Raw genomic sequence first — 104,288 nt, 5'->3', positions numbered from 1 at the left:
GGGCTGTGGATTCTGCAAAGCAGAAACGGAATTCTTTAACGTATTTTCTGCGTTCTTAATCTCTGCTTCGTTCTCCTCCGCCTCATTCTCTGTTGCAGACTCCCGATTTTCACTATCCTGAGAATCTCTCTTGAAGACGACAGATGCTTCTTCGGATGACAAAGTTTGTTCCTCAGTTGCCGTCTGTGCCGTTTCCTCTCCCTCCGCGGCAAAACTTACCGTCGGCACGGAGAAGACCGTTGTTACGCAAAAAAGAAGGGCCATTAAAAAGCTCAGTCCCTTTCTCGTCCACGTTTGGATATTTGTGCCTTTGCGCTTATTATCCATCGAAGATCTCCTTTCAATACATTGAATCCATATGGACTCGCCCTGTCAGACCGTCTTTACCAGATCGACCTGACCTGTATGAACTATCTCAAGGTCTATGTCATAAACCTCACGTAAAATGCTAGGTTGTAAGAATTCTTGTACCGCATCGTTAAAGAGCAGTTTTCCCGCTTTCAAGGCTACGATGCGGTCACTGAAGGCCGTGGCCTGATTGATATCATGCAGCACCATGATGATGCTCATGTCCTGTTCGCGATTGAGCCAACGCACCAGTTTCAGAATTTCAATTTGAAAACGAATATCCAAAAAATTTGTAGGTTCATCTAAGAAGAGAATCTTAGTTTCCTGTGCCAAAGACATGGCTATCCAGACGCGTTGCAGTTGCCCATACGAAAGTGTGCCAATCGGGCGTTTTCTCAGATCCTCTACACCTGTCCATTGCAGGACGCGATCGATAACTTCCCAGTCCTTCACAGACAGACGAGAAGTAAAGAGTGATTTATGGGGAGTTCGTCCATAGGAAACCAATTCCTCAACCATCAAATCCGAAGGTGCATGGTTTTGTTGATGCACCATGCCCACCTGTTTCGCAAATTCTCGCTTGTTGAAGGTGTCCAACGAACGATTTTCCAATACTATGGCTCCGTTGCTCGGGTGCAGATTTTTCGCTAAAAGATTCAGTAAGCTGCTCTTACCGCATCCGTTTTGTCCAACTATGGCGATCACCTCACCTTTCGGCAGTGCCAAAGAAAAATCCTTGAAAAGCAGAGGCGCTTCCGGATAGGCAAAATCCATATGCTGCACTTTAAAAAGAAGATCCTTATTTCCCATAGCCAATGCGATCCCCCTTTCGAAAGAGCAGAATGAAAACCGGGCCGCCAATTACCATCATGAAGATGGATGCCGGCACTTCGACCGGGGCAAACACTGTTCTTCCCAGCGTATCGAAAAACAGGAAGATAAATGCCCCCAGCAGAGAAGCAAAGGGCAGCAATCTGCGATGTGCATTTCCTACGAGCGTCCGCGCCAAATGAGGCACAATCAGAGCCAAGAAGGAAATAATCCCGACAATAGAAGAAGCGATCGAAGCCAAAAATACAGCGATTATGGATACAATAAAACGTATTCTGCCAACACGTACTCCCAAGCCGGACACGGTTTTTTCCTCCAACAACAATAGGTCACACAAGCGCGCGCAAAGAATCGCCGCAACAAGGCCAGCCGGAATATAGGTCAACAGAAAGCCAACGTCCTGCCAGCCCTTCATATTGATATTCACAAGGCTTAACCCAGGCGCCGCCCCCATCAATTGCCCCGTAAAGTACTTGAGCCCCGATACCAAGCCTAAAAACATTGCATTGATCGCTATGCCCGTTAAGATGATGCGAAGCGGTTTCAAACCATCTCTAACCGATAAAACGTAGACGAGTCCGAAGCCTAACGCACCGCCTAAAAACGAAAACAGCGGCTTGGCATAGAATAACTGCGGTAACACCATGCCGATCAGAAGATCCATAAATTGAGCGCCACCCGAAACGCCGATAATGCCCGGGTCCGCCAAGGGATTCTTAAGGCATGCCTGCAAAAGGCATCCTGAGCAAGCTAAGGCCGCTCCTGCCAAAGCAGAGATCAAAATACGCGGAAAGCGAAGATCGATGATGGCATTTACGAGATCGTCCTTGCCATTAAAAAGACCGGTAAGGAACTGCACGACTCCCACTTTCAGGCTTCCAAAAATCGCTGAAAACACCAAAAGGGCAACAAACGCAGCCGACAATACCAGCAGTTTGATAAAAAAAGCGCTGCGTCTGCCTTCGGGTCGAGAAGTCGCATCAACGGCTGCTGTCATTTTCATGCGAAACGCCTTTCTCGTTATATTGCGTATAAATTTCCCGCAATTGTTCCAGCCCCTTCGGATATTCAAAGTTAGCGCTCATGCCGAAACTTCCTGCATCCAAGTCATAGACGTTACCATTTTTTACCGCACGGAAATTCTTCCAGATGGTGTTTTCCTCAAACTCTTTGCGGAACATTTCGTTCACCACCTCCGGCATGGCGTGGACGGTTCGCAAGATAATATCCGGATCCCGCGCCAACATTTCTTCCGTGCTTAAATTCATGAATTCGGATTTGCCATCGCCTTCAAAAATATTTTCGGCGCCGGACATCGCTAATAAGCTTCCTACGTAGGAACGCGGGGTTGCCACAACATACGATCCGGGTAATCCCATCAAAAGCAAAACGCGAGGCTTTTTCATGCCCTTTGTGGCTTCCTGATACTCGGCTAAAAAATCATGGTATTCTTTCAGCAATTTCTGCACATTTTCGCTTTTTCCAAAGCGCTTACCGATTGTTTCCACGGAGCGATAGAGTCCTTCCACACTGCGAAGATCCACAAAAGAGATGGGCAGATGGTGCTTTTCAAAGCCTTCTTTCAACCAGTCCTGCAATGTATCCGGGCAATAGACTACCGTGGGTTTTAGCGAATAGATGACTTCCATGTTCGGATTCATGGGCATGCCAATTTGCACAGTATTGTCGTAGCGCGGCGGCATGCGATGCAATTTCGTTGACGGACGGCCGACTAAGTGAACGTCCAGGCGATTCATCATTTCGCATAAAGCAACCGAGGTGCAAACTACGCGTTCCTGCCCTTCGGGTTCTGATTTTTTATCTTTATTGACGGCATTCAGGTCGGTTTCGTCCTTTAAATACTCTTCCGGTACTTCAATGCCGTTTCCGATTTCCGGAAGCTGACGTTCCGAATAAACCGGGCCTTTGCCGGCGCAGGCGCTAAGAGAAGGCACCAGCAAAAGAAGCAGAAAAGCGCTCAGGATCTGTTTTTTAGTTTTGTTTTTTTTTACAAACCACACTGCGGCAATGATGGCAACTACAGCCACACCCCCACCAATCAAAAGCATCTTTTCCTGTTGTTTTTTCTTTAAATAATAGGCGTCATCTTGAGCGAAGTAGTCATTGAAGTCCTTATTGCCCTTCTGGAGCTCGCCCGTCGATATAACAAAATACTTCACAGCGCGCCCCATGGGATTAACAAACATTTCAATGGAGCAATTAAATTTCTCAGCCGGTACCTCAAAACGGAAATCACTATAATTGATCCCATCTACTCCTTGCATCTGACTTTTGGTAATTTGGTATGGTGTTTTTTGGTATGTGCCGTCCTTTTGTTGAACTTTAAAAAACGGACCGTCTTCTTCACTGAAGTTGATGAAGTTCATGAGATACAAGCGAATCGTCGCAAACATCTTGCCATCTAAGCGTTTTTCGATCAGGGCGTCGGCATATTTTTCCTCTCCCGGCGCCGGTTTTTGAAATACACTGTTAAAACCGCCGGCAGGATCGGAAGGTGTAACAACGCCATCCACCATTCCCTCACCGATGGCGGCGTTTTGTGTGCCGCCATCCTCCGTCTTCCCCGTTTCGGGGTTGAGATAGGATCCGAAAATACGCGTAATATACGACCCGTTTTCCGGTGCTGCCGCAGCGGCATGACCCGTTACAGGCAGAAAGAACAGTTGTGTGCTTAACCCGACGATAAGGCACAGTGCGAGTGCAGCTGTACTCTTCTTGCCTTGTTTTTTCTGTCGCATAATCAGCGCGATTATAACAAGTAAGAATACAATGGACGCTCCAAAAAATGCCCATGCCGGAATCGCTGCAGATTGCGGCATGGCAACCGCGTAATAGCCATCGGCTGCCGTAACAATTTCCATTTTTCCTTCTACATTCTTTGCTTGCAGAGGATTTGGCGTGCCATCTTCCGCAAAATTTATAATTTGGCATTTTTCTGCTTTCGCATTCTTCGGCAGCGGAAACTGCAGGCGAATCTGGCGCACCGGCTTTAACGGACTGCCTGTGTCGTCTACAAAATCAATTTTGTACAGTTTTAAATCGAGGCTATGCTTTTTGCCAAAATCTGCCGCCTTTTGGAATAGCGCACCATCTTTTACTTCCTCAACTTTTAAAACCGCGCCGCTTGCCAACACACGTTCGTCGGCTAAGAGACGGATACCGGACGCTTCGTCTGTTTGATCCACCGGCGGAGTGTAGACATCGCCATAAGAGGTTTCTGTGCTGCCTTCAAGAACGAAGGTGTCACTCACTTTCTCCAGCGTATCCCAATAGAAGCGGAGCCGCGCGTCCACCGGTTTGTTTCCCATGGCCGCAACATTAGGGTCAACCATGCAGTGCATGAACTCTTCCCCCTTGTAGAGAGGAAAGCTAAATTTGCTGGCCTTCCCACCCTCCAATTTTTTCTCTACCGCCTCTGCAAAGGCTAAGTTGCCCTGTTCATCCGGATATTGAAAGGTAATCAGAGAGGCAATAATCCCGCTGACGCCCATGGGATGTACGGTGAATTGGCATTCGACTTTTCCGTTTTTGACTTTTATTAACGCTAAATGATTCATGGAGCCGTTTCCCATGGAGGGGCGATCCTCATGCATATGCCATAAATCGATCTTTACGGTGTAATTGCCATCTTTTAACGTGGAAAGATCATAGTTTTTGTTAACCGTCGTATGTTTTTCTTCCTGAGGTGTTTTCGCATCCGGTGCTTCTTGAGCGATCTTTGCTCCTGCCGGCGCAGCCGGGGCCTTGGAATAGTCAAAGACCAAACGGGCGTTTTGCTCTCCCTTGCCGTCACCACCGGCGATACTGTCCATAGCATCCACACGCACACGCACATAAAATTCTTTTTCTCGCAGCAATGAGCGATGAATGACAATCTTCGAGGGGAAAACCATCTGCTTTCCATCCAACCCCGCATCTTTTTCCTCTGCTATCACCTTGGTTTCCTTACAGGTGTCGTTTCGTTCGGGCGCCGGTTCTCCATCCCAAGCATAGAGCTTCAATAAATGGCCATGCATATTCATAAAGTCTAAAGCCGTAAATTGCAGTTCAATATCTGCTCCATCTTTGGTTTCCGTAATAACGGCAGTTTGATGCATCGCCGGATTGCCCATGGAGGGTTGACTTTTTTCATAGGCGTGCATCAATTTAACAGGTACTTCAAAAGTATTCTTTTCCTCCGCAGCAAAAGCTTTTCCCGTGCCGATAGAAACTATAAGTAACGCGAAAGCCATAACCATCGCTACGGTTTGCCAAAAAATACGCGGCTCATGTTTTTCTAAAACCATATTCTCCTCCCCGCAGAAATACATCTTTTAGCGATGTATTCAAAAGTATGTAATATTCTATTAGTTAGCTATGGCTAACTCAATGAGAGCTGCCTTCGAAAGGCGACCAAGTGTTCTTTTCTCTATTAGCATGTGCTAACACACTACAAAATACTATCCCAGGAAAACACGTTTGTCAAGACTTGACTGTCAAGACAATTGTACATAACTCTTAACTGTCAAGACATATGTTACACATTCTTCTTAAGATGCATCTGACACAATTATCCTTTTTTTCGACGGTTATTTCTCAGGCACTTGCTTTCGACTTGTCAAAGGCGAAGAATGAACATAGTGAGCGTCCCTTGACCGGGAGAAAGCAAGCGCCTATTCTTTTTAACCGGGAAAAACAGTAGCCTAAGCGACTGAGCCTTCAAAATACTATTGCACAATCTCTTCCGGGCTTTTGAAATTCAGAACGTATTTAGCTGTCGTATTGTAACGTCGCTCATGCTTTTTCACCTGACTCATTAAATCTTTTTTTCTTGTAAAAATGTGTCGATTATACAGGATTTTCCCATCTTCTCGATGGCTTCTCTCCACTCTCCCGTTTTGCCACGGCGAATAGGGTCTTGTCCTTCGCAGAGCCCAACCTTTTTCCCTTACCGCCAACTCAAAGCGACTTTCCCGATTGGTGCGATCATTGTCGTTCACAAATTCTAAGCCGTTGTCTACCTGAATAGTATGAATGGAAAATCCCATTCTTTTGTCTTGCTACATTACATTTTTAAACTTTCGCCACAATACATGTCCATGTGCCATTTCCGATCTATAGGGTAAAAACAAAGAGAGAAAGAAAGGAAGGGAAATGATGCAAACGATCAACATTGTCAATGGCCCACTAGATGTCTCCCGGATGATCCTCGGCTGCATGCGGATGCCGGAGCTTTCTGCCAAGGATGCGGCAGGAATGCTGGAAACAGCGGTTGACCTGGGCATCAACTTCTTCGATAATGCAACCTGTTACACCGACGGCCTAGCTGAGACCCGTTTCGGGGAGGCTTTAAAGGCTTCCCGCCTTCAACGGGAAGACCTGGTCGTCCAGACCAAGTGCGGCCTTTGCTTCGACCGAAATGAATTTGATTGGACCAAGGAAAACATCCTGGAAAGCGTAGACGAGAGCCTGGACAGAATGGGACTGGATTACCTGGACGTCCTCCTCTTGCACCGCCCAGACCTCCTCTATGATCCCGAGGAAGTGGCCGAGGCCTTTGACCTCCTGGAGTTCTCGGGCAAGGTCCGCCATTTCGGCCTCAGCAATGTCCCGCCCATGATGGTGGAGGTCCTCCGCAAGTATGTCCGCCAACCCCTAGTCATCAACCAGCTCCAGCTTTCTCTGGAACAATCCCAGCTCATCGACCAGGCCTTCTACATCAACAATCTTTCAACGGACCGGTCTATAGACCGGGACAACGGCCTTCTGGACTATTGCCGTCTCCACGACATCACCATCCAGGCCTGGTCCCCCCTCCAATACGGGATGATCGGCGGCTGCTTCCTGGACCATCCTGACTATCCGGAACTCAACGCCGGTCTGGACAAGCTAGCGAAAAAATATGGCGTGACTAAGGCAGCTATCGCCCTAGCCTGGATCCTCCGCCACCCCGCCAATATGCAGGTGATTGTCGGCACCATGAATCCCGGCCACCTCAAGGAATCCACCGAAGCCCTCTCCATCCGTCTAACCCACCAGGAGTGGTATGAACTCTACCTGGCTTCGGGGAAATTCTTGCCCTAATGGATCAAGACCCGGGCAAGTGTTCTTATAAACACAATATCCTATTGACTATTCTTTAAAAATAAAAGAAGCCCAGATTGGTTGACAATCTGGGCTTCTTTCTGCTTACAGGAATACAGGTGGCTCCTCCTCATGGGTGGGTCAACTCTCTTTAGTGCTGGTGATGGTTTGCCTTTTTCTTACGATTAATTGCTACAAAGGCTAAACTGCTGAGACCGAGCAGAGTTGATGTGGCCAGCATATTCAAGTCTCCTGTGTTCGGAGCTTTTGCTTTGCCATCTGTCTGCTTGGCCGGACTTTTCTCATTCTGCCCTTCCGTCCTAGGCCTTTCGGGATTTGTTTTATCTGTGTTCGGCCTAGTCGGATTGGGCTTATCCGGGTTGGGCTTGATGGGATTTGGTTTGTCCGAGTTCGGTTTGTCGGGATTTGGTTTGTCCGGGTTAGGTTTATCCGGATTGGGTTTGTCGGGATTGGGCTTATCCGGGTTGGGTTTATCCGGATTGGGTTCCTCCGTTGATGACTTGGTATAGGTGTTAGTGAACACCGGCATATTCCCGGTCACTTTCGCCTCTAATTCACCAGAGGCATTCTGTGTGACAAGAACAGTGATGGTTTTTTCGCTTTGATCATAGGTCCATCCTGAGGACTTTCCCTTTTTCTCGGTCACTGTAAATTGATAGCGTCCCTCTTTCTCGAAGGTAACTGCAGGAAAAGATAGCCTCTGACTTTGCCCGTCCTTAATTTCACCTTTTGTTGCTAGGGTTAGCTGGTCAGTCAAGGAAGATCCGGACGGATTCGAAGCCTCCGGCTTGATGACAAAGGAGAAGCTTTCATCCGTATCTTTACCTTCCACCTTTTTTACAAGACCGAGACCCTGGTCCCCTTCCAGGGTAATGGGTTGAGGATCCTCGGAAGCCGGGGGAGCCTTGGTACTCTTGTTAGCGATCAATAAAGTCCGGGCCTTATAACCCACGGCAAAGACAGTATCTTGCTTGATGATTTCATAATCTTTCGGTGCAGAAAGCTCCGTAAAAAGATAATATCCCGTGTTTAAGGTTAGAGGAATTTTCTTTCCGCCTTTTGTCAGCTTCCCATCCTTATCCGTGACTAAATTTTCCAGAGATTGACCCTCTCTATTTTTGGCCACATCACCCTTTATACCTTGTGCATTTGACTGATAAATGGTGAAGCTTGCACCGGCCAGAGGCTTGTTTTCCAGGGGGTTCCCCTCATTGTCCGCCTCTACCTTAGTAAAACCGGTTTCCGGAACAATAACATCTGCACCGATCGTTCCCGGTTTAACAACCCCTACTGCCGGTCTTTCAGGAGACCCATAATCTTCCTTCTTTGTCTTTTCACAGATAAAGGGAGTACAATTCTCATCCCCCGGTTTGCAGTTAGGAATTTCCTGGGCATAATAGCTGGCAAAGTTTTTATAAATCGGATGTCCATCCTGGTCCAGCTCAGTTGATGGGTTTTTAATCCCCATACGATAATGGAAGGTTAGGTGACCACCTTTCGTTAAATACTGGCTCTTATAGTCAGAAATGGTCACCTTAAACCCCTTGCCCACCTTCTTGTATAGACCACCGGCCGCTTCAATTTTTTCTTCTTCTCCAGGAGTCAGGGGAGAACCCAAGGGTTTTTCCAGGAGAATTTCCTTGGGAACCGTTGCCGTGTCCATGCTCTTCAGGACCCCGTTCTCGACATCATCACGATGAAATTCCAAGGTCTTTTCATCCCAGGCTGAAATACGGATGCCGTTTTCAACAAGAGGATCTTTGGTCAAAAAATAAACGTCATAAACTTTAACGATTGTTCCGTTTTCATTCTCTTTAAACCAAGTAAATTCCTTACTGGGATCCGTATTCTCATTGCGGAAAATAGCAGTCGTTAAATCTTTAGGCTTTTCGCCATCATAAATCCGTAAATCCCCATCAAAGCCTAAGTTAATATCAGGTGTATCATAGATGACATATTCATTTGGGGATCGAAGCTCGGTATCAATCCTTATGTTAAATATGAAATTCCCATCTCCTAATTGGCCTTCCTGGTTATAGGCTCCTCTTGTTTTTTCAAATTTCTGTGTGGCATCCTGTGGTGCTGCTTTCTTAATGGTATATTCCACCGTCTTGTCGGTGTCTTTGTTGTTGACCTGTAATTTGTACTTAAAGGTGACTTCTTGCTCTCCAGGGTGATCATTAAAGTATTTTGTGACCCTAGGATTCATAATCTCAAACGGCAAGTCTAGAGACGCTTCAAACTCCTCTGCCTCCCCGGTGAAAGTAAAATCAACTCCCCTTCTCCCTGTCATGTCCAGATCAGCCACCTTAATCGGTGGATCTTGGTTCTTATCGATCAATTCATTGAGGATAGAGGTAGTGTACTCCATATGAAGAAATGACTTGCTGAAATCCTCAGGGACCAGCTTAATGCTTAATGTATCGCCTTTCTGAATGGTCAGTCCGGGCTTCTTTTGATAAGAAAGCTTAATCTTAAGCATAGAATTGGAATAGGCGATCGCCTCTTTTCCAAAGCGGTCCTGGTTACCGGTTAGCATTTGGATATCTGCAATAATACCGCTTAGGTCATTTGATGGAGAAGGAGCCGGCTCCCCCTCTGCCCTTGCCCCTCCCCATAAGGGAAAAGCGAAGATGGCCATCATCGCAATCAAAATAAAAAACAGTCGTCCTCTCTTCATGATGTCATACCTCCAGACTATAAATAAATCCTGTTTTTTCAAGTATACCATGAAGGAGCAACCACCAAAAGCATTGAAGTGACCCCATCTCACCGGCAAATTCCCCTTTAAAAGCTTGTCATAGTATAATAAGAAGTAAGTTGTTCCCCATGATGGCCAAGTATCTTTTGCTTGCTTCAATAGAAAAGGAGACAAAATGCCCATTATTGACCAGACCGATCCCCGGGCCATGGCCCGGTACGAAGATTTTATTGCCCACTCCCCCCATGGGGTTCTTTACCAGTCCATCCACTGGGCCCATGTCAAGGAGAACTGGACCCCGGACTATGTGACCGTCGAAGAGAAGGGGAAAATCGTCGCCGCCCTCTCCATCATCTCGGTCCATAACCCTGAGGGTTCTTTTTCCTATGCTGTCAGGGGGCCGGTCTGTGATGTCTATGATATCGACCTGGTCAAGCGATTAATGGAAGAGGCCCGGCCTGTCCTGGAGGAGAGGAAGAGCTTCCTCCTCCGGTTGGACCCGGAGGCCCGCTATGATGCAGAATTGATCAAGCTTTATGAAGACGCGGGTTTCCTTGTCCGGTCCCGGTCCTGCCCCATCCACTCCTTCTCCAACCCCCGACTCAACATGGTGGTCTACCTGGACCAGGATCCCGAAGATCTTATCATGACCTTCGAGGGTCGCTTCCGGTCCAAGATCCGCCGGGCATTTAAGAAGGGGGTGGAGATCGCGATTTATCAGAAGGATGACCCGGGATTTGATGAGGTCTTTGACCGCTTCTATGAGATGACCGGCATCATGGCCGAGCGCCAGGAAATCGGCTACCGGCCCAAGGACTACTACCACCGCCTCTTCGAGGCCTATGAGAATACCTATCTCTATGAAGCCAGCCATGAAGGGGACCACCTGGCCTCCTGTATCGTCATCAACTACAACGATAAGTCCCTCTATCTCTATGCGGCCTCGACCAATGAGAAGCGGAACCTCAACGCCTCCACCGCCATGAACTGGAAGGCTATTGAAGATGCAACCCGGGCCGGTTATAAGGAATATGACATGACCGGGGTCTGGTCCTTGGATGAGGATGATGGCCTCTACCGCTTCAAGAAGCAATTCACCGGGGAGCGGGGAATCCGGGAGTTTGTCGGTGAGTTCGACTGGATCCTGGACCGGGATGCCTATGAGGCCTTTATGGAGGTCCAGAAGAAGAAATAGAACCGAAAAAGAAAGGGGAAGGCCTATGATCTACACGCTTACTCTAAACCCGGCCATTGACCTGGTTGTCCAAATCCCCCACATCAATTTAGGGGAGACCAACCGGATGGACCGGGCCTACTACCTGCCGGGAGGAAAGGGAATCAACGTTTCCCGTCTCCTCCACAACCTGGGTATGGAATCCCTGGCCCTTGGCTATATCGCCGGCTTTTCCGGGAGAGAAATTGATCGGGTTCTTCGGAAAGAAATGGACATCAATACTGACTTCATTGAAGTCAACCGGGGCTTTACCCGGATCAACCTGAAAATCAAGGCGGGAGAAGAAACCGAGATCAACGGCTTGGGGCCGGAAATCGATCCGGAAGAAGTCCAGGCTCTCTATGACCGTTTGGACCGGGTGAAGTCCGGGGACTTTCTCTTCCTTTCGGGCTCCATCCCTGCCAGCCTGGGCAAAGACTTTTACCAAAAAATCATGGAAAGCTTGGCCGGAAGAGGGGTGGAGGTTGTTGTGGATGCGACCGGGGAAAGCCTGACTTCCACCCTCTCCTACAGGCCCTTCCTGGTCAAGCCCAACCGGCGGGAACTGGAAGAACTCCTGGGCCATGAGGTGGTTGGCCTGGACCAGATCAAGGCTGGCAGCCGGGAACTTCAGAAAATGGGGGCCCAAAATATTATCATCTCCCTGGGCGGAGAGGGGGCCTACTTCCTCTCCTCGGATGGCCAGGACCTCTATCTCCCGGCTCCTAAAGGAAAAGTTATTGATACCGTAGGATCCGGCGATTCCATGGTGGCGGGTTTTGTCTATGCCTCATGCGAGGACTTTGCTCCCCTGGACGCCTTTGCTTTCTCTGTCGCTTGCGGGTCCCAGTCCGCCTTCTCGCGGGGCCTGGCCCAAAAAGATGATGTCTTTGCCCTTTACGAAAAAGTGAAAGGAGAAATGAACGATGAGAATTATTGATCTCTTGGATCCTCGCTCCATCGGCCTGGACCGTAAGCCTTCCGACAAACAGGATGCCATCGAAAGCCTGGTCGGATTGATGGAAAAATCCGGAAAAGTAAGGAACAAAGAAGACTACCTGGCTGACGTCCTCAAACGAGAGGCTTCCGGGACCACCGGCGTGGGTGAAGAGATCGCCATCCCCCATGCCAAGTCCTCCGGAATGAAGGAGCCCGGCCTGGCCGCCATGACGGTCCCCGAGGGGATGGACTTTGACTCCCTGGATGGGGAGGATACCAAGCTCTTCTTCCTCATCGGAGTCCCCGAAAACTCCAACGACGACCATCTAAAACTCCTCTCCCGCCTCTCCACCATGATGATGGACCCCGACTTTAAAAAGAATCTCCTGGAGGCCTCGGATCCCCAGGCCTTCCTGGCCGTGATTGAGGAAACGGAGAAGGCCCGCTTCGGCCAGGAAGAAAGCAAGCCGACTGATGAACCGACCCCTGCCGGTCCGGATTCGACAACAAAGTCCGCCTATGACCTGGTCGGGGTAACCGGCTGCCCAACAGGGATCGCCCACACCTTCATGGCCAAGGAAGGGCTCATGAACAAGGCCAAGGAGATGGGCCTGACCATGAAAATCGAAACCCACGGATCGACGGGGATTGAAAACGCCTTGACTCCTGAGGATATTGCCGGCGCAAGGGGGGTCATTGTGGCCGCCGACGTCTCGGTGGAAAAGGACCGCTTCGACGGCAAACCCTTGGTTGAAACCAAGGTGGCCAACGGAATCAACAAGCCGGAAGAACTGATCAACCGGGTCCTTTCCGAACAGACCCCCCTCTACAAGGCCAAGGGTGAGGGTGCTTCCATGGAAACTTCCGACCGGGAATCCTCCTCGATGATGAGCGCCTTCTACAAGCACCTCATGAACGGGGTTTCCCACATGCTCCCCTTCGTCGTTGGAGGCGGGATCCTCCTGGCCATCTCCTTCCTCCTGGATGACTTTTCCATTGACCCGGCCTCCTTCGGGACCAACACCCCTCTGGCCGCCTTCTTCAACCAGACCGGGTCAGCTGCCTTCGGCTTCATGCTCCCCATACTGGCGGGCTTCATCGCCATGTCCATTGCCGACCGTCCGGCTCTGGCTGTGGGCTTCGTAGGCGGCTACCTGGCCAATACCGGAGGGGCCGGCTTCCTGGGTGCCCTCTTGGCCGGTTTCCTGGCCGGTGGCATCATCCTGGTCCTCCGCAAGCTGACCGCCCCCATCCCCAAGACCATGGACGGGATCAAGCCCATGCTCCTCTTCCCCGTTCTCGGCATCCTGGCCATGTCCGCCATCATGATCTTCCTCCTCAACCCGCCCCTGGCCCAGGTCAACCTGGCCATCAGCGACTGGCTCAACAATCTGGGCGGGTCCTCCAAAATCCTCCTCGGACTCCTCCTGGGAGGGATGATGTCCATCGACATGGGCGGCCCCATCAACAAGGCGGCCTATGTCTTCGGCACGGCCTCCTTAGCTCAGGGATCCTCCCCTGTCATGGCTGCCGTCATGGTGGGCGGGATGGTCCCCCCCATCGCCCTGGCCCTTTCCATGATCCTCTTTAAGAATAAATATACGGCTCGGGATAAACAGTCCATCCCTTCCAATATCATCATGGGCCTGTCCTTCATCACCGAGGGAGCCATCCCCTTTGCCGCCGCTGACCCCCTCCGGGTCATTCCGGCTTCCGTAGCCGGTTCCGCTGTGGCCGGGATGCTCTCCATGATTTTTGGTTGCTCCATCCGGGCTCCCCATGGAGGAATCTGGGTCATTGGAGTCATTGACAACCCCTTAGGCTACCTTATCGCCCTGGTCGCCGGCTCCGCCGTCGCCTGCCTCCTCCTGGGCCTCTTGAAAAAAGACCTCGCCCAAGACCAATAGTTCATTCAAAAAAGGAGAATCTATGAAAAAAGCATTGATTGTGGTTAATCCTCATTCCGGGGAGGACCAAGCGGATGAATTTGCACAAAAACTTCAGGACATCCTTCGAGATCGCTTTGAAGAAATTACCATCAAGGAAACCAAAAAAGAAGAGGATGTCGGGCGTTTCTCCGAAGAAGCCGTCCGAGAAAAGTACGATGCCCTCTTCCTCATGGGTGGGGATGGGACCATCCATGATGGGGTCTGTGCGGTCGCTCCCCATGAATACCGGCCCATCATCGGGGTGGTTCCCATGGGGACCACGAACAATCTTGCCGGTATGCTGGGCTTTTCCAATAACTATGAAGAAGCGATTGACCAGTTCAAAAACATTGAGCCGGCCACCATCGATCTAGGAAAGGTGAACGAAGATTACTTTATCACCTCGGTCAATATGGGCCCCCTCTTTGAGAATATCGCAGAAACTTCCGGCGATGAGAAGGAAAAAGAGGGGAACCTGGCCTATATAAAAAGAGCCTTGGATTCCCTGGGGGACCAGGAAACCATCCCTTTCACCCTCAATGTCGATGGAGAGGACCTCTCTGACAACTATTCCCTGATTATTATTGCCCTGGGTAACGCACTCGTTCGCGTACAAAATCTCTTTCCGGATGCCGATCTGGAAGATGGGAAGCTCAACCTCCTCGCTCTCAAAGCCTCATCCGCTTTCGATAAAATCAAACTCATTCCCAAACTCCTTTCAGGGGACAACTTGAAGGAGACGCCGGAAAACCTGATTCACCGAAGCCTTCAGGAAGCCAGGATCTCCGTTGGGGAAGGACATGATTCCTCTGTCATCCTGGTTGATGGCGACAAGGGAGGCTCCTATCCTTTGAATATCACCCTTCTTCCCCATTACCTCCAGGTTTTTCGGGCGAAAGAAGACGAAGCATAAACAAAGCCAAAAAAAGGGGAAGCGAACTCCATGTTCGCTTCCCTCTTTTTTTATTCCTCGATCAGCCGGGCTCCATCCCCAACCTCCGAGATGATGAATTCGCCCTCTCGGCCGGTTTCTTTCTTATAGGCCGACCCGACCCGAGCTTTGAAGTCCTCGATAGCCCCTTCCTTGACGATGGCGATGGCACAGCCGCCGAAGCCGGCCCCCGTCATCCGGGCCCCATAGCAATCCGGGTGGGCATTGGCCGCTCCGGTGATAGCATCCAACTCCGGTCCGGTCACCTCATATTCCTCGCGGAGGGCCTTGTTGCCGGCCCTGAGGATCCGGCCCAACTTAACCAGGTCTTGGTCCTTCAAGGCCTGAACGGCTTCCTTGACCCGGATGTTCTCCTCCACCACATACTTGGCCCGCTTCCTCATGGTGGTGTCCCGGATCTTCTCCAGGAGAGGGAGGTCCTCCTTCCCCAGGTCGCAGAGATGGCGGATGTCCCTGTCCTTCCTGAGGATGTTCAGGGCCTTTTCACACTCGGACCGCCTCTCGTTGTACTTGGAATCCTTGAGGGCCCTGGGCTTGCGGGTATTCATGATCACAATTCTTGCTCCCTTGAGTTCAAAAGGGACGTAAGTATGGCTGGGGACGGAAGTATCCAGGACCATAGCGTAGTCCTTCTTGCCGAAGCCGATGACATACTGGTCCATGATCCCCGTGTGGAGGCCGAAGAATTCATTCTCACACCAGACACCCGAGCGAACCATATCCATCCGGTCCACCTTCCCTCCTGCCAGGAAGTGGTCGAAAATGACGGCGAAGAGGAGCTCGATGGAGGAGGAAGAAGAAAGGCCGGCTCCGTTGGGGATATTGCCATAGATGAGGATATCCAGTCCCTGACCTTTTTTCTCCTGACCGTAGCCCAGGTCCTCCAAATAGCGGAAGACCCCGATGGGGTAGTTGATCCAGCCCCGTTGATTGTCATAATCCGGAAGGGGGTAGGCGACCTCTCCGAAGGTTTTGAGGTTGAGGGAGCCCAGGCGAAGCTTGCCCAGGTCGTTGGGCCTAGCCAGACCGTAGGTTCCTATGGTAATGGCACAGGGAAAGACCTGGCCCCCATTGTAGTCGATATGCTCCCCAATCAGGTTGATCCGGGAGGGGGCAAAGAAAAATTTTCCCTCAGGTCCCAGCCCCATCTTTTGATCCATGACCCGGCTCAGTCGGTCAAGAATTTGCCCTTTATTTTCTCTTGCTTTGGTCATAAAGACTCCCTTCTTTTTGGTCACCCCGGCCCGCCGGATCCTCATCCAGGTCTTGTATCGTCAGTTCCACCTGCCAGGTCATTTCCCGGCCGGCCTCCAGCCAGTCCCCGGTCCCATTTTCCAGAGCCCGATCCAGCCGGTCATAGTAGCCATTGGAGGGCTCGATGGCCAGGTTTTTCTCCCCCATATAGCCTCCGGTGGTGATCCAGACGCCCAGGTAGGGAAAGAGGTCCTGGTCATAGTGGAGTTGGACAGCCAGGCCGGCCTCCGGATAAAGAACCCCGGTTGGCCCCTTGGGGGCTTTCCCCTCATAGTAGAACTTATAGGTGTGGTTATCCCAAAGATAGGATAAGATCCGGGGGTCAAAATCCCAAACTTCCTCATTCTGGACATTCTTTACGGAGAAGGGCTCCGGAAGGACCAGGACCCCATCCTGAGAAAAGCGGAGGAGGCCATGGAGGGTCCAAAGCCAGGGATAGGCCCGGTCCCCATGGTTGGTCAGGCGGTAATCCAGGCGGACTCCCCTCCCTTGGAGGGAAACCATTCTTTCCAGAGTCAGGGGCATGGAAGCCAGTTCAACCCGGCAGGTGACCTCCCCTTTTCCAGCCTCAACCACCTGCCAGGCCTGGGACCAAACCTCTCCATGGTCAAAGGTCTCCAAGGGAGGGTCCTGGAGGCGGCAGGGGTCAATTGTCGGGATGCAGTCATCCAAACCCGACCGGTCGTGGTGGGAAAAATCATCCCCTATTTTTCTCGGTCGATAAATTTCTCCCAACTTCCCGAGCCGGCCCCAATCCCCCTCTTCGAAAGCCGAAGGCCGGAAGAGGCACTCCACCCCCTTAGCCTTGTCGAAAAGGGAGGCCAACTTAAAGCCCCGATTCGGGAGGAGAACTAAACGGAGATCCTCATTTTCCAAAAGAAAAGGTTCAAGGGGGGGATAAGCCCCCTCCTGAACCCTTGATTGTTCATTGGTCATTCTTTCCTTTTTACCGTCCATAAAAACGCCTCAAAGACTATCTCTTCCGCATGGTCTTGCGGATATCGAGGGCAACAGCGATGACGATGACGGCACCCTGGAAGATATTGGTCATTTCCGGAGTGATACCCAGGAACTGGAGGCAGGTCTTCAAAAGTTCGAAAACCAGGACGCCCAGGAGGACGCCGGGGACCGTTCCTACGCCGCCGGCGGTGGAAACGCCGCCGATGGTGGCTGCTGCAATGGCTTCCAGCTCGTAACCGGTTCCGGCGGAAACGGCTGCTGACCCGGTTTTAGCAGTCAGAAGGAATCCGGCCAGACCGTAGAGGAGACCGGCAATGGTATAAATTTTCAGCTTGGACCGCTGAGTATTCACGCCGGAGACTTCCGCTGCAATCTCATTGCCGCCGATGGCATACATATTCTTTCCGTAGGTGGTGTAGTTGTAGATCACATACATGACTACGCCAACGAGAAGGGCAACAAAGAAAACCCAGGGAATAATCAAACCGCCAATGGTCAAGCCCTGAGCACCGAAGCCGGTGAAGGTGTTATTGAGTGACCCGATGGGTTTGTTCTGGGAGAGGATCATGTTGGTTCCATAGATGGCAATCTGGGTACCCAGGGTGGCGATAAAGGGCGGAACATGCAGGAAGGCGACAACGCAGCCGTTCAGCAGGCCAACCAGGGCACCTAGGGCCAAGGCAGCTAAAAAGGCGACGGGAATGGGCGATCCGGCAATCCCTTCATAAAGAACGCCGGGAGCTTCCGGACGTTGGAGCATAAGAGCAGTGAGCACTGAAGTTAAACCTACAACACGGCCTGCAGAAAGGTCTGTCCCTCGTGTGATCAAGCAACCGGAAACACCAAGAGCAATCACAAAGCGGACGGAAACATTGGCCAGGATATTCTTCAGGTTAATAAAGCTGACAAAGTTATCGGCGGAAAATGATGTGTAAATCACCATAGCGAAGATGACGACAATTAAGGCATTCTCAATCAGCCAATCCTTCACCGAGGTCTTGCGAATGTCAGCCGGTTTTTTTATCTTTTCACTCATGAGATTCTCCTTCTACAACATTCTTCGTCATGAACCGGGTGGCCAAGTCCATCACTTTTTCCTGGGTTGCCTCTTCAGCCGTGAGATAGCCGGAAATACGACCCTCACACATAACCATGATCCGGTCAGACATCCCGATAATTTCTCCCATCTCCGAGGAAATCATGATGACGGATTTTCCCTCCTTGGACAGGTTATCGATGATCTCATAAATTTCGTATTTTGCACCGACGTCGATGCCTCGTGTCGGCTCATCCAGGATATAGATATCCGGATCGGTGGCCAGCCAGCGGGAGAGAATGACTTTTTGCTGGTTGCCGCCGGATAGGTTATTGATATGAGTAGCAGCGGAAGGGGTCTTGATTCGAAGGGCGTCAATCCCCTTCTCGACCACCTCAGCCATCTTAGCGGTATTTAGGAGCCCGGTCGACTTTTTGTAACGGGACAAGGAGGAGATGGTGATGTTATCCCCTACGCCCAGGACGCCGAAAATCCCGGATCCTCTTCGGTCCTCTGTCACCAGGGCCAGGCCGTTCTTAATGGCTTCTTTGGGAGAATTGATCTCCACCTTTTTTCCATTGACAAAAAGCTCTCCTCCGGGTTCATGGAGGCGGAGGCCGAAAATGGATTCCATGAGTTCGGACCGTTGGGCGCCGACCAAGCCGGCTACGCCCAGAACCTCCCCCTTCTTTAACTTGAAGGAGCAGTCAACAAAGGAATGGGAGGTGGGTGAAGTGAAGCTTTTTACTTCCAAGGCGATGTCGTCTTTGGACTCATCCACATGGTCCGGATACTGGTTGGTCAGCTCCCGGCCGACCATGTGGCGGACGATTTCCTGGTTGGAAATTTTCTTGGCATCGAAGGTGCCAACGTATTTCCCGTCCCGCATGATGGTGACATCATCTGCAATCTCTTTGATCTCATCCATCTTGTGGGAGATATAAATAATTCCGATTCCTTGCTTACATAAATTTCGAATAATACCGAATAAGGTGTCAACCTCGTTCATGGTCAAAGAAGAGGTCGGCTCGTCCATAATGACGATATTGGCATGGTGGGAAATGGCCTTGGCAATTTCCACAGATTGTTGCTGGGAGATGGTCAGGTTGGCCAAAAGGGTGGTGGGGGGAACCTGAAGCCCAACGGCCTCCAAATAGCCCGCCGTCTCCTTGTTCATGGTTGCATGGTCCACGAAACCTCTTTTGGTCGGATAGTCTCCAAGGAAGAGGTTCTCTGCAATGGTCATCATGGGGATAGGTTGGAGTTCCTGGTGGATCATGGAGATACCGGCGTCAATGGCTTCCTTGGACGTCGTAAAGTTAACACTTTTTCCCTGGTAGAGAATATCTCCGCTGTCCTTTTTATAAATACCAAATAGGCACTTCATCAAGGTGGATTTCCCGGCACCGTTCTCCCCCATCAATGCATGGACCGTCCCCTTTCTCAAGGTTAAATTTGCATCATCAAGGGCTTGAACACCGGGAAAGGCCTTGTAAATATGTTTCATTTCTAGAATGATGTCATTCATAGATGGGCCCTTTCTAGGTCTGCGAAGAATCTTGTACAACTTCCGAAGTAAAGTCCGGTTTTAAGAGAGAAGAAATTAAGAAAACCGGCAATATATGGAAAAAAGGCACCGCTCAAGGGAGCGGTGCCTTATTCCCTATTGAATTACTTATTTGGCAGCATCACCATACTGCTCTTCGATACGCTTGTTATATTCTTCAACAGATTCTTCTTTGTAATCCAGGCGCTTGAGCTCAGCGTCTTCAGGCTTCAATACCTTGACGTAGTCATGCCAGTAATAAGAAGAAACGTCGTTACCGTCTAAGAGTTTGATGGCAACTTCAGCGGCGGTGTGGGCCTGGTTGAAGTAGTCATTCAAAACGGTACCGGTGAATTCGCCCTTGCCCAGGAGTTCGATGACTTCAGGAAGAGCATCAACGCCGACCAGGTAGATGTCTTCGTTGACTTTACGGCCGGCTCCATCAATAGCCTGCTTGGCACCCAGAGCCATTCCGTCGTTGTTACAGAAGATGACTTCAACGTCTTTACCATACTGGGAAAGGGCGTTGGCGGCAATTTCCTGACCCTTGGCCTGGTCCCAGTTTCCTCTCTGGGGTTCGCCCAGGGATTCAGCGGGGATGGTCTTCTGGAGGGTTTCCACGGAGTACTTAGTTCTCTGTTCAGCATCAACGTTTCCGGCATCGCCCATAATCATGACATAGTTGACTTTGCCGTCGCCATTGATGTCACCCTTCTTCTCCAGAGCGGCAATGATTTCACCCTGGTAGATTCCGGACTGACGAGCGTCAACACCAACGTAGGTGGTCTTTCCGGGCCAGATTTCCATGGTTTCGGTATTTGCTTCACGGTTGATCAGGACGACAGGGATGTTGGCCTGTTTAGCGGAATTGATCACCTGGTCAGCACCGGTCGGGTCGACGAGGTTGGCAATGATCAAGTCCTTGCCCTGAGCAATGAAGTTGTTGAGCTGTTCGGTCTGGGTGGCCTGGTCGTTTTTTCCATCCTGGAATTCGACGTTGTAGGTCACGCCATTCTTTTCCCCGAGTTCCTTGAAGTACTTGGCCAGTTCTTCACGGTACTGGGTCATGAAGTTATCGTTGTACTGGTAAATCGCGACACCGATGTCATAGCTTTTTCCAGCTTCAGCCGGTTTTTCAGAAGATTCTGGCTGGCTTTCGCTAGCAGGGGCTCCAGAGCTCTCCGCAGGGGTTTTGTTGCCACAAGCAGCAAAGGTGATCACCATTGCAAAGGCAACGAGAATCGTGAGTAATTTTTTACTTGTTTTCATTCATTCCTCCTTAGAATATAGCGATGCTTACTGCATAACTATTGGTAAGACAACGTTTCCAACAGGGGCCATGGATCATCGGAAATAATCCACTCGCCCTATCGGAATTCGTCCTACTTATCTTACATTATTTTTACCTCTTTGACAAATCTTTAAGGGAAGCAAACCGGTGAAAATGCTCTCATGATCTTCAATCCTTGGAAAGAATATCCTCATGCCCTAGTTTGTCGATTTCCTGACCTTCAGCTTTATTTTGTATAATACTGGGCCTGGGCCATCCAAAGATCATGGTATTTTCCTTTCCCACCAGCAAGAAGGTCTTTGTGGCTTCCTTGCTGAATAATTCTCCCCTCATGAAATACTGCAATTTCATCACAAAATTTACAAGAGGACAGACGGTGCGAAATAAAGATTGTTGTTTTATCTTGAGCGACTTGGTCAAATTTACTATATATTTCCGCCTCAGCTATAGGATCCAAGGCTGCCGTGGGCTCATCCAAGACAATAAAGGGGGCATCCTTATATAAAGCTCGGGCAATAGCAATCTTCTGCGCTTCTCCACCCGACAAGTCCACCCCTTTTTCCGAGAGATCCTTATAAAGCATGGTATCCAGTCCCTCTTCCATCCGCAGCAATCTCTCCCCAAATCCGGCTTCCACCAGGGCTTCTCGGGCTTTCTCCCGGTCATAGTCACTGCGACCCGCTACGTTATTTCCCAAAGCTTGTGCCAAGAGCTGAAAATCCTGGAAGACGACGGCAAAGAAAGTCATGTATTCATCATGGTTGTAATCCCGGATGTCAACCCCATTAAGAAGGATTTGCCCCTCCTGGGGATAGTAGAGGCGGCAAAGGAGCTTGATAAAAGTGGTTTTCCCACTTCCATTTTCACCCACAATCGCCAGACGGCGCCCCTGCTGAAAATGAAAATTAATATGGCGAAGTGCCCAAAGATCAGAGCCCGGATACTTGAAAGAGACATCCCTAAATTCCACTTCATACCGGAGGGCTCTTCCCTTGTTGAGGCTTCGCTCTCCCTTCCCCATGGCATTGGGGATGTCCAAAAATTGATAAATGGAGGTCAGGAATTCCGCATTGGTCTGCATATGGTTCATCGTTTCCAAGACCATGGCGGCATTTCCTGAAAAGGAGGTGACAGCCCGTACATATTGGGTGACGCTTCCGATCCCAAAGGCACCACCCAAGGCTTTTAAGCAGACAAAAAGATAAATTCCACCGGATAAAAGGGCAGATAGACCTGCAGCGAAAGCCGTCCTCAGCCCGACTGTCGTGGTTAGCAGTCGGTCAAAGTGTGAACCCACGCCAAAGATATTGACGGTATCAATATAATGGGCCATCAAATCTCCCTGGCAATAGATCCGCCGGTCCATGTCTTTTTCTTTATTTCCTAGCTTAACAAAACAAAAGTGGCTAAATAGTCGGTTTCCAAAACGCGATTCCTCTGCCAGATCACTCCAAACGGAATTGGCCTTCTTCCCCAGGGCCGGCCCCAGAAAAGTCACTCCAAGAATGAAAAGGAGGACCGTGACGATGAAGATCGGGTGGTTGAGTAGGGTCAAATCTCCCCCCGATGGAGGAACCATTTGGGTAAACAGGCTGACCGTCAAAGCAAAGGCTGAAAAGATCCCAAAAAGGCCTTCAACCGCTTGGGAAAAATACATGGTTAAATAATCGAAACCCCACCCTCCCCAATTGGTACTTTGCTGAATTTGGGTGAAGAGGTCCCGGACTTCCTGTTTATCGCAGTCCGCATAATCCATCTCAATAAATTTATCCGTATAGAGGGACTCATACCGGTTATAAAAGAGTTCATCTTTCACATTTTTCCACCGGTCCAAAACCGCCTGAAGGAGGTCAGTAACGATGGTAATGACCAGGATGAGGAAGACCCACCTGCCTAGGACTTCAGGACGGCGAAGGGAAGCCAGCTCATTGATGAGCCGGGCGGAGAGCCAGATGGAGACATAGGGAGAAATGGCTTTTACTCCGGCGGAAAGGATGAAAGGGACAAAGCAGGCCGGAGAAAGTCGGTTCATGTCGGCCACCGCTCTCCGATGGATGGCCAGGGTTTCCCGAAAGCCAATTGTGCTACTTTTCTTTTCCATTCTTCTCCCCTCCTTCCCGGTAATAGCGGCTTTGAACCTCAAAAAGATCCGCATAAGGACCACCTTTAGCGACCAGGTCCTCATGTTTTCCCTCTTCAAGAATGCCACCGTCTGCAATAAAAAGAATGCGGTCACAGAAGCGGGTGGAAGCCAAGCGGTGGGAGATAAAAAGGGAGGTCTTACCTGCCGTCATCCCCTCATACTTTCGATAAATTTCGCTTTCCGCAAGCGGATCCAGAGCTGCTGTGGGTTCATCCAAAACAAGAATGGGGCCATCTTTATAAAGAGCCCGAGCCAGCATCAATCTCTGAGTTTGACCGCCGGAAAGGACAATCCCGTCCAAATACACTTCCCGGCCAAGATGGGTGTCCATCCCCTTGGGGAGTCTATCTATGGTTTCCTTTAAGCCTGCTTGGTCCAAACAACGGAGGACCTTTTCTCGATCAAAATCCGCTGTCTGAGCAACACATTCGGCAATCGTGGTATCAAGAATGGAAAAATCCTGGAAGACGCCGGAAATAAGGGCATAGTATTCCCTACGGTTGAAGGCACGAATATCTTGACCATTCAAGAGGACCCGCCCCTCCGTGGGGTCATAGAAACCGCAAAAAAGCATGACCATTGTCGTCTTCCCCGCCCCATTCAGGCCTACCACAGCCAATCTTTCACCGGGATGGATCGTCAGGTTGATATGGTCCAAAATTTTCTTATCGCTTCCCGGATAGGCAAAGGAGACATCCTCGAAAGTTAACTCATAGTCATAGGCCAAAGGCAAAGGAAGCCCTTCCTCAAAGGAAAAAGGCTCCGGTAAGTGGAGGTATTCCTGGATTCGGGAAAGGGCGAGACTCTCTTTATGGAGCTGGTTGAATTGGGTCAAAATTCCCGTAATCCATGCCGTAAACCCGCCCACTGCAGAAAACAATAGTAGGAACTTGGATGCGGGCCAGCCCAGGTCCAAGGTCTGCTTGATTAAATAGGCATAGATTGCCCCATTCCGGAGGAAGCTGAGGGCCACATCCACCACGTTAGCCCAAAGATAGGCCTTCTCCCTCCGAACGAGGAAGGCGGATAGGGCCTTCATGGATTTCATCCTCAATTCCCTTAGCCAAGGAGCCAGGCCAAAAATTCGGATCTCCTTGGCCAAGGCCAGCTCACGTGGCTTTACTAAAAAGTAATTGATCTCCTTGTCGTAAACTTCCCTTTCTTCCTTGTGGCGGTATTCCCATTCATAAATATAATGGGAAATAAAAAATCCTCCTATAGCCGTCCCCATAACCAACAAAAGGAGGAGAGGATTGATATTCGAGAGCAAAAAAAGATAGACGATAAACCCTGCCACGTTTGTCAGAAGATCCGTGATGGTCCGCCAAATATGCTCAGCGGCATCGCTATTCCCATTGGTCGACCGCTTGGCTTGGGCCTCCAGTTTCAAAATTGCAGGGTCATGAATATTGGGATAGGAGGTATCCAGATTCTTTCTCGTTAATTGACGAATGATGGCTGTGCGAACATCAATTTCCCCCGGCATCCGGATGGTGGCAAGGTAGGCATTCAAGGCCTGGAAAAGAAAAAGACCACCGGTAAATAGGCAGATGGTAAGGAAAAGCTCTTGAACAGAAGCCTCTTTCTCCACCTGTGCCAAGATCTCCGGTGCAATAAAGAGTTGAACCAGGTTAAGGGCTAGAGAAACACCGACCACAGCCAGGCAGATGAAGAGGACACGTTTTTGGCTTTTCCAAGCCGTGGCTATCATGAAGGTCACGTTCTCCCAAATCGTATATTTGACTTTTTCATTCTCTCTCATACTTTCTCCCTAAATTGAGGCAAAAAACCGCTCCATCCCATCCAGGAGGTCATAGGACTTGGACTTCATTGCCACATCCATTTCAAAGAGCTTCCGGTGGAGGGCATAGAGTTCCTCCAGAGAATACTTATCAACGAAGCCCAAAAGCTTGCGGTATTCAAAGGAGGACAGGCCCAGACGCCGGGTTCCCTCCCCCAGGGAAATTCTCCGGGCCTTGAGGAGCTTGACCCCGATCAGGTTTCGGACTTGACGGATGGTCATATTAAAGACCATGCCGGCTTCCATGGAAATCTTTCGGAAGTCCTGGAAGATGGAGAGACAGTCGGACCGCTTGCGACCCCCAAAGGCATCCATGAGGGCAAAGATGGATTCCTCCAGGGGATCGGCCAAGGCAGCCTTGGCCTCTTCCAGGGAAAGTCGTCCCTCCCGGCTCATTCCTAAAGCAACATCGACCATGTTAGCCACAGAAAAGAGGGTGGTCTCCGACTGATAATCCAGATAGCCTGACCGGTCGGCCAGGAAGGCGGGCAGGGCCTTGTCCGCCCGGACCCCCTTGGCTCCCATCCTCTTATGGATGAAGGATTCCAAGGACCGGCGGTCCAGGCGGTAGAGGTCCACGTTTTGAAGATAAGGGGCCATCGCTTTGAAGACCTTCCCCTTAAAGGGGGCCTGGCCCAAAAAGTGGAGGAAGAGGATGGTGGACCGGTTGGGTTCTTTCAGGTAGCCGGCGAGAATCTCAAGAAGGGCCTCATTCTTCTTTACCTCATCCCTCTGGAGGGGGACATTTTCAATGACGATGGCCCGCCGGTCCCCCATAAAAGGCAGGGTCTCCGTCGCCGTCAGAAAGGACTCGCCGGAGAGGTCTTCAAAGGCTACTTCCTGGTAATTGAAATCCAGGAAGTTCCCGCCCAAAAGGTCTTTTTGAATGACCTCTTTCATGGAATCCCAAAGGAAGGGCTCGGTCACCCGGACCAGGTAGGCCGGTGTCCATGTCCCCTCATCCACTTGTCGAATCCATTCCACGTAATTCATGACAATCCTTTGCTATTGGTTCTTCACATCCTGCCATAGTTCATTGTAGACCTTGGTGAAATCCCCCATATCCTTGAAGGCTTCCAGCCGGTCCACCAAGCTTAGGTCGGGATAGGCCACAGGATCCTCCCGAATTTCCTCCGGGAGGGCCTCCTTTCCGGCCGTAGAGGGCAGGGAGTAGCCGATATATTCGGCATTGATGGCCGTGATGTCGGGCCGGGACATGAAGTTGATAAAAGCCTCGGCATTTTCCTTGTTGGCCGCCCCCTTGGGGATGGCCCAGGCATCAAACCAGATGTTGGTTCCCTCTTTGGGGATGACATAGGCCAGGTTCTCATTCCGCTCCAAGGCTTCAACCGCATCCCCCGAAAACATGACAGCCAGGGCGCACTCGTCGTTGATCATAATATCCTTGATCTGGTCCACCAGGTAGGCATAGACCAGGGGGCGTTGGGTGATGAGGTCTTTCTGGGCCTCGGCCAACTCCTCCTCCCTCTCGGAGTTCAGGGAATAACCTCGGCGGATGAGGCCGATGGCGAAAGAGTCCCGGGTGGAGTCCATCATGAGGATGTTTCGGCGGTAGTCCTCCTTCCAGAGGATGTCCCAGGAATCCACCTCCTCATGGACCATGGTCTTATTATAGACGATGCCGACCGTCCCCCAAAAGTAGGGAACCGAGTATTCCTGGGTCGGATCATAGGCCTGGTAGAGGAATTCCTTGTCGATGTATTTCATGTTGGGAATCTTGTCGTAGTCGATCTTTTCCAGGAGCCCGGCCTTCTTCATCTTGTCCAGCATGTAGTCGGAGGGGCAGATGAGGTCGTAGTTTGCACCGCCGGATTGGATCTTGACAAAGAGGTCCTCATTGGTCGCAAAGGTGGAGTAGACCACCTTGATCCCGGTTTCCTCCTCGAATTGTTTGACCAGGCTGGGGTCAATGTATTCCCCCCAGTTATAAATATTCACCACATTTCCGGTCTTTGTTCGGGTTCTCTGGCAACCGGTTAATAGAGGAAGAAGGAGGGCCAGGCTCAAGAGAAGAGCCAGAGAAAACATGCCTTTCTTTTTTAACAAACGAACCATATCAAATTCCTCCTTCCAGGGCTTGGAGGGACTTCTTGTTCACGCTCAAAAGGAGAAGAAGCATGGCCAGGAAGAGGAGGGTGGACATGGCGTTGATCTCCGGGTTGATCCCCCGCCGGGCCATGGAATAGACCAGGGTGGAGATGGTATCTACCCCGTTTCCTGTGGTAAAGAAGGAAATGGCGAAGTCGTCGATGGAGATGGTGAAAGCCATGAGGGCGCCGGAAACAATCCCCGGCTTCATGTAGGGGAGGACCACATAGCGGAAGGTCTGGAAGGGGGTGGCCCCCAGGTCCATGGCCGCTTCCGGGAGCGCCTTGGGCATGGTGACCAGGCGGGGAAGGACGGAGAGGACCACATAGGGAACGCAAAAGCCCACATGGGAGAGGAGGAGGGTGGCAAAGCCCGAGGGTAGGCGGAACAAGGCATAGAGGGCCATGAAACCTACCGCGGTCACGATATCGGGATTGATGACGATGATCTGGTTGATGACCGTGAGGGCCCGCTTGGCCCTCTTCCGGTAATAATAGATGGCCAATGCGCCCAGGCTGCCGATTAAGGTGGCGAAGAGAGTGGCCAGGAGGGCCACCAGGAGGGTATTCCGGAGGGCCAGGAGGATGGCCTCATTCCCCATGAGGCTTTGGTACCACTTCAAGGAGAAGCCCTCCCACCTCCCCCGGTTCTTTCCCGCATTAAAGGAAAAGACCATGAGGACCAGGATGGGGGCATAGAGAAAGAGATAAATCAGGGCCATGTAGACCCGTCTGAGATGTTTGTTCATGATTTTCCTCCCTTCCCGGATCTCTTCTTGGTGATTTCCTCTTCTTCCTCCTTGGTAAAGAGGAGGGAGAGGACCAGGAAGACCATGAGGATGACGGCCATGGAAAAGCCGTAATTCCAATTCCCCGTCACGGTAAATTGCTGTTCGATCACGTTTCCGATCAAATTGGTCTTGTTCCCGCCTAGGAGGGTGGAGATTTCAAAGGTGGAGATGGCCGGAATGAAGACCATGGAGATGCCGGAGAAAACCCCGGGAAGGGAGAGGGGGAAGGTGACCCGGCGGAAGGTCTGAAGCCGGTTTGCCCCCAGGTCATTGGCCGCCTCGACCAGGGACCGGTCCATCTTGGAAAGGGATGTGTAGATGGGAAGGACCATGAAGGGGAGGAAGTTATAGACCATGCCCAGGATGACGGCGTACTCCGTATAGAGGAGGTCAACCGGCCCCATCCCCAGGGAGACCAGGATGGTGGAGATGATTCCCTTCCGGGAAAGCAGGGTCATCCAGGAGTAGGTCCGGAGGAGGAAGTTCATCCACATGGGAATAATAATCAAGGTCATGGCCATGGGCCGGAAGCGGATGGATGTTTGGGCGATGAAATAGGCCATGGGATAGCCCAGGGCCAGGCAGATCAGGGTGGAGAGGAAGGCCACCCGGAGGGACTTGACCAGGGTGACCAGGGCCGGTCCGGTAAAGAAACGCTGGAAGTTGACCAGGCTGAAGGACCCATCCAGGCTGAAGGCATAGTAAAAAGTCATGACCAGGGGGACCAGGACAAAGATAAGGGCCCAGAGGAGGTAGGGACTGGTCAAGCGCCGGTAGCCCCTCATGAGTGGACCTCCGCCCGGGGCGTTTTATGCATATTTTGGATGTTTTCGGGGTCGATGTAGATGCCGACCATAGACCCCACGGGGGCGGTCCTGGTGGATTGGGCCAGGTAGACTTCGTTCCCGACCTGGAGCTGCATTTCGTAGTGGACTCCCTTGAAGAGGGAGGTCAGGACCTGGCCTTGGAGCATGCCCTTTTCCACGGGAACCAGCTCCACGTCCTCCGGACGGATGACCACATCCACCCTCTCCCCTGCCGGGAAAGCTTCATCCAAGCAGGTGAAGGTGTGGCCGGAGAAGGTCACCTTATCCCCCGCCTCCATAACTCCCTCGACGATGTTGGATTCCCCGATAAAGTCGGCCACAAAGCGGTTGACCGGCTCATTGTAGATGTCGATGGGGCGCCCGATCTGCTGGATATGGCCCTGGTTCATGACGACGATCCGGTCGGACATGGTCAGGGCTTCTTCCTGGTCGTGGGTGACGAAGATAAAAGTAACTCCGGTTTCCCGCTGGATCCTTTTGAGTTCGATCTGCATCCCCTTTCGGAGCTTAGCATCCAGGGCCGCCAGGGGCTCATCCAAAAGAAGGACCTCCGGCTCATTGACCAGGGCCCGAGCAATGGCCACCCGCTGCTGCTGGCCGCCCGAGAGCTGGTCGATGGTCCGCTTCTGGAAGCCGGATAAGTTTAATAAGCCCAGGATGTCATCCACCCGGGTCTTGATTTCTTTTTTGGGAACTTGTTTCAGGGTAAGGCCGAAGGCCACATTGTCCTCCACGTTGAGGTGAGGAAAAAGAGAATATTGCTGAAAAACCGTGTTGACCTCTCGGAGATGGGCAGGAAGGTCGGTGATGTCTTTTCCGTGGAAATAGACCTTCCCCTCATCCGGCTGGGTGAAGCCTCCGATGATCCGGAGGGTGGTTGTTTTCCCACAGCCTGAAGGGCCAAGCAAGGTGAGGAATTCATCCTCAATAATCGTTAGGTCTAAGTGGTCAAGGATGAGGTCATCACCGAAGGACTTAGACACGCCCACCAAATGTATTTGCTCCATGTGTTTCTCCTTTCCTCTCTTCCGGCTGGAAAGCTGCCTGGTCGGGTTCCCGAATGTAGTAGCTTTTGTAGAGCAATTGATTTATTGAATGTCGAACATTGGGTATAGTTTAAAGTGACGTCTTATTATACACGTCCAGACCAGAATTTACGATACGAAATCAAGGAAAAATGCTTGAAAGGAGCACGAAATGAATAAAAGAACCGGATTCAAAATGGGCGACAGCGAACTGACCCTCTTAGGGACAGAAATCAAGGTGGGTGACCAGGCCCCCGACTTCAACGCCGTTGACAAGGAACTCAACCCCGTCAGCCTGAAAAACTTCGACGGCAAGGTCAAGATCTTCTCCGCCGTCCCCTCCCTGGACACCCAGGTCTGCGAACTCCAGACTATGCGCTTCAACGAAGAAGTGGAAAAAATGGGCGATGAGGTCCGCCTCATGACCATCTCCATGGACCTCCCCTTTGCCGCCCAGCGTTTCTGCTCTTCCCACGATATTGAAAACTCGGTCATGGCCTCAGACTACCAGGACCGGTCCTTCGCCGAGAACTATGGCGCCCTCATCGATGAGCTCAAGCTCATCAACCGGTCCATCTTCGTCATCGACCGGGACAACAAGGTTCAATATGTGGAGTATGTGGAACAGAACACCAACTTCCCCGACTTCGATAAGGCTCTGGAAGCCGCTAAGGCTTGCCTCTAATACGCTAAGGCTTGCCTCTAATTGGAGAAATTCAAAAACCGGCAGGAAGGATTCGTCCTTCCTGCCGGTTTTTCTATGGATGAAGCCTATATACCGCCCTGGCTCAAGGCGAAATGAGACTCAAGCCAGAGGGTTACCCTGGCTAGCAGCAAAAATGAACCCCAGCCAGGGCGGAGCTTCCCTGGCTAGCGGCGGAAATGAGCCCCAGCCAGGGCGGAGCTTCCCTGGCTAGCAGCGAAAATGAGCCCCAGCCAGGGCGGAGCTTCCCTGGCTAGCAGCGAAAATGAGCTCCAGCCAGGGCGGGGCTAAGAATTCAGTGGGTCCACTTCAAAATCGACACTACAGGGTAGCCTTCCTTCTCCAAGACCTCCCGACCCGGAAGGTCGGTCAGTTCAGTGAGGAAGAGGGCCAGGGCCACCTGTCCACCTGCTTTTTCGATGAGTTTTGCACAGGCCTTGGCTGTCCCCCCGGTTGCCAGGAGGTCATCCAGGACGACGACCCGGGCTCCTTCGGGTACGGAATCCATATCCAGTTCGATGGTGGCCTTGCCGTATTCCAGGTCATAAGAATAGGAGACGGTGTGGCCGGGGAGCTTGCCGGCTTTTCTCGCCATGAGGAAGCCCTTGTCTTCCGCATAGGCCAGGGCGGCCCCCATGATGAAGCCTCGGGCTTCAATCCCCATAATGTAGTCGTAATCCAGGTCCTTAAGCGGAGCCTGGAGCTGGTGGATGGCCTCCTGGAAGGCTTCCTTGTCCGATAGGATCGTAGTGATGTCCTTATAGGAGATTCCCTTGGTCGGGAAGTCCTCAATGATTCTCATTTTTTCCTGTAAATTCATGCTATTCTCCATAGTTTTTTTCTTCTTCCAACCATCAAGATAACTCAGGGCTCGCAAACCTTGCAGGGAACAAAACCATTTTTTATAGCCTCTTCCCTTGAAGAGAAGCCGACCTGGTTTTTCGGAAGAATTTTCTTTGCCCTACTACAGGACTGCCAATGGAATTTCTTCGTATCACTATTGCCTAAATATTTAGCCTTTAGGGGATCACCGGTGTTGCCAATAAGGGGATTGGAGTTGGGCTTGGTTGAAGGATTATCTTGTCCGGTTGAGTTGCCTGTCGAGGGTTTTGACTGGTGGAGCTCTCCACGGATGCAGGGGACAATCTCCTTTTCAATCTCCTTGGAGACCGCATTCTCCCCGCCCACAATGGTGACCTTGGTCGGCTTATTCTCCTCCAGATAGGATTGGACCGGCTTTGGCAGGTGGGTCCCGGAAACCAGGAGGATGGAGGCCCCTTCCTTCTTTGCCAGAGCTGCGGCCGACAGGGCATCCGGGAAGTTTTTCCCGTCCACGAGGATGACAGAGGATTTTCCGGCTGCCTTAGCAATTTCTACAGCCGTTGCAAAGCGGTCTTCTCCGGCGATTCGGCGGATGCCGGGATAGCCGGGGACTGCCTTATCTCCACCAATGACCAGGTCCACATGGGCCGGTGTCTGGCCGGGGCCGGCCAAGAGGAGGCTTCCCTCCTCATAGATGAGGCCGGCGGCGGAAAGAGCGTCCGGGTAATTATTGCCGTCGACCAGGGTGACCTTGGCATCCTGTCCGAAAGTCTTTTCCCAATACTCTTTAAAGAGGGTGGCGGTTTGGTAGCGATTTTCTCCCCCGATCCGGGTGATCTTTCCGGATGTCAGGGACTGAATTTCTTCCTCCACTTGAGAGGAAACCGCCCCCTCTCCCCCGGCGATGACCACCTCCTCAGGGGCAAGGGCCTGGAGTTGGGTTTTGACCCGGGGATCCAGGCTGTTTTTGGCGGTGAGCAGGATGGGGAAGTTTCCCTTCATCGACAAGGGTGCAGAAACCAGGGCATCCGGATAGTTTTCCCCGGACGCTACAATAACCTTGTCCGCTTTTTGGGTCACCCTTTCCGCAATCTCGGCAGACGTCGTATAACGGTTGCTCCCGGAAATCCGGCTAACCTGGATCTCAATCGGTCCCTCTTCCGCCTGGGCGGTTTCTTCCCATCCGGGCATGATGCCGGTAAGAAGGACCGACAGTGCCAGGAATAGGGTCAACACTTTTCTTTTCATGATTCATCCTTTCTTTTTCATTCTTTCTAAAACCAACTTTTCGCCGTATCCCGGGCGGTACGTTTCACCCGATCCATGAAAGCTTTCACCACGGATTTTCCGGAGTCTTTAATGATCAATCCTAACTCCTTTACCGCCTGAAGAGAGGCTTGTCGCTGGATGACATTCTTGGGCTTGGGCCTATCCATGCCCAGGTAGGCCTGGGCGATGAAGCCCACCCGGAGGGTCAGGAAGGCGTTGATAGCCCCCTCCATGACCGATGAGATGATGAGGTTGGACATGGGGACCATGCCGGGGATGGCAGAGGCCATGGACTCCCCGACCAGGCCCGCAATCATGGGCTCAAGCTGGGCAGGGATGAGGTCGCTGTCCTCCAGAGACCGGGCCATGAAGACCAGGCTGGCCACCTGGAGGTAGAGCTTGCCTAGGCTTTTGAGCGAGGGTCGGGTCCCGTAAACCTGGCCCAGCTGCCAGACCATCTTGACCAAAGTGACCAGGACCATGATGGCATCCAGGGAGCCGTTTTGGGAAATGGTCGTGGAGAGGAAGATGGAATTGGCATGCCTCCGGATGATGGGCTCCCCCTCCCGGTCCAAACTATCCAAGGCGATGGTCACCCTTTCCTCTTTCGACCGGCTCTCATCGGTTAAGAGGTCCCGGGAAAGGAGCCGGTTCTTGGACAGGCAGGCCAGCATATCCTCCAGGTAGCGGTCATAGTCCTCCTGGGTAGGGTGGTCGGGAAGGTGGGGGGCCGGAAGGCTCCGAATATAGAGGAGGACCAGGCGAATCAAGAGGTAGGCCAGGGCAAAAGCCAGAAGTCCGACAAAAAGGCCCCCAACCCAGGGATGGATCCCCTTCAGTAGCTGGTAGAGAAGATAAAACTGGTTAACGAGGAAAACCAGAAAGACCAGACCCAGGAAGATGCCCAGAATGGTCAGGATTTTTCCCAGTCGTCGGCCGAGTTGGTTCATCTTTCACTCCCCTTACAGGCTATAGCGAAGGGCATAGTAGACCACATAGACCCATCCCAGGATCCCGTGGAAGATGGCCCAGGGGATGGAGTGCCAGGATACATAGGATACAACCATGGCCAGGGCAGTGCCGAAGCTGATCCCGGCCTTCGTCAGTTTTTTCATTACAGGTCCTTTCTATTCGCTGAGGTCGATGATTTCCAGGCTTTCCATGGCCCGGTTAATCAAAGCAGAAATATCCAGCCGTTTTTCTTCTTCCAGAATATCCTCCAGCTTGGGTTTGGTGTTGGGCGAATCGGGAGCAAAGATAGAGCAGCAGTCGTCAAAGGGTTCAATGGAAATCTCATAGGTTCCCAAGTCCCGGGCCACTCGGATAATGTCGTTCTTATCCCGAGCAATGAGGGGCCGGAGGATGGGGCGGGAAGCCGCATCATTGACCACGGTGATCCCCTGGATGGTCTGGGAGGCAACCTGGCCCAGGCTCTCCCCCGTGATGAAGCAATCGTAGCTATAGCGGTCAGCCAGGACTTCGCCGATCCGCATCATCATCCGGCGGGAGAGGACGGTGGTATTCCTCGTCGAGCACTCCTCCCGAACCGCCTTGTAGGTGTCCAGGAGGTTGACCATGAAGACCTTGACCGGGCCCACCGACTCCGTCATCTTCTCCGCCAACCGAAGGGCCTTATCCTGAGCCCGCTCAGAAGTGAAGGGGTAGGAGTGGAAGTGGATGGCTCCCAGGGCCATCCCCCGGCGGGCAATCTCGAAGCCGGCCACGGGAGAGTCGATTCCTCCGGATAGGAGGAGGAGGCCCTTGCCTCCGGACCCCCAGGGGAGGCCCCCCATCCCCTCCACCTGGTCCGTGTAAACGAAGGCATCGTCACGGATATCCACATGGAGGATGAAGTCCGGGTCATGGACGTCGACCGACAAGGCGGGGAAGGCCTCCAAAAGAACACCGCCCAATTGGGCCGAAATGTCCGGGGATTTCATGGGGAAGTTTTTATCCGCCCGCTTGGTGGCCACCTTGAAGCTGACCGTCTCCTTCCCCGTCTCCGCCTGAATTCTTTGCATCTTCTCTTCCGCCATTTCCTTAGCGACAGCGGAAATGGATGCCATGTCCGGGCCGACCTTCCTGGCCGGCGTCACATAGGCTAGGCCGAAGGCCTTCCTGACCTGGGCCACCGTCCGGTTCAGGTCCTTTTCCTCCACCTCCAAGAAAAATTTACCGATTTGGAAATAGGTCCTCTTGATGGGGATCTGCTTGACGGCCAGCATGACGTGGCGGACCGCATTGTTCACAAAATAAGACCGGTTCCTTCCCTTGAGCATGAGCTCGCCGAAGGAGACCGATACTACCCAATCGCTATGCATTCTTTGACCATCCTGTCACTTTTCTGATTTCTCTAACGTATTTTTCCAGGGCATCGAAAAAAGGATCCACCTGGTCCGGGCTATTTTCCATGGCAAAAGAGATCCGGAGGATCCCTTCTTTATAGGCATCGGGGACCCCGATAGCCTCAATGACCGGGGAGGCCTGACCCTTGGAACAGGCGGATCCGGAGGAAAAGTACATCTCCTCCCCCTCCATCATGTGAAGAAGGACCTCCGCCCGAACTCCCTCCAAGCCAAAGTTGATGATATAGGGATTGAGGTGCTGGGCCGGAGAATTGACCCGGACCCCATCAAGGGCCCGGATCCTCTCCATGGCCTGATGGTAGATGGCCAAGATCTCCTCCTTGTGGTCCCGGACATGGGCCTGGACCAAGTCATAGGCCTTGGCCATGGCGCAGATATAGGCCACATTTTCTGTCCCCGCCCGGCGGCCCCCCATCTGTCCCCCACCGGCAATTAGGGAGGGATAATTAACCCCCTGGCGGACATAAAGGAGGCCGACCCCCTTGGGCCCGTGGATCTTGTGGGCTGAGGCGGAGTAGGAGTCCACCTTCCATTCCTCCAGCTTGACCGGAAGCTTGCCAAAGGCCTGGGTTCCATCCACATGGAAAAGCGTCTTGGGATTCTTTGCCTTGACCATGGGGCCGATGGCCGCCAGGTCATTCCGCGACCCCAGCTCATTGTTGACCTGCATGACAGTGACCAGGGCCGTCTTGTCATCCACCGCTCCGGCGACTTGGTCGGGCGCGACGAAGCCCTCCCGGTCGACGGGGATGACCCGGACCTCCACCCCCGCCTCACGAAGGGCCAGGCCGGTCCTCTCCACGGAGGAATGTTCCGCCTGGGCCATGACCACATTGACCCCGATCTTCCCCCGAACAGCCCCCCACAGGGCCGTGTTGTTGGATTCGGAGGCACATGAGGTGAAGATGAGACAGGAAGGATCCACCCCCAAGCCTCGGGCCAAGACCCGGCCGGCTTCCCTCATCCTCTTTTCGGCTTCAAAGCCGATGTGGTGGAGGGAGGAAGGGTTCCCCCACTCGTGGAGGAGGATATGGTTGATGACCTCAGCCACTTCGGGGTGGACCGGGGTGGTCGCAGCATTATCGAAATAGATCATTGGGGGTCCTTTCTGGAAGTTTTTGGTATACTCAATACAAATATTGTAGCACAGGGGGACGGAATGGAAGTGATAGAATTACGGGAAGAAAGCGACCTGGATTTGGAGGCGGGGACCTGCCTTCTTGATCTTGAAACGACGGGGCTTCGCCGGGAGGAGGACCGCATTTTTCTGGTTGGCCTCCTGGTTGCCAAAGAGGGGGAGGGATCCGACCTCATCCAAGTCTACGACCCCTCCGGGGGCAGGGATGACCGCCTTCAGGAAGGGCTTCTTGGCCGGACCCGGGACCTTCTCCGGGGTCGGCGGATCCTGACCTATAATGGCCAGGCCTTTGACCTCCCCTTCCTGGAGGCCGGTTTAAAGAGGGTGGGCCTCCCTCCCCTTAATACGGCCTCTTCCCTCGACCTCTACGCCTGGCTCCGGTCCCGCCGCCGTTTCTTGGATGAGGTCCCGGGACGACTGGCCGACCTGGAGAAAAGATCCGGCTTCCTCCGGACTGACCGCCTGTCCGGAAGGGCCGTGGCCCGGTCCGCCCCCATGATGGCCCACCCTGAGGTGGCAGACCTGGTCCTGGGTCACAACCGGGATGATTTGGTGGGAACCTGGCATGTAAAGAAACTCTTGGACCGGATGGCCGGGACCCTCCGCATGGACCTGGAAGACTCCCTCCTAGGTCCCTGCCGACTGGACCTGGTCCGCCTGGAAAAAACAGCCAACCGGGCCCGGGTCCACTTCCTCCTGACTCCGCCCCAAGAAATGAAGGGCTTCAAAAATTCTTCTTTTGGAGACCTGGCCTGGGAGGGAGATCATTTAGCCATGGACCTGGCCCTGACCGGAGGCTATGTTGACGACGACCCGGTCCGCCTGGCCGTTTCCCCCATCCCCTTTCCTGACCGGTCTCCCTATGCCTTCAGACCACCCCTTCTTGCCGTTTATGACAAAAAGAGAGACTATGGTCAAAACCTCCTCCGACTGGCGGCTTCCCTCCTAAAAAAATAAGGATAGGCCCTTGACGGGGAAGCCGGGAAAGCATAGGATAGGGGATGAAAAAACCAAAGATTTCTTTTAATGCGGTACAGAGAGACCCAAAAGAGGAAACCACCCGAGTTGGTGGATTGTGGCCAAAATCGGCCACCGGCGTTGACGAGACACACGCCCCTGCGGTCAAACTGCGGGGGCGTTTTTTATGCCCAAAGAAAGGAGGCAGGATGAAAATCAAGGCGGAAATCATGGACCAGGCGGCAATCGAGCGCTCCCTCCGCCGGATTGCCCACGAAATAGATGAGCAGGAGAGGGAGGCTAAGGGCTATCTTGTTTTAGGCATCCCCCGTCGGGGAATCAGCCTGGCCAACCGGATCGGGGAAAACCTCCAAAAGATCACGGACAAGCCCGTTTCCACCGGCCACCTGGACATCTCCTTCTACCGGGATGACCGGACGGGGGAAGAAGGCCTTCCGGAGGTTTCCATGACCACCATTCCCGAAGCCGGGACGGAAAACCAGTTGGTCATCATCGTCGATGACGTGATCTTCACGGGAAGGACCGCCCGGGCGGCTATGGAGGCCGTCATCAATGAGGGCCGGCCGGCAGCCATCCGCCTGGCCACCCTCATCGACCGGGGCCACCGAGAGATGCCCATCCGACCGGATTTCGTGGGAAAGAACGTCCCCACCTCCCGGACCGAAGAAGTTCAGGTCCAGGTTCCGGAATATGACGACGCCTTCCGGGTAGTTCTGGTGGAAAAGGAGGATGACCATGAAAGCAAGTGATCAACGGGTTCTAAAGGGAGGAAGGGTCTACCTGGAGGGAAAAATCCAAGAAAAAGACCTCTACCTTCATAATGGCCTGGTTTATACCGATCCCCCCCAAGGGTCTGATTCCTGGCCGGTCCTGGACTGCCGGGGTCTCCACATCTTCCCGGGCTTTGTCGACCTCCACGTCCACTTCCGGGAACCGGGCCTGGAGTACAAGGAAACCATCGAGACCGGGTCCATGGCGGCCGCCCATGGGGGCTACACCACGGTCTGCACCATGCCCAACCTCAATCCCGTCCCGGACTGCCTGGACCATCTCAAGATCCAGCTGGACCGAATCCGAGAAAAAGCCCGGGTTCATGTCCTCCCCTACGGGTCCATCACCCAAGGAGAAAAGGGCCGGGCCCTGTCCGACTTCGACGCCCTGGCCCCTTATGTGGTCGCCTTCACCGACGATGGGGTCGGGGTGGATTCTGAAAGAACCATGGAAGAAGCTATGGTCCGGGCCAAGGCCCTGGGCAAGGCCATCGTCGCCCACGCCGAGGACCGGGACCTGGTCGAAGGCGGCGTCATCCATGACGGGGACTATGCCAAGGTCCATGGCCACAAGGGGAACCCTTCGGCCTCGGAATACGTCCAGGTCCGACGGGACCTGGCCCTGGCGGAAAAGACCGGGGTCCACTACCATGTCTGCCACGTCTCCACCAAAGAATCGGTCCAAGCCATCCGGGAGGCTAAGGAAAAGGGGGTCAAGGCCTCTTTTGAAACGGCGCCCCACTACCTGACCCTGACTGATCGGGACCTCCAGGAGGACGGCCGATTCAAGATGAACCCCCCCATCCGGGGGGAGGAAGACCGGGAGGCCCTCCGCCGGGCCATGGTGGAGGGGGCCCTCTCCGCCATCGCCACCGACCATGCCCCCCATTCTCAGGAGGAGAAGGCGGGCGGCTTGGACCACTCCTTAAACGGAATTGTGGGCCTGGAGACCGCCTTCCCTGTCTGCTATACCGACCTGGTCAAGGGAGGGATCACCAGCCTGGAAAACCTGGTTGACCTCCTTTCCACCCGGCCCACGGCGACCCTGGGCCTCCACAGGATCCGCGACCCCCACTTCGTCCTGGCCCCTGCCCTGGGCATCCAAAACGGAGGACCGGCCGACCTGACCCTCTTCGACTTAGAGGAGGCCTACCGGATTGACCCCCGAGACTTCCTCTCTAAGGGCCAGGCCTCGCCCTTCACCGGCAAGACCGTCTACGGCCGCTGCCTGGCCACCTGGGTAGCCGGCCAAAGGGCCTATGCTGATATGGACCGTCTGGAAGGAAGGGAGGTCTCCCATGAGCCGGTATAAGATCCTGGAAAACCGCCCTCTAACCGCCGATGTCTACAACCTGGTTCTTGAGGGGGAAGGGGTAGAAAGCCTCCTGCCCGGCCAATTTGTCCAGGTGGAGATCCCCGGCTTCTACCTCCGCCGTCCCATCTCCCTCTGTGACGTCCAGGGGGACCGGATCCGCCTCATCTATAAGATCCTGGGACAGGGGACCCGGGCCCTGACAAAAATCAATTCGGGAGACCTCGACCTCCTGGTGGGACTCGGCAATGGCTTCTTCCCGGAGGAAGCTCCCCATACCCCCCTCCTGGTCGGGGGCGGGGTGGGGATCCCTCCTCTCTTCTACTTAGCCAAGGACTTGATCCAAAGGGGCCACAAACCGGAAGTTTTTCTAGGCTTCAACAAAAAGGAAGAGATCTTCCTGGACGAGGAATTCCGGGACCTGGGTCTGACGGTCCACCTGGCTACCATGGATGGGTCCCAGGGGCTGGAAGGAACGGCCCTGGACCTCCTGGACCGCTTCCAAGAGGAAGACCGGACTGATCCGGACTCTCCCCCTTATGTCTACACTTGCGGTCCCCGGCCCATGCTCCGGGCCTTGACCGCCTGGATGGCCGACAAGAGCATCCGGGGTCAGGTCTCCATGGAGGAGCGGATGGCCTGCGGATTTGGGGCCTGCATGGGCTGTACCATCCAAACCAAGTCGGGCCCACGCCGGGTCTGCAAGAATGGGCCGGTCTTCCCGGCCGAGGAGGTCCTATGGTAAAGGATAAAGCAAGGATTCAATCCGACCCCCGCCTCCATACCAAGCTTGGCGACTGGGTCCTGGATAACCCCATCATCCCCGCATCGGGGACCTTCGGCTTCGGCTTGGAATTCAAGGACCTCTATGACCTCAACATCCTGGGTTCCATCTCCATCAAAGGAACCACCCGGGAGGCCCGGCCAGGCAACCCCCTTCCCCGGATCGCCGACGCCCCCTCCGGCATGCTCAATGCGGTGGGGCTGGAAAATCCGGGCGTGGACCTGGTCCTCCACTCCTACCTCCCCCGAATGAAGGACTTCTTTTCCAAGAAGGTCATCGCCAACGTCTCCGGCTTTTCCATCGACGACTATGTGACCTGCGCCTCCAAAATTGAGGAGGCCGACAACGTAGCCATCCTGGAGATCAACATCTCCTGCCCCAACGTCCACGGAGGCGGCATGGCCTTCGGTCTGGACCCCGCCATGGCCAAGAAGGTCACCCGGGAGGTCAAGGCGGCCTGCAAGAAGCCGGTCTACGTCAAGCTCTCCCCTAACGTCACTTCCATCGCCGATATTGCCCGGGCCTGCGAAGAGGGTGGGGCCGACGGCCTCTCCCTGGTCAACACCTTCCTGGGCATGCGGCTGGACCTTAAGACCCGCCGGCCCCTCCTGGCCAACCGGACAGGGGGACTCTCCGGCCCGGCCATCTTCCCCCTGGCCCTCCGGATGGTCTATGACGTCTATGAGGCGACCGACCTCCCCATCATCGGAATGGGCGGGATTGCCAAGGCGGAGGACGTCCTGGAGATGGTCATGGCCGGGGCCTCCGCTGTCCAGATCGGGGCTCAAAACCTGGTTGACCCCTACGTCTGCCCAAGGATCATCCAAGACCTCCCCGCCGTCATGGACGCCTACGGCATCTCTTCCCTCCAAGACATCATCGGCATAAGCCATAAAGGAAAGGACCAAGTATGACAAAAATCAACCAAGGCCAAGTCATCGTCGCCCTCGATTTTCCGGGCAAGAAAGAAACCATGGCCTTCCTGGACCACTTCGACCGTCCCATCTACGTCAAGGTGGGTATGGAGCTCTTCTATAAAGAAGGGCCGGCCATCATCCGGGAGATTAAGGACCGGGGCCATAAGATCTTCCTGGACCTCAAGCTCCACGACATCCCCAACACGGTCGAAATGGCCATGCGGTCCCTGGCCGGGCTGGATGTGGATATGGTCAACCTCCACGCCCAGGGAGGTCGGGCCATGATGGAGGCGGGCCTCCGGGGCCTGGAGGAAGCCAGCCGGGCTGCCGGCAAAACCCATCCCCTCCTCATCGCTGTCACCCAGCTCACCTCCACCTCCCAGGAGGTCATGAACCGGGAGCTGGCCATCTCCGGCAAGCTGGAGGATGTGGTGGTCCATTATGCCAAGCTGGCCAAGGAAGCCGGACTGGACGGGGTGGTCTCCTCCCCCCTGGAGTCCCCCATGATCCATGAGGCCCTGGGTTTGGACTTCCTGACCGTCACCCCGGGTGTCCGCTTCCAGGGCCAGGCCACCCAGGACCAAAAGCGGGTCACCACCCCCGCCAGGGCCAAGGAGCTCACCTCCTCCTACATCGTCATGGGCCGAGCCATCACCCAGGCCTCGGACCCCCTGGCCGCCTACCAGGAGGCCAGCCGGGACTTCCAATAACCGGCAAAAGCCAACCGCCACTCCACAAAACGCAGAAAGGATCCCTATGACCTCACCATCCACCATCGCCCAAGGCCTCCTGGATATCCAGGCGGTCTTCCTCCGGCCCGGACAGCCTTTCACCTGGGCCTCCGGAATCAAATCCCCCATCTACACAGACAACCGCCTCATCCTCTCCTACCCGGACTTCCGGGCCCAGGTGGAGGAAGGCCTTGCTGAACTGGTCAAGGACCACTTCCCTGAAGCCCAGGTCCTCATGGGAACCGCCACGGCGGGCATTGCCCATGCCGCCCTGGTCGCCGACCGCCTGGACCTCCCCATGGGCTATGTCCGGTCCGGGTCCAAGGACCATGGCCGGCAGAACCGGATCGAGGGTCGCCTGAATAAAGGGGACAAGGTCGTGGTCATCGAAGACCTCATCTCCACCGGAGGCTCCCTCCTGGATGTGGTTGAGGCCTTGGAGGAGGCCGGAGCCCAGGTCATCGGGGCCTGCGCCATCTTCACCTACGCCATGGAAAAGTCCGTCCAGGCCTTCCGTGACCACCCCCTGGAGGTCCACACCCTAACCACTTTCGATGACATCGTCGACACGGCCCTGAAAACGGGCCATATTGAAGAAGAAGACCGAGCCAAGCTCATGGCCTTCCGTGACCACCCCCAGGATGAATCCTGGATCCACGCCTAAGGAGGAAGCATGAAAAAAGACTTAATCACCATCTCCGACCTGACCGTCGAAGAAATCGACCAGCTCATTGAGGTGGGCAAGGACATCAAGGACCACCCCCAAGACTACCAGGAAGTCTGCGCCCACAAGATTCTGGGCACCCTCTTCTATGAGCCCTCCACCCGGACCCGGCTCTCCTTCACCTCCGCCATGATGTCCATGGGCGGCCAGGTTCTGGGCTTCTCTTCGGCCGGAAACTCCTCCGTTGCCAAGGGCGAGTCCGTGGCGGATACAGCCAAGACCGTGGAATGCTTCGCCGACATCATCGCTATGCGCCATCCCAAGGAAGGGGCCCCTTACGTTGCCGCCCATAACGTGGACATCCCTGTCATCAACGCCGGCGACGGTGGCCACCACCACCCCACTCAGACCCTGACCGACCTGATCACCATCTCCCTGGAGATGGGCCGGCTAGACAACCTGGTCGTGGGTTGCTGCGGCGACCTCAAGTTTGGCCGGACCGTCCACTCCCTCATCATGGCCATGTCCCGCTACGCCAACATCAAGTTCGTCCTCATCTCCCCGGATGAACTCAAGGTTCCGGAAAACGTCAAGACGGAAATCCTGGATGCCAAGGGAATCCCCTATGAAGAAGTTTCCAGCCTGGATGAAGCCATCCCCAAGCTGGACATCCTCTATATGACCCGGGTCCAGAAGGAGCGCTTCTTCAATGAGGCTGATTATCTCCGCCTTAAGGACTCCTACATCCTGACCCCCCATAAGCTGAAAAATGCCAAAGAGGATATGCGGATCCTCCACCCCCTGCCCCGGGTCAATGAGATCTCCACGGCGGTGGATAAGGACCCCAGGGCGGCCTACTTCCGCCAGGTCCAAAATGGCAAGTACATCCGGATGGCACTGATTATGAAACTGCTGGGACTCAGCAAGGAGGCTCACCAATGATTTTAGGCGATTTACAAGAAGGCATCGTCATCGACCACATCCCCAACGGCCAGGGCCGTATCCTCTACCATCACCTGGGCCTGGACCAACTGGACTGCCAGGTTGCCCTCATCGAACACGCCGATTCCAAGAAGAAGGGCAAGAAGGACATCCTCAAGGTCGCCAAACCCCTTGACCTGGACTTCGCCCTCCTGGGCTACTTTGACCCCAAGATCTCCGTCAACATCATCAAAGACAACCACGTGGTTAAAAAAATCCACCCCGAACTCCCGGAGAAAATCACCAACATCCTCCACTGCAAGAACCCCCGCTGCATCACCTCCATCGAGCAGGAACTCCCCCATGTCTTCCGCCTAACCGATCCCGAAACCAAGACCTACCGCTGCATTTACTGCGATACCATCGGAAAGTCTTTGGAAGACGAATAAAGACGACCCCCAGACCCACTTTCGCTTAGGCGGGACGACCCCCAGACCCACTTTCGCTTAGGCGGGACGACCCCCAGACCCACTTTCGCTTAGGCGGGACGACCCCCAGACCCACTTTCGCTTAGGCAAATCCTTCGGATTTGCAATGCGCTCAAGTTGGGTCTGGGGGTCTTTTGCTTGGTGAGGTGGCGGGGGCAATTGGCCCCCTTATTTCCGATTCCGCCGGATAAGGGGGACCGCCTATTCCCCCTCATTCCCTGATTCAGCCAGATGAGGGGGCTCGGCTTGGCCCCCTTTCCCCTCGATTTCGCCAGATGAGGGGGCTTTGCTTGGCCTCCTTATTCCCTGATTCGACCAGATGAGGGGGCTCCACATGGCCCCCTTTTTCCCGATTTTGCCAGATAAGGGGGATCTGTAGTGGCAAAAAATGTCTGAATACCGGACAAGTGTCGCCTATGACCTTAATTATCCGACACCAAAGCATTGATATGAGCGTCACCAAGAGAAAGTAGAAGGCAAAACATTGAGTTCAGAGCCCGAGGCAGGAGCCACCGCCGCAGGCGGCTTGCCCTTGATGGCCTAAGGATAAAATTCGCTACAATAAAATAGCCGACGGGGAGGGAAGGGAAGTTGCTGAGTTCGTCGCCGTCGGCGAAGATGAAAAAGCGAATTTTGTCCTGCCGTCAAGGGTGGCGGCACGATGAGAAAATTCGGGATTTTACCTCACAAAAGAAAAGCCGGCCACCCCACGGTGTCCGGCTTCTTTTTCTCAATCTTCGCTTGCTTGTCTTAGTCTACAAATTTCTTGGCTTGGGTGTAGTTGAAGATGGGGCCGTCGATGCAGACGTAGTCTTGGTTCATCCGGCAGTGGCCACACTTGCCCAGGCCGCAGTACATCTTCCGCTCGAAGGACTGCCAGATGTGGTCTTCCTCCACGCCGTTTTTCATGAGCTCCAGGGCGGAGAAGTGCATCATGGGTGGGGGGCCGACAAGGGCGACGGCATAGTCATCGCCGAATTCAGCGAAGGGGATCTCCTTGAGATACTCGGTGACAAAGCCCTTCCGCCAGGTCTCGTGGGACTCATTGTCCAGGCAATAGAGGGTGGTGAAGAAGTCATCCTTCTCATACTTGTCCAGGGCTTCCTTAAAGAGGATGGCCTCATGGTCACGAAAGCCGACCACGATGGTCATGGACAAAAAGAGGTCCTTGTCATGGTAGGCGGCCTCCATGAGGGACTTGATGGGGGCGACACCGGTTCCTCCGCCGATGAGGACCATGTGCTTGCCGCGGAATTGGTCCATGGGCCAGCCATTGCCCAGGGGACCTCTCAGGTGGATGGTCTCCCCCGGCTTCTTCGCAAAAATGGCGTCGGTCACCTCGCCGACATTGCGGAGGGTGAAGTCCAGGTAGCCCGGTCCCTTCTCGGAGAAGGAGATGGGGGTTTCGCCCATTCCGGGAATGCCCAGCATATAAAAGCATCCGGGATGGGGGTCGGTCTTTTCCGTATCATAGGCCAGGCGGAAGGTCCACTCCATTTGAGTTTCCTTCCGGATGGCCAGGATTTCATGAGCCTGGCTCATGTAGGGGTTCTTTGTCGCCATGGTGTCCGTCATTATTCCACCTCCCCGGCCGGTTTTGCTTCTCCCTGGCCGGCTTCTTCCTTATGCAAGCGGTCCACCGCCTTATTGACCTGCTTGATGATCATGGCCATATTGATGTGTTTGGGGCAGTTCCGGGTGCAGCGGCCGCAACCGGTGCACATGGGCCGGTCACCGAAGCGGGCCTGGTAGTCATGGATCTTGTGGAGAACCCGGAAGCGGGTCCGCATGGCATTGTCGGTCCGCATCCCCTTCTGCTTGGCCATCTTCTCATAGTCATCGTCCATGCAGGAGGCATATTCCCGATAGCGGACGGGGTCCTTCCCTTCCTCTGCCCGGTCGATAACCGTAAAGCAGGTGCAGGTGGGACAGGTCTTGGTGCACTGGAGGGCGTTGACGCAGAGGCCGCCATAGAGGTCCCATAGGGGGTCCTTCAGGATGGCCCGATAAAGCTCCTCATCCGAAAGGTCGGGCAGGTCGACCGGATTGTCATCCTCTTCCACATAGGAAAAGGCGTAGTCCACCTCCTTGCCCCCGGCCTCCTCAAAGCAGGCGACGAAGGAAGGATCCTTGACCTCCGCTTGAAGGCCATCCTCGGAGAACCGGCAGGCAAAAGCCCAATCATCCGTATGGGCCCCGCCCATGGAATTGCAGAAACAGGATTCCTGTCCACCGGCGCACTCCATCATAGCGAACTTGACCCGGTCCCGGGCCCTCTTGTAGTAGCTATCAACGATTCCCCCATTTTTCAGGAACATATTGTCCTGGATTTCCTGGGAGACAATATCGCAGGGTCGGGCAAAGATCAGGCGCTTTTTGGAAAAGCCCGGATCCTCCACAGTCCGGTCTTCTGTAAAATGGATCATCTCCTCCCGAGCCGGGGTGATGGCGACCTTGGCGGGCTCATGAGCCAGGAGGTCCCAAGCCACTTGCTTGAAGGCCGTCACCTTCTCATAGCAGATATGGGATTCCCCGTCATTGGCCTCCTCGTCCGTCCGGACGGGCGCATACAGGTCGTATTCTTTGGACAAGCTCTCAAAGAGTTTGTCGGCTTGCCTAGCCTCCAATTCAAAAGCCATTGAACCCTCCTCTTTGGTTTCCATGGGACTTCCGATGACAATAAAAAACCCACAGCATATGCTGCGGGTCAATATGGGCCTGGTTGGACTCGAACCAACGACCTCACGCTTATCAGGCGTGCGCTCTAACCACCTGAGCTACAGGCCCCTAAAACAGGGGCAAGAGGACTCGAACCCCCGACATCCGGTTTTGGAGACCGACGTTCTACCAACTGAACTATACCCCTTTGTTTCCCCAATCAAGAGATGACCTAAACAGTATAGCAAGCAGAAAATGTATTTGCAAGTCTTTTACAAAAGTTTTTCCGAACCCATCGCCTTATCGCCGAGAATCCGGTTCAGCTCCCGAACGATGTCGTCCAAGGTGTGGATTTCAGCAATAGCCTCATCCTCGATTTCGATGCCATAATAGTCTTCAATCGCCATGGCGACTTCCACCAGGTCCAATGAATCCGCATCCAAATCCTCAACGATGTCCGTATCCGGTTGGATATCCTGGGCCTTTTCCCCCAGGACGTCCTGGACAATGTCCTTGACCTCATCGTAGCGTTCCATCTTGATCTCCTTTCAGACGGTGTTGAATATCATGGTATCACATCGCATAGGGGCCCGCAAGAGCCCAATTCAAGGGCTGGACGGGGTCCGCCCTTTCCCTTATTCGATGGAAATTCCCTCCGAAGTCGGGTCGACCAGTTCATAATTTTTCTGGCTCTGGGCCTCAGGCTTGGGACCCTTGCCAATAAAACCGCGGAACAAGTAGGCCGTATACAAAATAGTCACTAAGAAAACCACCAGGAGGACCATAAGATAGCGGTAGGAGGACTTGGGTTTTGGCGCTTTTGGCGCCTTTGCCACCCCCTGGACCGGCCGATAGGAAGAACTTGGCCTTGCCTCCGTCCTGACTTTTCTTTCCGGCCGGTAGGCCTGGGCCCTCGGTGCTTTAGGAATAGGAATTGGACTGGTTTCATCGATATTGAATTCATCCTCGGACCCGCGGGCCGGTTCCAAGGACGACTCATCTCGATAGTAATTGCGCTTCTGCAAGGGTACTTCCACCTTTCCTTTACGAATCGCCTCCAGGTCGCTCTCTTTCATGCTAAGCTAAGTAAAGGCTCATCTTAGAATATACCATAACTTGCCTCCTTCCCGGAAAAAATCCTTCAGAAAAAAAGGCAAAGAAAGGGGTTCCCTTGATTACTGACCGCTTTGAAGATTTGGCCCAAATGGCCTACACCCAGGACCGGCCCCTGGATTCCGACTTCCTGACCCCGGAGGAATTTTCTGCATTCCTGACGATAAAAGACCGGCTCTCTTATGCCCAACCCACTGTCTATCAAGAGGACTGGGAAAGAAAGCTGGTCCACTTCGGTCTCGGGCAACCGGACCTGGCCCTATTGGAAATTACCTCCACGGCTCCCTCCTTTGTTCACTTGGCCCACCCCGACTACCTGGGGGCCCTCCTGGGCCTGGGACTGGACCGGAAAGTGACCGGAGATATCATCGCCTTTCCCGACAAGGCCTATGTCTACGTCAAGGGACATGTGGTCGACTTTATCACCGACAACCTTAACCAGGTGGGAAGGGCCCGGGTAGAGGTCCGGGTCATCGAGGACCTGCCCGAGGAAGCCCGCCCCAAGAGCGAGGAAGTGCAAATCATCGTCTCCTCCCTCCGTCTCGACCGGGTGGTCTCCACCCTCTTCCGCCTCTCCCGGGGCAAGGCCCAGGAAGCCATCCGGGAGGGCCTGGTCTACGTCGACGGCCTCCAAATGACCCGGGACCACTACACCATAGAGGAGGGCCAGCGGATTTCTTTCCGTCACAAGGGTAAGGCCCGCTTTCTCGAGATAGTCAAAGAGACAAAGAAAGGCTCCCTGGTCCTCTCTTTCCTCCGCTATTCCTAACGAATTAGTCCAGCGGCTTGAGGTAGAACCGTCCCGTCAAATCATGGGAATCCATGACGTTCATAAAGACACCTTGGCCATGTTCCGCCAAATACTGGTTGATCAAAGGCATATCGGACTTGGAGACCACCATATAAAGGAGGACTCTTTCCTCACCTGAATACTCCCCCACTCCCTTTACTGAAGTTACCCCGTGCTGGGTCAACTTCATGAGGTCGGTGGCATAGGGCTCGACGGAGTCGGTCACGAACATGAGGGTGAAGCGCTTGTAGCGCTCATGGACCTTGTTGATGGCCTGGGTGGAGAGGAACTGGAAGATGATGGAATAGAGGGCCGGCCGCCAGCCGAAGAAAAGACCGGCCAGGAGGAGCTGGCAGAGGTTGAAGATGAAAATCTCATTCCAGAAGGGCTTCCCGGTCTTGTTGGAAACGTAGGTGGCGATAAAATCCGTTCCCCCGGCGGATGCATTGGCCTTAAGAGCCAGGCCCATGGCTAGCCCATTCAGGGCCGCTGAGATGACTACAACCAAAACCAGGTCATCGGTGACCTGCATAGGGGGAAGGAGGTCAACGACAAAAGAGGTAGTTACGACCTGGAGGAGGGAGAGGCCCACAAATTTCTTGCCTACCGTTCGAAAACAGAGCAAGGCAAAGGGAAGGTTGAGGCCGATATAGGGCAGACTATAAGGAATATCCAGGCTGAAGAATTCCTTGCCGAATTCCTGGATCAGCCGAGTGGTTCCGGCAAATCCGGCAGGCAGGATCCCGTTGGGCGTCAAGAAGGCCTTAAAATAGAAAGCATAAACTACTGAAGACAGGAGGATCATGACGATCCGGACTCCCAGCTCCGCCACCTCATCCTGAGGTTTTAATAGGGAAAAAGACCGGTCCCTTTTCTTTCCCTTGGGCCGGTCCTTCCGAATCCGGGCCCACTTCCTGACCCTTCCCCCCTTTTTAATCTCCTTGACAGACTTTTTCTCTTCCACAGTTTCCCTCCCGGCATATAAAATCTTTAAAAATAATAGATGATAGCATACCACATTTTGACGTCAGGGGCCACGGCCATTTAACTTTTTGGCCTACCTTCAATCAAGGCTTGGGGTGGGCTAGCGTCCATAGAGGTAAATAAGATTGTGGAGTTTCTCGACTAAGGCGGGATCGGCGTAGTTTGGGCAAAGCCGCCATTTCCAGTTGCCGCCCAAGCTGCCCGGCAGATTGGTCCGGGTGGAAGCACCGGTCCAGAGAATATCCTGCATCTGAAAGATACAGAGATCGGCCACGGAGGCAGCAGCCCCGCGCAAGAGTCCCCAGTGTGCCTCGTCCTCACTCGTAATCGAAAAATATGCTGCTACCAGCCTTCGAGTTGGAGCATCCAAGCCTTCCCACCAGGCGCGAAGCGGTTCACTATCATGGGTGCCGGTATAGATGCTGGTTCGGCGGTCAAAGTTGTGGGGCAGGTAGTCCGAATCGCTACCCCCACCGAAGGCAAACTGCAAGGGCCTCATGCCGGGAAAGCCGGTGCGTTCGCGCAGGGCGATGACTTCTGGGCTGAGGACGCCCAGGTCCTCCACCAAAATCGGCAGCGGACCCAAGGCTTCCTCCAGTTTTTTGAAAAGGGAAAAGCCAGGGCCGAGTTCCCATTGACCATTGCGCGCCGTTTCCTCATCTGCCGGCACGGACCAATAATGCTCAAAACCAATAAAATGATCCAAGCGAAGAATGTCGTAGAGGCGGAAATTGGCACGAAAACGCCTCACCCAAAAGGCATAGTTACGTTGGCGCATCACTTCCCAGTTATATATGGGGTTGCCCCAACGCTGGCCGTCTTCGGTGAAGACATCAGGGGGTGCCCCGGCGACCACGCGCGGCCTTCCCTGCTTATCGAGCAAGAATTCATCTTGCGCCGCCCAGGTGTCCGCCGAATCATGGGCAACATAGATGGGCATATCACCAATAAAGGCGATCCCAAGACTATGGGCATAGGCCCTCAGACTGTCCCATTGACGGAAGAAGTGGTATTGCATAAAAATCTGAAAGAGGATGGCCTTCTCATGCGTAGCCCTAAAGTCGGCCAGGGCTTGCGGATCACGATCCCGGTAGCAGTCGGTCCACTCCGTCCATTCCACATCAAAATGCTCCGCCTTCAAGGCCTGGAAGAGGGCATAGTCCTCAATCCAGTCCCCATTTTTCCTTCGGAAAGTCGCCAAGCTTTCCCGGCTTCCCCAGTCGCCTTGCAAGTGAGCTTGTTCATAGGCTTTGGATGAGCGCACCGGCACCCGTTCACTTTCCCCCAGCGCTCGTTCAAAGGCGCGTTCCAGTAAGCGATAGCGCTGATTATAAAGAAGCGAGTAGTCAATAAACTCCACTTCTTCCCCAAAATTGATGGCAGTCAGCTCCTCCTCCTTCAAAAGACCCTCCGTGCAAAGAAAGTCCAGGTCAATAAAGTAGGGATTGCCGGCAATGCCTGAAAAGCTTTGATAGGGAGAATCGCCATAGCTTGTCGGCCCGAGGGGCAGGACTTGCCAGTAACGGACCCCGGCCTCTGCCAAAAAATCACAGAATTGATAGGCCGCCTGGCCGAAGGTGCCGATCCCATAAGGCGACGGCAAGGAAAAAATCGGTAAAATCACGCCGAGGCCACGTGGATGGGCGACCTGCTTAAGTTCGGCGGCCAGCGGCGTGTGGGACTGATGCGAAGAGGATGCCGCCGGCCAAAGGGCGGCCGGTAGGCTTTTCTCCCTCCCAATGGAGGTGGCCGCCCTTAAGCTTCTCTCTTTTTTTTCTGTTTCATGCCTATTTTTCATTGTTTTCTTGCCCCCGGTGTGGTCAAATCCGCTCCTTGCTTTCGCCATCGAAGTAGTGCATTGCCTCATTGTCAAAGGCAAATTCCTCTTCCTCTCCCTGAGCAAAACGGTAGTGTCCCAGCAATCACTTTTTTCCCTTCATAGGGGCGGAGCCGCTCACTATGTCTACCAGTATAGCAAAAACACAGCGGTATCATTCACATACTTTAGAAACAAGATTTCATGCAGTTAAAACGTATCCTTTAGGATATTCTGTCAACTTCGTTATTCGCCGCTACAAGATCTCAACTTACTTTTTTGGTCTCACATCATTTACAAATGTACATTGCGAATTTTACTTGATTTTAAATCAGCTACAACTTTAGGATCATAAAAAAGGCGACGAATATAATCGATTTTTCTTTTCGGCGAAACGGCCTTAATCGATCGATCTGATACTAAACTCGACCATAGAATATTTGATAATATGGCAAACATTGAGAAAACAAGCACTAGGAAGAGTGCCCATCCACCTTGATAAAAAATCAAGACCCCCATAAAAAGTGAAGTTAAAATGCTGCTTATAATATGTATGATATGTCCTATCGCAGAGGAAGATTTATCTGCAAAAGATTCCGTAGTCAACTTATAGGCATCGTAAAATTCAGGGGATTCAAGATCTATCTGATCTGTTTCTAATGCCTTCCTGTAAATATTTGCTTCAATTTTACCCAAAATAGGTCGACTTCGCCATGCAAAAAAAGCATCAAAAATCTTGGGCAACAGATCACACGAAAACCCGATGATCAAGTATAGAAAAAAAGAATAAACTGCAGCATTGAGCCCCATTTTTTCCAAAGTCAAAAAGGCTTTTTGAGGAAGAACTGTGTAAAAATAGGATGAAATAGGTAGGAGAATCGATAAAATAACCATATAACTGACGACTAACAATGGCTCTTCCTTTACCCAAGGTCTCACCAAAAATTTGATTCTTTTCAATATACGAAACTTATTCATTTAGATTACCTATCTTATTTTGTAAAACAAGGATGTTATTTACCTTGCTAAAGCCGTCTGTCAAATGACTATTTTAGTATAGTATAATCTCCAAACTTTTTCATTGCTATTAAACAAGAGAGAAAAGTTGGCCCTTCCTGGCACAACTTTTCTCTCTTGAACTGTAAAAATGACCAACTATTCAATATGTTTATTCCATGTACCAACATAGGTCACATTATTATTAGGATGATAGAGATTATAAATCTTTCCTCCATCAATCAAATATCCCCACTCTCCCGATTGAATCAAAAGGAAGATTTTCGATGGACTCACCAGCTTCCAGCTATTATCGTCCCTATTCTCCACTGTCCCTTCATACATAATTTCCGTTTGCGTACCAAAGATGAATTTCCCCTTATCAATAACCATTTGTACTCCGGGCTCATCCGCCATCAAATCTGAAAGTTTTTCTTGATAAAGACCGGTAGGATCCGGGGTCTTTTCCCCAGGTTTGATAAGAAAAATGAGACCCGCACCCAGGGCAAAGGCAATGATGGCGATCCAAATACACTTGCTAGCGGACACGGACTGCTTCATACTCATCCCTCGATTCTAAAATATTTCCACCACTATAAAATAATTGCCACTTACCATTTACTTTTTTATATGTGGCATAGGGTTCAACAGTAGCTGTCCACGTGGCACGAGCTTTATAGTAATAATAAGTTGAAGGTACCGTAACTAAAACACCCGTTACTCCTTGTGAAACACTACCTAGACTAAAACCAAAACTTATATTCTTATAAGGTGAAGGAAATGAAAAATTTATAGTCATTTTTGGGCCAACCCCAGTAGTGATGATAAAACCTCCACCACTTTTAAACCGTGTTCCACCTGACGGTTGATTGCCACAGTAACCGCTTTTTCTTACAGTTTTGGGGCTTCCATAAACCACCTTCCACTGTCCCGCATCTCTCAGTTCTTGACCTGTTAATTTGATATACTCTTGAATTTCCTGTGTCACTCTTTCCTTTTCTTGTGAGCTGACATTTCCTTGAAATAATATTTTATCCTTAAAGCTTTCTGAATCAGCCAAAGCAAATGTTGAAGAACTTAACATGAAAATAAGAAGAAAAAGAAAAAAGAATTTACTTTTTTTAGAAGCCAGACCTCTTTTTAATAGTGCCATATTAACCTCCTAGTCTTTAGACATATTTATATTATTATCAAAGATATTAAAATAATATAAATATAAATACAAAAACAACACAGTGTTTCTTTACAAAAGTTTTTGCTTAAGTAAGGAAGCGTTTTACCACTATTTTTCTCTCTCAAAAAAGCCCAACAACTATAAAGTACCTCCTTTCATTTGCCATGTTGGTTAATAATATTATATCCCTAAAAAAACGTTTGTAAACCACACTATATACAAGTTACGAGAATTATCCATAAAAAAACTCCGAGGCAAAAGCCTCGGAGGAGTGCCCAGAGCCGGAATCGAACCAGCGACACGAGAATTTTCAGTCCTCTGCTCTACCGACTGAGCTATCTGGGCAAATATGAAGTTGTTTCTAATTACAGACAGTTCGATAAGTCATGAAGTCCAAGCGAAAAGCGAAGGAGGCTCCGACTTGAAGACCTAACCCCCTGACCGCGAGCAAAGCGAAGCGGGAAGGGCCGGTAGGTCTCATGCAACCTGTTTCCGAAGAGATGCGAAGCATCGATTCGTGAAACAGTCTGCTGAGCTATCTGGGCAAATACTTTCAGTCGACGAAATCTATTCTACAACAAAATTTTCATTATCTCGATCTGAGCGATCTGCTCATCAGTGTAGCTGTCGATCCGTTTCCCCTTAGGGATGTATCTGCGGATCAGACCGTTGTGACGCTCTACGGATCCCTTCTCGCAAGAGGCATAGATGGGCAAAGTACACCAGCGTTTTACTTAACTCTTCCGGCTCGGACAACATGGAGAACTCGGATCCGTTGTCTGTCGTGACCGTCTTGAAGATATCGTCCCGTGGTCACTGTACTGTGCACGGACAGCCTCTAAGGCGGCCATGACACCGTTTGGATTCTGACCCGGAACACGGATCATCCAGTACTCGCGAGTCTTGCGCTCAATCATAGTGTCGGCAACACGCTTTGCAGTTCTCTTCGTAGGCGGCTTCTCCTGCGGTGGCTTTGTAGCAGAGGAGATTTCCCTTATAAAGTGCTACTGTTCCACGCTTGATCTTGTTGCGGACGGTGTTCAGCGCACGGCCGATCTCCTTGGCGATTCTGTTAGGGCTCCAGCCATCTTTGAGGCGTGTTTGGATCAAAACCTGGTGCTCAAAGGAAAGAAGTTGTCCCTTCCTGTGTTCAGTTGTAGTAGAATGTAAGTGATCCATAGGGAGTCCTCCTTGTGAATGAAGCTTTAATCACTTACATTCTACCAAAGGGATTCCTTATGGACTTTTCATATTACATGTTTAACTTGTTTTTACAATCAACCTTTTCTTTTCCATCAAAACCTCAGACGATCTCAGCCAAAAGGACACCCTCATTGCCGGAGGGAATCTCGCCTTCAATCTCTCCCTTATTAAAGAAAGCGGCACCGCCTTTGGCAATCTCATTCTCTTCGGCCTTATCCAAGCAGTAAGAATTCACATAGGCCACCCGATCGCAGGCTTTATTAGCCCGGTCGGCGTAGTCATACTTTATCGAAGTATTCCAGTCCCTATATGGATAATCCGTGTAGACCGGCCAGAGAAGAAGGTCCGGCTGAAGGGCGCGAATCTTATCCAGATTCTCATCATACCAGAGGTCCCCGCAGAGAGCTGTTGCCATTTTTACGCCTAAAAAGGTAAAGGCGTGAAAGTCCTCCCCTTCCCGGTAACTCGGACCGGCGTCCTTCTCCTTCCAACCCGGCGACACCCGACGAAAGCGATCCATGACCTGTCCTTCGGGACCAATGGTCAGCTGGGTGCTATAAAAATCATCCCCTGCCCGCTCAATGAAGCCAAAGGATATTGCAGTGTGGAATTTCTTAGCCGCCTCTCTAATCTCGTTAATAACAGGATGATCCACAGGCAATGCGATCTCCCGATCATGGGCAAGATCAAAGGTGGGCCCATAAAAGCCCTGGAGAAAAGCCTCTCCAAAAAGGATCAGGTCAGCCCGACCCTGATTGGCCTTGAGCGTGTCAATAATGACCCTTTGGTTGTGGCGGATGTCCTCATTGATAAAGCCCAATGCGGCCAAGGCAAGTTTCATGGTAACTCCGATCAATCATGAAAGGGTTCATCGATCCCTTTCCAGAGGATTAAAACAGTATCGAATAATTTTCTCCCTCCCCGCTTCTTTTATTTTAATCAATTTTATGATGGGTATTCCAGTTTTCATTATTTTCAGCATAGAGAATTTTTTCTGTCATCAAATAAAAAAATCCGATATGACCAAAAGATCATATCGGATTCTTTCAACTCACTTAAATTCCTTTTTTACAATATATCAAAAATTGGATCACCATGGGCACCGTCACAATAGCCTTTTACATAGCCATTCTTAGTGCAGCGAATATCTACCCAACAATTATGGTCCTGTATCACCAAACCAATACCATTAATTTCTAACCCATAATGAAAGTTTGCCGAAGATTTTACGCGCGCAGCTCCATTAAATGTGCTTTTTATAGAGTCTTGAAAATCTGAAACCTGCCAAATACTTAAAAAACCTCTTGAATAATAGCCATCGGAATAATTAGCAGTTACGCTTGAACCGTTATATGTAAATTGGGCTTCTTGTGTAATTCTATAAAGCTCTTGTCCAAGTACCAAAGCATAAACAGCATGGTAATATTTTTTTATACCTGTAGTCTTTCGTGCACTTGCCTTCGATATGTTTTTTGTGTCAATAGCTCCTTTTGATATACGTTCTGGAGTGCATGGAGCTTCCTCTTCCCTATGAACATAAAAATAAGCCCCTTGCAATGTAATCGAGTTCTTATCGTCTAAGTAGATCGTATATGTTTCTGTTGAACGCATTAGGGAATTAATATCATATGTTTTTCCTTTAGCTTGGATAAAGCTTTGAATAAGATTTTCAGGTGAAACCGCAAGATTATTATTCAATTTCAAATTAATAAAGGATTTAAAATCCTCTTGATATGATTTAAAATATGAATTTGCTTTGTACTGTTGTTTTTTACTAATAGACGTATTTATAGAAGGTGCAATGTTATCTTGACCACTAGTTTTTTTATCCCCCTCGCGATATGACATTGAGTAGCATGTTGACGGTAATATAAGAACAAGCATCATTAATGCAGCCAATACTCTTTTCCTACCTGATCTCCTTCCTTTGTTCTTTTGACTTTTTTCTTATTCAGGAAATCAACCTATTCCACAGAAAACCTACTATGAAGCACCATTTAAAAGCAGGATTATTAAAAGGATTACAATTCCAGCGAAGATAAAGGCTTTTACTCTACCCCTTATTCTTTTGTTTCGTTCATTTCTTACCTCCAGTTCTTCTCGAATCTTTGATAATTGATTTCCTACAGATGTGTCATCTGAATTTTTCTCTACCGTTTCTGCTAAAAGTTCACTCGCTGTGACTTGAAAAACATCCGCCATACGTACTAATACCTCCACATCTGGCACAGAATTTCCATTCTCCCATTTTGATACGGTTTGTCTCGATACACACAAACTTTTTGCTAATTCCTCCTGTGATAAACCTTTTGTTTTTCTTAGGATTTTGATTCTCTCCCCAATCATAGTAATTGCCTCCTCAGAATTAGATTACTTTGCTTAGTAAAAAAAGCAAGCTATTGTTTTTGACATCACGTCAAATTATGTTTACATCGAAGCAATTGCTTCATAGGGTTCTATTAATTTATCTGACTTTTCCCAATTATCTTATATAGTTCGAAGAAATTATCCTCTTCCTTCAATTTCTCCCATGTACAGCTTAAAATACTGTCGTAAATTGCAATAACAAGTTGAACATTGACAGTTGAATAGCCATCAGGCGACACAGGCATAGATCCGATCCAGTTCGTCCTCAAAGAGATCATCCGGGGTACAGTAGCCCAGAAGTTTCCTCGGAAGGCTGTTACACCAAATCTCGATCTGAGCGATCTGCTCATCAGTGTAGCTATCGATCCGTTTCCCCTTAGGGATGAATCTGCGGATCAGACCGTTGTGACGCTCCACGGATCCCTTCTCGCAAGAGGCATAGATGGGCAAAGTACACCAGCGTTTTGCTTAACTCTTCCGGCTCGGACAACATGGAGAACTCGGATCTATTGTCTGTCATGACCGTCTTGAAGATATCGTCCCGTGGTCACTGTACTGTGCACGGACAGCCTCTAAGGCGGCAATGACACCGTTTGGATTCCGGCCCGGAACACGGATCATCCAGTACTCGCGAGTCTCGCGCTCAATCATGGTGAGCAGAGCATCGTCATCCTTTTTCTTTGAACCGATTACAAGATCGGCCTCCCAGTGCCCGAACTCACTGCGATCATTCACTTGAACGGGCCTTTCTTCGATGCTACGCCCCAGAATCTGCTTTTTTTACGGCATTTCACCTTCTTGGAAGATCGACGCAGTTTCTTGGGACGGTTGGTGTTCTTGATGCCAAGCAGTCCAAGGTCAACATAGCCATAGAGTGTCTTGGTACAAACATTCTGTTTTTCTGGTGAACAGGCCTTCTTTCAGTGCATAGCCGACACAAGCATCTAATGCCCATCCGTCTTCGAAGAATATCTTCTCAACAAACGAGAGAAACTCGCCTTTCTCGAGAAAATCATAGTGTCGGCAACACGCTTTGCAGTTTTCTTCGTAGGCGGCTTCTCCTGAGGTGGCTTTGTAGCGGAGGAGATTTCCTTTATACAGTGCCACTGTTCCACGCTTGAACTCATTGCGGACGGTGTTCGGTGCACAGCCGATCTCCTTGGCGATTCTGTTAGGGCTCCAGCCATCTTTGAGGCGTGTTTGGATCAAAACCCGGTTCTCAAAGGTAAGATGTTGTCCCTTCCTGTGTTCAGTTGTAGTAGAATGTAAGTGGTCCATAGGGAGTCCTCCTTGTGAATGAAGCTTTCATCACTTACATTCTACCAAAGGGATTCCTTATGGACTTTTCATATTACATGTTCAACTTGATTTTACAATCAACCTACAAAAACAACACAGTTTTCTTTACAAAAGTTATTGCTGAGTAAGGAAGCGTTTTATTACTATTTGTCTCTCTCAAAAAAGCCCAACAACTATAAAGTACCTCCTTTCATTTGCCATGTTGGTTAATAATATTATATCCCTAAAAAAACGTTTGTATACCAAACTATATACAATTTAGGATAATTATCCATAAAAAAAACTCCGAGGCATAAGCCTCGGAGGAGTGCCCAGAGCCGGAATCGAACCAGCGACACGAGAATTTTCAGTCCTCTGCTCTACCGACTGAGCTATCTGGGCAAATACATACAGTCGACAAAATCTATTTTACAACAAAATTTTCATTTTGTCATACTTTTTTTACTGGGCCATCAGGGACTTGAACCCGGGACGGGGCGGTTATGAGCCGCCTGCTCTAACCAACTGAGCTAATGGCCCATACTACGGAGAAAGGGGGATTCGAACCCCCGCGCCGAGTAAACGACCTACTCCCTTAGCAGGGGAGCCCCTTGAGCCACTTGGGTATTTCTCCAAAGAATCCCGAAAGGGGGTCACATCGGGAATCTCATGAGCCCTACGGAGAGAGAGGGATTCGAACCCCCGTGGGCTTGCACCCTAACGGTTTTCAAGACCGCCCCGTTATGACCGCTTCGGTATCTCTCCATAAGATTGACCCATCGGGGATTCGAACCCCGGACACCTTGATTAAAAGTCAAGTGCTCTACCGACTGAGCTAATGGATCATGGACTGGGGTAGCTGGACTCGAACCAGCGAATCCTAGAGTCAGAGTCTAGTGCCTTACCGACTTGGCTATACCCCATCATAAAGAGCTTTATTTAGTTTTCAAGGGAAGCGGCCCAACTGGGGTAGCAGGATTCGAACCTACGAGATGTCAGAGTCAAAGTCTGATGCCTTACCGCTTGGCTATACCCCAACGATACGCGCCTACGAGGATTCGAACCTCGGACACACGGATTAGAAGTCCGTTGCTCTATCCAGGCTGAGCTATAGGCGCTTATTAATAATGGGGGTGGTTAAAAAATCAAAGGTCACTTGACATAAGTGACCTTTGTAAGCTGGTGAAAGGACTTGAACCCTCAACCTACTGATTACAAGTCAGTTGCTCTACCGATTGAGCTACACCAGCAAAACCACTCTGCAAGTTAGTGGTGAACGACCCGGATGGGGTTCGAACCCACGACCTCCAGCGTGACAGGCTGGCATTCTAAACCAACTGAACTACCGGGCCACCTATTTCAATGATTTGGGCACTGTAGGGCTCGAACCTACGACCCCCTGCTTGTAAGGCAGATGCTCTCCCAACTGAGCTAAGCGCCCAAAATGACCCTACCGGGATTCGAACCCGGGATACCGCCGTGAAAGGGCGATGTCTTAACCGCTTGACCATAGGGCCTCAAAAATTGGGTTACTAAGATAGTGTAAGGAATAAGAGTGTTCTTGTCAAGTTAAATCAGAAAAATTTGTATTCAGCTTGAGTAGTCCCCCTTATTGAGTCATTTCGCGAATAGGGCGGTGTAGTATTTCCGCCTCATTTAGCCATTTTGCAAATTGGGTGGTTTGGTATTTCCGCCTTATTTGGCTATTTCATGAAAAGGGCGGTAATAAAAATACCGCCCTTTCGGCCGTTTTCGCTATTTGGGGCGGTATGAAGTCCCCTACCCTCAATCAAAGAGCCGCTTATCTCTGATATAGGCGGCAATCCACTCCTTTTCTTCCGGGCTGAGTGAAGTATCGGCCTGGTCGGTGAGGATTTCCGGGCCATCTTCCCGGACGGCGAAGGTGTGCTCGAATTGGCAGGATTTTTGACCATCGATGGTCCGGGCAGTCCAGCCGTTGTCGTCCATCTTGGTCTTCCAGTGGCCGATGTTGATCATGGGCTCAATGGTCATGACCATCCGCTCCCTGAACCGGGGACCCCGGGATCCCTGGTCATAATGGAGGACCATGGGGTCTTCGTGCATTTCACGTCCGATCCCATGGCCGGTGAACTCTCTGACCACGGAATAGCCCTTGCCTTCTACATAGGCCTGGATGGCCTTGCCAATCTCATTGAGGTGGTTGCCCACACGAACTTGGGCCAGGCCCACCATGAGGGCCTCCTTGGCGGTATCGAAGAAATCCTGATCTTGGTCGGAAAGTTGGCCGATGGGATAGGACCAACAGGAATCCGACAGATAGCCCTTATAATTCACTACATTGTCCACGGAGAGGATGTCCCCTTCCCGGAGGGGGCGGTCATTGGGGAAGCCATGGCAGACTTCGTCGTTGACCGAGGTACAAAGGGCGAAAGGAAAGCCTGAATAGCCCTTTTGGGCAGGAATGGCGTCCTTATAAAGCATGAAGGCTTCGGCAAAGTCGTTGAGTTCCATGGTGGTCAGGCCGGGCCGGAGAACTTCTCGGATGGCGTGGTGGGTCTTGGTCAGGATCTTGCCCGACTCCCTCATTCCCCGGATGGCATCTTCTGTCTTTAACGTGATCATATGATTTCCTTTTCTAACTTTATGTAAGGCTTAGCGGAGGCGGTTTGACCGGGCCAGGGAAATGTCCAAAGCCCGGCCGATGGCCTCCATGGTGGAGGGGGCAAATTTGCCCAGTTTTTTTTGCAGTCTTTGCTTATCGATGGTCCGGACCTGTTCCAGGAGGACGACCGAGTTCTTGGGGAGGTCCGTCCCCTCGCCGGACACGCTGACATGGGTAGGCATCCTCGACTTGTTGACCTGGGAGGTGATGGCGGCGACGATAGTTGTGGGGGAATACTTGTTTCCTATGTCATTTTGGAGGATCACCACAGGCCGGATTCCCCCCTGCTCGGACCCCACCACAGGGCTGAGGTCGGCATAATAGATATCCCCCCGTTTAATCTTGGGCATGGCCATCCCCTTCCTTCTCCTTCCAAGCCTCAATCCGGGAAAATGCGGATGGGATCAAGGCAATGATATCCCCGGCAACCATCCCCTCCTGGGTCAGGCCTTCCGCTGCCAGGTCCCCGGCCAGACCATGGAGGTAGGGTGCCAGCCGGCTGGCCAGGATGGGCGGGTAGCCATGAGCAATAAAGCCGGCCAGGATGCCCGTCAGGACATCCCCTGACCCCGCCGTGGCCATACCGGGGTTACCGGTAGTATTGGTGTAAAAATGCTTGCCGTCGGTGATGAGGGTATCCGGCCCCTTCAACAGGGTGATGACCCCATATCTCTCGGAAAAGGTCCGGGCGGCAAGCTCCCGGTCTCCCCGGACTTGTTCCACTTTCCAGGCCAGGAGGCGGGCCATCTCCATTTCGTGGGGGGTGATGACCAAGGGGGGCTTGACCCGGTCCAAGAGGTCAGGATCCCGGCTCAGGGCAAAGAGGCCATCCGCATCCAAAACCATTGGCCGGTTCACCTTCAGCAATAGCTCCTGAAACCAGATTATACTCTCTTTTTCCCGCCCCATACCGGGCCCGATGGCCAGGCAGTCCCAACCCTCTTGCTTATCCAAAATGGCGGGCAAGGAGGCGGAGGTGAAATAGCCCTTTCCCTCATCCGGGACGGGGATGACAATGGCTTCGGTCAGTTTGATCTGAACGATCGTGCTGATGGATTCCGGAACCACGACATAAACCAGGCCCGTGCCCGACCGGAGGGCCGCCTGGGCAGCCATGCAAACGGCCCCTGCCATCCCGGTGGACCCACCCAGGATAGCCAGTCGACCATACTGACCCTTATAGCCTGCCCTATCCCTCCGGAGGAAGGACCGGTTGAGTTCCGGGTCAAAGTGGAGGGCAGAAGGCGAGTTATCCTTCGCATAAACCGTGACCTCCACCCCCGTCGCCGTAGCTATGGCCAGGTCCCCCTCATGGCTGATGGAGACCCGGACTTTCCCCAGACCCCGATCTTCTATAATCTTCCGGGCCTTAGGGGGCAGGCTGACCCGGGGCCGGCCCTTGGGGCTGTGAAAAATTTGGATGTCCTGGAAGCCGACCGGGCCGAAGCCCGTCCCCAGGACCTTCATCACCGCCTCCTTGGCGGCATAGATTCCGGCTATGGTCTTCGGTCGTTGCAGACGGGAACCCAAGGCCTCCCTTTCTTCTTCCGTCAAAATTTTTTCAAGAAAAGAGGGACGGGACATGGCCTTCTCTATTCGAGAAATCTGACAAAGATCAATGCCCACTTCCATCATGGGCCCTCCTTTCCCGGAGGAGGCGGAGGGTGTCCTGGCAGTCCGCCTTGATTCTCTCTTCATCAAGTTCAGTAAACCGGTAGTCCCGGTAGAGGATCTTCCCGGCCACCATGGTCAGGGAGACATCCCTTCCGGAAGTGGAATAGACCAGGGCGGCTTCAATATCATCCGGGATGGGGGTCATCCCGACCCCCCGGAAGTCGATCATAATTAGGTCGGCCATTTTCCCCACTTCGATGGATCCCAGGTCCTCCTCCTGGCCCAAAGCACGAGCCCCGTTGATCGTGGCCATTTCCAGCATGGTTCGAGCCCTGGCAGCCGTGGGGTCTAGGGACCGGCCTTTTTGAATGAGGGATCCGATGGTCATGTCCCGGAAGAGGTCCTGGCTGTTGTTGGAGGCCGCCCCGTCCGTTCCCATGGCCACCGGGATCCCCCGGGAAAGAAGGCCCTCCAGGGGCATGAAGCCGGAGGCCAGCTTCATGTTGGAGGCCGGATTGTAGACTGGGTGGACCCCCCGGTCCGCCAGGATGTCCATATCCCTCTCGGACAGCCAGACGCAGTGGGCAGCGATGGTCCTGTTGTTAAGATAGCCCATCTTGTCGAAGACCTCGACCGGGCTCATCCCGAAACGTGCCCTGCAGTCCTCCACTTCTTTCTTCGTCTCGGAGAGGTGGATGTGGTGGCAGGCCCCCAATTCCTTTCCCAGGGCCACGGCTGCCTCCATGGACTCCTCCGTATTGGTATAGACGGCATGGGTGGAGAGACCGGTCCGGATCCGCCCCTCCGCCTTCCCATCCCAGCGGTCAAAAAATCCCGCTTGCCGGTCCAGGCAGGCCCGGTAGTCATTGGCCGTCATCCCTTCCGTCAGGAGGGCCCGGATCCCCCCTTCCTCGACCGCCTGAGCCACCTTGTCCATCTCATAGTACATGTCCACAAAATAGGTGATCCCATGAGAGATCATCTCTGCAATATCCAGGAGAGACCCCTTCCGGATGTCTTCGGGTGTCAATTGGGCCTCCAGAGGCCATATGTAGTCATTGAGCCAGGTATCCAGGTCCACATCGTTGCCGTAGTTTCGGAAAATGGACATGGCGGCGTGGCAGTGGGCGTTGATGAGACCCGGAAGGACCACCTGGCCGCTCCCGTCGATGACCTCATCCCCCGGAAGGGCCAGGTCTTTCTCCCCGGAAATCGCCTGAATCCGCCCATCCTCCACCCGGACCTGGGCTCCCTGAAGAATGTCATGGTTGGCGTTCATCGTCACGATGGTGACGTTTTTAATCGTTATGGCCATGGTCCCTTCCTCCTTTCTCCTGGTGGGCCTGAAGGTCTTCGACCTCCCCTAACCGACCCTCTATCTCCTGGGAGGCATAGGCCTCCGTGAAAACCTGGAATACCGCTTCCGAATCCCCCTGGGTCAACCAGACATCGATCATGTGGCGGAGGACCTTCTTAAAGTCCTCCAGACCCTCCAAGGTGAAGTAGATGGCATCCGGGTAAACCATGGAATAGCGAATATAGAACATGGAAATCTCGTCAATGATGCCCTCATGGTCGGCCGGACTGGCCCCCTCTTCTTCGAAGGTGGACCGGACGCAGTGGATGATCCGGAAGTAGATGTAGTCCACAAAGGTCCGGAAGATCTCCCGCTGCTTCTGGTCGGGATTAAGGTCGAAGAGGATGGCCACCATAAAGTTCCAAGCCAGGTTCTCGTTGACCGCCTTGTTGATGAGGTCCCCCATCTCCCGGGTAATGTCGGAATGGTAGTCGATGGGCGGATCAAAGTCCAGGGTATAGCCAAAGCGGACTTCGTCGAGCTTGGCCCGGCTGGCCTCCTCCAGGATCCGGATGAATTCGGAGGCCATCCCCTCCTTGGATTCATACTTGACCCGGGTAAAAAGAAATTCCGTCAGAAGGTCGGTGGAAGCCCGGAAATCAAAGAAGAGGTTGGAGGATTCTCTCAGGGGCATGACATAGATGTCCTGGATGGTCCGGCCGATGAAGGACTCCAACTGCTGGTTGGGGGACCATGACCCCGCCTGGTCCAGGCTGGTCAGGTGCTCATAGACCATCTGGAGCTGGCGGTCAATGAGTTCCAGGTCCCCTTTGATGGAGGCCATGATTTGGCGGACAAAGGCTTCTGTGACGACATAGTTATAGTTCTTATAAAGGATCTTGTGGTCGATCTCATTCCAGAAGACATTGACGATGGACTTGATCTGGAGTTCAAAGTTCAGGACCGTCCTGCCTAAAAATCGCCCGTCAATCCGGTAGGAAGAAAAGCCGTTCTTCTGCTGCTTGGGCTGGTCATCGCCCAGCCGGAGTTCAATCCGTGGATCCCGGTCCGACCGATAAAAACCCCCATTATTCGGATAGGGAAAATGCTTAAAAAGGGCCTGGTAGGCCACTTCCTCATCGTTGATGAACCGGCATTCAATCCGACTCCCGATGATGTCCGAAAGCTGGTGAAACATGGCCTGGGGCTCCCGGTAGCGTCGGAAGTAGTCCTGGCGGATGATCTTTTCTTTCAGAGAATCATCCTCCTTGATCCGGGAACTGTAGTTAACGAACCAATCCCTGGAAGAAAAAATCGAGGTGAAAAGATCATCAATGGCCTTTTGAGCCTCTTCAAGTTCAAAACGCAAGGATTCTTTGTACTCAATAACCTGGTCGATATAAGAGAAAAGTTGGAGCTTCAACCCGATACCTCCCTTGTTTTTTTATGAACGCTTCTTCTTCATTATAACTGAAAAAGGATGGGCTGAAAACATTTTCACACTAAAAAGAGCCACTCTGATGAGTGGCCCTAAAGAGTCAAAATATGGTTAAAACCTTCTTCTCCTGGCTTGGTCGGGATCCAAAGTGGACAGGTAATCCATGGTCCAACCGGTCATGGGAACCTGGTTGGGCGTTGAGAGAGTGAGCTCCCGAACCCGGGCAAATTCCCAGGGGTTGTCTACTCGGCGAAAGGTCAGGAGGGCTAAGGTGATATTTCGGGTAGCATGAACCATCTCATGCTGGGTAAAGGAAACCGTCGACATGGTTACCTTTCCATCCTTAATATTCAGGCAACGGATCGTGGGCTCATCCAAGAGGTCATTAAACTGGAGGAAGCCCCAATCTCCCCTGGTATAAAAACGGTCCTTGTGGAGGTGGCCGTTGACGACAACCCCCCGGCCCTTCTTATGGCTCAGGATCTGTTCAAGGTTCAGGCTCTTATCTACCCTCCCCTTCTCATTGCGGAAGATCATCCGCTCAGGGGGATGGTGGGCAAAAATCACGGCTAATTTTTCTCCCGCCTCCTCCAATTCCCTTTTGACAAATTCCTGCTGTTCCCAGGAGATGGACGAGGAGTTTTTTCCGGGACGGAGGGCCCGGCTGGTGTCCATGAAAATCAGCTTGACATCCTCATAGTCCTCGGCCCAATAGAGCTTGGAGCCCGTCAGCGACTGGTAGGATGCCTTGGTCTGGACCAGAAGGTCATGGTTGCCGACAACATTCTCAAAACGCTGATTTTCCTTTCGGTGGCTATTGATCATCTTGTATACTGCCCGGAACTCGCTCCGTGAACCGAAATGGGTCAGGTCACCCAGGGAGATGTATAAATCAGCCTCCTGTGCAAAAAGGCTGGCGAATATTTTATTGTAAAAAAACTCATTCTGATCTTTTAAGGCTTTGGTGCGCCAACGCATTGCTGAATAGTGGGCATCACCGATACAGGCAATCCGCATAGAACCTCCTTTTATCACAACTCTTATTATAACCAATTCAAAGTATCCTAGCAAAGTTATGCGTTGAATTTGTGAAGATCCCTAAAACGGAGGTAAATATAGCTGCCTATCCCGGCCAAGGCCAAGAGAAGAGAGCCCCAAAAAAGGCCAGGGAGCTGGATCCAGGCCAAGAGGAGAGACCGGCTGACCAGGATCCGGTCTTGAAAAAAGGGTCTGCCCGGATAGGTTGGTGAGCGAGTATCCGCCACATTCCCGGCCTGGTCCATGACCCGGTAGGCCAGTCGGTAGGGCTTTTTCCGCCCTCTGAGGATCAATCGATCGGTGTAAGTTTTCTCTCCTTCCAAGGGAATGACTGTCTCTTCCCCATCCAGAATCCTCCGAACTTCCCGGAGGCCCCCGCCATCCCGGAAGTCCACTTGAATCTCTAGGCGGTTTTCAAAATGATAGGGTAAATCCAGCCCTCGAACGGGAAGAATTCGGGGAGCCTGGGAATCCATTTTGACTCCTTTCCCCAACTGGAGCGGAAGTTCTGCAGGAATTATATCTTCTTTCCGATCTTTATCTTGCTCCATCTCCCCTCTCTCCGGCTTGGGGGGATTCTCTTTTTCTTTTTCCTCTGCCCTTGTCCTTGTCCGCAGGTCCACCGGTTCCCCCCGACTGTGATCCCGAGCCTGACCTGCCTCTCCGCCTTCCACGACCCCAATCCGGTAGGTAATTCGGATGGGCCCGGACCCCGTCTCCGGATCGGGGATGGGACGTCCGGCCCCATCCTCCAAAAAAAGATTCAGGATGCCTTGACCTTCCTCTCCCGCCTCCAGGTTCGCCTCATGCCCATCCCCCGACTTACGGAGGGGGATCCTTTCTTTCCTCCGTACTGCCGGACCACACCTTTCCAGGGGAAGGAAATCATCGAGGTAATCCGGCTGGTCATCCCAAATCTTTATGGTAATCCGGAAGGACCGGTCAAAAATCCAAGTCCTTCCCTCTCGACCCAGGGGCTTGGGGTCAAAAAAGATTTCCGCCCTCCCCCCTTCCCGGTCGAGGTCCAGGTAACCCTCCAGCTTCTTCCATGTTGACGTCCTCCCCTCTTCAGAACGGGTCCGGAAGGAAAAGGTCCATGACCGGTCCGACCAATCCAGGCCCCCTGTGTCCAAGAAATAAATCCAGAACCCTCCGGCATCTTTATGGAAGCCCTCAAAGGGGAGGGCAAAATGACTCTCTTTTTCTTCCCCCTCCTCCCCCAGGCTGGTAGCCAAAAAATCCACCCCGGCATAGGAAAAAGGGCCTGGGGGGAGGGAAAGGCGGATCTTTGGGGCACGGGTGTAGAGGTAGTGGACCCGGCCCCCTATCTCCCTTTTTTTGGCATAATTTTCTACAAAAGAGGCCCCAGGAGGAGGAAGGGACGGCTCTCTTGCCCAAACAAAACTCGGAGATAAAAGGCAGCAATAAATAAGAAGAAAGCACATCAGCTTTATTTTTCTTCCCATCCCTCTATTCCCCTTCCTCCACACCGGGCCCAACCTCCTCTTTTTTCCAAAAATCCAAAAGTTCCTGTTGAAAAATGCTCAAGTCATCTTCTTCCGAAAGCTTTTTCAAGCGGGCGACCAGGTCTTCCCCTCCTTCCTTGGCATAGGAATGAGAAAGAATTTCCAGGACCTGGGACTCCCGGTCATCCAACCGCCCATCCTTCCGATAAAGATCCAGAAGGGCTCGATAGGCCTCCGGACAGTTCGGCTTCATCCGGATGGCCTCAAGAATAGCCTCCTCCCTGCCTGCTTGAATTTTCTTCCGATAAGTAAAGTTTTGATGGGCACTCCATCCCCAGGGAATGAGGAAAAGAAAGGCAAGGAGGACCAAACCTCCGACCAGGACTCCCCTCCACCCGGCCTTCCTTTTCCTTTCTCCCCCCTCCAAATCGTCCGCCATAGCTTTGCCGGAGGGATAGCGGTTTCGGGAAAGGGCTTGTGTCGCCCGGCCTATGACCATCTCCAACCTTCCCTGGGGGTCATCCCCCTTTTTATCGGAGGTAGACAAGCAATCCCCTGATCCGGGATCCTTCCCGGTTAAAAGGAAGGAGAGGGTCATGCCCAGGGAGTAGATGTCGGTCCAAGGACCCACTTCCCCTTCTCCATAGAGTTCCGGAGCCGCATAGCCCGGGGTCCCCTGTCCCCTTAATCCCCCTCCTTGACCTCCTCCTTGGGGGCTGAAGATGGCCCCAAAGTCGATGAGCCTGATGGTTCCCTCTTTGGTCAGGAGGATATTGGCGGGTTTCAAATCCTGGTAGTAGACGGGCGGGTCCTGACGGTGAAAGTAGGACAAAATAGAGAGGAGGTCCTTGGCCCAGGAAAGAACAAGTTCCCGGTCCTGGGGTCCCTCCTCTTTAACCAGGTCCTCCAGGCTTCTTCCGGGAATATAGTCCATAACCAGGCAAAGGAAAGGAGGACGGAAAAAGAGGTCAACCAGACGGGGAAGGAGGGGGTGGTCAAACTTCTTCATGACTTGAATGGGAAAAGGAAGGCCTTCTTCCATGGCTCCCTTCTTCCCTGACCAAGGAACGACCTTCATGGCCCAGGTCTTATCCAGGACCCGGTCCCGGACCAGGTAAACCTGTCCCTCCCCTCCATTCCCTATTTTCCGGATAATTTCATACTTCATAGCCCCTCCTTGGTCCTATTATATGGGGCGGAGGGTACCATAAGCGTGCCATATTCCTGTAAAAAGACCGACCTCTGTCCCATAAAAAAACCGACTCCCCTAGGAGTCGGCTTTCTTCATTTCTCGTTAGGACCAACGGTCCAGGAAGCACCGGTAATAGTCCTTCCACAAGCGGGCGATGGATTCTTCAGAATAGTCTTGCCGAATCTTTTGGGCCGCTTCCTTGGCCTTCCGGTAGACCTCGGGATTATCTCGCAGGCGACGGATCCAGTCAACAAACTCCTCATCCTCCTTGGCCCTGGGATAATCAGAGAAATAGATTTTCTGATAGAGATCCAAGTCCCGAACCAGGATAGGGAGGCCGGCATTGATGGCTTCCAGGATGGCCATGGGAAAGAGTTCATTGTAGGAAGTCATGAGGAGGAGGTCAGAGAGGTTGTAGAGGGCATTCATGTCCGACCGGTCAACAATGCCGAGGAATTTGGCATTCGCCGGGGGATTGTCGACAGCCTCCTTCAACTCCTTGTAGCCATCGGTAACAACCCCGAAGGAGAAGCCCCCGGCCCAAAGGAATTGAACATCCGGCAGGGCACGGGCAATATTCAGGAATTCCAGGACTCCCTTCCGGGTCTGGACCTGGCCCACGCCGATCACGGTAAAGCGGTCAGGCTCGACCCCATACTTTTCCCCGATATCCCTGAGGTCACGGCGGTCAAGGGGACGGAAGTCCTTGGAGGCCACCACGTTGGGAAGGTAGGTGATCCGGTCCCGGTCGATCCCATAATCGACTAAGGGATCAATAAAAATGGGGTTGACCACCACCAGTTCCTGGGCGGACCGGTACATGGAGAGGACGTACTTGAAGAAGCCGGGCTGGATGATGCCTGGAAGGGAGATGGACCCCTCCAGGGTCTCCGGCAGGAAGTGGACATGCATGACGCTGGGCAGGGAGGAGGTCTTCATCTGGGTGTAGCAAAGAGGGTGGATCGTATGGACATGGTTGATCCGGCAGCCCTTATCCGAATTGAAGTGGAGGCGAATCTCGTCCCCGGCAAAGTTTTCTAATAGCTGGACGAGTTCGTTATAGGCCGACCCCACCCCCTGGCCCTTGACGTCCTGGCCGTAGGCTATCATATTGACATCAATCATTCTTCATTTCCTCAAGCACGGTCTGCATGGCCTCCAAGAGGGTGGGTGAGGACTCCGCCTGCTTAGGCTTCGACTCGGTCTTTGGCTTGGGTTTGGTCTTTGCTCTGTCCTTAACCTCTTCCCCCTCTTCCACCGAGCTGGTCTGGAGACGGGCGGTGATATCGTCCCTTCCCTCCTCCTTGGCCTGGGAGATGAGGTCCTTGATCTTCAGAAGGCGGGTGATGGTGGCCCGATCCTCCTCATCCAGTTTCATCCGGATATAGGTGATGGTTTCCTCCAGGTCAGGGATAGTCCGGTATTCGAGGGCATTGACCCGACGGCGGGTAGCTTCAATCTCATCCGCCATGAGCTGGGCGGACTTTTCCATCTGGGTCAGTTCAAGGAGCTTGTCCATAACCCGGTTGAGCTCTTCCAGGGCCAAGTCCAGCTCCGCAGAGGTCTGGACATAGCCGTAGGGGGTGGTGGACCCCTCTTTTCCTTCCTCCAGCCCTTGGCGGTGGAAGGAGAAAGTGGGGATCCGGACGGACATAACATTTTCCACATCCACCGACACCATCATCCTCTGCTTGGAGGCCAAAAGGGCATTATCCAGCATCTCCGGACTCATGACAGCGGAGGCCATGGCGAAGGAGGCAAAGGACTTTTCCAGGGCGGCTTCCACCTCTTCCCGCATAGCCCGGTTGTCCCGGGCCAGCTGGATGAAGCGCCGCATGAGCTCGTCCTGCTTGTCTTTTAAGAGTTTGTAGCCCCGCTTGGACACCTCCAGCCTTGTCTTGAGCTGGGCCATGACCATGCGGGTCGCATTGACATTGAGCCTGGCCATTATTTCACCTCGGCTTTCCCATCTCCTTTACCAGATACAGCCGCAAGCTCCTCTGCCTTGGACTGGAGCTGGGATGCCTGGACGTCCGCATTAACCTGGTCAAGCTCGGATTTCTCTGCCTTCTCCCCGGTCTCCTCGGCAGGGCCCAGGTACTTCTCCAGGGTGGCATCCTTGATCCGCTTGAGTTCTTCGCGGGGAAGGATTTTGAGAAGGTCCCAACCCAGGTCCAGGGTCTCTTCGATGGTTCGGTTGGTCTGGAAGCCCTGGTTGACATACCGGTCATCAAAGGCATCGGAGAAGCGGGCAAAGGCCTGGTCGGCCTCGCTCAAGGCGGATTCACCCAGGATCGTTGAGAGTTCCTTGGCATTCCGGCCTCGGGCAACGCCGGCGTAGATCTGGTTCATGGTCTGGGCATGGTCATCCCGGGTCTTGCCTTCCCCAATCCCCTGGTCCTTCAAACGGGACAGGGAAGGAAGGATGTCGATGGGCGGGTTGATTCCCCGGTTATAAATCTCCCGGGACAGGATGATCTGGCCCTCGGTGATATAGCCGGTCAGGTCCGGGATGGGGTGGGTGATATCGTCCTCGGGCATGGAGAGGATGGGGATCTGGGTGATGGACCCCTCTCTCCCCTTGATCCGACCGGCCCGCTCATAGAGCTGGGAGAGGTCGGTGTAAAGGTAGCCCGGATAGCCCCGTCGGCCGGGGACTTCCTTACGAGCGGCGGAAACCTCGCGCAGGGCTTCGGCATAGTTGGTCATATCCGTCATGATGACCAGGACGTGCATACCCTGGGTGAATGCCAGGTACTCCGCTGCCGTCAGGGCGATTCTCGGCGTGGAAATTCGCTCGATGGTGGGGTCGTTGGCCAGGTTGATAAAGAGGACCGCCCGGTTGATGGCCCCGGTCCGGGTGAAGTCTTTGATGAAGTACTGGGCCTCTTCAAAGGTGATCCCCATAGCGGCGAAAACGACGGCGAACTTTTCATCTGTCCCCCGGACGGTGGCCTGGCGGGCAATCTGGGCAGCCAGGTTGTTGTGGGGCAAGCCGTTCCCGGAAAAGATAGGGAGCTTCTGACCGCGGACCAGGGTGTTCAGGCCGTCGATGGCGGAAATCCCGGTCTGGATGAATTCTTCCGGATAAAGGCGGGAGTAAGGGTTGATAGCCGACCCGTTGATATCCAACCGCTTTTCAGGAAGGATATCCGGGCCGTCATCGATGGGTTCGCCCATTCCGTTGAAGACTCGGCCCACCATATCCGGGGAAACGCCCAATTCCTGGGGCTTCCCCAGGAAGCGACAGGAGGTCCCCTTCATGTTGATTCCGGCGGATCCTTCAAAGAGCTGGACCAGGACGGATTCCTGAGAAACCTCCAGAACCTTGCCCCGGCGTCGGGTCCCATCCTGGAGCTGGACCTCGACCATCTCTTCATAGTGTGCATTTTCAATCCCCGTGACCAGCATAATGGGTCCCGAGATTTCCTGAATGGTTTGGTATTCTCTAGGCATCCTGGACCTCCCTTGCTGCGATGAGGGCAGCGAATTCTTCCTTCATTTCCTTGGACAGGTTCTTTACCTGGTCCAAGTCATCCTCCGAAATGTAGCGCATCCGGGTGATCCGGGGACGGATGTCCATCTTCTCAATTTCCTTGAGATAGACCCCATGGTCCAGGGCCTCATTGGCCAGGTCATGGAAGTAGAGGATGGTCTTGAGCATGTAGTACTGCTTTTCCGCCGAGCAATAGGTGTCAATGTCGTCGAAGGCATTCTGCTGGAGGAAGTCCTCTCGCAGGGACTTGGCGGTAAAGAGCTTGAGCTGGTCTTGGGCGGAAAGGGAATCAATCCCGACCAGGCGGACAATTTCATTCAGGGCATTTTCTTCCGTCAAAAGGGCCATGGCCTGGATCCGTAAGCGGGAGAAGTCCTCAGCAACGTTGTGGTTGAAGTAGTCGTCCATGCTCTCCTGGTAAAGGGAGTAGGACTTGAGCCAGTTGATGGCCGGGAAATGACGGGCATAGGAGAGGTCGTAGTCCAAGCCCCAATAGACCTTGGTGATCCGGAGGGTGGACTGGGTGACCGGCTCGGACATATCGCCTCCCGGAGGGGATACGGCTCCGATTGCGGTCAACGACCCTTTTCGGTCGTCGGAGCCCAGGCAGTTTACGATGCCGCAGCGTTCGTAGAATGAAGCGATACGGGAGGCCAGGTAGGCCGGGTAGCCTTCATCACCGGGCATCTCTTCCAGACGGCCGGACATCTCACGAAGGGCCTCGGCCCAACGGGAGGTGGAGTCCGCCATCATGGCGACAGAGTAGCCCATATCCCGGTAGTATTCCGCTAGTGTGATCCCGGTGTAGATGGAGGCTTCACGAGCCGCCACCGGCATATTGGAGGTGTTGGCGATCAAGACCACCTTCTGCATCAGGGATTTCCCGGTGTTGGGGTCGATGATCTCGGGGAATTCGTTCAGAACCTCGGTCATCTCGTTGCCGCGCTCCCCGCAGCCGACATAGATGATGACTTCCGCATCCGCCCACTTGGCCAGCTGGTGCTGGATGACGGTCTTGCCGGATCCGAAGGGTCCGGGGATGGCTGCCGTCCCCCCCTTGGCGACGGGGAAGAAGGTGTCGATGATCCGCTGACCGGTCACCAGGGGACGGACAGGGTCCATCTTCTTATCCACAGGGCGCGGAGTTCGGACCGGCCAACGCTGGCTCATCTTCAGGTCGTGGACCTTGCCCTGGCTGTCTTCCAGCTGGGCCACCGTATCCAGGACGGTGAAGGAGCCGGATTGGATCTTGGTAATCTTTCCGGACAGAAGGGGTGGGACCATGATCCGGTGCTCGATCACTTCCGTTTCCTGGACGACACCGATGATATCTCCTCCGATAACCTCAGCGCCGACGTCAAGCCGGGCCTGGAAATCCCATTTTTTCTGGTGGTCGATGGCATCCGCGGACACACCGCGTTCCAGGAAATCCCCGCCTTCAGCCAGGTCATCCAGAGGCCTCTGAATCCCATCATAGATCTGTCCGATGAGGCCGGGGCCCAATTCGACGGAAAGGGGGCTTCCGGTCGAGACAACGGGCTCGCCGGGGCTGACGCCGGTAGTCTCCTCATAAACCTGGATGGAGGCGACATCTTTATTCATTTCAATAATTTCGCCGATCAGCCCCAGGTTGGCCACCTCCACAACGTCTTGTATATTTGCTTCTTCCATCCCCTTCGCTTCCACGAGGGGGCCGGAAACTTTTGTGATTGTTCCTTTTTTCAAGGGGTCTCCTCCCTTCTAAAAAATGTCCATGCCGACCGCCTTCTCCACATTGTCGGAGATGGTCTGCATGCCGATACCCAAGGACCCTTGGGCACTAGGAATAAAAACAATGGCCGGTATGGGCCGTGTCTTGTATTGGTCGATGGTTTCGGGGATCCGGGCCGCATAGGCTTCGGTCATATAGATGACCCCATAGTCCTGCTTGGCCAAACGGTCCACCGTCCGCCGGATTTCATCGTCGCCCACCGGTGTGTAAACGTCCACACCGATGGCCCGGAAGGCGAGAACCGAACCGCGATCACCGATGACAGCTACCTTATGCATTCGTCCTCATCCTTTCCTTGATCTCTTCTTCAGGGAGAGAAAGCCGCTTTCCGTTGAGAAGAATTCGGAGGTTTTGGGCCTCGGTTTCCACCTTGTTCATATAGCCATAAATAACTTCAGGTCCCTCCGGATAGCGGGAGGCTTCCAGAGCGGATTGACGCTGGATCTGGTCCTTTGCCCTTTCTAAGCCGGCGATGGCCCCGCTTTCCAGGTATTGGTTCAGGGCCTCTTCAAAGTCCCGGCCCAAGTTGGCCTTTTGGAAGAAAAGGCCGTAATTGGCCTGGTCCCATCCATAAAGCTTAAAGAAGTCCTCATAGGGGATCTTCCCTCCCTCCACCAAAACCCTGGCCAGGAAGTCTTTGGCAAGCCCCTGGCGCTTGGCCCGGAAAAAGGAAAGGATGTTGGTCCCATCGGCCATCTTTTGGATGCTTTCCCGGAAAAATTGGCCGGGCAGGGTCTCCGAAAGATGGTGGAGGCTTCGGAAATACCAGCGGTCCAGGACCAGGTCCAGGGCTTGCGCATCCTGGCTTTCTGTCCATACTTCCAAGCCCTCAGCCGTTGCCTTTTGAAGGTCGGTCTGCTTGGGATTGCGGTTGGGCTCCCGGATCCATTCTTTAACAGCGGGTAGGAAGAGGTGACCAAAGGGGTAGGCGAGAGAAGAAAGAGTGTCTTCCCCCTCTTCCCGATCATCCTCCCGGCCGGCTTCTTTGATGAGGACCTTGAGGTTGTGGATGTCATATTTCAGGAAGAGAAAGGCCGCAAGGTCATCCTCCTCCACCAGGTCTTCCACCATCTTAGCTTGTTTAGCAACTTCTTCCCGAAGGACCCGGTCGAAGTCTTCGGCATGGTCCAGGCCCTCAAAAAGGTCCCCGTAGCGGGTTTCCTTTAGGATCTGAACGGCCTGGTCCAGGTCCTGGCTGGCAAGGAGGCGTTTCCACTGGCCATCCGCAATCAAGTCCCGCTCATACATGCGAACCCGCATGGAAGCAAAGGAATACGACTGTGCCATGGGCCACCTACCTTTCTGCAATCAGCTGAACCACTTCGGTATCCAGGCTGGATCGCAGGCCATCAACCACTTGATCAAAGTCAAAATTCTCCCGGATTCCCCCACGGTTGATCCGGAAACCGGACCGGAGGTCATCCACTTTAATGACAGTAAATTCACTGGATTCGTAGTTCCTGTTTTTAGGAATCTCAACAACCAGGTCCGGACTCTTGGTTACCTTCTTCAGAAAGCGATCCAAAACCTTCTTGTATTGAACCCCGCCCATCTTGGTCAATTCTTCCTTGGCCAGGTTAAAGGCACGGTCGACGGCCTCCTGCTTGGCGGTGAGGACCAGGTTCCTGGCCTCTCTTTCGGCGCCGGTTTGAACCCGGTCCCGGATCTGGGCTTCCAAAACGGGCTTGCGGGCATCAAAGGCCTGGTTTTCCCGGGTCAGTCGGTCCATGCATTCCTGTTTTTCCGCCTGGGCCTTGGTCCGGGCATCTTCGATGATCCGGTTGGCCTCCTGGTTGGCATCCTCGATGATGCTATTGACGATATTCTTTAAATTTGACATAAATCCTCCTTTGAAGACTTGGTCGGAAACCCGATCGGTTTCGGTCCCTGTCTTTGAGCATCTGCCTCAATAGAGGACTAAGCGGCGAAAATGAAGATCAAAGAAATGATGAAGGCCAAGATGGCGTAGGTCTCAACCATGACCGCGTAGATGACGCCCTTCATGGATTGGCTTTCATTCTTAGCTAAAATCTCCAAGCCGGCATAGGCGACGTTGCCCTGGTGAATGGCAGAAGCATAGCCGACGATGGCGATGGGGAGGCAGGAGAGGAAGACCCGGACACCTTCCTGGAGGGGAAGGGCCATGTCAAACTTGGTGACCATAACAATAATGGCAATAATCATTCCATAAAGACCCTGGGTTCCCGGGAGGAGCTGGAGGATGAGGGACTGTCCGAATTTGGCCGGATCGTCGATGACGATGGCGGCAGCGCCCTGACCCACATGGCCAACGCCCCGAGCCGAACCGACTCCGGAAAGAGCGGCGGCCAGGATGGCCCCTAAGACTGCGAAAAGAATTCCACCGTTTTGTACAAAGAAATCTACCATGTTTGTTTTCCTTTCTTTATGGACACTCCTATTTGATGTCCAAGTATTTGCCTTCGGGACGGAGCTTCTTGAAGCGTTTCCCCCCGCCCTGATAGAATTTGCCAAAATATTCAACGTAAATTAACCGCATGGAGTGAACATATGCGGAAAGAGCACTGAGAAAAAGGTTAAAGAGGTGGAGGAAGACCAGGAGGACCATGGCAATGATGAACATGAAGATGTTCACCTGACCTTGTCCCAGGGCTTCCCAAACCGAAGCATCCGAACCGACAATACCCATGATCATCCGGCCGATCAGGTTGAAGGAGAAGCCGATGTAGGCACCGGAGAGCATGAGGGCGGTCACCCGGGTAAAGGAGGCGAAGTCGCCGATATAGCCGGTCGCTCCATAGAGGTTATAGGCCCCCCAGGCAATCCGGGCTCCTGCGGACTTCTCATCTCGGGCGGATAAGAAAATAATCAGGAGGGCGCCAATGATGGCCAGGATAAAGGCCACTGAACTAACCATGGAGTTCCACTGGAAGGCTTTGGACAAGCCGCCGACGATCAGGCCTCCGATGAGGAAGTACCAGGAGATGTAGTCCCAGATGGCCCCTGCCGGGTCCCCTTCCCGAACGCTTTGGACCGCGCCCAAACCCAGGGCAATGAAGATACAGGCAATGCCCAGGATGACGGAGAAGATGATCATGGGCATGATTTCCACCTGGGGGTTGATGATCAGGGGATCCATGGGGATGAGGCCTCCGAAGATGGAGCCGAAAGCCAGTCCTGCCAGGATCGTTGGGACGGAAAGGATCTGGAAAAAGCGGATGGACCGGGCCGTGCTTGGCTTGAAGTCAAAATAATGGAGGGCAAAGCTGGTGGCCAGGAGCATCAGTGCACCATAGCCCGCGTCGCCCATCATGAGGCCAAAAAAGAGCATATACCATGGGGCCAGGAGGCCCGTGGGGTCCATTTCCTTATATAGGGGCATGGAATAGGTTTCCACCAGGTTCTCGAAGGGGGCCACCAATCCGTTGTTGTGGAGGAGGATGGGGACATCGGGGTCGTCCCGATCCGCTTCCCTAGTCTCCAGTTCAAAACGCCCGTCAGGGAGTTCATCCGTAACCAGGTTCTCAAATTCCTTGGCCCGATCAGTCGGGACAAAGCCTTCCAGGAAGGTGATTTTTTCCGTTTCCAGAGTCTTACCTTCCGCCTCCAGCCGGTCCTCTTTATAGGACTGGAGCTCATAGTAGGCCTGGATGGCGGTTTTCTTTTCCCGAGCCAGCTTCTTCAGCTCCACTTCCACCTGGGCAATATTCTTCTTTTCTTCCGCCAAGCCGGCTTCCCTCTCTTGGATCATGGCCTGGACGGTCTCTTCCCCCTCAAAATGGACGGGGGTGAAGTTGATATCCCGGAAAAAACTGTCCAGGTCGGCATCGCTTCCGTCGCTGATCACCATGACATAGGCGGTTTTATCATCAGCGGAGAGAAATTCCATATAGGTTCTTTGGGCGTGGGAGGCCAGGAATTTCCTCGCCTCATCCATCCACCGGGAAGGCAGGGTACCCAGGGTGACTTGGACCCGCTTGGGCTTTTTCAAATCCCCCAAGGGAAGGTCCAGTGCCTTCCACCGATCCAGCTGTTTTCGCTCCTCTCTCAGTTGGTCCATCCTCTCATGAGAATGGCGGATGGCCTCCTGGAGGCGGAGGGTTTCTTCAATGGCCGTAAGGGCCCCTTCCCCTTCCACCAGGGTCTTGCTTTCTTCCATAGATAAGCTGGGCAGGCGGTTGGAGAGTTTTTCCTTGAATCCCTTCTCTTTGACCTCATAGGCGGAGAGGATGTCCAGGGCCTCCTGGGCCCGGCCCATCGCCTCATTCACCGCCGTGACCGACTTTCCGGTGTCTGCGGAACGAATCCGCCCCGCCCACTCCTCCTCTGTCTGTTTATCCAGAGGCCGGATATGTACCTGGTCAAAATCCTGGATCCGTTCAAGAAGGCGGTCTCGATCTTTGGCAAACAAGGTGAGACGGAACTCCGTCATATCAACGATTGCCATAATTCACCACCTCTTCTTTGATCCGGTCGACGGCCTTTTTCAGGTCCTGGTCTCGCAGTCCTTTCCAAGCCTCCGCCTCTTCCCTGGCTTTGGCCAACATCGGCTCCGCTTCCTTCCGGGCTTCTTTTTCAACCGCCTCATAAAAGGCCTGGGCCTTGTCCTTGGCTTCCTGGCGAATTCTTTTTTCTGTTTCCAAATTTTCCTCAGCCAAGTCTCCTCCTATCTTTCGGGCGGTTTCCCGGGCCTGGTTGATGATCTCCTTTGCCCGGTCCTCAGCCTGAAGAACTTCTTGAATCGCTTCTTTTGCCATAGGCTTCCCCCTTTCTACATAGTATCGTTATTATTCTAACACTAAACCTTCGATTATGCAGGTGATATGCAGGCACCATTCTATTATATCAAAAGGAAAAAAAGGCGAGAATACAGTCTTCCAAAAAAAGACCATGCTCCAAAACCCGGTCACATGCAGCCTCATCGCAGGAAGGAAAAAGAAAGGACAAGTTTTTTGAAAATTTGCTTGACGTTAGTCGCTTTCTTCCCTATAATGATTTTGTTACTCACTGAACACCTCCTTTAGGAAAGGTCTTCATGAGGCGTGCATGCTGTCTTAGCTCAGCAGGTAGAGCGCAGCCATGGTAAGGCTGAGGTCGCCGGTTCAATCCCGGCAGACAGCTTTTTTTCTGCCCACCCTTAGCTCAGTTGGTAGAGCACCTGACTCTTAATCAGGGTGTCCACGGTTCGAGTCCGTGAGGGTGGATCAAAAAAACCGCTTGGAAGTATAGCTTCCAAGCGGTTTTTCTTTGTCTTGATCTAGCGATCGAAGCTTGCGGATTGGGCGCCTTGGATCCGGATCACGGTGGAGTAGAACTCCTCCAAGGCCCGGATCATGTAGGCGGTGTCCTTGATGCCGCCGGTTTCGTAAGCGGAGTGCATGGCCAGCTGGGCAAGACCGATATCCACGCTGTGGAGGGAAACTTGGACATTGGAGATGTTGCCCAGGGTTCCCCCGCCGGGTAGGTCGGACCGGTTGGCGAAGTTTTGGACCGGGACGCCGGCCTGCTGGCAGATCTTCTTGAAAACGGCCTGGGAGAAGGCGTCGGTGGTGTAGGATTGGGCGGCATTTTCCTTGATGACGATGCCCTTATTCATATAGACCCGGTTGATGGGATCATAGAGGTCCGCCCTGTTGGGATGGAGTGCGTGGGCGTTGTCACAGGAAACCAGGAAGGACTTGGCCAGGGCCATCTGGTAGTCGGCCTCCCCCAGACCCAGAGCCAAGATGATCCGGCGAAGGCTGTCTTTCAGGAAGGTGGACATGGCCCCCTGCTTCGTCAAGGAACCCACCTCCTCATTATCAAAGGAAGCATAGACGTTGATGGCCCCGGAATTCTTAGCCCCGATAAAAGCCTTCATTGAAGCGAAGGCACATTGGAGGTTATCCAGTTTGGGCGAGCCCACCATCTCCTCTTTCCAGCCCAGGAGAGCGGGTTGGGCCCGGTTGACCAGGAAGAGGTCGGTGGCCAGGATCTTGTCCGGCGTTACGCCCAGGCTTTGGCCCAGCATGGCATAAAAGTCCTCAGCCTTGCAGGCACCGGCAGAAAAGACGGGGATGAGGTCCCGCTGGTGGTTGAATTCATAGCCTTTGTTCACCTGGCGGTTGAAGTGGATGGGGGCGTTGGGGATGACCAGGAGGTCCTTGTCAATATAGACAAGTCGACTCTCCACCCCCTCTTGAGTCTCCACCAGGCAACGTCCGGCCAGGGTCAGGGGGCGGTCAAACCAGGTGGAATCGATCATGCCGCCGTAGCCTTCCACATCCAAACGAAGGTAGCCGTCCGGGCCTTCCAGGATGGGCTTGGATTTCAGTTTGAAGGTGGGCGAATCTGTGTGGGAAGCAGCGATTTGGAAGTGGGGGACGTCCATGACTTCCGGCAGGCGGAAGGCAAGGACGGAAGAACCGTTGCGGTTCAAGTAATAGGTCTTCCCCAATTCAAGTTTCCACTCTTCACCTTCCTTGACTTCCTGGAAGCCGGCCTCCTTGAAGGCGGTCTGGATGGTATCTACGGCATGGAACATGGAGGATGACTTCCGGATAAAGTCCAGAAGCTCCCTGCTGAGGCTTTGGTCAGGCTTGTTTGCTTGGTCAGGATTCATAAGAAATTCTCCTTTATCGCTGGGGCCGGATGAGCCGGTCTACTCCTCTTCTTCTTTCTTGATCAGGGCCAGGAGCTGGGTGGTCATCATAAGGTCCCGGATCCCGTTGGTGACCAGACCCCTCTGGTAGAAGAGGTCATCCAGGGCCGTCCGGTCGGTATCCCCGGGATAGAGGGCCCGGCGGGCCATATCCTGGAGGTCAATATAGTCCGGCATGGAGAGGTCCGCCAGGGTGGTTGTATCGACGGTGTTGGACATGAGGAAGAGGGAGAGGTCATCCAGGTTCCTACGGATTTCCACCATGGGCAGGACCTGGTCGATGATGGGGCGGAAGCCTTCCATGGCTAGGGTCCGGATCCCCCCCACACCGTAAAGACGGTAAGCCTCCACCCCCGGTGACCGGACATCCAGGTCGAAATCCCGGTCCAAGCCCTGGCAGAGGTCCCGGATCCTAGCAGGAATCTCAGAAAAAGGGGTCTTTTGTTCGTAGACGGAAGCTAAGATAAGGCTCTGAAAGAGGATCCCCTTCATAAAGCCAGGATGATCCGTCATATCGGAGAGGGCCTTCTGGAGGACCTTTCCGCGGGAGCGAAGGTCGGCCAGGGAGGTCATGCCGGAAAAGTCGATGGACTGGTAGGCCCGACGGAGGATGTCCAGGCCCCGCAGGACCATAGAGAAGTTCTCCCTCCCCTTGGCATCCTCCCGGTCCAATAGGCAGGTCCCATACCCCCTCTTCCTGGTGAAGGGGGCCAGGGCCGAATAAAGGAAATAGCGGGAGAAGCGGAGAGGGCGGGAACCCATGGAAAGATGGGTCATGGCCAAGTCTTCCAACTCTCCCCCGGTCAGGGGGCGAGACCGGCCGGGATCCCCGGTGATGGCTGTCAGGCGTGTCCCTTCGATGATGGTGAAGTTCCAGGCCGGACCCAGGAAATGATAGCGCTTCAAATTGCTCAGATAGGCCCGGATGGCCGACCGGGAATCGTTGACTTCCACGAAAAAGACCAGACCCTCCCGGCCCATGGTCTGTCGGTAGGAGGTTACATCGACATCGCGGAGGAGGCGGAAAAAACCATCCACGGCAATATAAACCCCGGGCAGGTCAAGAGAATCAAGGCCTTTCGCATTGACGGAAAGGCGGACCAGGATGGGTTCCCGCTCCACTACAAAGAAAGGCGCCTGCCATTCCGAACTGATTTCCTTATAAGCCGTTGGATTCATCCTTTACCACCTCTACTTTTCTCGAATCCTCCCCCGGAGGACCTCATACATGAGGACAGCAGCCGAAGCTGAGGCATTCAGAGAGTCGATCTTCCCCACCATGGGGATGGAAACCAGGACGTCACACTTGTCCCGGGTCAGACGGGCCAGGCCCTCCCCTTCGTTACCGATGACCAGGCAGCAGCCCCCGGAAAAGTCCGTGGACCAGAGGGATTGCTTAGCCTCCCCGGCCGCCCCATAAATCCAAATATTTTCTTCTTTTAAGCGGTCTATGGTCTGGTTGATGTTAGTCACCTTGCAGATTTTCTGGTAGGCCGTGGCCCCGGAGGAGGTCCGCCGGACCGTGGAGTTGACGGTAGCTGACCGTCTTTTGGGAATAATGACCCCGTCCACCCCGCAGCATTCTGCCGTCCGGATGATAGCCCCCAAGTTGTGGGGGTCGGTGATCTCATCCAGCATGACCAGGAAAGGGGGATGACCGGCCGCCTTGGCCGCCTCCAGGATGTCCTCCAGGCTGGAATAGGTGAAGTCCGAAGCCAGGATGGCCACCCCTTGGTGGTTCTGTCCTCCGGTCATAGCATCCAGCTTGTCCCGGTCCACTTCCACAATGACCGCATCTGTCTGCTTGACCAGGTGGATAATCTGGTTGATGGACCCCTTCTTCTCCCCCTTGGCCAGGTAGACCTTCTCCGGCTGGCGGCCGGATTTCAGGTACTCAATAACCGGCCGGCGGCCAAAAATATAATCTTCCATGTTATTTTCTCTCCCATACCACGCCGGTGGAGGTGTCTTTCAGAACAATGCCCTGGGCCTGGAGGAGGTCTCGGATCTCATCCGCCCGGCCATAATCCTTGTTCTTTCGTGCTTCTTCCCTCTCTTGAATCAGGCGGTCGATGTCCTCGTCCAGGACTTCCTCTTTGCTTTTATCCGCAATCCCCATCACCTCCAGGAGCTCCAGATAGACATCCAGAACTCCTTGAACGGCTGCCTTGGCATTGGCTTCCGACAGCTGGCCGTTGCCGATTTTGGAGATCTCATAAAGTGCAGTCAGGCCATCGGCGGTATTGAGGTCGTCGTCCATGGCCCGGACAAAGTCCTCTCTCAAGCCCTTGACCCGGTCGGTAATCGCCCTCTCCTCATCGGTCATTTCCTTTTCGGGTGCATGGTCCAAGTAGCGCTCCATCTCATGCTTGGCGTTCATGAGGCGGTTATAGTTGGCTTGGGCCTGGTCCATAACCTCCCGAGAGAAGTTGATGGGGGCCCGGTATTGGGTGGACAGGAGCCAGATCCGGACAACGATGAGGTCATATTCCTTCTCCACATCGATCAGACGGAAGAAGTTCCCCAGGGACTTGGACATCTTTTCCGCCTGGCCCTGGGCGTTGGAAACGGTGATCATCCCGTTGTGCATCCAGTACTTGGCAAAGGTTTGGTCATGGAGGGATTCGGACTGGGCCCGCTCATTCTCATGGTGGGGGAATTCCAGGTCGGATCCACCGGCATGGATATCCAGGGTGGTTCCCAGGAGAGACTGGGACATGACCGAGCATTCAATGTGCCAGCCCGGCCGGCCGGGCCCCCAGGGAGAATCCCAGGCGGGCTCATTGGGGTCCTTCTGCTTTTTCCAGAGGGCGAAGTCCACAGGGTCTTCCTTAGCCTCATTGACGGAAATCCGTGCTCCTGACCGGAGCTCGTCGACTTTTTTCCCGGACAGCTCTCCATAGTGGCCATAGGAGGAGACGTCGAAATAGACGGCATCCTCCGCCTCATAGGCCGCCCCCTTGTCCATGAGCCCCTGAACAAAGGCGATGATCTCGTCAATGTGCTGGCTGCAACGGGGGTGGTTGGTTTCCTCTTCCAGGAGGTTGAGGGAATGGGCATGGTCCATGAAGACCTGGATGTATTTTTCGGTGATGTCCGTGAAGGGGACCCCCTCCTCATTGGCCCGGTTGATGATCTTATCGTCAATGTCGGTGAAGTTGACGACATAGTCCACATCATAGCCCTTGAACTTCAGGTAGCGGTGGAAGGTGTCGAAAACTACCAGGGGGCGGGCATTGCCGATGTGGATGTAGTCGTAGACCGTGGGGCCACAAACATACATCTTGACCTTGCCCTCTTCCTGGGGGATAAAATCTTCTTTTTTTCTTGTCAGCGTATTATATATTTTCATCGTTTATCCTCGCCTTCACAGGGTTTTGGCCCGGTCCAAACGGTCCAGAACTTCTTCCTTGCCTAGAATCAGGAGGGTGTTGGTAAAATCAGGCCCCGAGGTGGATCCCACCACGCTGGCCCGGACCGGCCACCAGAGGTCCTTGCCCTTAATCCCGGTTTCTGTCTGGATGGACTTGACCAGGGATCCGGCAAAGTCCCGGTCGAAGGACGAAGCCTGACGGACCTTGTCTTCAAAGAGAGGGAGGACAGTCCGTCCGGATTCCGACCGAATGGCCTCCACAGCATCCTCCTCATAAACCAAGTCCTCCGCAGAGCAGAAAAGATGACGGGTCATATCAGGAACCTGGTCGAAGTATTCAATCCGGTTCCCATAGGTTTTTGCCGTTAGGGCGATCTTTTCGGGGTCGGTGGTCTCATCCACCAAACCGGCCTTCTTCAGGCTCTTCCCCACCCGGTCGACCAAGTCCTCGGGCGCCATCTTTTTGATGTACTCCTGGTTAAACCAATTCAGTTTCTTGGTATCGAAGATGGCTCCGGTATTGGAAATCCGGTCAAAGTCGAATTCCTTGATCAGTTCCTCCATGGAGAGGACTTCCTGGTTGGATTTCGGAGACCAGCCTAAAAGGGCGATGTAGTTAATCAGGGCCTCGGGGAGGTAGCCTTTGTCCCGGAACTGCTCCACAGCCACGTCTCCCTGGCGCTTGGACAGCTTCTTGTGGTCATTGCCCAGGACCGTCGGCAGGTGGACGTATTCGGGAGCCTGCCAGCCCAGGGACTGGTAGAGGAAGACGTGCTTGGGGGTGGAAGAAATCCACTCCTCCCCACGAACCACATGGGTCACCCCCATGAGGTGGTCATCGACGACGACGGCAAAATGGTAGGTGGGGAAGCCGTCGGACTTGATCAATACCTGGTCATCCATCTCGTCGGTGTTGATGGTGATATCCCCTTTGATGGCATCATGGAAGGTGATTTTCTGGTTTTCAGGGAGCTTAAGACGGACAACATAGTCTTCCCCGGCTTCCACCTTGGCCCGGGCTTCTTCCAGGCTGTACTTCCGGCAATGGCCATCGTAGCGGGGGGTCTCTCCGGCCTCCTTTTGGGCCTCCCTGACCCGGTCAATCCGCTCCTTGGAGCAGAAGCAGTAGTAGGCCTTTCCTTCTTCCAGGAGCTGGTCGATATAGCGGTTGTAGACCCCTGCCTCTACCCGGTCCGATTGGATGTAGGGTCCCCGGTCCCCTTCTTCCACCACACGGCCATCCTGCCCCATCTTGGGGCCCTGGTCATAGTCCAAGCCCGACCAATGGAGGATGTCGATCAGGTTTTCCAAGGCCCCTTCCACATAACGGGTCCGGTCGGTATCCTCGATCCGAAGGGTAAAGATTCCGCCATGGTGACGGGCATATAAATAATTGAACAAAGCGGTCCTCAGACCACCGATATGGAGATAGCCGGTGGGCGAAGGCGCAAAGCGTAAAACGGGATGGCCCATAAAACCTCCTTAATATAATATTGGTCTTTTCCGGAGTCCGTCTATGCCTTTGAACAAGGGGCGAAGCCGGAAAAAAGTCTCTTCTGTCGTCAAGATTATTTTATCACAGATTCCTATGGCCCACCTGTCCGAGCGGGTCTCGTCGCTCTTTTCTATACATAATAGGAACAAAGTCCTACATTATAGTACAATCGATAAAGAAATGAAAACGAACCGAAGTTCGTTTGAGAAATAGAAAGGACTGCCTATGCTATTCGGTATACTTCTTTTGACCCTGGGCCTCCTCATTCTCCTGAGCCAGCTGGTCAATCAGAATGTTTGGGCCCTAATCGGCCTCTATTGGCCCATCCTCCTTGTGATCTATGGGGCCTACCGCCTGGCGACCAAAAAGGGGAGCCGGGTTGTCTCCGCGGTCATCATCGGATCCGGAGCCCTCATCCAATTAAAGAATTTGGGTCTTATCCGTGGTTCCGCCTTCCTCATCCTCTTCGCTGCGGGCTTGGTTCTTCTTGGAATCAAGATCATCGTTGAGGACCACCAGGATAAAGAAGCCTTCCGTAACCGCCAGGCTCAAGCCTATACGAAAACCCCTCCAACCGAAGAGGGCGAGTCGGAGAAAAACCGTCAGGCCGAAGGCCATTCCAAACGCCCTAATTTCTATGAGGAGAAGGACGTCCTGAATGACCGCTTTCTCTTCATCAACGATACCAAGGTCTACCGGTCAGACACCTTCTCCGGCGGCCAGGTCGAAGCCTCCTTCTCTGATGTCACCCTGGATCTGAAGAATGTGTGGCCCCTGGAGAATGAGATTTATATGGATGTCCAAGTCAATTTTTCCACCCTCACCCTCCAGCTCCCGACTGACTGGCATGTGATTGTCAATGATAAGCATTATTATTCGGCCAAGGAACTCAAGGACCAGGTTGAGCCGGAAATCACCTTGATCATCCGGTCCCGCGAATTTATGGGAAGCCTGAAAATCATTTAAGGGATAAGAAAGATCCCCACCTTCCAAGCAATTGGAGGGTGGGGATCTTTTTTGTTTAGGGATATGGAGTTTGCCTTACTTCTTTTTGATGTGGACCTGGACCGTCTTGGGCTGGATGTCTTTGACCATGATCTCTCCGGGCAGGGTCAGCTGGACAGGCAGGTTCAAGCTGGTCGAGCCGGTAAGGCGGTTGGCGGAGGCGATAGGAATGACCAGGGGCAAGCTTTGATCATCCAATTGGTTCAAATCCTTGGGATACCCCTCCAATGTCACCTGGACGGTCTTTTCCTGAGTCTCTGCCTTTAAGTTGTCCGGCAAGCCCGGGTAAGTGACCTTATCGAGGGGGACGGTCAGGCTTCTTGTTTCCTTGGTCTCTACCGTAATATCCGCTGAGATGGATTGGTTTTCATCGACTAGATTAATTCCTGCGGGAAGGTCGGGCTTCAGTGGATAGAGGCCGGATCGGGTAATCTTTTCTCTCTCCAAGGGCTTGCTCTTCAGACCGGTCAATTGGTCAATCAGGTCGGGAACGCCCTTCACTAAAATCTCATGGGGGTCCACTTTTACTTCTTCAATGCGGTAGCCTTCCGGGCTTTTCCCTTCGAGCGTCGCTTCAATTGGAAGAAGCTTCTGCTTGCTGACGAGGATGGATACTTTTACCTCGGACAGGGAAAGATCGACCCCTTCCACTTCTTGCCCCTCCTCATCCACCGGGACTACTTTTGCGGAAATCGTGGAGTCGGCGGAGAGGGAGGAGATGTCGATAAAGGCGCGAAGCCCCTTTACCCTGTCAATGCGGGAACGAGCACCGGTACAGGGGATTTTATTGGGGCTGGCGGTAATTTTTTCCACCACAAAATTATCCTCGACTTCTCCTGTGGTGTCCACCCGGACCGGGAGGGATTGGTCGATAATCTTTTCAATTTGGATGTTGACCCGTCCAGCTGTGGCGTCCGGATTCAAAAGGACGTTGTTGGGAAGGTCGAAGGAGATGGGAAGGGAATGGAGGCCTTCCTGCAAACCTTCGACATCGACAGAAGCCTGGATGTCCTCAGGACGGATGGTCCCCAGGGCCTGCCTTTTTCCTGACAGGGAGGCATAGGTTTTTTCCGGCTCTATGGTCATCACTTCCAAATCCCTCTGGGCCAACTTTTCCTTATTCACGATTTTCACGGGGATATTGGAAACGGTCATTTTCTGGGTGGGGTTGACCCCGGCAACCACATAGGACCAAAGAAAAAAGGCAGCGATAAGGGAGATGATTTTTAAGCTCAGGTTATTCTTGAGTTTCTTCATGACTTGCCTCCCTCCTCTCTTCGATCAGATTACCTATGTTAATCATGGTGGAATCCTTGGTAAAGAAATCCTGAAGCCTGGTCCGCAAACTGTCCTCATCCAGGCGGCGGGCAATCTCGCCTTCCTGACAGACAGAAATCAAGCCGGTTTCCTCTGAAACGACCACAACCAGGGCATCCGATTTCTCGGAGATGCCCAAAGCAGCCCGGTGGCGGGTCCCCAGCTCCTTGCTCAAGGAATTGTTTTGGGTCAGGGGGAGGAAAACACCGGCGGCCCGGACACGGTCGTTGCGGATGATGACCGCCCCATCATGGAGGGGGGTATTAGGGATAAAGATATTGATCAGGAGCTCAGCGGTAACCTGGCCATCAATCCTTGTCCCGGATTCCAGGAGGTCGGACAGACCTACCCGGCCTTCAATCACCATCAGAGCGCCGATTTTTTGGCGAGCCAGGGAGGAGGAAGCACGGACAATTTCATCCACCTGGTCCAGACTCTCCGACTCTTCTGTATTTATGAAAAAAGAAAGCCAGCGCCGGGACCGGCCCAAGCGTTCAAAAACCCGTCGGAGTTCAGGCTGAAAAACCACAATAATTAATACCATAGAAACGGTAAATATATTGGACAGGAGCCAATTCAAGGTGTATAAATCAAACCATTCAGAGATCTGAGCCAGGATCAAGAGGGCGGCAAAGCCCTTGATCAGTTGGAGGGCCCGGGTTTCCCGAACAAAAAGAATCATATAGTAGATGATGACAGCGATCACCAGGATGTCAACCAGGTCGGTCCAGCGGAAGGTGACGATGAGCTGCCTGAATTTTTCCAATATTTCCATTGCTATGCCCCTCTCTAGATTCATCAGCTTATTTTATCATAGGAGGAGGCAAAAAAAAGAGGGCACTCCGGCATTTCACATCGCCTGAGAAGCCCCGTTTTGAAGAAATATTGCCTCAAATTCTCTCTATAGTTTATGGATGCCCGTGTTCAGGTAGTCTTCAATGGCCCCCAAGGCCTCTTCCTCATCCTCGCCGTCACAGCGGACTAAAACGCTTTCTCCCCCACTTAGGGACATGGAAAGAAGGGACATAATGGACTTGCCATTAAAGATGACCTGGTTCTTTTCCAGGTAAATATCTGAATCAAAATGTTGGGCCGTAGCGACAAAATTAGAAGCCGCCCTTGACTGCAAGCCCATTTTGTTATTGATGGTTATTTCTTTTTCGACCATACCTTCCTCACTTTCTTGAAATACCTATATCAAAGCCGGATTATTGTTTATGTCAATGGAAATTATCAGGAAATCCTTTTCTTTATCAATTATGAGCGAAAGTCTCGGGCTTGTCAAGCCATAATAAGAAAAATAAGAGTTTTTTAGGATTTTTTCCACAAAAAAAGAACCCGGTCAAGCCGGGTTCTTTTTTATGATAAGACTTGGCTAAAATCGACGAGTTCTCTACATGACTAAACGAAAATGAAATTGTAGATCAGGACGGCAACGGCGGCACCGACCATGGGGGCGACGACAGGAATCCAGCCATATCCCCAGTTGGGATCAGTCTTATGCTTTAAAGGCATAAGGGCATAGGCAATACGAGGACCAAGGTCACGGGCCGGGTTAATCGCATAACCGGTCAGACCACCCAAGGAGCAGCCGATGGAAACAATGATGCCATAGAGGAAGAACTTATCAACACCACTGGGGCCGGCCTGCGGATATTGGGCCATGCCGAGGATGGCAAAGACCAGGACATAGGTACCAACCGCTTCACTTAGGAAGTTATGGAAAGTGGAGGGAACTCCGGGCGCTGTGCAGAAGCAACCGCGGATGCCTTCTGCTTGTCCTTCCATCAAATCAAAGTGTTTCTGGTAGAGGAGGAAGACGGTAAAGGCTCCGACAATAGCACCGGCCATTTGGGATAGGACGTAAACAGGGAATTGTTCCCAAGGAACAGCACCGGTCATGCAGAGGGCTAAAGTGACAGCGGGGTTGAAATGGGCTCCTGAATAGGCGCCAAAGATATAAGCCGGAATCATAACAGCAAAGCCCCAGCCGATAATGATGGTCAAGCCGCCGACTCCTTCAAATCCCGATTTTTTCGCATTTACTGATGCACAGACACCATTACCTAACAGTAATAGTAAAGCCGTACCGAAAAATTCACCCATTATAATTTCTCTCATGGTATTCTCCTTTGCTCATCCCGGATAAGGGATCATAAATTATAGAAATAGGTACTTTCCGTGGGCTACAATAAAAACTCTTCTGCAAACCTTTTTACTAGAATATATGTTGGGCCTTGGTTTGAATCCTCTCCTACCTCCTTTCCTTGCCCATTTTTCCGGACCTCTATGTAGGTTTAATCAGTAGATCCGGCGCAGTCTCCATTTACCAGTCTTTTTGGGCATAAAAAAGCAGAGATCTCCCGGGGAGATACCTGCTCCTCACGATTTCTCTGCACAGATAACTGTTGTAAATGGATTTTCTGACTTCATTCTACCATAAAAACGTTTTTTTGCAAATTATTTTTGAAAAAGTATTTCATTGGGCCCTTTCCTTCCCTGATTTACCTTTTCCCCTGATTTTGATACCATAGAGGAAGCACAAGAAAGGAGGACGGAATGCCGAAAAGACAGTATTCTTCCCCGCCAAGCTCTTACCGACGGCCCCCTCGGCGACCCGGGTCAAACCTGGAAGAGGAAGTGGAGAGAAGCCGGAAAAAGAGTCAGCGAAAAATCGCCTATAAACAAGAAAAAAAGCGGAAGAAAAAGGTCCGGCGAAGAAGACGCTTTTTCTTCATCCTTCTTTTCCTCCTCATTGCCCTCGTCCTCAGCCGCTTGGTCCAGCGACTGATTTTAACTGACCAACCCAAAAAGATTCCACAGACCAGGGCCATGATCAACGAATCCATCACCGGAGACCTGGCTATTGCGGATACCCGGGGGCGGATGCTGACCCCGGCGGAAAAAAAGGCCGACCTGGAGGACCTGATCGATTGCCTGGAATCCCTCCCTCCGGCCAATTGTCCGGGAAAGCTGGACGGCCAGTTCAAGGCGGAAGAATCCTCTGCCCGCCAGGCTTTAACAATAGAGGGAACGGATGAAACCTACATGGCCATCCTGGATAAATTGGCCAGGTCCTCTGGAGGTTCTGCCCGCCTCTTAAACCAGGGAGACTATCAAAGAGCTTTGAAAAATCTGGGCCATGGCTATTTCGAGAAAGACTCCCCCTATGCCAAAGCTATCACCGACCCCCGGGTCAAGGACCGGTATTCTCGTCTGATTCCCATGGAGGTTGACCCCTCGAAAAATCAACCCCGCCTGATCAAAGCCGGCAACAGCCTGGTTCTTTCCGGCCTTTCCTTTGAAGAAGGAGATGTGGAGGAAGCCGTCCGACTTCTGCCGGGCTACCTCCGCCAAGCCCAATCGGCCAACCGCTTTATCATTGATCTAAGAGGGGTTCAGGGGGCCTCCCACTCCTATTGGATCCAGGCCCTGGCCACCCAGCTTAGCCGGGGATCCTACTCTGCCGAGACCACCCTCTACTTTTCCCAGGGCTTTGACCCCTATGTCTCCTATATGTCCACCCGGGAAAAGCTGGAGCACTTTGACCTCCAGGATGACCGAGAGGACCTTTCCTTCCAGGTCCCCGAGTCCATTCGCCGGAAGGTGACCGACATGACCTACCAGAAGCTCATGACCTGCTCATTTGTTGGACGGGGGCAAAAACTATCCAAGGATCGGCTGGTCCTCCTGGTGGATAAAAATACGAGCAATGCGGCCGAATCCTTTGCTGATTTTTGTCAGCATAACCAGCTGGCCACCGTCGCCGGAGAACCCACTATGGGCAATGCCTGGGACATCCCCCCGGCCTACCTCATCCTCAAGCATTCCGGCTTCCTTGTCGAATTTGACATCACCCTCCAGCAGAGCTTGGACGGCACGGACCTAACCAAGGACGTCCGTGTCCAACCCGACCTTTCCCTGACCGGAAAGGACCTCCTCCAGGTCCTCCTTGATCGCTAATTTTTCGATGATTGGGACTCATGACCCTGCCATTCTGATGATTTACAAATTTAGCAGGGTTTGCGACCCTGACAATCTCCTGATTCTTCCAAATAACAGGGCCCTTTTTGGCCCTGTTATCTTTTTGATCCGTCAAATTATCAGGGTTCTTTCCCTGACAAATATCCATTTTCCGGGATTGACAGGGCCTTTTTTGGCCCTGCTTTTTCTAGGATTTCAAAAATTGTCAGGGCTCCTGACCCTGTTTTTCTTATAATTTTCTAGGATGTCAGGGTCCCCAGCCTGTCCGGGCCTCATTTTCGCCATTGCCCAAAGCAGGACAAACGAAAAAAAGGCTGTGCCGGATCTTCCGGCACAGCCTTTTTTTCTTCAATAACGCTTGTCCCTTAGAAATGATGGACTCAGCCCTTATCCTGGGGGTGGATCCGGGTGAAGATCATCTTACCGGCAGAGGTTTGGAGGACCGAGGTTACCGTGGTTTCTACCTTCCTCCCGATCGCCTCATAGCCGTCTTCCACCACGATCATGGTCCCATCATCCAGGTAGCCCAATCCCTGACCGGGTTCCTTCCCGGACTTGATGATGGAAACTTCCATCTCCTCGCCGGGGATGACGATGGGTTTTAGAGCATTGGCCAGGTCATTAACATTGAGGACCCGGATGTTTTGGACCGAGGCCACCTTGTTGAGATTGTAGTCGTTGGTAACGATATAGCCCTTGTATTTCCTGGTGAGGATGAGGAGCTTGGCATCAACTTCCTTGGCCCGGCGGATTTCCGTATTATCGATGATGATCTCCAAATCGGACATCCTCTGCATTTCATGGAGAAGGTCAAGCCCTCCCCTACCCCGGTTTCTCCGAAGGGCGTCTGAGGAGTCGGAGATGTGCTGGAGTTCTTCCAGGACATAATGGGAGACAATGATGGGACCTTCTAAGAAGCCCGCCTTCATGACTTCAAAAATCCGTCCATCGATGATGACTGAGGTATCCAGGATTTTCGGAATCGGTTGGGAGCTCGGACCAAGATCCCCTTCTTCCTCTTCCTCTTCCTCCTCAGCCACAAAAACCTGGTTCCGTTTGGATTTTTTTGGCTTGGTCCGGCCCTCCCCGGCGACCTTGGGGGTTCTTGCCGGCAAGAGGCTCATAATATCTTCCTTGTGGGAGAGAGCAATCCGGACGCCCAGGATCCCCAGAAAGAGGTGGATAATCACGGAGAGGATGACGCCGATGGTGTTGCCCAAAAAGTCCATGGAGAGGGAGAGAATAGGCGAGGATAGGATGGTCCCAATCAAGAGGCCGACAAGCAAGCCCCCTGTGGCGATGACCACGTCGGAGAGGGGAACCTTCTCAAAGCGTTCCATCATGGAATCCTGGGTTTTGCGGAGTGTTCTTGAAAAAAATGGGGACAGGGCATAAAAAAGAATAAATCCAAAAAGAATAAGAGCGACCAAAATAATAATCGGCCAAGGGCTGGTCAGGGTTTTAAAAAGACCAAGACCGCGCAAGAGAAGGGCCAAGGCCAAGCCGAGAAGGCCGCCGATAAATCCAGATATCATTTGAAAAAAACGTCCCATTTTTTCCTCCTTTCTTGGGTTCGAAATGCTGATGAAAGAATTTTGGCGCAACCCCTCTCTGTCATGGATTGCGCCAAATTCGAGATGCTCTACAGGCATTTCCTGGTATCATTTTTCCTGATCATCCAAGTCCTCATCCAAGGTGATGGCCTCATCAATCATGGATTGGGCTTCTTCCGCCGTCATGGATCCGACGATGACCAGTTCGGAAATCAACATTTTCTTCGTTTTATTCAGCATTTTCTTTTCTGAAGTGGAGAGGCCCCGCTCCATATCCCGAACCTGGAGGTTCCGGATGATAGCGGCCATCTCGAAGGGGTCTCCCGTCTTGAGACTTTCCATGTTTTCCCGGTAGCGCTGGCTCCAGTTATCCGGCATTTCCGTCGTCTCCGCATGGAGGATCTCCATCACCTTAATCCCCTCCTCTTCGGACATGACGGGCCGAATTCCTATGTTGTTGATGTTATCTACAGGGATGGAAATCTTAATGCTGGCGATGGGCATCTTGAGGATGAAAAAATCATGTTCTTCACCCAGCATTTCTTTCGTCACCATATCGACGATCTTGCCCGCACCTTGCATGGGATAAACTACCCTGTCACCTACCTTGTACATAGACTCACCTCCGTAATCCTATTATACAAGAAAAGGTTGTCTTGTTCAAAAGGAGTTATTATATATGATTGCTCAAGACAAAGTCAACTTCTCAGGACCTCTTTCAAGACATCCCCGATGGTCCGGCAGGGAATCACTTCCAAGCCCTCCCTGCTCCCCCCTTCCGTGAAGGCAGGGACAAAGGCCCGGCGGAAGCCAAAACGGGAGAGCTCCTTGAGCCTCTGGTCCAGGCCATCCACCTTCTTCAAGTCCCCGGTCAGGCCGACCTCGCCCAGAAAGACATCCCGGGAGTCGATGGGGGCATTTTTTAGGGAAGAAGCAATGGCCACCAGAATAGGGAGGTCGCAGACTTTCTCTTTGATGGCCAGGCCTCCGGTTGCCTTAAGAACGACATTCTTTCCGGAAAGAGGGAGGCCCGCCTTCTGCTCCAGGATGGCGACCAAGGTGTTGAGCTGGTCCCGCTTGATCGTGTCCCCGATCCGGGAGGGATAGGCCTCATAGGCCGTGGAAACCAGGGCCTCGATCTCAATGGGGATCATCCGGGAACCCTCCCTTTGAAGGGAAATCGCGGCACCGGCCACCGGCTCCTCCCTCTTGGTCAAGAAGAGGGCATAGGGGTCCATGACCTCCTCCATCCCCTTTTCTCCCATTTGAAAGAGGCCCACCTCCCCGGTGTAGCCGAAACGGTTCTTGGAGGCCCGAAGCATGCGGAGGCGGTCATCGTAACCATCCTCCAGAAAGAGGACGGTGTCGACCAGGTGCTCCAGGGTCCGGAGGCCGGCCATCTCCCCTGACTTGGTCATATGGCCTACGATGAAAGAGGCCATGGGCTGGGGGGAGGACTTGGACAGGCTAACCACAGCGTCGGCAACCGCCAGGGTCTGGGTGGGCGTTCCCGGCCGCTGGGGAAACTCCCTCTTCTCAAAGGTCTGGACGGAGTCCAGGACCAGGAGCTGGGGCTTGATCCTCCGGACCTCCTCCTCCACCCGGTCCATAGAGTTCGTAGCTAAGAGATAGACCTTATCCGGGAGCCGGTCAAAAATTCGGTCCGCTCGCCCCTTAATTTGGGAAGGAGATTCCTCCCCTGAAGCGTAGAGGGTGGTCAGCCCCCGCCTGGCCAACTTTTCGGATAGTTGGAGGAGGAGGGTGGACTTTCCGGCCCCCGGACGGGCCGTCACCATGGTTACTGAATCCTTAACGAGGCCACCGCCCAGGACCCGATTGACTTCCTGAAAGCCGGTATCCAAACGGTCGGATGTGGCGGAAGGGACCTGGGATAGGGCAAGTGCCGGCATGGTCCTCCCTCCCCTGTCCAACTTGGTCCCCTTAGGACCGGAGGCCGTGTCGACCACCTGCTCTTCCATGGTCCCCCATTCTCCGCAGGCAGGGCATCGGCCGGTCCAGCCGGTTTCCACCCGACCACAGGAGGAGCAGACAAACCTCTTCCGCTTAGCCACAGCTTTCCTCCAGGGCCAATGGTCGGGCAGTTTCCTCCTTGCCCTTTTTCCGGCCGGCCTTCTTCCCGGGAATGATCTCAATCTTGCCCTGTCGGATGCAGAGCTCATAGGTCTCCCCCTCCTCCATCTCCTGGGCCAGGATCTTCTCCGCCAGGAGGTCTTCCACCTGGGTCCGGATATGGCGTTCCAGGGGACGGGCGCCGAATTCAGCCTGGTAGGATTCCTTAACCAGCTTTTGGGCGACGGCCTCGGTAAAGGTCATGGAATAACCCAGGTCGGCCACCCGGTCCATGAGCTCCTCCAGGAGTAGGCGGGCAATCTGAAGGACGGAATTTTCGCTCAGGCGGTGGAAGACCACGATGTCGTCCAAGCGGTTGAGGAATTCCGGACGGAAATTCTGCTTGAGCTCGTCATGAACAATTGTCTTCATCCGGTCATAGTCGTTTTCTGCCACCTCCTCCTCGGGCACAAAGCCCAGGGTATTGGTCTTGGCCAGGCGGTCAGCCCCGATATTGGAGGTCAGGATGATGACGGTGTTGCGGAAGTCCACGGTCCGCCCCTGAGAATCCGTCACCCGACCGTCATCCAGGATCTGGAGCATGACATTGAAGACATCGGAGTGGGCTTTTTCAATCTCATCAAAAAGAACCACTGAGTAGGGCCGGGTCCGGACCGCTTCAGTCAGCTGTCCCCCCTCTTCATAGCCTACATAGCCCGGGGCGGATCCCAGGAGACGGGAGACGGAGTATTTTTCCATATATTCCGACATATCGAAGCGGATCATGGACTCTTCCGTCCCGAAGAGGGATTGGGCAATCTGCTTGGCCAGGTAGGTCTTGCCCACGCCCGTAGGCCCGACAAAGATGAAGGAACCGATAGGCCGGTCCGAGGCCTTAAGGCCTACCCGGGCCCGCTTGAGGGCTGAGGTGACCGTATCCACCGCATAGTCCTGGCCGATGACCTTGGCTTTGAGCTTATCTGCCAGGTTCAGGTAGCGGTCGGACTCGGACTCGGTCAGCTTGGTGACCGGAACCTTGGCCCACTGGGAGACAATAGAGGCAATCTGGTCAGCCTCGATCACGGGCCAGTCGGACCGGTCCTGGTGGCCCTCCTCCTGGTCCCTAACCGCCTCTTCTTCCAGCTGGGCGATTTGGTCTCGGAGGGCTGCTGCCCGCTCAAAGTCCTGGGTCAGGGCCGCCTTGGTTTTTTCCTCCTCCAGCCGGGCCCTCTTCTCCTCCCTTTCCAAGACTTCCTCAGGGAGGACATAGGAGTCCACATGGACCCGGGCCATAGCCTCATCCATCACGTCGATGGCCTTGTCGGGGAGGAAGCGGTCACTCAGATAGCGGTCAGTCAGGTCGACGGCCGCTTCAATGGCCTCATCCGACATCCGGACCTGGTGGAAGGTCTCATACTTGTCCCGGATCCCGCGAAGGATGTCCTTGGCCTGGCTCTTGGAGGGCTCCTCCACCGTTACCGGTTGGAAGCGGCGTTCCAGGGCCGAATCCTTCTCAATCCGCTTCCGGTATTCGTCAATCGTCGTTGCCCCGATCATCCGGAGCTTCCCCTTCTGAAGGGCCGGCTTGAGGATGTTGGAGGCGTCCAGGGATCCTTCCGAGGATCCTGCCCCGATGATGGTGTGGAGTTCATCAATAAAGAGGATGACCTCCTCCCGGTCCATGACCTCATCAATGGTGTCGGAGAGACGCTGTTCAAAATCTCCCCGGTACTTGGTTCCGGCCACCATGGAGGCCATATCGATGGAGTAGATGACCTTATCGGCCATGACGTCCGGGACCTCCCCGTGAACAATCCGCTGGGCAAGGCCCTCGGCAATGGCCGTTTTCCCCACGCCGGGTTCCCCGATCAGGACGGGATTGTTCTTGGTCCGTCGAGAGAGGATTTGGACCACCCGGTTAATCTCTCTTTCCCTGCCTACGACGGGGTCGATTCCCTCTTCCTCGGCCTGGGCATTGAGGTTCTTCCCGTACTTGGCCAGGTTGGACTCCTCCCCCTCCTCTTCCTTCTGGCGGAGAGCCTCCATCAGATATTGGTAAACCGCCCGCTTGTCCACATCCGCAATGGTCATCATGACGGAGGCCATGGAGGAGCGGTCGTTTAGAATGGCAAAAAGGACATAGTCGGCAAAGACCTCGCTGTCTCCGTTCTGTCGGGCGATGGCCGATGCCTGGGCCAAAAGCTGGCGGGAGGCGGTGGTCGCATTGGTCGCCGGCCGACCGGAAGTCCCGGCCTCCGTGTTGGAGGCGACAATCTTCCGGAGGGTGTTGTAGTTGGCCCCCGCCCGGGTCAGGGCTTCGGTCTCCGGCCCCCCGGTCTTCATCATGGCCAATAGAATGTGTTCGGTGTCAATGGCCGCCTTGCGGAAGGAGGTGGACTCCGCCGCCGCATATTGCATGAGCCGTTGAACCGGGGTTCGATTAAGCGCCATGGAAATCCTTCCTTTCCTCATTTAACTGGACGATGGCATCCCCTATCCGGTTGATCTCGTCCCGGTAGAGGGCACAGTCCTCATAATTCTCATCAGCCAGGGCCGCCTCCAACTTCCGCATATAATCCTTCCTCTGGCGGTGGAGGGCCTTTCTCTGCATATCATAAGCTTTATCTCGGGGAGAGGGGTCCTCCCCCTTCTTGTCCTCTTTCACCGGCTCCTGGCGGAGGAGGGAGCGGAGTTGTTGGACCATCTCCTGGTTTCCCCATTCCACGGGCATCTGCTGGAGGAAGTCTTCAATTTTCTCCTCATAGCAGGATGCACAAAGGTGGAGGGTTTTCATTTCTCCGTTCATATTGACGGCAATTTCAATGGTGGCCTCGTTGGGGCAAAAATCGCACTGCATGGAGAGCCTCCTTTCATTTCACATAGGCCAGGAGCATGTTCTTTAGGATCCTGGCCCGGGTCATCTTTCGTTCGTTATTTTCCAGACCTCTAAGGGCCCGGTCATCGGTGGCAAGCCGCATGAGCCACATGGCTTCCCGGCTGATAATGCCCTGGTCCTCCAGGGCGGTTAAAATGTGCTTGCACTTGTCTGTGGTCAATTGGTCCAGACCGGGATCCTCCAGGATCCGCTGAACCAGGCTGTGGGGCTCCCGGCTCAAACGGACAATCCGGATATAGCCGGCCCCGCCCCGCCGGGACTCAATATAATACCCATTATAAGGAGTAAATCTTGTCATTAATACGTAGTTGATCTGGGATGGGGCACAATCGAACTTCTGAGCCAGCTCATTACGCCCGATCTCCAAGGAACCGTCGCTGCAATCCTCTAATAAGGAAAGGAGGAACTGTTCAATATCGTTGGTCAGTCCAGCCATTCGTTTTATCCTCCTCCATCAATGTACACGAAATCGTCCGAACCATCATCCCCTCTCCTTCAGAAAGGAATTCCAAAAGATCCCATTTTATCAAAGAGACTCATGGTCCGAAACAGGGCCGGCGAATTCTTTGACCAACTTTGACCTTTGAGAGGGAAGAAAAAGTTCCGCTTCCGGAACCATTTCTATTATACCCTAAAAGAAGGGAAGGAGGAAACGGCCTGATTTTTATGATTTTTTCCTTCTTTTTTATAAAAAAATGCTCTTCTCCCCTTTAATTAAAGGTTTTCTGTTGTATAATAACTCTGAAAGCATAGTGTTTTACTATGAATTGTCTCTAACCCAAGGAGAATAATGGGTAGGGTCGGTATTCCGGGGGCCGTCATGGCCCTGGGGATCTTTGGAAAACGTTATGTTAAAGGATAGGCTGTAACTCGCACATCGCCTGTCTGTAGGCGACGCTAGCGAACAAAAGGAGGAATTTATGGCTTTAACCACAAGGGAACATGAAGCGCTGCGGAAAGTCGTCCGCGACTTCGCTGAGAAAGAACTCAAACCAAATGCCTTTGCTTGGGACCAGGACGATATCTTCCCCGAAGACGTCGTAAAAAAGATGGGTGAAATGGGCCTCCTGGGCATCCCCTATGAGAAGGAATACGGCGGTCAGGGCTTGGACACCACTTCCTATGCCATCACCGTTGAGGAGCTCTCCCGTGTTGACGCCGGCGTAGGTGTTATCTGCTCGGCACACACTTCTTTAGGTTCCTGGCCGATCTGGGCCTTCGGTACCGAAGAACAGAAGAAAAAATATTTGGTTCCCCTGGCCAAGGGTGAGCACATCGGTGCTTTCGGTCTGACCGAAGAGCATGCCGGTTCGGACGCTTCCGGAACCGAAACCACCGCTGTTCTTGAAGGCGACCATTACATCTTGAACGGACATAAGATCTTCATCACCAATGGCCACCGGGCAGATACTTATGTCATCTTTGCCGTTACCTCCCCTGAAAAGGGCAACCACGGCATTTCCGCCTTTATCGTTGAAAAGGGCTGGGAGGGCTTCGAATTCCCCAACGATTACAATAAGCTGGGCATCCGGTCCTCCATCACGGCTGAACTCTCCTTTACCAATGTCAAAGTCCCCAAGGAAAACCTCCTGGGTAAAGAAGGCGAAGGCTTCAAAATCGCCATGGCTACCCTGGACGGCGGCCGGATCGGGATCGCCTCCCAGGCTTTAGGAATTGCCCAGGGTGCTTTCGAAGAAGCCCTGAACTACTCTCGTGAGCGCAAGCAGTTTGGCGCCCCCATCGCAGCCAACCAAGGCATCTCCTTCAAACTGGCCGATATGGAAACCGCCATCCATGCTTCCCGCGCCCTGATTTATGAGGCGGCCGAGCTCAAGACCAACCACGGCAAGTACACCAAGGAAGCCGCTATGGCCAAGCTCTTTGCTTCCGATACGGCTGAATGGGTCACCTCCGAAGCCCTCCAGATCCACGGCGGCAACGGCTTCATCAAAGGCCTGCCTGTTGAGCGGATGTACCGCGATGCCAAGATCACCCAGATCTATGAAGGAACCAACGAAGTCATGCGGATTGTTATCGCCAGCCAGACGGTCGGCAGACTGGGCCGCAAGACCAAGAAGGTGGAAGCGGAAGAAGAACACCAGGGCGGAGCAACCGGCCCCCGGAAGAATGTCATGATTGAAGGCAGCCCTGAGGACCAGGTCAATGAGCTGGTCAAACACCTCAAGGAGGACGGCTATACTTTCGATACAACGGTCGATCCCATGGCCGACGTCGGCGAAGTTGAGCGTTTGGTCTCTGTTGGTCAAGGGATTGGAGAAGAAGCCAATGTTGACCAGGCCATCTCCCTGGCGGAAGCCATGGGCGCTGCGATCTCCTGCTCACGTCCTGTCGCTGAAAACCTCAAGTATATGCCCATCGACCGCTACATCGGTATGTCCGGACAGAAGTTCCAAGGAAACCTCTACCTGGCCATGGGTATCTCCGGTGCCGGCCAGCACCTCAAGGGAATCAAGGATGCGGCCACCATCGTTGCCGTCAACAAAGATCCCAAGGCACCGATCTTCGCCAATGCGGACTACGGCATTGTCGGTGACGTCATGGAAATCATGCCCCTCCTGGCTAAGGCTGTTGATGAGGGCCAGAAACGCCATGAGGCCAAAGGCTTTGAAAAGAAGAAGAGAAATGTCCCCCAGGATCCCAAGACAGCAACCGGCGTCTATGTCTGCAACGGCTGCGGCCACAGATATGATCCGGCCAAGGGCGATCCGGAAGCGGACGTCGCTAAGGGCACTCCCTTCGACCAGGTTCCTGACACCTACCTCTGCCCCAAGTGCGGCGATGGTAAAGAGGGCTTCATCCCTGCTGAAGTGTAATGAATCATCGGAGTTGAGGAGAGGGCCCGACCGGGTCTCCCGAAATCCGGCCCTCCTCCCCACTCTTTCCATGTTCAGTAACCAAGAAAAGATATACAGGAGGAAATTATGCATAACGTCCGTCAAGTTGTAGATGATCTCTATTGGATTGGCTACAATGACCATAGAACCCATCTCTTTGAATCCATCCATCCCATTCCCGAAGGCGTCTCCTACAACTCCTATGTTCTTTTGGATGAAAAGACCGTCCTCTTCGACACCGTTGAGTGGGATTTCTGCCGTGAATTCCTGGAAAACCTGGAATACGTCCTGGATGGCCGGCCCCTGGACTATATCGTCATCAACCACTGGGAGCCTGACCATGCCGCTTCCCTCCAGGAAGTCCTCCTCCGCCACCCCGAATCGGAAGTCATTTCTACGGAAAAAGGCTTCTACTTCATGACCCAGTTCGGCTTTAAGGCGGACAAGAGAATCACTGTTGATTCCGGCGACACCCTGTCCACCGGCAAGCACGAATTTGCCTTCGTCAAGATCCCCATGGTCCATTGGCCCGAGCCCATGGTCACCCTGGATACCACCAACGGCGTCCTCTTCTCTGCTGATGCCTTCGGCTCTTTCAAGGCCCTCGATGGCAAGCTTTTCGCCGATGAAGTTGACTTTGACAAGGACTGGCTGTCGGAAGCCCGTCGCTACTACACCAACATCGTTGGGAAGTATGGCCCCCACGTCCAGCAGGTTCTGGCCGCTGCCGCCAAGCTCCCCATCAAGATCCTCTGCCCCCTCCATGGTCCCATCTGGAGAGAGAACCTGGGCTATATCCTGGACAAGTATGACAAGTGGTCCTCCTATACCCCCGAAGACAATGGCGTCATGATCGTCTACGGATCCATGTACGGGAATACCGCCAATGCCGCCCAGCTCCTGGCCTCTGAAATCGTCAAGCGTGGTCACACCGATGTCACCGTTTGGGATGTCGCTGAAACTCACTGCTCCTACCTGATCTCTGAAGCCTTCCGTGTAGGCCACATCATCCTGGCCTCCCCGACCTATAACCTGGGCGTCTTCCCCCCGATGAAGGACTTCCTCAACGACATGGTCGCCCTCAACGTCCAACAGCGGACCGTCGGTATTCTTGAAAACGGTACTTGGGCCCCCAACTCCGGCCTGGAGATGCGGAAGATCATCGACCAGATGTTCGAAATGTACTATCTCAATGCCGAAGTTTCTTTCATGTCCTCCGTGGACAAGAACGGCAAGAAGGCCATCGAAGACCTGGCCGATGCCGTCATCGAATCGGTGAAGAAACAAGCCTAGTTCCTTTTTCGGTCAAAAAAGGGGCTGTGCCGGAAGGATTTGTTCCTTCCGACACAGCCCTTTTTCTTTTCTTATTTTTCCCTAAAGCTGTTAAGAGCGAGCCGCCTTCGGCGGTGGTTCCTGCCTCGGGCTCTGAACTCATGAGTTGTTCGATTCCTAGAGGCTCTTCGACCCTGATTTTCTAGGAAATTGGTGGATTAACAGGGTTTCAGACCCTGACATTTTCGCTATCTTCAAAATTATCAGGGCCTTTTTTGACCCTGCTATTTTTGAAATTCTCTAATTTGACAGGGTTTTACAGTAATGTCCATATAATGGTGTAAAAGTATATAAAAAGAAAGAGCCAGAATTTTACCTCGGCTATAATGTGAGTAACCAAACCAACATTAAGGAGGAAAATTATGGCTCAAGTGAATCTTACCCTATCCCAAGAAGAAATTCTAGACCTTCTCCAGAAGGATCAATCCAAAGCTTTCCAGGAGCTTCTCCGATCTTCTCTCCAATCCATAGTGGATAGGGAATCGGATGAAATTTTGCAGGCTAAGCCCTACGAACGCTCCGGGGAAAGGACCGACCGGCGCAATGGCCGGCGTGAGCGGCCCATTTTTACTAAGGTGGGCACCATTATCCTGGAGGTTCCCCGCCACCGGGACCAACCCTTCCACAGTCTTGTCTTTGACCGTTACCAGCGCTGTGAAACCGCCCTGATGGTCACCATGGCGGAGATGGTGGTGGCGGGTGTGTCTACAAGAAAAGTGTCCAGGGTTATGGAGGCCTTATGTGGAAAGTCCTTCTCCAAATCCAGTGTTTCCAAGGCCTGTGAGACGTTGGATGAGGAAATTGCGAAGTTTAAAAACCGTCCTCTCAAAGGGAACTATCCTTTCGTTTTGGTGGATGCCACCTACTTTAAGGTCCGTGAGGAAGGTCGGGTTACCTCCAAAGCCTTATTCATTGCCATGGCCATGAATGAACAGGGAATCGAAGAAATCCTCGATTTTGGGATTTACCCGGAGGAGTCGAGGGCGAACTGGAACCATTTCTTCATCCAGCTCAAACAAAGAGGAGTGAAGGGTGTCCGCATGGTGACTTCGGATGCGCATGAAGGCATCCTCTACGCCATGAAGGAGCAATTTCCGGATACCCCATGGCAAAGATGCCATTACCATTTCACCAAAAACATTGTGGAGAAGGCACCAAAGAGCTACCAGCTAGGCCTACGGGCAGACCTTCGGGCGATGTTTAGTGCGCCTGATCTTGCGATGGCGACAAAAAAGATGAACCAGATTGCCCAAAACTACCGTGATGTGGCGGAAGGAGCGGTAGCCTGCCTGGAGGAGGGATTTCTTGATGCCATGACCAACCTCCTGCTTCCCCAGAAGATCCGGACCTATGTCAGGACCTCTAACCATGTGGAACGGCTCAACCGAGAGCTCAAGCGGCGATCCAATGTCATTGGCATCTTTCCCAACCAGGGCTCTCTCCTGCGCTTAATGGGGGCGATTCTTATTCAAGAACATGAAAGCTGGTCTTCCCATTCTCGAAGATTTTACCAGCCCACCTACCGAGAGATTGAAGCCTGCGAAGAGAAACTCAAGGAGCTTGCCCACGACCAGCAACGCCTCTTAAAGTCCCGTTAAGCCAAGGGAGCGGGAGCTTTGTCAATGGACATACGCCGGGCGAAGCCCGGGCAGCCATTGACAAAGCGACACGGAAAACCCTTGAGCACGGGGAAGTTGGACACAACTTCCCCTGCTCCCGGCGAGGGCGGGTTTGGGCGGAGCCCAAAAGTAAAGAGATGTAAGCCAAGTGTTACTCACTATATACTATTTTT

General features: G+C 53.0%; 90 protein-coding genes, 17 tRNA genes and 3 pseudogenes. 24 read left to right on the top strand and 86 right to left on the bottom strand.

Features of this window, described 5'->3' with window-relative positions; genetic code table 11:
* The 5 genes from HGKM_RS08820 to HGKM_RS04025 all read right to left on the bottom strand — a co-directional run.
* Positions 1-327: hypothetical protein (locus HGKM_RS08820; protein ID WP_034578956.1), on the bottom strand; the 327-nt coding region annotated here is incomplete at its 3' end.
* A gap of 45 nt (positions 328-372) precedes the next feature.
* On the bottom strand, positions 373-1,158 hold the full coding sequence (locus HGKM_RS04040) for an ABC transporter ATP-binding protein (RefSeq protein WP_019134059.1): 786 nt from the start codon (positions 1,156-1,158) through the stop codon (positions 373-375).
* Positions 1,148-2,182 carry a FecCD family ABC transporter permease gene (locus HGKM_RS04035; RefSeq protein ID WP_019134058.1) on the bottom strand — a complete coding sequence of 345 codons (1,035 nt, stop codon included), beginning with the start codon at positions 2,180-2,182 and terminating at the stop codon, positions 1,148-1,150. The genes HGKM_RS04040 and HGKM_RS04035 overlap by 11 nt, the downstream gene beginning before the upstream one ends.
* Positions 2,160-5,486: a heme ABC transporter substrate-binding protein IsdE gene (gene isdE / locus HGKM_RS08530; protein ID WP_019134057.1), complete on the bottom strand. Its 3,327-nt coding sequence runs from the start codon at positions 5,484-5,486 to the stop codon at positions 2,160-2,162. The genes HGKM_RS04035 and isdE overlap by 23 nt, the downstream gene beginning before the upstream one ends.
* A 420-nt stretch (positions 5,487-5,906) precedes the next feature.
* Positions 5,907-6,227, bottom strand: a complete 321-nt coding sequence (locus tag HGKM_RS04025) for an integrase core domain-containing protein (protein ID WP_019134056.1) — start codon at positions 6,225-6,227, stop codon at positions 5,907-5,909.
* 109 nt (positions 6,228-6,336) lie between these two features.
* Between HGKM_RS04025 and HGKM_RS04020 the strand changes: the two genes are divergently transcribed.
* Positions 6,337-7,263 (top strand): aldo/keto reductase, encoded by a 927-nt coding sequence (locus tag HGKM_RS04020; RefSeq protein ID WP_019134055.1) that lies wholly within the window; start codon positions 6,337-6,339, stop codon positions 7,261-7,263.
* Between the two features lie 151 nt (positions 7,264-7,414).
* On the opposite strand, the gene HGKM_RS04015 is transcribed toward HGKM_RS04020, so the two are convergent.
* Entirely contained in the window at positions 7,415-10,168 is a 2,754-nt protein-coding gene (locus tag HGKM_RS04015; RefSeq protein ID WP_218916876.1) for a Spy0128 family protein, read from the bottom strand.
* Between HGKM_RS04015 and HGKM_RS04010 the strand changes: the two genes are divergently transcribed.
* The 4 genes from HGKM_RS04010 to HGKM_RS03995 are packed head-to-tail and all read left to right on the top strand — an operon-like array spanning position 10,161 to position 14,978.
* The gene (locus HGKM_RS04010; protein ID WP_019134053.1) at positions 10,161-11,180 is read left to right on the top strand and encodes a lipid II:glycine glycyltransferase FemX; all 1,020 of its coding nucleotides are present in this window, start codon (positions 10,161-10,163) and stop codon (positions 11,178-11,180) included. The two genes, HGKM_RS04015 and HGKM_RS04010, sit on opposite strands and share 8 nt — an antisense overlap.
* A 25-nt stretch (positions 11,181-11,205) precedes the next feature.
* A complete protein-coding gene (pfkB, locus tag HGKM_RS04005) occupies positions 11,206-12,138 on the top strand; it encodes a 1-phosphofructokinase (RefSeq protein WP_019134052.1) in 933 nt (310 codons plus the stop codon).
* Positions 12,125-14,044, top strand: coding sequence for a PTS fructose transporter subunit IIABC (locus tag HGKM_RS04000; protein WP_019134051.1), 1,920 nt, complete (start codon positions 12,125-12,127; stop codon positions 14,042-14,044). The genes pfkB and HGKM_RS04000 overlap by 14 nt, the downstream gene beginning before the upstream one ends.
* 22 nt (positions 14,045-14,066) lie before the next feature.
* Positions 14,067-14,978 carry a diacylglycerol/lipid kinase family protein gene (locus HGKM_RS03995; RefSeq protein ID WP_019134050.1) on the top strand — a complete coding sequence of 304 codons (912 nt, stop codon included), beginning with the start codon at positions 14,067-14,069 and terminating at the stop codon, positions 14,976-14,978.
* A 50-nt stretch (positions 14,979-15,028) separates the two neighbouring features.
* Here HGKM_RS03995 and HGKM_RS03990 read toward each other — a convergent pair whose 3' ends face one another.
* From HGKM_RS03990 to HGKM_RS03935, 12 genes are all read right to left on the bottom strand, one after another.
* A complete protein-coding gene (locus tag HGKM_RS03990) occupies positions 15,029-16,231 on the bottom strand; it encodes a galactokinase (RefSeq protein ID WP_019134049.1) in 1,203 nt (400 codons plus the stop codon).
* On the bottom strand, positions 16,209-17,228 hold the full coding sequence (locus tag HGKM_RS03985; RefSeq protein ID WP_019134048.1) for an aldose epimerase family protein: 1,020 nt from the start codon (positions 17,226-17,228) through the stop codon (positions 16,209-16,211). The genes HGKM_RS03990 and HGKM_RS03985 overlap by 23 nt, the downstream gene beginning before the upstream one ends.
* A gap of 16 nt (positions 17,229-17,244) precedes the next feature.
* Complete coding sequence (locus tag HGKM_RS03980) at positions 17,245-18,267, bottom strand: ABC transporter permease subunit (RefSeq protein WP_019134047.1); 1,023 nt, start codon at positions 18,265-18,267, stop codon at positions 17,245-17,247.
* The gene (locus tag HGKM_RS03975; protein WP_019134046.1) at positions 18,260-19,795 is read right to left on the bottom strand and encodes a sugar ABC transporter ATP-binding protein; all 1,536 of its coding nucleotides are present in this window, start codon (positions 19,793-19,795) and stop codon (positions 18,260-18,262) included. The genes HGKM_RS03980 and HGKM_RS03975 overlap by 8 nt, the downstream gene beginning before the upstream one ends.
* 147 nt (positions 19,796-19,942) lie before the next feature.
* On the bottom strand, positions 19,943-21,082 hold the full coding sequence (locus HGKM_RS03970; protein WP_019134045.1) for a galactose ABC transporter substrate-binding protein: 1,140 nt from the start codon (positions 21,080-21,082) through the stop codon (positions 19,943-19,945).
* 248 nt (positions 21,083-21,330) lie between these two features.
* Positions 21,331-23,205 (bottom strand): ABC transporter ATP-binding protein, encoded by a 1,875-nt coding sequence (locus HGKM_RS03965; RefSeq protein ID WP_019134044.1) that lies wholly within the window; start codon positions 23,203-23,205, stop codon positions 21,331-21,333.
* Positions 23,189-25,009 carry an ABC transporter ATP-binding protein gene (locus HGKM_RS03960; RefSeq protein ID WP_019134043.1) on the bottom strand — a complete coding sequence of 607 codons (1,821 nt, stop codon included), beginning with the start codon at positions 25,007-25,009 and terminating at the stop codon, positions 23,189-23,191. The genes HGKM_RS03965 and HGKM_RS03960 overlap by 17 nt, the downstream gene beginning before the upstream one ends.
* A gap of 9 nt (positions 25,010-25,018) precedes the next feature.
* Positions 25,019-26,041 carry a DNA polymerase III subunit delta gene (gene holA, locus HGKM_RS03955; RefSeq protein WP_019134042.1) on the bottom strand — a complete coding sequence of 341 codons (1,023 nt, stop codon included), beginning with the start codon at positions 26,039-26,041 and terminating at the stop codon, positions 25,019-25,021.
* Positions 26,042-26,053: 12 nt separating this feature from the next.
* Positions 26,054-27,124 (bottom strand): ABC transporter substrate-binding protein, encoded by a 1,071-nt coding sequence (locus tag HGKM_RS03950; RefSeq protein ID WP_019134041.1) that lies wholly within the window; start codon positions 27,122-27,124, stop codon positions 26,054-26,056.
* Between the two features lies 1 nt (position 27,125).
* Entirely contained in the window at positions 27,126-27,905 is a 780-nt protein-coding gene (locus HGKM_RS03945; protein ID WP_019134040.1) for an ABC transporter permease, read from the bottom strand.
* Positions 27,902-28,732, bottom strand: a complete 831-nt coding sequence (locus tag HGKM_RS03940) for an ABC transporter permease (protein ID WP_019134039.1) — start codon at positions 28,730-28,732, stop codon at positions 27,902-27,904. Before HGKM_RS03940 ends, HGKM_RS03945 begins: the two co-directional genes overlap by 4 nt.
* Positions 28,729-29,781, bottom strand: coding sequence for an ABC transporter ATP-binding protein (locus HGKM_RS03935; protein ID WP_019134038.1), 1,053 nt, complete (start codon positions 29,779-29,781; stop codon positions 28,729-28,731). Before HGKM_RS03935 ends, HGKM_RS03940 begins: the two co-directional genes overlap by 4 nt.
* 190 nt (positions 29,782-29,971) lie before the next feature.
* On the opposite strand from HGKM_RS03935, the gene tpx reads away from it, so the two are divergent.
* Positions 29,972-30,484 carry a thiol peroxidase gene (tpx, locus tag HGKM_RS03930; RefSeq protein WP_019134037.1) on the top strand — a complete coding sequence of 171 codons (513 nt, stop codon included), beginning with the start codon at positions 29,972-29,974 and terminating at the stop codon, positions 30,482-30,484.
* A 313-nt stretch (positions 30,485-30,797) separates the two neighbouring features.
* Here tpx and HGKM_RS03925 read toward each other — a convergent pair whose 3' ends face one another.
* Genes HGKM_RS03925 through HGKM_RS03905 form a run of 6 tightly spaced genes read right to left on the bottom strand, consistent with a single transcriptional unit; the run spans position 30,798 to position 36,055 of the window.
* Positions 30,798-31,334 (bottom strand): adenine phosphoribosyltransferase, encoded by a 537-nt coding sequence (locus HGKM_RS03925; protein WP_019134036.1) that lies wholly within the window; start codon positions 31,332-31,334, stop codon positions 30,798-30,800.
* A gap of 32 nt (positions 31,335-31,366) precedes the next feature.
* Positions 31,367-32,572 (bottom strand): cell wall-binding repeat-containing protein, encoded by a 1,206-nt coding sequence (locus tag HGKM_RS03920; RefSeq protein ID WP_019134035.1) that lies wholly within the window; start codon positions 32,570-32,572, stop codon positions 31,367-31,369.
* Between the two features lie 26 nt (positions 32,573-32,598).
* Positions 32,599-33,543, bottom strand: coding sequence for a DUF697 domain-containing protein (locus HGKM_RS03915; RefSeq protein WP_019134034.1), 945 nt, complete (start codon positions 33,541-33,543; stop codon positions 32,599-32,601).
* A gap of 12 nt (positions 33,544-33,555) precedes the next feature.
* Positions 33,556-33,708, bottom strand: coding sequence for a hypothetical protein (locus HGKM_RS08815; protein WP_019134033.1), 153 nt, complete (start codon positions 33,706-33,708; stop codon positions 33,556-33,558).
* Between the two features lie 12 nt (positions 33,709-33,720).
* Positions 33,721-34,914 carry a tRNA uracil 4-sulfurtransferase ThiI gene (gene thiI / locus HGKM_RS03910; protein ID WP_019134032.1) on the bottom strand — a complete coding sequence of 398 codons (1,194 nt, stop codon included), beginning with the start codon at positions 34,912-34,914 and terminating at the stop codon, positions 33,721-33,723.
* Entirely contained in the window at positions 34,907-36,055 is a 1,149-nt protein-coding gene (locus HGKM_RS03905; protein ID WP_019134031.1) for a cysteine desulfurase family protein, read from the bottom strand. Before HGKM_RS03905 ends, thiI begins: the two co-directional genes overlap by 8 nt.
* 63 nt (positions 36,056-36,118) lie before the next feature.
* On the opposite strand from HGKM_RS03905, the gene HGKM_RS03900 reads away from it, so the two are divergent.
* From HGKM_RS03900 to HGKM_RS03860, 9 genes are all read left to right on the top strand, one after another.
* Positions 36,119-37,054 (top strand): ribonuclease H-like domain-containing protein, encoded by a 936-nt coding sequence (locus tag HGKM_RS03900; RefSeq protein WP_019134030.1) that lies wholly within the window; start codon positions 36,119-36,121, stop codon positions 37,052-37,054.
* Between the two features lie 209 nt (positions 37,055-37,263).
* Complete coding sequence (pyrR, locus tag HGKM_RS03895) at positions 37,264-37,824, top strand: bifunctional pyr operon transcriptional regulator/uracil phosphoribosyltransferase PyrR (protein WP_019134029.1); 561 nt, start codon at positions 37,264-37,266, stop codon at positions 37,822-37,824.
* Positions 37,811-39,157, top strand: coding sequence for a dihydroorotase (locus HGKM_RS03890; protein ID WP_019134028.1), 1,347 nt, complete (start codon positions 37,811-37,813; stop codon positions 39,155-39,157). Before pyrR ends, HGKM_RS03890 begins: the two co-directional genes overlap by 14 nt.
* Positions 39,144-39,902: a dihydroorotate dehydrogenase electron transfer subunit gene (locus HGKM_RS03885; protein WP_019134027.1), complete on the top strand. Its 759-nt coding sequence runs from the start codon at positions 39,144-39,146 to the stop codon at positions 39,900-39,902. The genes HGKM_RS03890 and HGKM_RS03885 overlap by 14 nt, the downstream gene beginning before the upstream one ends.
* Positions 39,896-40,855 carry a dihydroorotate dehydrogenase gene (locus tag HGKM_RS03880; protein ID WP_019134026.1) on the top strand — a complete coding sequence of 320 codons (960 nt, stop codon included), beginning with the start codon at positions 39,896-39,898 and terminating at the stop codon, positions 40,853-40,855. Before HGKM_RS03885 ends, HGKM_RS03880 begins: the two co-directional genes overlap by 7 nt.
* A complete protein-coding gene (gene pyrF, locus HGKM_RS03875; protein WP_019134025.1) occupies positions 40,852-41,568 on the top strand; it encodes an orotidine-5'-phosphate decarboxylase in 717 nt (238 codons plus the stop codon). Before HGKM_RS03880 ends, pyrF begins: the two co-directional genes overlap by 4 nt.
* Before the next feature lie 46 nt (positions 41,569-41,614).
* Entirely contained in the window at positions 41,615-42,253 is a 639-nt protein-coding gene (gene pyrE / locus HGKM_RS03870; RefSeq protein WP_019134024.1) for an orotate phosphoribosyltransferase, read from the top strand.
* Between the two features lie 9 nt (positions 42,254-42,262).
* A complete protein-coding gene (gene pyrB / locus HGKM_RS03865; RefSeq protein WP_019134023.1) occupies positions 42,263-43,195 on the top strand; it encodes an aspartate carbamoyltransferase in 933 nt (310 codons plus the stop codon).
* Positions 43,192-43,623, top strand: a complete 432-nt coding sequence (locus HGKM_RS03860) for an aspartate carbamoyltransferase regulatory subunit (protein WP_019134022.1) — start codon at positions 43,192-43,194, stop codon at positions 43,621-43,623. The genes pyrB and HGKM_RS03860 overlap by 4 nt, the downstream gene beginning before the upstream one ends.
* Positions 43,624-44,412: 789 nt before the next feature.
* Here the strand turns inward: HGKM_RS03860 and HGKM_RS03855 are convergent.
* The 6 genes from HGKM_RS03855 to HGKM_RS03830 all read right to left on the bottom strand — a co-directional run bounded on the left by HGKM_RS03855 (position 44,413) and on the right by HGKM_RS03830 (position 47,345).
* Positions 44,413-45,237: an FAD/NAD(P)-binding protein gene (locus tag HGKM_RS03855; RefSeq protein WP_019134021.1), complete on the bottom strand. Its 825-nt coding sequence runs from the start codon at positions 45,235-45,237 to the stop codon at positions 44,413-44,415.
* Positions 45,237-46,301 (bottom strand): 4Fe-4S dicluster domain-containing protein, encoded by a 1,065-nt coding sequence (locus tag HGKM_RS03850; protein WP_034579514.1) that lies wholly within the window; start codon positions 46,299-46,301, stop codon positions 45,237-45,239. The genes HGKM_RS03855 and HGKM_RS03850 overlap by 1 nt, the downstream gene beginning before the upstream one ends.
* Positions 46,302-46,375: 74 nt before the next feature.
* Positions 46,376-46,449 (bottom strand) — tRNA-Ile (locus HGKM_RS03845).
* Between the two features lie 6 nt (positions 46,450-46,455).
* Positions 46,456-46,528: transfer RNA gene (locus tag HGKM_RS03840), tRNA-Trp, on the bottom strand.
* Positions 46,529-46,592: 64 nt separating this feature from the next.
* Positions 46,593-46,856 (bottom strand): acyl carrier protein, encoded by a 264-nt coding sequence (locus HGKM_RS03835; protein WP_019134019.1) that lies wholly within the window; start codon positions 46,854-46,856, stop codon positions 46,593-46,595.
* 99 nt (positions 46,857-46,955) lie between these two features.
* A complete protein-coding gene (locus tag HGKM_RS03830) occupies positions 46,956-47,345 on the bottom strand; it encodes a hypothetical protein (RefSeq protein WP_019134018.1) in 390 nt (129 codons plus the stop codon).
* Positions 47,346-47,491: 146 nt separating this feature from the next.
* On the opposite strand from HGKM_RS03830, the gene HGKM_RS03825 reads away from it, so the two are divergent.
* The gene (locus HGKM_RS03825; RefSeq protein ID WP_019134017.1) at positions 47,492-48,202 is read left to right on the top strand and encodes a YlmH/Sll1252 family protein; all 711 of its coding nucleotides are present in this window, start codon (positions 47,492-47,494) and stop codon (positions 48,200-48,202) included.
* Positions 48,203-48,206: 4 nt separating this feature from the next.
* Here HGKM_RS03825 and HGKM_RS03820 read toward each other — a convergent pair whose 3' ends face one another.
* A complete protein-coding gene (locus HGKM_RS03820) occupies positions 48,207-49,187 on the bottom strand; it encodes a YitT family protein (protein ID WP_019134016.1) in 981 nt (326 codons plus the stop codon).
* Positions 49,188-49,307: 120 nt separating this feature from the next.
* Positions 49,308-51,005 carry a 4-alpha-glucanotransferase gene (malQ, locus tag HGKM_RS03815; protein ID WP_081585187.1) on the bottom strand — a complete coding sequence of 566 codons (1,698 nt, stop codon included), beginning with the start codon at positions 51,003-51,005 and terminating at the stop codon, positions 49,308-49,310.
* 161 nt (positions 51,006-51,166) lie between these two features.
* On the opposite strand from malQ, the pseudogene HGKM_RS09030 reads away from it, so the two are divergent.
* Positions 51,167-51,292, top strand: a pseudogene (locus tag HGKM_RS09030) (IS481 family transposase); the annotation flags it as partial.
* A 25-nt stretch (positions 51,293-51,317) separates the two neighbouring features.
* On the opposite strand, the gene HGKM_RS08725 reads toward HGKM_RS09030, so the two are convergent.
* The 39 genes and pseudogenes from HGKM_RS08725 to HGKM_RS03620 all read right to left on the bottom strand — a co-directional run bounded on the left by HGKM_RS08725 (position 51,318) and on the right by HGKM_RS03620 (position 78,733).
* Complete coding sequence (locus HGKM_RS08725; protein WP_034578947.1) at positions 51,318-51,935, bottom strand: hypothetical protein; 618 nt, start codon at positions 51,933-51,935, stop codon at positions 51,318-51,320.
* A 243-nt stretch (positions 51,936-52,178) separates the two neighbouring features.
* A complete protein-coding gene (locus HGKM_RS03805; RefSeq protein ID WP_154645916.1) occupies positions 52,179-52,586 on the bottom strand; it encodes a hypothetical protein in 408 nt (135 codons plus the stop codon).
* Positions 52,558-53,172 carry a hypothetical protein gene (locus tag HGKM_RS03800; RefSeq protein WP_019134012.1) on the bottom strand — a complete coding sequence of 205 codons (615 nt, stop codon included), beginning with the start codon at positions 53,170-53,172 and terminating at the stop codon, positions 52,558-52,560. The genes HGKM_RS03805 and HGKM_RS03800 overlap by 29 nt, the downstream gene beginning before the upstream one ends.
* Before the next feature lie 293 nt (positions 53,173-53,465).
* Positions 53,466-53,538: transfer RNA gene (locus HGKM_RS03795), tRNA-Phe, on the bottom strand.
* A gap of 564 nt (positions 53,539-54,102) precedes the next feature.
* Positions 54,103-54,372, bottom strand: a complete 270-nt coding sequence (locus HGKM_RS03790) for a helix-turn-helix domain-containing protein (RefSeq protein ID WP_019134011.1) — start codon at positions 54,370-54,372, stop codon at positions 54,103-54,105.
* A 124-nt stretch (positions 54,373-54,496) separates the two neighbouring features.
* Positions 54,497-55,237 carry a carbon-nitrogen hydrolase family protein gene (locus HGKM_RS03785; RefSeq protein ID WP_019134010.1) on the bottom strand — a complete coding sequence of 247 codons (741 nt, stop codon included), beginning with the start codon at positions 55,235-55,237 and terminating at the stop codon, positions 54,497-54,499.
* Positions 55,238-55,464: 227 nt separating this feature from the next.
* On the bottom strand, positions 55,465-56,295 hold the full coding sequence (locus HGKM_RS08240; RefSeq protein WP_154645915.1) for a hypothetical protein: 831 nt from the start codon (positions 56,293-56,295) through the stop codon (positions 55,465-55,467).
* A gap of 84 nt (positions 56,296-56,379) precedes the next feature.
* A complete protein-coding gene (locus tag HGKM_RS03775; RefSeq protein ID WP_019134007.1) occupies positions 56,380-56,742 on the bottom strand; it encodes a helix-turn-helix domain-containing protein in 363 nt (120 codons plus the stop codon).
* A gap of 249 nt (positions 56,743-56,991) precedes the next feature.
* A pseudogene (locus HGKM_RS03770) lies at positions 56,992-58,041 on the bottom strand (IS30 family transposase).
* Positions 58,042-58,370: 329 nt separating this feature from the next.
* Positions 58,371-58,443, bottom strand: a tRNA-Phe gene (locus HGKM_RS03765).
* A gap of 64 nt (positions 58,444-58,507) precedes the next feature.
* Positions 58,508-58,581, bottom strand: a tRNA-Ile gene (locus HGKM_RS03760).
* A 6-nt stretch (positions 58,582-58,587) separates the two neighbouring features.
* A tRNA-Ser gene (locus HGKM_RS03755) sits at positions 58,588-58,675 on the bottom strand.
* A 45-nt stretch (positions 58,676-58,720) separates the two neighbouring features.
* Positions 58,721-58,806 (bottom strand) — tRNA-Ser (locus tag HGKM_RS03750).
* A gap of 7 nt (positions 58,807-58,813) precedes the next feature.
* Positions 58,814-58,886, bottom strand: a tRNA-Lys gene (locus HGKM_RS03745).
* Between the two features lie 5 nt (positions 58,887-58,891).
* Positions 58,892-58,964, bottom strand: a tRNA-Gln gene (locus HGKM_RS03740).
* 41 nt (positions 58,965-59,005) lie between these two features.
* Positions 59,006-59,078: transfer RNA gene (locus HGKM_RS03735), tRNA-Gln, on the bottom strand.
* 6 nt (positions 59,079-59,084) lie between these two features.
* A tRNA-Arg gene (locus HGKM_RS03730) sits at positions 59,085-59,159 on the bottom strand.
* 59 nt (positions 59,160-59,218) lie between these two features.
* Positions 59,219-59,291 (bottom strand) — tRNA-Thr (locus HGKM_RS03725).
* Between the two features lie 27 nt (positions 59,292-59,318).
* Positions 59,319-59,393, bottom strand: a tRNA-Asp gene (locus tag HGKM_RS03720).
* A 16-nt stretch (positions 59,394-59,409) separates the two neighbouring features.
* Positions 59,410-59,482, bottom strand: a tRNA-Val gene (locus HGKM_RS03715).
* A gap of 4 nt (positions 59,483-59,486) precedes the next feature.
* Positions 59,487-59,558, bottom strand: a tRNA-Glu gene (locus HGKM_RS03710).
* 268 nt (positions 59,559-59,826) lie between these two features.
* Positions 59,827-60,645, bottom strand: a complete 819-nt coding sequence (gene map / locus HGKM_RS03705; RefSeq protein WP_019134005.1) for a type I methionyl aminopeptidase — start codon at positions 60,643-60,645, stop codon at positions 59,827-59,829.
* 30 nt (positions 60,646-60,675) lie between these two features.
* Positions 60,676-61,035, bottom strand: coding sequence for a type II toxin-antitoxin system PemK/MazF family toxin (locus HGKM_RS03700; RefSeq protein ID WP_034579503.1), 360 nt, complete (start codon positions 61,033-61,035; stop codon positions 60,676-60,678).
* Positions 61,022-62,320, bottom strand: a complete 1,299-nt coding sequence (locus tag HGKM_RS03695) for an NAD(P)H-hydrate dehydratase (protein ID WP_019134003.1) — start codon at positions 62,318-62,320, stop codon at positions 61,022-61,024. The genes HGKM_RS03700 and HGKM_RS03695 overlap by 14 nt, the downstream gene beginning before the upstream one ends.
* Entirely contained in the window at positions 62,301-63,614 is a 1,314-nt protein-coding gene (locus HGKM_RS03690) for an amidohydrolase family protein (RefSeq protein ID WP_019134002.1), read from the bottom strand. Before HGKM_RS03690 ends, HGKM_RS03695 begins: the two co-directional genes overlap by 20 nt.
* On the bottom strand, positions 63,598-65,019 hold the full coding sequence (locus HGKM_RS03685; RefSeq protein ID WP_019134001.1) for a GTP pyrophosphokinase: 1,422 nt from the start codon (positions 65,017-65,019) through the stop codon (positions 63,598-63,600). Before HGKM_RS03685 ends, HGKM_RS03690 begins: the two co-directional genes overlap by 17 nt.
* Positions 65,020-65,145: 126 nt before the next feature.
* The gene (locus HGKM_RS03680; RefSeq protein WP_019134000.1) at positions 65,146-66,051 is read right to left on the bottom strand and encodes a metallophosphoesterase family protein; all 906 of its coding nucleotides are present in this window, start codon (positions 66,049-66,051) and stop codon (positions 65,146-65,148) included.
* A gap of 56 nt (positions 66,052-66,107) precedes the next feature.
* The gene (locus HGKM_RS03675; protein ID WP_154645914.1) at positions 66,108-67,307 is read right to left on the bottom strand and encodes a hypothetical protein; all 1,200 of its coding nucleotides are present in this window, start codon (positions 67,305-67,307) and stop codon (positions 66,108-66,110) included.
* Positions 67,308-67,542: 235 nt separating this feature from the next.
* The gene (locus HGKM_RS08235) at positions 67,543-68,706 is read right to left on the bottom strand and encodes a serine/threonine protein kinase (RefSeq protein ID WP_019133998.1); all 1,164 of its coding nucleotides are present in this window, start codon (positions 68,704-68,706) and stop codon (positions 67,543-67,545) included.
* A 126-nt stretch (positions 68,707-68,832) separates the two neighbouring features.
* A complete protein-coding gene (locus tag HGKM_RS03665) occupies positions 68,833-69,855 on the bottom strand; it encodes a glycosyltransferase family 4 protein (protein WP_019133997.1) in 1,023 nt (340 codons plus the stop codon).
* Positions 69,856-70,036: 181 nt separating this feature from the next.
* Positions 70,037-70,678, bottom strand: a pseudogene (locus tag HGKM_RS03660) (V-type ATP synthase subunit D); the annotation flags it as partial.
* Complete coding sequence (locus HGKM_RS03655) at positions 70,678-72,186, bottom strand: V-type ATP synthase subunit B (protein WP_019133995.1); 1,509 nt, start codon at positions 72,184-72,186, stop codon at positions 70,678-70,680. The gene HGKM_RS03655 and the pseudogene HGKM_RS03660, both read right to left, overlap by 1 nt.
* On the bottom strand, positions 72,179-73,951 hold the full coding sequence (locus HGKM_RS03650; RefSeq protein WP_019133994.1) for a V-type ATP synthase subunit A: 1,773 nt from the start codon (positions 73,949-73,951) through the stop codon (positions 72,179-72,181). Before HGKM_RS03650 ends, HGKM_RS03655 begins: the two co-directional genes overlap by 8 nt.
* Positions 73,952-73,966: 15 nt before the next feature.
* Positions 73,967-74,275, bottom strand: a complete 309-nt coding sequence (locus HGKM_RS03645; RefSeq protein ID WP_019133993.1) for a V-type ATP synthase subunit F — start codon at positions 74,273-74,275, stop codon at positions 73,967-73,969.
* Entirely contained in the window at positions 74,268-75,284 is a 1,017-nt protein-coding gene (locus HGKM_RS03640) for a V-type ATPase subunit (protein ID WP_019133992.1), read from the bottom strand. Before HGKM_RS03640 ends, HGKM_RS03645 begins: the two co-directional genes overlap by 8 nt.
* Positions 75,285-75,291: 7 nt before the next feature.
* On the bottom strand, positions 75,292-75,837 hold the full coding sequence (locus HGKM_RS03635; protein WP_019133991.1) for a V-type ATP synthase subunit E: 546 nt from the start codon (positions 75,835-75,837) through the stop codon (positions 75,292-75,294).
* A gap of 77 nt (positions 75,838-75,914) precedes the next feature.
* Positions 75,915-76,385, bottom strand: coding sequence for a V-type ATP synthase subunit K (locus tag HGKM_RS03630; protein WP_019133990.1), 471 nt, complete (start codon positions 76,383-76,385; stop codon positions 75,915-75,917).
* Between the two features lie 28 nt (positions 76,386-76,413).
* Positions 76,414-78,423, bottom strand: coding sequence for a V-type ATP synthase subunit I (locus tag HGKM_RS03625; RefSeq protein ID WP_019133989.1), 2,010 nt, complete (start codon positions 78,421-78,423; stop codon positions 76,414-76,416).
* Positions 78,410-78,733, bottom strand: a complete 324-nt coding sequence (locus HGKM_RS03620; protein WP_019133988.1) for a hypothetical protein — start codon at positions 78,731-78,733, stop codon at positions 78,410-78,412. The genes HGKM_RS03625 and HGKM_RS03620 overlap by 14 nt, the downstream gene beginning before the upstream one ends.
* A 291-nt stretch (positions 78,734-79,024) precedes the next feature.
* Here HGKM_RS03620 and HGKM_RS03615 point away from each other — a divergent pair.
* Together HGKM_RS03615 and HGKM_RS03610 are read left to right on the top strand one after the other, a co-directional pair.
* Positions 79,025-79,097: transfer RNA gene (locus HGKM_RS03615), tRNA-Thr, on the top strand.
* 10 nt (positions 79,098-79,107) lie between these two features.
* Positions 79,108-79,180: transfer RNA gene (locus HGKM_RS03610), tRNA-Lys, on the top strand.
* Positions 79,181-79,233: 53 nt separating this feature from the next.
* On the opposite strand, the gene HGKM_RS03605 is transcribed toward HGKM_RS03610, so the two are convergent.
* Genes HGKM_RS03605 through gltX form a run of 5 tightly spaced genes read right to left on the bottom strand, consistent with a single transcriptional unit; the run spans position 79,234 to position 85,462 of the window.
* Positions 79,234-80,577, bottom strand: coding sequence for a M18 family aminopeptidase (locus HGKM_RS03605; RefSeq protein ID WP_019133986.1), 1,344 nt, complete (start codon positions 80,575-80,577; stop codon positions 79,234-79,236).
* A gap of 39 nt (positions 80,578-80,616) precedes the next feature.
* Positions 80,617-81,795: a triphosphoribosyl-dephospho-CoA synthase gene (locus HGKM_RS03600; RefSeq protein WP_081585111.1), complete on the bottom strand. Its 1,179-nt coding sequence runs from the start codon at positions 81,793-81,795 to the stop codon at positions 80,617-80,619.
* 12 nt (positions 81,796-81,807) lie between these two features.
* Positions 81,808-82,548, bottom strand: a complete 741-nt coding sequence (gene rlmB, locus HGKM_RS03595) for a 23S rRNA (guanosine(2251)-2'-O)-methyltransferase RlmB (protein WP_019133984.1) — start codon at positions 82,546-82,548, stop codon at positions 81,808-81,810.
* A gap of 1 nt (position 82,549) precedes the next feature.
* Positions 82,550-83,968 (bottom strand): cysteine--tRNA ligase, encoded by a 1,419-nt coding sequence (gene cysS / locus HGKM_RS03590; protein ID WP_019133983.1) that lies wholly within the window; start codon positions 83,966-83,968, stop codon positions 82,550-82,552.
* Positions 83,969-83,983: 15 nt separating this feature from the next.
* Positions 83,984-85,462 (bottom strand): glutamate--tRNA ligase, encoded by a 1,479-nt coding sequence (gltX, locus tag HGKM_RS03585; RefSeq protein ID WP_019133982.1) that lies wholly within the window; start codon positions 85,460-85,462, stop codon positions 83,984-83,986.
* A gap of 247 nt (positions 85,463-85,709) precedes the next feature.
* Between gltX and HGKM_RS03580 the strand changes: the two genes are divergently transcribed.
* Entirely contained in the window at positions 85,710-86,450 is a 741-nt protein-coding gene (locus HGKM_RS03580; RefSeq protein WP_154645913.1) for a LiaF transmembrane domain-containing protein, read from the top strand.
* 75 nt (positions 86,451-86,525) lie between these two features.
* On the opposite strand, the gene HGKM_RS03575 is transcribed toward HGKM_RS03580, so the two are convergent.
* The 4 genes from HGKM_RS03575 to HGKM_RS03560 all read right to left on the bottom strand — a co-directional run bounded on the left by HGKM_RS03575 (position 86,526) and on the right by HGKM_RS03560 (position 89,927).
* Positions 86,526-87,746: a CdaR family protein gene (locus HGKM_RS03575; RefSeq protein ID WP_019133980.1), complete on the bottom strand. Its 1,221-nt coding sequence runs from the start codon at positions 87,744-87,746 to the stop codon at positions 86,526-86,528.
* Positions 87,727-88,581: a diadenylate cyclase CdaA gene (gene cdaA / locus HGKM_RS03570; RefSeq protein ID WP_019133979.1), complete on the bottom strand. Its 855-nt coding sequence runs from the start codon at positions 88,579-88,581 to the stop codon at positions 87,727-87,729. Before cdaA ends, HGKM_RS03575 begins: the two co-directional genes overlap by 20 nt.
* Before the next feature lie 126 nt (positions 88,582-88,707).
* Positions 88,708-88,974: an HPr family phosphocarrier protein gene (locus tag HGKM_RS03565; protein WP_019133978.1), complete on the bottom strand. Its 267-nt coding sequence runs from the start codon at positions 88,972-88,974 to the stop codon at positions 88,708-88,710.
* A 233-nt stretch (positions 88,975-89,207) separates the two neighbouring features.
* The gene (locus HGKM_RS03560; protein WP_034578937.1) at positions 89,208-89,927 is read right to left on the bottom strand and encodes an MIP/aquaporin family protein; all 720 of its coding nucleotides are present in this window, start codon (positions 89,925-89,927) and stop codon (positions 89,208-89,210) included.
* Between the two features lie 438 nt (positions 89,928-90,365).
* Here HGKM_RS03560 and HGKM_RS03555 point away from each other — a divergent pair, with 438 nt between their 5' ends.
* Positions 90,366-91,769, top strand: a complete 1,404-nt coding sequence (locus tag HGKM_RS03555) for a S41 family peptidase (RefSeq protein WP_019133976.1) — start codon at positions 90,366-90,368, stop codon at positions 91,767-91,769.
* Between the two features lie 401 nt (positions 91,770-92,170).
* Here the strand turns inward: HGKM_RS03555 and HGKM_RS03545 are convergent, their stop codons facing one another.
* From HGKM_RS03545 to HGKM_RS03520, 6 genes are all read right to left on the bottom strand, one after another.
* Positions 92,171-93,343 (bottom strand): PIN/TRAM domain-containing protein, encoded by a 1,173-nt coding sequence (locus HGKM_RS03545; protein ID WP_019133974.1) that lies wholly within the window; start codon positions 93,341-93,343, stop codon positions 92,171-92,173.
* A 108-nt stretch (positions 93,344-93,451) separates the two neighbouring features.
* Complete coding sequence (locus HGKM_RS03540; protein ID WP_019133973.1) at positions 93,452-93,958, bottom strand: CarD family transcriptional regulator; 507 nt, start codon at positions 93,956-93,958, stop codon at positions 93,452-93,454.
* Positions 93,959-94,041: 83 nt separating this feature from the next.
* Positions 94,042-95,415 carry a DNA repair protein RadA gene (gene radA / locus HGKM_RS03535; protein ID WP_019133972.1) on the bottom strand — a complete coding sequence of 458 codons (1,374 nt, stop codon included), beginning with the start codon at positions 95,413-95,415 and terminating at the stop codon, positions 94,042-94,044.
* Entirely contained in the window at positions 95,408-97,864 is a 2,457-nt protein-coding gene (locus HGKM_RS03530) for an ATP-dependent Clp protease ATP-binding subunit (protein ID WP_019133971.1), read from the bottom strand. Before HGKM_RS03530 ends, radA begins: the two co-directional genes overlap by 8 nt.
* Positions 97,854-98,270, bottom strand: a complete 417-nt coding sequence (locus tag HGKM_RS03525) for a hypothetical protein (protein WP_019133970.1) — start codon at positions 98,268-98,270, stop codon at positions 97,854-97,856. The genes HGKM_RS03530 and HGKM_RS03525 overlap by 11 nt, the downstream gene beginning before the upstream one ends.
* Positions 98,271-98,283: 13 nt before the next feature.
* Positions 98,284-98,745, bottom strand: a complete 462-nt coding sequence (locus tag HGKM_RS03520; protein WP_019133969.1) for a CtsR family transcriptional regulator — start codon at positions 98,743-98,745, stop codon at positions 98,284-98,286.
* A gap of 484 nt (positions 98,746-99,229) precedes the next feature.
* Between HGKM_RS03520 and HGKM_RS08520 the strand changes: the two genes are divergently transcribed.
* From HGKM_RS08520 to HGKM_RS03505, 3 genes are all read left to right on the top strand, one after another.
* Complete coding sequence (locus HGKM_RS08520; protein ID WP_019133968.1) at positions 99,230-101,143, top strand: acyl-CoA dehydrogenase family protein; 1,914 nt, start codon at positions 99,230-99,232, stop codon at positions 101,141-101,143.
* 108 nt (positions 101,144-101,251) lie between these two features.
* Positions 101,252-102,457 (top strand): FprA family A-type flavoprotein, encoded by a 1,206-nt coding sequence (locus HGKM_RS03510; protein ID WP_019133967.1) that lies wholly within the window; start codon positions 101,252-101,254, stop codon positions 102,455-102,457.
* A gap of 401 nt (positions 102,458-102,858) precedes the next feature.
* Entirely contained in the window at positions 102,859-104,094 is a 1,236-nt protein-coding gene (locus HGKM_RS03505; protein WP_019133966.1) for an IS256 family transposase, read from the top strand.
* The last annotated feature ends 194 nt before the right edge of the window (positions 104,095-104,288 follow it).

Source organism: Kallipyga massiliensis ph2 (assembly GCF_000311985.1).
Lineage (GTDB): Bacteria > Bacillota > Clostridia > Tissierellales > Peptoniphilaceae > Kallipyga > Kallipyga massiliensis.
This window is presented reverse-complemented; position numbering and strand designations above follow the sequence as displayed.

Bases quoted from the DNA above. Each gene is read 5' to 3' on its own strand.
- HGKM_RS04040 (WP_019134059.1), bottom strand. From the start codon at position 1,158: ATGGGAAATAAGGATCTTCTTTTTAAAGTGCAGCATATGGATTTTGCC.
- HGKM_RS04035 (WP_019134058.1), bottom strand. From the start codon at position 2,182: ATGAAAATGACAGCAGCCGTTGATGCGACTTCTCGACCCGAAGGCAGA.
- isdE (WP_019134057.1), bottom strand. From the start codon at position 5,486: ATGGTTTTAGAAAAACATGAGCCGCGTATTTTTTGGCAAACCGTAGCG.
- HGKM_RS04025 (WP_019134056.1), bottom strand. From the start codon at position 6,227: ATGGGATTTTCCATTCATACTATTCAGGTAGACAACGGCTTAGAATTT.
- HGKM_RS04020 (WP_019134055.1), top strand. From the start codon at position 6,337: ATGCAAACGATCAACATTGTCAATGGCCCACTAGATGTCTCCCGGATG.
- HGKM_RS04010 (WP_019134053.1), top strand. From the start codon at position 10,161: ATGCCCATTATTGACCAGACCGATCCCCGGGCCATGGCCCGGTACGAA.
- HGKM_RS04015 (WP_218916876.1), bottom strand. From the start codon at position 10,168: ATGGGCATTTTGTCTCCTTTTCTATTGAAGCAAGCAAAAGATACTTGG.
- pfkB (WP_019134052.1), top strand. From the start codon at position 11,206: ATGATCTACACGCTTACTCTAAACCCGGCCATTGACCTGGTTGTCCAA.
- HGKM_RS04000 (WP_019134051.1), top strand. From the start codon at position 12,125: ATGAGAATTATTGATCTCTTGGATCCTCGCTCCATCGGCCTGGACCGT.
- HGKM_RS03995 (WP_019134050.1), top strand. From the start codon at position 14,067: ATGAAAAAAGCATTGATTGTGGTTAATCCTCATTCCGGGGAGGACCAA.
- HGKM_RS03990 (WP_019134049.1), bottom strand. From the start codon at position 16,231: ATGACCAAAGCAAGAGAAAATAAAGGGCAAATTCTTGACCGACTGAGC.
- HGKM_RS03985 (WP_019134048.1), bottom strand. From the start codon at position 17,228: ATGGACGGTAAAAAGGAAAGAATGACCAATGAACAATCAAGGGTTCAG.
- HGKM_RS03980 (WP_019134047.1), bottom strand. From the start codon at position 18,267: ATGAGTGAAAAGATAAAAAAACCGGCTGACATTCGCAAGACCTCGGTG.
- HGKM_RS03975 (WP_019134046.1), bottom strand. From the start codon at position 19,795: ATGAATGACATCATTCTAGAAATGAAACATATTTACAAGGCCTTTCCC.
- HGKM_RS03970 (WP_019134045.1), bottom strand. From the start codon at position 21,082: ATGAAAACAAGTAAAAAATTACTCACGATTCTCGTTGCCTTTGCAATG.
- HGKM_RS03965 (WP_019134044.1), bottom strand. From the start codon at position 23,205: ATGGAAAAGAAAAGTAGCACAATTGGCTTTCGGGAAACCCTGGCCATC.
- HGKM_RS03960 (WP_019134043.1), bottom strand. From the start codon at position 25,009: ATGAGAGAGAATGAAAAAGTCAAATATACGATTTGGGAGAACGTGACC.
- holA (WP_019134042.1), bottom strand. From the start codon at position 26,041: ATGAATTACGTGGAATGGATTCGACAAGTGGATGAGGGGACATGGACA.
- HGKM_RS03950 (WP_019134041.1), bottom strand. From the start codon at position 27,124: ATGGTTCGTTTGTTAAAAAAGAAAGGCATGTTTTCTCTGGCTCTTCTC.
- HGKM_RS03945 (WP_019134040.1), bottom strand. From the start codon at position 27,905: ATGAACAAACATCTCAGACGGGTCTACATGGCCCTGATTTATCTCTTT.
- HGKM_RS03940 (WP_019134039.1), bottom strand. From the start codon at position 28,732: ATGAGGGGCTACCGGCGCTTGACCAGTCCCTACCTCCTCTGGGCCCTT.
- HGKM_RS03935 (WP_019134038.1), bottom strand. From the start codon at position 29,781: ATGGAGCAAATACATTTGGTGGGCGTGTCTAAGTCCTTCGGTGATGAC.
- tpx (WP_019134037.1), top strand. From the start codon at position 29,972: ATGAATAAAAGAACCGGATTCAAAATGGGCGACAGCGAACTGACCCTC.
- HGKM_RS03925 (WP_019134036.1), bottom strand. From the start codon at position 31,334: ATGGAGAATAGCATGAATTTACAGGAAAAAATGAGAATCATTGAGGAC.
- HGKM_RS03920 (WP_019134035.1), bottom strand. From the start codon at position 32,572: ATGAAAAGAAAAGTGTTGACCCTATTCCTGGCACTGTCGGTCCTTCTT.
- HGKM_RS03915 (WP_019134034.1), bottom strand. From the start codon at position 33,543: ATGAACCAACTCGGCCGACGACTGGGAAAAATCCTGACCATTCTGGGC.
- HGKM_RS08815 (WP_019134033.1), bottom strand. From the start codon at position 33,708: ATGAAAAAACTGACGAAGGCCGGGATCAGCTTCGGCACTGCCCTGGCC.
- thiI (WP_019134032.1), bottom strand. From the start codon at position 34,914: ATGCATAGCGATTGGGTAGTATCGGTCTCCTTCGGCGAGCTCATGCTC.
- HGKM_RS03905 (WP_019134031.1), bottom strand. From the start codon at position 36,055: ATGATCTATTTCGATAATGCTGCGACCACCCCGGTCCACCCCGAAGTG.
- HGKM_RS03900 (WP_019134030.1), top strand. From the start codon at position 36,119: ATGGAAGTGATAGAATTACGGGAAGAAAGCGACCTGGATTTGGAGGCG.
- pyrR (WP_019134029.1), top strand. From the start codon at position 37,264: ATGAAAATCAAGGCGGAAATCATGGACCAGGCGGCAATCGAGCGCTCC.
- HGKM_RS03890 (WP_019134028.1), top strand. From the start codon at position 37,811: ATGAAAGCAAGTGATCAACGGGTTCTAAAGGGAGGAAGGGTCTACCTG.
- HGKM_RS03885 (WP_019134027.1), top strand. From the start codon at position 39,144: ATGAGCCGGTATAAGATCCTGGAAAACCGCCCTCTAACCGCCGATGTC.
- HGKM_RS03880 (WP_019134026.1), top strand. From the start codon at position 39,896: ATGGTAAAGGATAAAGCAAGGATTCAATCCGACCCCCGCCTCCATACC.
- pyrF (WP_019134025.1), top strand. From the start codon at position 40,852: ATGACAAAAATCAACCAAGGCCAAGTCATCGTCGCCCTCGATTTTCCG.
- pyrE (WP_019134024.1), top strand. From the start codon at position 41,615: ATGACCTCACCATCCACCATCGCCCAAGGCCTCCTGGATATCCAGGCG.
- pyrB (WP_019134023.1), top strand. From the start codon at position 42,263: ATGAAAAAAGACTTAATCACCATCTCCGACCTGACCGTCGAAGAAATC.
- HGKM_RS03860 (WP_019134022.1), top strand. From the start codon at position 43,192: ATGATTTTAGGCGATTTACAAGAAGGCATCGTCATCGACCACATCCCC.
- HGKM_RS03855 (WP_019134021.1), bottom strand. From the start codon at position 45,237: ATGACGGACACCATGGCGACAAAGAACCCCTACATGAGCCAGGCTCAT.
- HGKM_RS03850 (WP_034579514.1), bottom strand. From the start codon at position 46,301: ATGGCTTTTGAATTGGAGGCTAGGCAAGCCGACAAACTCTTTGAGAGC.
- HGKM_RS03835 (WP_019134019.1), bottom strand. From the start codon at position 46,856: ATGGAACGCTACGATGAGGTCAAGGACATTGTCCAGGACGTCCTGGGG.
- malQ (WP_081585187.1), bottom strand. From the start codon at position 51,005: ATGAAAAATAGGCATGAAACAGAAAAAAAAGAGAGAAGCTTAAGGGCG.
- HGKM_RS03805 (WP_154645916.1), bottom strand. From the start codon at position 52,586: ATGAGTATGAAGCAGTCCGTGTCCGCTAGCAAGTGTATTTGGATCGCC.
- HGKM_RS03800 (WP_019134012.1), bottom strand. From the start codon at position 53,172: ATGGCACTATTAAAAAGAGGTCTGGCTTCTAAAAAAAGTAAATTCTTT.
- HGKM_RS03790 (WP_019134011.1), bottom strand. From the start codon at position 54,372: ATGGATCACTTACATTCTACTACAACTGAACACAGGAAGGGACAACTT.
- HGKM_RS03785 (WP_019134010.1), bottom strand. From the start codon at position 55,237: ATGAAACTTGCCTTGGCCGCATTGGGCTTTATCAATGAGGACATCCGC.
- HGKM_RS03775 (WP_019134007.1), bottom strand. From the start codon at position 56,742: ATGATTGGGGAGAGAATCAAAATCCTAAGAAAAACAAAAGGTTTATCA.
- map (WP_019134005.1), bottom strand. From the start codon at position 60,645: ATGATCACGTTAAAGACAGAAGATGCCATCCGGGGAATGAGGGAGTCG.
- HGKM_RS03700 (WP_034579503.1), bottom strand. From the start codon at position 61,035: ATGCCCAAGATTAAACGGGGGGATATCTATTATGCCGACCTCAGCCCT.
- HGKM_RS03695 (WP_019134003.1), bottom strand. From the start codon at position 62,320: ATGATGGAAGTGGGCATTGATCTTTGTCAGATTTCTCGAATAGAGAAG.
- HGKM_RS03690 (WP_019134002.1), bottom strand. From the start codon at position 63,614: ATGGCCATAACGATTAAAAACGTCACCATCGTGACGATGAACGCCAAC.
- HGKM_RS03680 (WP_019134000.1), bottom strand. From the start codon at position 66,051: ATGCGGATTGCCTGTATCGGTGATGCCCACTATTCAGCAATGCGTTGG.
- HGKM_RS08235 (WP_019133998.1), bottom strand. From the start codon at position 68,706: ATGAAGTATGAAATTATCCGGAAAATAGGGAATGGAGGGGAGGGACAG.
- HGKM_RS03665 (WP_019133997.1), bottom strand. From the start codon at position 69,855: ATGATTGATGTCAATATGATAGCCTACGGCCAGGACGTCAAGGGCCAG.
- HGKM_RS03655 (WP_019133995.1), bottom strand. From the start codon at position 72,186: ATGCCTAGAGAATACCAAACCATTCAGGAAATCTCGGGACCCATTATG.
- HGKM_RS03645 (WP_019133993.1), bottom strand. From the start codon at position 74,275: ATGCATAAGGTAGCTGTCATCGGTGATCGCGGTTCGGTTCTCGCCTTC.
- HGKM_RS03640 (WP_019133992.1), bottom strand. From the start codon at position 75,284: ATGGCACAGTCGTATTCCTTTGCTTCCATGCGGGTTCGCATGTATGAG.
- HGKM_RS03635 (WP_019133991.1), bottom strand. From the start codon at position 75,837: ATGTCAAATTTAAAGAATATCGTCAATAGCATCATCGAGGATGCCAAC.
- HGKM_RS03630 (WP_019133990.1), bottom strand. From the start codon at position 76,385: ATGGTAGATTTCTTTGTACAAAACGGTGGAATTCTTTTCGCAGTCTTA.
- HGKM_RS03625 (WP_019133989.1), bottom strand. From the start codon at position 78,423: ATGGCAATCGTTGATATGACGGAGTTCCGTCTCACCTTGTTTGCCAAA.
- HGKM_RS03620 (WP_019133988.1), bottom strand. From the start codon at position 78,733: ATGGCAAAAGAAGCGATTCAAGAAGTTCTTCAGGCTGAGGACCGGGCA.
- HGKM_RS03605 (WP_019133986.1), bottom strand. From the start codon at position 80,577: ATGAATCCTGACCAAGCAAACAAGCCTGACCAAAGCCTCAGCAGGGAG.
- HGKM_RS03600 (WP_081585111.1), bottom strand. From the start codon at position 81,795: ATGAATCCAACGGCTTATAAGGAAATCAGTTCGGAATGGCAGGCGCCT.
- rlmB (WP_019133984.1), bottom strand. From the start codon at position 82,548: ATGGAAGATTATATTTTTGGCCGCCGGCCGGTTATTGAGTACCTGAAA.
- cysS (WP_019133983.1), bottom strand. From the start codon at position 83,968: ATGAAAATATATAATACGCTGACAAGAAAAAAAGAAGATTTTATCCCC.
- gltX (WP_019133982.1), bottom strand. From the start codon at position 85,462: ATGGGCCATCCCGTTTTACGCTTTGCGCCTTCGCCCACCGGCTATCTC.
- HGKM_RS03580 (WP_154645913.1), top strand. From the start codon at position 85,710: ATGCTATTCGGTATACTTCTTTTGACCCTGGGCCTCCTCATTCTCCTG.
- HGKM_RS03575 (WP_019133980.1), bottom strand. From the start codon at position 87,746: ATGAAGAAACTCAAGAATAACCTGAGCTTAAAAATCATCTCCCTTATC.
- cdaA (WP_019133979.1), bottom strand. From the start codon at position 88,581: ATGGAAATATTGGAAAAATTCAGGCAGCTCATCGTCACCTTCCGCTGG.
- HGKM_RS03565 (WP_019133978.1), bottom strand. From the start codon at position 88,974: ATGGTCGAAAAAGAAATAACCATCAATAACAAAATGGGCTTGCAGTCA.
- HGKM_RS03560 (WP_034578937.1), bottom strand. From the start codon at position 89,927: ATGAGAGAAATTATAATGGGTGAATTTTTCGGTACGGCTTTACTATTA.
- HGKM_RS03555 (WP_019133976.1), top strand. From the start codon at position 90,366: ATGCCGAAAAGACAGTATTCTTCCCCGCCAAGCTCTTACCGACGGCCC.
- HGKM_RS03545 (WP_019133974.1), bottom strand. From the start codon at position 93,343: ATGGGACGTTTTTTTCAAATGATATCTGGATTTATCGGCGGCCTTCTC.
- HGKM_RS03540 (WP_019133973.1), bottom strand. From the start codon at position 93,958: ATGTACAAGGTAGGTGACAGGGTAGTTTATCCCATGCAAGGTGCGGGC.
- HGKM_RS03530 (WP_019133971.1), bottom strand. From the start codon at position 97,864: ATGGCGCTTAATCGAACCCCGGTTCAACGGCTCATGCAATATGCGGCG.
- HGKM_RS03525 (WP_019133970.1), bottom strand. From the start codon at position 98,270: ATGCAGTGCGATTTTTGCCCCAACGAGGCCACCATTGAAATTGCCGTC.
- HGKM_RS03520 (WP_019133969.1), bottom strand. From the start codon at position 98,745: ATGGCTGGACTGACCAACGATATTGAACAGTTCCTCCTTTCCTTATTA.
- HGKM_RS08520 (WP_019133968.1), top strand. From the start codon at position 99,230: ATGGCTTTAACCACAAGGGAACATGAAGCGCTGCGGAAAGTCGTCCGC.
- HGKM_RS03510 (WP_019133967.1), top strand. From the start codon at position 101,252: ATGCATAACGTCCGTCAAGTTGTAGATGATCTCTATTGGATTGGCTAC.
- HGKM_RS03505 (WP_019133966.1), top strand. From the start codon at position 102,859: ATGGCTCAAGTGAATCTTACCCTATCCCAAGAAGAAATTCTAGACCTT.